Annotated in this window: 104 protein-coding genes and 3 pseudogenes (1 of these 107 running past the window's edge); 33 read left to right on the top strand and 74 right to left on the bottom strand. The window is 43.6% G+C overall.

The features are described from left to right. Positions 1-157, bottom strand: partial view of an efflux RND transporter periplasmic adaptor subunit gene (locus LU351_RS09030; RefSeq protein WP_232593743.1) — the beginning only. Its footprint begins 989 nt before the window's first position; 157 of the gene's 1146 nt are visible here — the first part of the coding sequence; the start codon lies at positions 155-157; its stop codon lies off the left edge, out of view. A gap of 378 nt (positions 158-535) precedes the next feature. Between LU351_RS09030 and LU351_RS09025 the strand changes: the two genes are divergently transcribed. Both LU351_RS09025 and LU351_RS09020 read left to right on the top strand, forming a co-directional pair. Beyond that, positions 536-967, top strand: coding sequence for a thiol-disulfide oxidoreductase DCC family protein (locus tag LU351_RS09025; protein WP_232593742.1), 432 nt, complete (start codon positions 536-538; stop codon positions 965-967). A 100-nt stretch (positions 968-1067) separates the two neighbouring features. Continuing rightward, the gene (locus tag LU351_RS09020) at positions 1068-1898 is read left to right on the top strand and encodes a DUF2059 domain-containing protein (RefSeq protein WP_232593741.1); all 831 of its coding nucleotides are present in this window, start codon (positions 1068-1070) and stop codon (positions 1896-1898) included. 288 nt (positions 1899-2186) lie between these two features. Here the strand turns inward: LU351_RS09020 and LU351_RS09015 are convergent, their stop codons facing one another. Then, the gene (locus tag LU351_RS09015; protein WP_232593740.1) at positions 2187-2945 is read right to left on the bottom strand and encodes a protein-tyrosine phosphatase family protein; all 759 of its coding nucleotides are present in this window, start codon (positions 2943-2945) and stop codon (positions 2187-2189) included. A gap of 317 nt (positions 2946-3262) precedes the next feature. On the opposite strand from LU351_RS09015, the gene LU351_RS09010 reads away from it, so the two are divergent. After that, positions 3263-4165 (top strand): DUF6345 domain-containing protein, encoded by a 903-nt coding sequence (locus tag LU351_RS09010; RefSeq protein ID WP_232593739.1) that lies wholly within the window; start codon positions 3263-3265, stop codon positions 4163-4165. Between the two features lie 43 nt (positions 4166-4208). Beyond that, positions 4209-5282, top strand: coding sequence for a hypothetical protein (locus tag LU351_RS09005; protein ID WP_232593738.1), 1074 nt, complete (start codon positions 4209-4211; stop codon positions 5280-5282). A gap of 372 nt (positions 5283-5654) precedes the next feature. On the opposite strand, the gene flhB is transcribed toward LU351_RS09005, so the two are convergent. The 10 genes from flhB to glk all read right to left on the bottom strand — a co-directional run bounded on the left by flhB (position 5655) and on the right by glk (position 14491). Beyond that, positions 5655-6791: a flagellar biosynthesis protein FlhB gene (gene flhB / locus LU351_RS09000; RefSeq protein WP_232593737.1), complete on the bottom strand. Its 1137-nt coding sequence runs from the start codon at positions 6789-6791 to the stop codon at positions 5655-5657. Positions 6792-6800: 9 nt separating this feature from the next. Further along, positions 6801-7577 (bottom strand): flagellar biosynthetic protein FliR, encoded by a 777-nt coding sequence (fliR, locus tag LU351_RS08995; protein WP_232593736.1) that lies wholly within the window; start codon positions 7575-7577, stop codon positions 6801-6803. Positions 7578-7648: 71 nt separating this feature from the next. Continuing rightward, a complete protein-coding gene (gene fliQ, locus LU351_RS08990; RefSeq protein WP_232593735.1) occupies positions 7649-7918 on the bottom strand; it encodes a flagellar biosynthesis protein FliQ in 270 nt (89 codons plus the stop codon). Positions 7919-7932: 14 nt separating this feature from the next. Then, a complete protein-coding gene (fliP, locus tag LU351_RS08985; RefSeq protein ID WP_232593734.1) occupies positions 7933-8823 on the bottom strand; it encodes a flagellar type III secretion system pore protein FliP in 891 nt (296 codons plus the stop codon). Beyond that, a complete protein-coding gene (gene fliO, locus LU351_RS08980; protein WP_232593733.1) occupies positions 8820-9437 on the bottom strand; it encodes a flagellar biosynthetic protein FliO in 618 nt (205 codons plus the stop codon). Before fliO ends, fliP begins: the two co-directional genes overlap by 4 nt. Before the next feature lie 61 nt (positions 9438-9498). Next, positions 9499-9942 carry a flagellar motor switch protein FliN gene (gene fliN / locus LU351_RS08975; protein WP_269783399.1) on the bottom strand — a complete coding sequence of 148 codons (444 nt, stop codon included), beginning with the start codon at positions 9940-9942 and terminating at the stop codon, positions 9499-9501. Next, positions 9929-10981, bottom strand: coding sequence for a flagellar motor switch protein FliM (gene fliM / locus LU351_RS08970; protein ID WP_232593732.1), 1053 nt, complete (start codon positions 10979-10981; stop codon positions 9929-9931). Before fliM ends, fliN begins: the two co-directional genes overlap by 14 nt. Before the next feature lie 16 nt (positions 10982-10997). Continuing rightward, on the bottom strand, positions 10998-11528 hold the full coding sequence (locus LU351_RS08965; RefSeq protein ID WP_232593731.1) for a flagellar basal body-associated FliL family protein: 531 nt from the start codon (positions 11526-11528) through the stop codon (positions 10998-11000). A 477-nt stretch (positions 11529-12005) separates the two neighbouring features. After that, complete coding sequence (locus tag LU351_RS08960; RefSeq protein WP_232593730.1) at positions 12006-13289, bottom strand: sugar MFS transporter; 1284 nt, start codon at positions 13287-13289, stop codon at positions 12006-12008. A 143-nt stretch (positions 13290-13432) separates the two neighbouring features. Then, positions 13433-14491 carry a glucokinase gene (gene glk / locus LU351_RS08955; protein ID WP_232593729.1) on the bottom strand — a complete coding sequence of 353 codons (1059 nt, stop codon included), beginning with the start codon at positions 14489-14491 and terminating at the stop codon, positions 13433-13435. Positions 14492-14888: 397 nt separating this feature from the next. On the opposite strand from glk, the gene LU351_RS08950 reads away from it, so the two are divergent. The 3 genes from LU351_RS08950 (at position 14889) to LU351_RS08940 (ending at position 19085) form a co-directional block, all read left to right on the top strand. Continuing rightward, a complete protein-coding gene (locus tag LU351_RS08950) occupies positions 14889-15908 on the top strand; it encodes a LacI family DNA-binding transcriptional regulator (RefSeq protein WP_232593728.1) in 1020 nt (339 codons plus the stop codon). Positions 15909-16273: 365 nt separating this feature from the next. After that, a complete protein-coding gene (locus LU351_RS08945; protein WP_232593727.1) occupies positions 16274-18220 on the top strand; it encodes an autotransporter outer membrane beta-barrel domain-containing protein in 1947 nt (648 codons plus the stop codon). A gap of 208 nt (positions 18221-18428) precedes the next feature. Continuing rightward, positions 18429-19085 (top strand): hypothetical protein, encoded by a 657-nt coding sequence (locus LU351_RS08940; RefSeq protein ID WP_232593726.1) that lies wholly within the window; start codon positions 18429-18431, stop codon positions 19083-19085. 112 nt (positions 19086-19197) lie between these two features. Here LU351_RS08940 and LU351_RS08935 read toward each other — a convergent pair whose 3' ends face one another. The 5 genes from LU351_RS08935 to hrpA form a co-directional block, all read right to left on the bottom strand. Next, entirely contained in the window at positions 19198-19980 is a 783-nt protein-coding gene (locus LU351_RS08935) for an MlaA family lipoprotein (RefSeq protein WP_232593725.1), read from the bottom strand. 126 nt (positions 19981-20106) lie between these two features. Continuing rightward, positions 20107-20907, bottom strand: coding sequence for an HvfC family RiPP maturation protein (locus LU351_RS08930; RefSeq protein WP_232593759.1), 801 nt, complete (start codon positions 20905-20907; stop codon positions 20107-20109). Continuing rightward, the gene (locus tag LU351_RS08925; protein WP_232593724.1) at positions 20907-21752 is read right to left on the bottom strand and encodes an HvfB family MNIO-type RiPP peptide maturase; all 846 of its coding nucleotides are present in this window, start codon (positions 21750-21752) and stop codon (positions 20907-20909) included. The genes LU351_RS08930 and LU351_RS08925 overlap by 1 nt, the downstream gene beginning before the upstream one ends. A 196-nt stretch (positions 21753-21948) precedes the next feature. Then, positions 21949-22371, bottom strand: coding sequence for an HvfA family oxazolone/thioamide-modified RiPP metallophore (locus tag LU351_RS08920; protein WP_232593723.1), 423 nt, complete (start codon positions 22369-22371; stop codon positions 21949-21951). 659 nt (positions 22372-23030) lie between these two features. Further along, the gene (hrpA, locus tag LU351_RS08915; RefSeq protein ID WP_232593722.1) at positions 23031-27035 is read right to left on the bottom strand and encodes an ATP-dependent RNA helicase HrpA; all 4005 of its coding nucleotides are present in this window, start codon (positions 27033-27035) and stop codon (positions 23031-23033) included. Between the two features lie 193 nt (positions 27036-27228). Between hrpA and LU351_RS08910 the strand changes: the two genes are divergently transcribed. Beyond that, positions 27229-27582, top strand: a complete 354-nt coding sequence (locus LU351_RS08910) for a hypothetical protein (RefSeq protein ID WP_232593721.1) — start codon at positions 27229-27231, stop codon at positions 27580-27582. Between the two features lie 155 nt (positions 27583-27737). On the opposite strand, the gene LU351_RS08905 is transcribed toward LU351_RS08910, so the two are convergent. Continuing rightward, on the bottom strand, positions 27738-28595 hold the full coding sequence (locus LU351_RS08905; protein WP_232593720.1) for an alpha/beta hydrolase: 858 nt from the start codon (positions 28593-28595) through the stop codon (positions 27738-27740). 262 nt (positions 28596-28857) lie between these two features. Continuing rightward, positions 28858-30711: an ABC transporter ATP-binding protein gene (locus LU351_RS08900; RefSeq protein ID WP_232593719.1), complete on the bottom strand. Its 1854-nt coding sequence runs from the start codon at positions 30709-30711 to the stop codon at positions 28858-28860. 201 nt (positions 30712-30912) lie between these two features. On the opposite strand from LU351_RS08900, the gene LU351_RS08895 reads away from it, so the two are divergent. From LU351_RS08895 to LU351_RS08870, 6 genes are all read left to right on the top strand, one after another. Continuing rightward, a complete protein-coding gene (locus tag LU351_RS08895) occupies positions 30913-31848 on the top strand; it encodes a hypothetical protein (RefSeq protein WP_232593718.1) in 936 nt (311 codons plus the stop codon). A gap of 32 nt (positions 31849-31880) precedes the next feature. Continuing rightward, the gene (locus LU351_RS08890; RefSeq protein WP_232593717.1) at positions 31881-32150 is read left to right on the top strand and encodes a hypothetical protein; all 270 of its coding nucleotides are present in this window, start codon (positions 31881-31883) and stop codon (positions 32148-32150) included. Between the two features lie 637 nt (positions 32151-32787). Further along, entirely contained in the window at positions 32788-37920 is a 5133-nt protein-coding gene (locus tag LU351_RS08885) for an OmpA family protein (protein WP_232593716.1), read from the top strand. A 303-nt stretch (positions 37921-38223) separates the two neighbouring features. Continuing rightward, entirely contained in the window at positions 38224-39138 is a 915-nt protein-coding gene (locus LU351_RS08880) for a LysR family transcriptional regulator (RefSeq protein ID WP_232593715.1), read from the top strand. 150 nt (positions 39139-39288) lie between these two features. After that, positions 39289-40011, top strand: a complete 723-nt coding sequence (locus LU351_RS08875) for a pirin family protein (RefSeq protein ID WP_232593714.1) — start codon at positions 39289-39291, stop codon at positions 40009-40011. A gap of 276 nt (positions 40012-40287) precedes the next feature. Further along, entirely contained in the window at positions 40288-41007 is a 720-nt protein-coding gene (locus LU351_RS08870; protein WP_232593713.1) for a substrate-binding periplasmic protein, read from the top strand. 26 nt (positions 41008-41033) lie between these two features. Here the strand turns inward: LU351_RS08870 and tilS are convergent, their stop codons facing one another. Beyond that, on the bottom strand, positions 41034-42470 hold the full coding sequence (gene tilS / locus LU351_RS08865; protein WP_232593712.1) for a tRNA lysidine(34) synthetase TilS: 1437 nt from the start codon (positions 42468-42470) through the stop codon (positions 41034-41036). Positions 42471-42588: 118 nt separating this feature from the next. Between tilS and LU351_RS08860 the strand changes: the two genes are divergently transcribed. Continuing rightward, entirely contained in the window at positions 42589-44703 is a 2115-nt protein-coding gene (locus LU351_RS08860) for a S9 family peptidase (protein WP_232593711.1), read from the top strand. A 33-nt stretch (positions 44704-44736) separates the two neighbouring features. Further along, positions 44737-45243 (top strand): transcription elongation factor GreB, encoded by a 507-nt coding sequence (gene greB / locus LU351_RS08855; protein WP_232593710.1) that lies wholly within the window; start codon positions 44737-44739, stop codon positions 45241-45243. Between the two features lie 113 nt (positions 45244-45356). Here greB and LU351_RS08850 read toward each other — a convergent pair whose 3' ends face one another. Then, the gene (locus LU351_RS08850; RefSeq protein ID WP_232593709.1) at positions 45357-47273 is read right to left on the bottom strand and encodes a methyl-accepting chemotaxis protein; all 1917 of its coding nucleotides are present in this window, start codon (positions 47271-47273) and stop codon (positions 45357-45359) included. A 469-nt stretch (positions 47274-47742) separates the two neighbouring features. On the opposite strand from LU351_RS08850, the gene LU351_RS08845 reads away from it, so the two are divergent. The 4 genes from LU351_RS08845 to LU351_RS08830 all read left to right on the top strand — a co-directional run bounded on the left by LU351_RS08845 (position 47743) and on the right by LU351_RS08830 (position 54275). Next, the gene (locus LU351_RS08845) at positions 47743-50199 is read left to right on the top strand and encodes a M1 family metallopeptidase (RefSeq protein WP_232593708.1); all 2457 of its coding nucleotides are present in this window, start codon (positions 47743-47745) and stop codon (positions 50197-50199) included. Then, complete coding sequence (locus tag LU351_RS08840) at positions 50199-50717, top strand: DUF6702 family protein (RefSeq protein ID WP_232593707.1); 519 nt, start codon at positions 50199-50201, stop codon at positions 50715-50717. The genes LU351_RS08845 and LU351_RS08840 overlap by 1 nt, the downstream gene beginning before the upstream one ends. A gap of 480 nt (positions 50718-51197) precedes the next feature. Continuing rightward, positions 51198-52577: a cytochrome-c peroxidase gene (locus tag LU351_RS08835; RefSeq protein ID WP_232593706.1), complete on the top strand. Its 1380-nt coding sequence runs from the start codon at positions 51198-51200 to the stop codon at positions 52575-52577. A 321-nt stretch (positions 52578-52898) separates the two neighbouring features. Further along, entirely contained in the window at positions 52899-54275 is a 1377-nt protein-coding gene (locus LU351_RS08830; protein WP_232593705.1) for an autotransporter outer membrane beta-barrel domain-containing protein, read from the top strand. A gap of 141 nt (positions 54276-54416) precedes the next feature. Here the strand turns inward: LU351_RS08830 and LU351_RS08825 are convergent, their stop codons facing one another. Beyond that, a complete protein-coding gene (locus LU351_RS08825) occupies positions 54417-55865 on the bottom strand; it encodes a hypothetical protein (protein WP_232593704.1) in 1449 nt (482 codons plus the stop codon). A 511-nt stretch (positions 55866-56376) separates the two neighbouring features. Between LU351_RS08825 and LU351_RS08820 the strand changes: the two genes are divergently transcribed. Continuing rightward, positions 56377-57510: a hypothetical protein gene (locus LU351_RS08820; protein ID WP_232593703.1), complete on the top strand. Its 1134-nt coding sequence runs from the start codon at positions 56377-56379 to the stop codon at positions 57508-57510. Positions 57511-57717: 207 nt separating this feature from the next. On the opposite strand, the gene LU351_RS08815 is transcribed toward LU351_RS08820, so the two are convergent. The 5 genes from LU351_RS08815 to LU351_RS08795 form a co-directional block, all read right to left on the bottom strand. Further along, positions 57718-58476 carry an SDR family oxidoreductase gene (locus LU351_RS08815; RefSeq protein ID WP_232593702.1) on the bottom strand — a complete coding sequence of 253 codons (759 nt, stop codon included), beginning with the start codon at positions 58474-58476 and terminating at the stop codon, positions 57718-57720. 94 nt (positions 58477-58570) lie between these two features. Next, a complete protein-coding gene (locus tag LU351_RS08810) occupies positions 58571-59554 on the bottom strand; it encodes an NADPH:quinone oxidoreductase family protein (RefSeq protein WP_232593701.1) in 984 nt (327 codons plus the stop codon). Between the two features lie 143 nt (positions 59555-59697). Then, positions 59698-60732, bottom strand: coding sequence for a phosphotransferase family protein (locus LU351_RS08805; protein WP_232593700.1), 1035 nt, complete (start codon positions 60730-60732; stop codon positions 59698-59700). Between the two features lie 132 nt (positions 60733-60864). After that, complete coding sequence (locus tag LU351_RS08800; RefSeq protein ID WP_232593699.1) at positions 60865-62076, bottom strand: acyl-CoA dehydrogenase family protein; 1212 nt, start codon at positions 62074-62076, stop codon at positions 60865-60867. 177 nt (positions 62077-62253) lie between these two features. Then, on the bottom strand, positions 62254-62943 hold the full coding sequence (locus LU351_RS08795; RefSeq protein WP_232593698.1) for a histidine phosphatase family protein: 690 nt from the start codon (positions 62941-62943) through the stop codon (positions 62254-62256). 147 nt (positions 62944-63090) lie between these two features. On the opposite strand from LU351_RS08795, the gene LU351_RS08790 reads away from it, so the two are divergent. The 7 genes from LU351_RS08790 to LU351_RS08760 all read left to right on the top strand — a co-directional run bounded on the left by LU351_RS08790 (position 63091) and on the right by LU351_RS08760 (position 72007). Then, positions 63091-64035, top strand: a complete 945-nt coding sequence (locus tag LU351_RS08790; protein WP_232593697.1) for a LysR family transcriptional regulator — start codon at positions 63091-63093, stop codon at positions 64033-64035. Between the two features lie 274 nt (positions 64036-64309). Next, positions 64310-64918, top strand: coding sequence for a hypothetical protein (locus LU351_RS08785; protein WP_232593696.1), 609 nt, complete (start codon positions 64310-64312; stop codon positions 64916-64918). Between the two features lie 100 nt (positions 64919-65018). After that, the gene (locus LU351_RS08780; RefSeq protein ID WP_232593695.1) at positions 65019-66596 is read left to right on the top strand and encodes a hypothetical protein; all 1578 of its coding nucleotides are present in this window, start codon (positions 65019-65021) and stop codon (positions 66594-66596) included. After that, on the top strand, positions 66593-67669 hold the full coding sequence (locus LU351_RS08775) for a hypothetical protein (protein WP_232593694.1): 1077 nt from the start codon (positions 66593-66595) through the stop codon (positions 67667-67669). The genes LU351_RS08780 and LU351_RS08775 overlap by 4 nt, the downstream gene beginning before the upstream one ends. 29 nt (positions 67670-67698) lie before the next feature. Next, positions 67699-67992 (top strand): hypothetical protein, encoded by a 294-nt coding sequence (locus LU351_RS08770; RefSeq protein ID WP_232593693.1) that lies wholly within the window; start codon positions 67699-67701, stop codon positions 67990-67992. A 400-nt stretch (positions 67993-68392) separates the two neighbouring features. Continuing rightward, positions 68393-70645, top strand: a complete 2253-nt coding sequence (locus LU351_RS08765; protein ID WP_232593692.1) for a DUF1800 family protein — start codon at positions 68393-68395, stop codon at positions 70643-70645. Between the two features lie 21 nt (positions 70646-70666). Then, entirely contained in the window at positions 70667-72007 is a 1341-nt protein-coding gene (locus tag LU351_RS08760) for a DUF1501 domain-containing protein (RefSeq protein WP_232593691.1), read from the top strand. 138 nt (positions 72008-72145) lie between these two features. On the opposite strand, the gene LU351_RS08755 is transcribed toward LU351_RS08760, so the two are convergent. The 12 genes from LU351_RS08755 to LU351_RS08700 all read right to left on the bottom strand — a co-directional run bounded on the left by LU351_RS08755 (position 72146) and on the right by LU351_RS08700 (position 81513). Further along, positions 72146-72766: an FMN-dependent NADH-azoreductase gene (locus tag LU351_RS08755; protein WP_232593690.1), complete on the bottom strand. Its 621-nt coding sequence runs from the start codon at positions 72764-72766 to the stop codon at positions 72146-72148. Between the two features lie 144 nt (positions 72767-72910). Continuing rightward, positions 72911-73549 (bottom strand): type III secretion system stator protein SctL, encoded by a 639-nt coding sequence (gene sctL, locus LU351_RS08750; protein WP_232593689.1) that lies wholly within the window; start codon positions 73547-73549, stop codon positions 72911-72913. Beyond that, positions 73528-74406: a SctK family type III secretion system sorting platform protein gene (locus LU351_RS08745; RefSeq protein ID WP_232593688.1), complete on the bottom strand. Its 879-nt coding sequence runs from the start codon at positions 74404-74406 to the stop codon at positions 73528-73530. Before LU351_RS08745 ends, sctL begins: the two co-directional genes overlap by 22 nt. Before the next feature lie 12 nt (positions 74407-74418). Beyond that, a complete protein-coding gene (gene sctJ / locus LU351_RS08740; RefSeq protein ID WP_232593687.1) occupies positions 74419-75024 on the bottom strand; it encodes a type III secretion system inner membrane ring lipoprotein SctJ in 606 nt (201 codons plus the stop codon). Positions 75025-75026: 2 nt separating this feature from the next. After that, positions 75027-75368, bottom strand: coding sequence for a type III secretion system inner rod subunit SctI (gene sctI / locus LU351_RS08735; RefSeq protein WP_232593686.1), 342 nt, complete (start codon positions 75366-75368; stop codon positions 75027-75029). A gap of 47 nt (positions 75369-75415) precedes the next feature. Beyond that, complete coding sequence (locus LU351_RS08730; protein WP_232593685.1) at positions 75416-75778, bottom strand: hypothetical protein; 363 nt, start codon at positions 75776-75778, stop codon at positions 75416-75418. 5 nt (positions 75779-75783) lie between these two features. Further along, the gene (locus LU351_RS08725; RefSeq protein WP_232593684.1) at positions 75784-76032 is read right to left on the bottom strand and encodes an EscF/YscF/HrpA family type III secretion system needle major subunit; all 249 of its coding nucleotides are present in this window, start codon (positions 76030-76032) and stop codon (positions 75784-75786) included. 123 nt (positions 76033-76155) lie between these two features. Further along, positions 76156-76353 (bottom strand): EscE/YscE/SsaE family type III secretion system needle protein co-chaperone, encoded by a 198-nt coding sequence (locus LU351_RS08720; RefSeq protein ID WP_232593683.1) that lies wholly within the window; start codon positions 76351-76353, stop codon positions 76156-76158. 106 nt (positions 76354-76459) lie between these two features. Next, a complete protein-coding gene (gene sctD / locus LU351_RS20895; protein WP_232593682.1) occupies positions 76460-77962 on the bottom strand; it encodes a type III secretion system inner membrane ring subunit SctD in 1503 nt (500 codons plus the stop codon). Then, positions 77959-79986, bottom strand: coding sequence for a type III secretion system outer membrane ring subunit SctC (gene sctC / locus LU351_RS08710; RefSeq protein ID WP_232593681.1), 2028 nt, complete (start codon positions 79984-79986; stop codon positions 77959-77961). Before sctC ends, sctD begins: the two co-directional genes overlap by 4 nt. Then, on the bottom strand, positions 79967-80389 hold the full coding sequence (locus LU351_RS08705) for a hypothetical protein (protein ID WP_232593680.1): 423 nt from the start codon (positions 80387-80389) through the stop codon (positions 79967-79969). The genes sctC and LU351_RS08705 overlap by 20 nt, the downstream gene beginning before the upstream one ends. Positions 80390-80997: 608 nt before the next feature. Then, positions 80998-81513, bottom strand: a complete 516-nt coding sequence (locus LU351_RS08700) for a hypothetical protein (protein WP_232593679.1) — start codon at positions 81511-81513, stop codon at positions 80998-81000. Positions 81514-81718: 205 nt separating this feature from the next. Between LU351_RS08700 and LU351_RS08695 the strand changes: the two genes are divergently transcribed. Then, positions 81719-82789: a cyclin gene (locus LU351_RS08695; protein ID WP_232593678.1), complete on the top strand. Its 1071-nt coding sequence runs from the start codon at positions 81719-81721 to the stop codon at positions 82787-82789. A 236-nt stretch (positions 82790-83025) separates the two neighbouring features. On the opposite strand, the gene LU351_RS08690 is transcribed toward LU351_RS08695, so the two are convergent. Both LU351_RS08690 and LU351_RS08685 read right to left on the bottom strand, forming a co-directional pair. After that, positions 83026-83922: a hypothetical protein gene (locus LU351_RS08690; RefSeq protein ID WP_232593677.1), complete on the bottom strand. Its 897-nt coding sequence runs from the start codon at positions 83920-83922 to the stop codon at positions 83026-83028. A gap of 639 nt (positions 83923-84561) precedes the next feature. Then, positions 84562-84708, bottom strand: a pseudogene (locus LU351_RS08685) (transposase); the annotation flags it as partial. A 38-nt stretch (positions 84709-84746) separates the two neighbouring features. Between LU351_RS08685 and LU351_RS08680 the strand changes: the two are divergent. After that, a complete protein-coding gene (locus LU351_RS08680) occupies positions 84747-85646 on the top strand; it encodes a hypothetical protein (RefSeq protein WP_232593676.1) in 900 nt (299 codons plus the stop codon). A 112-nt stretch (positions 85647-85758) separates the two neighbouring features. Here LU351_RS08680 and LU351_RS08675 read toward each other — a convergent pair whose 3' ends face one another. The 26 genes from LU351_RS08675 to LU351_RS08555 form a co-directional block, all read right to left on the bottom strand. Further along, positions 85759-86052 carry a hypothetical protein gene (locus LU351_RS08675; RefSeq protein WP_232593675.1) on the bottom strand — a complete coding sequence of 98 codons (294 nt, stop codon included), beginning with the start codon at positions 86050-86052 and terminating at the stop codon, positions 85759-85761. 199 nt (positions 86053-86251) lie between these two features. Beyond that, positions 86252-86719, bottom strand: coding sequence for a type III secretion system chaperone (locus LU351_RS08670; protein WP_232593674.1), 468 nt, complete (start codon positions 86717-86719; stop codon positions 86252-86254). 22 nt (positions 86720-86741) lie between these two features. Continuing rightward, entirely contained in the window at positions 86742-86876 is a 135-nt protein-coding gene (locus LU351_RS21030; protein ID WP_416053946.1) for an EscU/YscU/HrcU family type III secretion system export apparatus switch protein, read from the bottom strand. A 270-nt stretch (positions 86877-87146) separates the two neighbouring features. Further along, on the bottom strand, positions 87147-87614 hold the full coding sequence (locus LU351_RS08665; protein ID WP_232593673.1) for a type III secretion system chaperone: 468 nt from the start codon (positions 87612-87614) through the stop codon (positions 87147-87149). A gap of 219 nt (positions 87615-87833) precedes the next feature. Continuing rightward, positions 87834-88271: a hypothetical protein gene (locus tag LU351_RS08660; RefSeq protein ID WP_232593672.1), complete on the bottom strand. Its 438-nt coding sequence runs from the start codon at positions 88269-88271 to the stop codon at positions 87834-87836. A gap of 86 nt (positions 88272-88357) precedes the next feature. Continuing rightward, complete coding sequence (sctU, locus tag LU351_RS08655) at positions 88358-89416, bottom strand: type III secretion system export apparatus subunit SctU (protein WP_232593671.1); 1059 nt, start codon at positions 89414-89416, stop codon at positions 88358-88360. Next, entirely contained in the window at positions 89413-90210 is a 798-nt protein-coding gene (sctT, locus tag LU351_RS08650; RefSeq protein ID WP_232593670.1) for a type III secretion system export apparatus subunit SctT, read from the bottom strand. Before sctT ends, sctU begins: the two co-directional genes overlap by 4 nt. Before the next feature lie 17 nt (positions 90211-90227). Next, positions 90228-90482, bottom strand: a complete 255-nt coding sequence (sctS, locus tag LU351_RS08645) for a type III secretion system export apparatus subunit SctS (protein WP_284284898.1) — start codon at positions 90480-90482, stop codon at positions 90228-90230. A 72-nt stretch (positions 90483-90554) separates the two neighbouring features. Continuing rightward, positions 90555-91217, bottom strand: a complete 663-nt coding sequence (gene sctR / locus LU351_RS08640) for a type III secretion system export apparatus subunit SctR (protein ID WP_232593669.1) — start codon at positions 91215-91217, stop codon at positions 90555-90557. Next, positions 91207-92403, bottom strand: coding sequence for a type III secretion system cytoplasmic ring protein SctQ (gene sctQ / locus LU351_RS08635; RefSeq protein ID WP_232593668.1), 1197 nt, complete (start codon positions 92401-92403; stop codon positions 91207-91209). The genes sctR and sctQ overlap by 11 nt, the downstream gene beginning before the upstream one ends. Positions 92404-92405: 2 nt before the next feature. After that, positions 92406-93593, bottom strand: coding sequence for a hypothetical protein (locus LU351_RS08630; RefSeq protein WP_232593667.1), 1188 nt, complete (start codon positions 93591-93593; stop codon positions 92406-92408). Positions 93594-93599: 6 nt separating this feature from the next. Next, positions 93600-94067, bottom strand: a complete 468-nt coding sequence (gene sctO / locus LU351_RS08625; RefSeq protein ID WP_232593666.1) for a type III secretion system stalk subunit SctO — start codon at positions 94065-94067, stop codon at positions 93600-93602. Between the two features lie 497 nt (positions 94068-94564). After that, complete coding sequence (gene sctN, locus LU351_RS08620) at positions 94565-96094, bottom strand: type III secretion system ATPase SctN (protein ID WP_232593665.1); 1530 nt, start codon at positions 96092-96094, stop codon at positions 94565-94567. Positions 96095-96096: 2 nt separating this feature from the next. Beyond that, positions 96097-98223, bottom strand: a complete 2127-nt coding sequence (gene sctV / locus LU351_RS08615) for a type III secretion system export apparatus subunit SctV (protein WP_232593664.1) — start codon at positions 98221-98223, stop codon at positions 96097-96099. After that, a complete protein-coding gene (locus LU351_RS08610) occupies positions 98220-98792 on the bottom strand; it encodes a hypothetical protein (RefSeq protein WP_232593663.1) in 573 nt (190 codons plus the stop codon). Before LU351_RS08610 ends, sctV begins: the two co-directional genes overlap by 4 nt. Positions 98793-98794: 2 nt before the next feature. After that, complete coding sequence (locus LU351_RS08605; RefSeq protein ID WP_232593662.1) at positions 98795-99190, bottom strand: hypothetical protein; 396 nt, start codon at positions 99188-99190, stop codon at positions 98795-98797. Positions 99191-99205: 15 nt separating this feature from the next. Further along, positions 99206-99586: a hypothetical protein gene (locus tag LU351_RS08600; protein ID WP_232593661.1), complete on the bottom strand. Its 381-nt coding sequence runs from the start codon at positions 99584-99586 to the stop codon at positions 99206-99208. Continuing rightward, positions 99579-100715, bottom strand: coding sequence for a TyeA family type III secretion system gatekeeper subunit (locus LU351_RS08595; protein ID WP_232593660.1), 1137 nt, complete (start codon positions 100713-100715; stop codon positions 99579-99581). Before LU351_RS08595 ends, LU351_RS08600 begins: the two co-directional genes overlap by 8 nt. Then, entirely contained in the window at positions 100712-101512 is an 801-nt protein-coding gene (locus LU351_RS08590) for a hypothetical protein (RefSeq protein ID WP_232593659.1), read from the bottom strand. The genes LU351_RS08595 and LU351_RS08590 overlap by 4 nt, the downstream gene beginning before the upstream one ends. A 109-nt stretch (positions 101513-101621) precedes the next feature. Beyond that, the gene (locus tag LU351_RS08585; protein WP_232593658.1) at positions 101622-102362 is read right to left on the bottom strand and encodes a hypothetical protein; all 741 of its coding nucleotides are present in this window, start codon (positions 102360-102362) and stop codon (positions 101622-101624) included. Positions 102363-102433: 71 nt separating this feature from the next. Continuing rightward, positions 102434-103840 (bottom strand): type III secretion system translocon subunit SseC family protein, encoded by a 1407-nt coding sequence (sctE, locus tag LU351_RS08580; protein ID WP_232593657.1) that lies wholly within the window; start codon positions 103838-103840, stop codon positions 102434-102436. Positions 103841-103843: 3 nt separating this feature from the next. Next, complete coding sequence (locus LU351_RS08575; RefSeq protein ID WP_232593656.1) at positions 103844-104374, bottom strand: SycD/LcrH family type III secretion system chaperone; 531 nt, start codon at positions 104372-104374, stop codon at positions 103844-103846. A 16-nt stretch (positions 104375-104390) separates the two neighbouring features. Beyond that, complete coding sequence (locus LU351_RS08570; RefSeq protein WP_232593655.1) at positions 104391-104705, bottom strand: hypothetical protein; 315 nt, start codon at positions 104703-104705, stop codon at positions 104391-104393. A gap of 19 nt (positions 104706-104724) precedes the next feature. Beyond that, entirely contained in the window at positions 104725-105993 is a 1269-nt protein-coding gene (locus LU351_RS08565; RefSeq protein WP_232593654.1) for a hypothetical protein, read from the bottom strand. A gap of 381 nt (positions 105994-106374) precedes the next feature. Further along, complete coding sequence (locus tag LU351_RS08560) at positions 106375-106797, bottom strand: organic hydroperoxide resistance protein (RefSeq protein WP_232593653.1); 423 nt, start codon at positions 106795-106797, stop codon at positions 106375-106377. Between the two features lie 221 nt (positions 106798-107018). Next, a complete protein-coding gene (locus tag LU351_RS08555) occupies positions 107019-107495 on the bottom strand; it encodes a MarR family winged helix-turn-helix transcriptional regulator (protein ID WP_232593652.1) in 477 nt (158 codons plus the stop codon). 470 nt (positions 107496-107965) lie between these two features. On the opposite strand from LU351_RS08555, the gene LU351_RS08550 reads away from it, so the two are divergent. Then, entirely contained in the window at positions 107966-108307 is a 342-nt protein-coding gene (locus LU351_RS08550; RefSeq protein WP_232593651.1) for a hypothetical protein, read from the top strand. 89 nt (positions 108308-108396) lie between these two features. Here LU351_RS08550 and LU351_RS08545 read toward each other — a convergent pair whose 3' ends face one another. Further along, on the bottom strand, positions 108397-110898 hold the full coding sequence (locus LU351_RS08545) for an ABC transporter permease (protein WP_232593650.1): 2502 nt from the start codon (positions 110896-110898) through the stop codon (positions 108397-108399). Beyond that, positions 110899-111630 (bottom strand): ABC transporter ATP-binding protein, encoded by a 732-nt coding sequence (locus LU351_RS08540; protein ID WP_232593649.1) that lies wholly within the window; start codon positions 111628-111630, stop codon positions 110899-110901. 259 nt (positions 111631-111889) lie between these two features. Between LU351_RS08540 and LU351_RS08535 the strand changes: the two genes are divergently transcribed. Next, positions 111890-112624 carry an arylesterase gene (locus tag LU351_RS08535; protein ID WP_232593648.1) on the top strand — a complete coding sequence of 245 codons (735 nt, stop codon included), beginning with the start codon at positions 111890-111892 and terminating at the stop codon, positions 112622-112624. Between the two features lie 34 nt (positions 112625-112658). On the opposite strand, the gene LU351_RS08530 is transcribed toward LU351_RS08535, so the two are convergent. From LU351_RS08530 to LU351_RS08515, 5 genes and pseudogenes are all read right to left on the bottom strand, one after another. Beyond that, complete coding sequence (locus LU351_RS08530; RefSeq protein WP_232593647.1) at positions 112659-112991, bottom strand: hypothetical protein; 333 nt, start codon at positions 112989-112991, stop codon at positions 112659-112661. A 372-nt stretch (positions 112992-113363) separates the two neighbouring features. Next, positions 113364-113558: pseudogene (locus LU351_RS08525) on the bottom strand (helix-turn-helix domain-containing protein); the annotation flags it as partial. 192 nt (positions 113559-113750) lie between these two features. After that, a pseudogene (locus LU351_RS21025) lies at positions 113751-113891 on the bottom strand (transposase); the annotation flags it as partial. Between the two features lie 339 nt (positions 113892-114230). Then, positions 114231-114737, bottom strand: coding sequence for a hypothetical protein (locus tag LU351_RS08520; RefSeq protein ID WP_232593645.1), 507 nt, complete (start codon positions 114735-114737; stop codon positions 114231-114233). Between the two features lie 127 nt (positions 114738-114864). Continuing rightward, positions 114865-115146, bottom strand: coding sequence for a group II intron maturase-specific domain-containing protein (locus LU351_RS08515; RefSeq protein ID WP_269783398.1), 282 nt, complete (start codon positions 115144-115146; stop codon positions 114865-114867). A 29-nt stretch (positions 115147-115175) separates the two neighbouring features. Between LU351_RS08515 and LU351_RS08510 the strand changes: the two genes are divergently transcribed. Further along, a partial coding sequence (locus tag LU351_RS08510) for a cytochrome ubiquinol oxidase subunit I (protein ID WP_332840147.1) occupies positions 115176-115343 on the top strand: 168 nt, incomplete at its 3' end.

The following is a 115343-nucleotide window of genomic DNA, read 5'->3' as shown; positions in this document are numbered from 1 at the left end:
AGGTGGAAACTTGTACCCAAGCAATCGGACGTGGTTTTTTCTCAACCACCACATTTTCTTCCGCACAACCACTAAGCCCTGTGAAGAGCGCCCCCCCTAGCCCCAATCCAAGAAGAAGTCGAATACCAATGTTTCGTAATAATGGAAATTGAGTCACTGCAACCCTCATATTAATCACCCAAATGAATAAACAAATCTGACCAAGAACAGGATCGACACCATCAAGGCCTAAATCACAACCCGGTTATCGATTACTTGAAATTATGGTGGTATTAGCAAGTACTAAAGTCAACTAAAGCGCCATAGGATTCGGCTAAAGTCGCGTCTTACGCCAACACCTTAAGTCACCTTCTATTTGTACCCCTTCCACTTATACCCCTTCCAAATGAATAGCGTTGACATGACAAAGACGCCTTACTAAAAACTTCTTTTACTTTAGCGCTAAATCCAACCTTTTGTTGGTTAGCGTATAGTACGGCTAACACTTAACGGAATTGACAGACGCAACGCCAGCCGTCGTACTGAACTTCAGCTTATGCCTTTAATACTCTTTTATGACAGCCAATGTCCGCTCTGTGTGATTGAGATGGACAGCCTGAAACGGAAAGATCACAAGAACGACATTAATCTGGTCGATATTCATTCAGAACAGTTTACGCTCGACTACCCCGCTATAAATAAAGCGTCGGCCTTAGCAAAGTTACATGCCATGGATGAATCGGGGAAAATTCTATTAGGGTTAGACGTCACTCATGCAGCATGGAGTCGGGTAGGACGAGGGTGGCTAACCGCCCCTCTTCGGTGGCCTCTAATACGTGTATTGGCAGATGCAATGTACAACTTATTTGCGGTGCATCGTTTTACTTTGTCGAAATGGTTAACAGGTAAAGCCCGATGCCAACCCTGCCAAAAGGGATTCTGTTGCCCAACACCTCCCCCACAAGAGGACATGAAAACGAGAAAATAAATAGGTCGAGGACGACGAGGGCGTGCTGGGATTTCTTTATGCATAACGGTGGAATACACTTACCCCCATTATGATGACAATGTCTATTTTGGGAGACTCCATGAAACTGCATTTTCACACATTCAATGTTCTTTTTTTCACCATTCTGCTTTGTTGCTCAACATCCGTCCATAGCGCATCAGACATCCATACCTTAATGGAAGTAGCGGGTATTACAGAGCAAATCAATGAACTGCCCAAGACCATGAAAGCCGGATTTGAGCAAGGCCTAGCACAAAAAAATGCCCCGAATAAAGACGCCCTTCTAAAATCGGTGGATCAAGCCATTTTACCCTCCATTATTATTGAAAAAACTCACACCGCCTTAAAAAAAGCATTGTCGAAAGAAGACATTAAAACGCTTCTGACTTGGTATCAATCAGACTTGGGAAAAGGATTAACAGCAGCAGAAAACAGTGCTTCGACGATAGAGGCCTCCCAAACGGTCGCCAATCAATTGCAAACCTTGCTCAGCAATGAAAAGCGTGTAGAGCTGGCAAAGAAACTGGACAAGGCTGTCGGCATGACAGACACAGCCGTTGACATTCAACTTTTCACCATGGAGTCAATGTTTACTGCCTTTTCATCAATGGAAGATCCGAGTTCATCCATTGATCCATCTCAATACCGGGCCAGAATTGAAGCCATGAAGCCTCAAATGAACGCCCAAATGGAGCCTTTCATTCACGCCACCATGGTACATACTTACCGGTCGTTTGATGATAAAAGTATGGATAAATACGCCGCTTTCTTGTCTCAACCTGCTGCACAAAAACTCACAACCGCCTCTATTGAAGGTATGAAATCGGGTTTGAAAATAGTAACTCAGGCATGGATAAAAGACATTGCCACTATTGCCAAAGCCAATCAAAAAAACCGCAATAGCCCTTAATAAAAGAGAGAGGTTTCCTAATCTTGCAATACAACCATTTTATGGAAAGTGATTAATGGTTCACACATAACGAACACGACAACATCCATGTTGAAGAAAAAGTTTATACCGTTGTTTCTATAAAGTGTTTCTATAAGTTGTTTCTATAAATTGCTTCTATAATCAGATATAAGATGGCCTGCATCATCACACCTACATTATGAAAGTGGGTTTTATGAACACAGATTTTATGAACATTGACTCAAAAACTCATGCTTCATCGATAACGAGCAGGCCCATTTTTTAACCCTAAAAACCATCCATAGGGAAATCATCCATACCAAAACCATCCATAGCAAAGTCGTTTCTATTCGACCCTTTGAGATGAGGCGGCATCCATGAAGCACCACTGCTACCGGCAGCAAAGTTGACATTACCTGAGCTAGCCGCCTGGCCCCAAAAACCGCCAGCGCTGGAGTTTGCCGCTCCAGAATTATAAGGTGAGGTATTCGTTACAGACAGATTGGCTGCGGCTCGAATGGCATTCACTTGAGCCGGGGTTTCAACACCAAATTGTTGCTTAAGAAAAGCCTCCGTGCATACCTCTTCAAGATTCGCCCCCAACGGCATGTAATAATGTAATACCGCCCAACCGGCAACATAAGTACCCGTACGCCCCGCACCAAAACCGCAATAGACGAGCGTCGCGCCGCCTTTACTTCTTGCGGCTTGAATTTTGTTCGCAACGTCTTTGATCACATCCACCGTTGGCGCACGAAAATCCTTAAGCCCTCTGTGGTGATACTGTATTCCCAAATTATTGAGTCGCTTTTGTCCATCGTCATCCAATGGGAATTTATTTGCACCAATGACCGTTGCAATTCTCTGGTAGCGTAAAAAACTGACATCCACAGGGCTCAATGTATGGTTTCCATCGCGATGTTCATAGTTGGGTTGAGCACTTCTGGCCACTACACCATTCGATGCCCATTGCAAATTGGTAAATGCAAATTTTTTCTTATTTCTTGGACTGTAAGTATTTAGTTTTAACTCGTTAGTGTTGGCCATGTCGATACCTCATTGTATTCCCATTGAGTTTCATTACCTTCCTTAAGCCAAATTTCACAACCTCACTTAGCTCAAGAAGTATTGCATTATCACAAAAGGGATATACTGAAAATGGCCTAAAAAGTTGCCATAGAATTTATACCGTAGATAAAAGCGACAAAAAATGAGACGCATCTCACAAAAAACTACGAAAAGATCAAATTACGCCCACATTCTTTGTCCTTATTTTTCATCTCTCTCTGTATCTATCCATGAACGCGTTAACGCTGTTCAAGGATTTCTAACCTTTCCTATCAATACGCTTTGGAGAAAACGTTATGACATTGAGAGTCATTACAGGGATAGCCAGTGCCTTTTGCTTGCTCACAGCAGCATCACAAACTCTGGCACTTGAAGCAAAAGTATTTGCCATCAGCGACTTTGTTCCGACCAGTTCAGGTGGCTGTGGTAGCAATGATGTTGCTCACTGGGACAACATGGTCGATCGTTGGTACGACCGAATGGGCAACTTCGGCCATCAGAAAGATGGGCAATACACGAATGGAAGCATGACCCTAAAGCGCTTTTGCGACCCGGACTGGAATAGTAACTGCGAAGATCACCTGTGGGTCGATGAAGCCGATGCCGCGATGATTGCCACCCACGGCTCAGACAGCGGCGACCATTGGGCCGGCACAATGCGCACACGCTGGCTTGGGCACTGTGCATTGGATGGCGGTGGCAATGCGTCTGAAATGCACGTTGGTGACTTTGATTTGGAGTTTATCCATCTATCGTCTTGCTACAGTGCCGATGACGATAACTTAGATGGTATACGTGAAGCCATGCATGACCCAGAAGACTCACCCAGTAATGGTCGACGCGCCCATCAATGGGATGGTTTTCACGGCATTATGTGGATCGGCTCTCGCTTCAATAACGACTATCGTGATTTTGTGTCAGACGCACACAGTACGTCTATGGCAAGCGCCTGGGTTAGCAATATGTACAACAGCCGTGTTGGTTGTGCTGGGTATGACCCGTTCAATTGGTTTGGAACTTGCCAAGAACAATGCCCGGTAGCCTACAGCATTGGCAACGGTAGAACAGACGCTCTGAATCGCATTAATAACGAACGTTACAACTACGTCTTCAGCGACCCAAGCAGCAATAATACCTACGCCTATCGCTACATTCCTGGGTGCAACCCTGTGGGCGAAAACGCCTTTTCAGCAGACTGATTTTTCATTTCATTGACTCATATTGCATACAAGGACACACGCTATGACGATCAAAAACACATTTTTACAATTCGCACTTACGGGTATCGGGCTGTCGTTACTGACTCAAACTGCATTGGCACAAATTAACGAAGCAGATCGACAAGAAAAAATATTGAGTAAAGCGGCACTTAGCCGATTAATTTCCGCAGGATTACCAGAAACCATTACCGAAAATAATACTGAGTTGGCTGCAGTGTTATTAAAACCTAAATTAGGCGACCCACTGAGTAAAACGCTCAATATTGATCACGTTATTGAAACCGTATTTGAAAACGCTCGAGACATTAAAAAATCCGGCAATTGTTCAATACTGCCCTCAAAATGCGAAATCACGGCTGGAGATATCAACGGTAAAGAGGCCTTTTCCATTCTCAACTATGAAAACAACGGCACACAAACTCAGTTACGCTTTGTAAAACGAGGCTCTGCCGATCAGCTACCAGAAACGATGAAAATCGACGACAGAGAAGTGTTTGAACAAGCCATGGCATTTGTCGACAATGTTTTCAAAATCGCGCCTGAAAATATCCCAAAACCGCCATCCAGTGCCAAAAATCGGTTGCCAGTGAAAACCGTGAATTTGTCGGTCTCTTCCGAAGATAAACGAGGCCAACGTCGTACAGAAACCACACCGGTCGAGAAGTTCGTACAATTTCAACGCGGGTTTCAAGTCGAGACGCTTGGTTGGGTACCCGGCCCCGGAGAACTCGCCCTTCAATACGATGCTAAAGGCTTAAATGTGGCAGTAATTCAAGGTTGGTCAAGCATGGAGGAATACGGACGAAATCTAAACCCACGTAATGCGAAAAGCCGCAGTACCCTCATTGAAGAAATTGCCTCACGATTTCAACGAGAAGGTATTGGCCACCTAAGCTCTGCACGTTCACACCTAGCCATAACACAACTACCCGGTGACGAATCTCCCATCCCAGTACTGCGCATCTACGCCGCAGCCCAACCCAATGATTTAACGGAAGAGGAGCAAGCAAAAGTCGTCTCCAGTGCGGGAGTAGTGATGGATATTGCATTAATTCGGGAGGAAGAGAGAAATTTTGATTTTGAAGAGAGTGAGTAGTTAAATGATTAAAAGTTTAGCAGTCTAAACTGATACAGCCATCACAATCAAAATAAGGGTTGTGATGGGCTTTATGAATCAAAGCATAACATCAAGATACTCTCTACAATAAACTTATGAATAATTATCAAAATACCAGGGCTCCCTAGTAATAATTGATCAATGCTTAAGGTTAAAGCTTGATCCATATGAACCTTTATTAATCAAAAGAAAGATTCATAAGAGAAAAATTTCATCAGGCAAATTGCCTGAGACCCCAAATATATCTTTTTGAATTTAAAATTAGGTCAAACAATGATCCTTTGGGTTGGATCTGGATCATTTTGATTGTTTATTACTAGGGAGCCCTGATCAAAATACTTCATTAACGCCTTATTCATCAAACCGCATATCCTCAGGCACAGGAAACTCGGTCGGCATTTTCGGCTTTTTTCCACCTTGCTTTGCATAACTTTTAAGCTGAAAGACGTAAGCTAAAACTTGAGCCACAGCAAGGTATAAGCCGGAGGGAATTTCTTGATCAATTTCTGTGGTATGATAAACCGCCCTTGCCAATACTGGGGCTTCAACAATTTCAATCTCGTAAGCGTTAGCAATTTCTCTGATTTTTAAAGCATTAAAATCAACGCCTTTTGCAATCATTATGGGGGTTGCCATCACTTCTGGATCATACTTTAAAGCCACAGAATAGTGCGTAGGGTTAGTAATGATAACGTCTGCTTTTGGAACTTCGGCCATCATCCGATTATTGGCCATTTCTCTCTGTAGTTGACGAATCCGACTTTTCACTTCTGGCTTACCTTCGGAATCTTTCATTTCATCTTTAATGTCTTGGCGAGACATTTTTAACTTACGAGTGTTATCCCAAATTTGAAATGGAACATCCGCAATGGCTATTAATATTGTCACCGCCGATAATAAAATCGCGGCCCAGCCTGATAATTCTAAGGAATGAATAATGGAAGATTCGATCGATTCTGTTGAGAGATTGAGAATATCGTCTCGCATGAATTGCAGCAGAAATAACCCTACCGTCAAAATAATCAGAACTTTTCCCAACGCTTTTGCCAGTTCTACCAAAGCCTTCACTGAAAACATACGTTTTAACCCTGCAATAGGGTCCATACGATTCAGTTTCGGCGCCATGGCTTTGGTGCTGAATAACCACCCCCCTAATGCAATGGGCCCCAAGATACTGACGATCAATAAGATGGAAAATAACGGAATCAGCATTAGCAGCCCTTCCGCAATACCCGCTTCCAATTGCCAAATCATGAGTTGAGGGTCAAACGCCACTTCACGACTAAAAGAAAAATTGTGCTTCAATATCCCCAATAACGTACTGCCCATTGAACCACTGAATATATACAGCCCAATGGTACCCGCCAATAAGATAGCGGTTGTGGTTAATTCACGTGATCGGGGAACTTGACCTTCTTCTCGGGCTTTTTCCAGCCGCCTGGCCGTGGGCTCTTCCGTTTTTTCCTGACTGCTATCATCTTCGGCCATATTAACACCTTATGGTGAAATTAATTCACGTACAAAAATGAATGCATCATCGGTATACGCCGAAAATTGAGGTAAAAAATTGGTGAGCCCTACCCACATTAAGAGCATTCCAAAGACCAACGTAATAGGAAAGCCCACAGCAAACACATTCATTTGTGGCGCCGCCCGACTCATGACACCAAATGCCAAATTTACAATCATAATCGCAGTGACAACCGGCAAAGATAAAACAAGCCCACCCGCAAACATCCAACTCGCTAACTTTATAATTTCAAAATAATCGTCCGGTAAGAACTGTGCAGAACCAATAGGAAAGGTGGTAAAACTCAATGCAATCATCTCAATTAACAACAGATGCCCATTGATACTTAATAGTAATAAAGTGGATAACGTGAGATAAAACTGGGAAAGCACCGTCACCGTCACACCATTACTAGGGTCATTCATTGAAGCAAATCCCAAACCCATTTTCATGGCGATTATTTGCCCCGCCAATACAAAAAGCTGCAGGTATATTTGAAATATAAAACCCAGAGCACCACCAATAACCACTTGAGAAAGTGTGATAGAAAACCCTTCTAGAGAAAGAGGTGAAATATTCGGCACTGGTGGAATGACCGCTCCGATTGACATGGCCAATGGAAAGGCAATTGCAATGCGAAAGCGAGGAGAAATAGTGCGCGCACCAAAAAAAGGAACGGCCATCAAAAAAGAGCCAATACGAATAAAAGGCCAAACAATTTGGCTGACATAGTTTTGAATAACCAGGTCACTTAATTCAACCATAATACAACAGCGCCCAAATGACCCACCATTCGCAATTAATCAACTATTTTCAATAAAACAACAATGCTTAATCAACCAATTAAATTAGGAATATCAGTCATAAGCGTGGTAAACAAACTCATTAACTCATTCAATAACCACCCTCCAGCGATCATAACAGTGGCCAAAGTAATAATAAGCCGAGGAAGAAAGCTCAAGGTTTGTTCATTTATTTGCGTGGCGGCCTGAAACATACTTACAACCAACCCGACTACTAAGCTTGGTCCCACAATTACCGTAACCATAATAACGGTTAAAAACAAAGCATTTCCAAATAAATCCATCGCCACTTCAGGAGTCATAAGGCATCCTCAATTTACACACCAAAACTGGCTGCCAAAGTACCAACGATAAGCCCCCACCCATCCACTAATACAAACAGCATGATTTTAAAGGGGAGGGAGATAATCAACGGCGATAACATCATCATTCCCATAGCCATCAGTACCGATGCAACGACAATATCAATCACAAGAAAAGGAATAAAAATAATAAAGCCAATTTGAAAGGCGGTTTTTAATTCGCTGGTGACAAATGCTGGCACCAACACAACAAATGGAACATCCTCTGGCGCATTCAGCGGTGGATAGTCTCCAATATCCAAAAATAACTTTAAATCATTTTCTCGTGTTTGCCCAAGCATAAACTCATGAAGAGGTTTTTGAGCTGCGTTAAACGCCTGTACTGACGTCATTTCATCGCTAATATAAGGCTCGACGGCATCCGTGTTAATTTTCTCAAGAACCGGCGACATAATGAATAAAGTCATAAATAAGGCTAACCCAATCATAATTTGATTAGAGGGTGTTTGCTGGAGCCCTAATGCTTGACGCAAAATGGAAAATACAATGATGATTCGCGTAAAAGAGGTCATCATCATGATAATGGCAGGAATAAATGTCAGCGCTGTCATTAACGCCAAAATTTGCAAAGTTACCGAATATTCCTGCGACCCATCGGGGTTGGTTGTGACGGTAACCGCTTTCAGCCCACCTAACTCATCAATTGGAAAAAAATCTTCATCTATCGTATTTTGCTGATTTTGAGGTTGGGTAACAGACGATGGATTAGCAACAACATTGTTATTGCTCACCGAACTGGCTGATTGAGAGTAGACTCCTTGCGCCAACAACATCAAGTAAAGCACAACACATAGCCGAATACAGACTCGAACAACACTCACCTTATGCTTCCGCTTTTCTCTCATTCTTTAATACCTAGACTACAGGCACCGTTCGCAGAATGACTGGTATTGCTTTGAGATTTGTCATGAGAGCTCGATAAAGAAGGATTAAGAATGGTTGCCAGTTTTTCAGAAAATTGACTTTGAATACCCGAAAGCCCAAAGACAGGTGATGTCTTCCCTGGTACTTTATGATCACCGGGCTTATCCTGGCTTGTCTTATTACTGCCTACACATTCATTGTCTACCTCTTTCTCAAGGGGTGCTTGATCTGAAGAGTCATCGAATACGTGTAAAGTATTGATATTATTTGCCGTAATACCCAATAAAATGGGTTTACCACAAGCCTCTATCAATATTACTTTTTCTTTCACACCCAATGGCAATTGTTCGAGTACTTGTAACTGATTTGACCCCACATTACTGAATTTTTGAAACCGCTTCATAGCATAAGCTAGCGCAGCGATTAACATCAAAATAAACAGTAAACTTCCTATAACTTGAGGAATATAACCACCAGTGGAGTAGCCACTACCAACCGCTGATGTGGTGATGCTATTCGCCGGATGAGAATCCAATGCTTGGTCTTTTTCAGGCAAAGCTAAAAGATTGGCGCTGAAAAAAAACAGTAACGCCATGAATGCTTTTAAGAGTTGGTATCGATGTAACCACTTTTGAAGGTATTTCAAAGGAAAAGCCTTATCGTAAACGTTTAATTCGCTCGGATGGACTAATCACATCTGTCATGCGAATCCCAAATTTTTCATTAACGACCACTACTTCACCATGAGCAATTAATGTCCCATTGACCAGAACATCTAATGGCTCACCTGCAAAGCGGTCTAACTCAATGACGGAACCCTGATTTAATTGCAACAAATTTCGAATACTGATGGAGGTACTTCCCACCTGCATAGAAATGGTGACAGGAATATCGAGAATAACATCTAAATCAGGGTTGTCTTTTGCCGCTTGTGGCACACCAGTATCTTGATCAAATTCGTCTAAATCCATGGGCTCTGCCGGAGCAGGCGGCTCTTCTTCATCCACCTCTTCCTGCTCTGCCATCGCCGCTGCCCACTCATCCGCCATAGCATCCTGATCTACATCTTCTTCACCCGGCAATTCATCATCTTCTATCATTGTTACCTCCTGAATTATCACCGTTTTGATTTTCTGCCTGTGTTCGATATTCTGCAAAAATAGATTTTTCTTGAAGATTCGGACGTTCTACTCGCCCAATAATACGCAAGGCTAAATTACCAGAATGCTGACCGACTTGGGCCTTAAACATTGGAACGTTATTGGCGGTAATAACATGATAAGGCGGCATATCTACCGGTAGAACATCCCCAGATCGTAAATTAACAATATCGCGCAATGTTAATTCTTTTGAGACCACCTCACATTCTAAATCCACCTTTGCCCCCATCACATCTTCACGCAAAGCATGTACCCAACGCTCATCACGTTCATCACTGTCACTCTGTAAACCGGCATCCAGCATTTCCCGTATGGGCTCAACAGTGGAATAAGGAATGGTAATATGAAGCTCCCCACCACCACCGTCCAATTCAATATGAAACGTACTGACGACCACGACCTCACTGGGGCTAACAATATTGGCCATTGAAGGGTTCACTTCCGAATTAATGTATTCAAATTCAATGGGCAATACGGCCTTCCATGCCTCCGCCAAATCAATAAAGGCCTGCTCTAATACCATCTGAACAACACGTAATTCCGTTGGGGTAAATTCTCGACCTTCAATTTTGGCATGGCGCCCATCACCACCAAAAAAATTATCGACTAATTTAAAGACCAATTTCGCATCTAAAATAATCAGCGCCGTCCCTCGTAACGGGCGGAATTTCACCATATTTAAACTGGTAGGAACGTATAAAGTATGAACGTATTCTCCAAATTTTTGAATTTGTATCCCGCCTGCAGATACATCAGCCGTTCGACGCAATAAATTAAACATGCTGATGCGGGTATACCGAGCGAAACGCTCATTAATCATTTCCAGGGTGGGCATACGCCCACGAACAATTCGATCCTGACTGGTAAGGTCATAGGATTTAACCCCACCCTGTTCACCATCGCTTTCTACTTCTATATCACCGTCATCAACACCATGTAATAAGGCATCAATTTCGTCTTGGGATAATAAGTCCTGCACGCGCTTGCCTCTGCGTTTACTGCATCACCAAATTGGTAAACAAAACCTGCTCTATAGCGGGCTCACCCATTTCTTCTTCAAGTATTTTTTGAATTGATTTTAACGCCTGCTGACGTAAAAGCTCTTTCCCTTCCGCCGTTTGTATCTCTTGATAATCCATACTGCTGAATAACATCACCAAGTCGTTACGGATACGCGACATATGCAACTCGATTTCTTTAATCGCTAAATCATTCCGAGTCAGCAATGTAATATCAAACTGGCCATATCGTTGGCGGCCGCGAGCATTGAATGTCACAACAATCGACGGTTTTAAAGGATAATACAGTGCTGGTAGTTTCTCTTCTGACGGTTCCTCCATGGAGGCACCTTCATCGCCACCCTCAGCCATTTCCGGCGGCGGCTCGTCCTCAAACATCGTTAATACCGCAATAGTGCCGCCCACACTCAGTACAATCAGTAACAATCCAACAACGATTAATAAAATCAGCTTCTTTTTTCCGCCACCTCCACCCTCGGCATCTACTTCTTGATCTTCATCAGCCATGTCAAAAACTCGTCATTCACTTAATATTACCGTCATCGTTAACACTGTTATTAATATAACAGCAAAGGTTGTGCCAAATAGGTTTTGACACAACCACCCCACTATGGTTTAGACCAAACAGAAGCGTAAAACCAGTCACTCGCATTATCTATCTTGCAAGGGGCTTTAATATCCGCACTCCCCTGCGTGACTATAGCTAGCGCTTGAAATTTGACAGCGCCAAAAACCCTACATTGACTCCCCTTTACTGCCAAAAAGAGCCATAGAGCAAAATACGATCATATAAAAGACATCAACAGGTGGGTGAAATCAAACACCGTATTACGAGGTATAAAAAATGAGGCGATAAGTGAGAAAACGAAAGAGTAAGCCATACAGGCACTGAGTACAGCCTACTCTTTTATTGGATTGGAACTAGAGTGGTATACCTATAAATTCAAAATCGACAAATGCAAAAATTCACTCCCTTTTTAAAACTTACTCAGGTATACATTTGGATGGGACAGACGTCGGAGTGTAACCTTTCACCCCATAAAAGATGATGTATACATAACACAGAATCGGTACAAAAAAGGCCAGCTGAATACCGATTTGGTCTGCCACTACACCTTGAATAAGAGGAATAAATGCCCCACCAACAATAGCCATGCACAGAATCCCGGAACCTTGGCTTGTGGACTTACCTAACCCTTGTAAGGCCAAACTGAAAATCGTTGGGAACATGACCGAATTAAACAAACCAATCAACACCACTGACCACATTGCTATCGGTCCATCGGTGACCATCGTTATTACCAACAATAACGCCGACATAATGCCGTTAAAGGTCAGTACTTTATTGGCCGCAATTTTTTGCATAACCGCGCTACCAATAAACCGACCGATCATTGCACCGCCCCAATAATAAGACACGTAAATCGAAGCTTCATGCTCAGACAATCCGGCGATTTTTTCTTCCCCTAGGTAATTAATCAAAAAGCTACCAATAGCAACTTCTGCCCCGACATACATAAAAATGGCCACGGCACCTAAGATTAAATGTCGGTGTCGCCATGCCGAATCATCCAATTTTGCAGACACCTCCGTAGACTGGGCATCGATTTTGGGTAATTTTAAAAGATAAAAACACACGGCCAAAATAATTAACATCCCAGCCAATAATAAGTAAGGCAATTTAACCGAATCCGCGCCATTAGCCGCCAACGCCGCTGCGCCCCCTGCAGCGGCAAAAATCATCGCAGAACCTAAGTACGGTGCAATGGTCGTACCTAATGAATTAAATGCTTGAGTGAGTGTAAGCCGGCTGGATGCCGTACGTGAGCTACCTAATACGGTCACATAAGGATTCGCCGCCACCTGTAATAAAGTAATGCCCGAAGCCAACACAAAAAGCGCTCCTAAAAACACCGGATAGGATTGCAAACTCGCCGCCGGGAAAAAGAGTAAGCAGCCACAGGCCGCTACCAGTAAACCGATCACCATTCCTTTTTGGTAACCGAGTTGTTTAACAAGTTGCCCAGATGGAATGGAACAAACAAAATAGGCAAAGAAAAAACAAAATTGAACCATCATCGCCTGTGTATAAGACAAAGAAAAGATATTACGCAAATAGGGAATTAATATATCATTTAAGCTGGTTATGAAACCCCACATAAAAAATAATGTGGTGAGTGATACTAACGCAAAATTATATTTATTCTCCCCAACCTGAGCAGGCACAGCGGGATTTTCCGCTGTTACTGGAGTAGACACACCAGACATAGCATTCTCCTAAAGACCCATTATTAAAAATAACAACCAGAAATAACGGTTAACAACACTGACTACAACAGTAACTCAAACAGTAACTCAAACAGTAACTGAAAATATTGCGTAAAACCTTAGGAAAACGTATGACGGTTACTTTATTGCAGACATTGCTCTAACCACGCTCCAGCACCATGTAATGCCAGATACTCCCCCGTAATGACTTCTACAGGAATATTCTCTAAATAGTGAGACATCGGCCCCTTTGATCGAAAGGCAGATGTAAATTCCGATATCGCTATCTGTGGTAATAATTTGGGAAAAATACCGCCGCCAATATAGACCCCGGCACGCGCGCCCATCAACATCGCCACATCACCGGCAAATGAAGCGAGCGTTTCAGAAAATAAACGTACGGCTTTCATCGCTAAGGCCGATTCACCATTCGCTGCATTCTGGCTCACTTGAGCAGCCGTTGTTATGTCTCGGCCTGTGTTACCTTCTATTGCCAGCAATGCCTGATAAATATTAACAAGCCCAGGGCCAGACAATAATCGCTCATAAGAGACGTACTGGTAGCGAGAGGTTAAGTATTCAATCACCTCTGCCGCTAAAGGAGAAACGGGTGCTGCTCGAAGATGCCCGCCTTCTCCAGGCAAAACATTCCACTTATCATTGAGATGTGTTAAACCGGCTACGCCTAAACCCGTACCTGGCCCTAATACCACCTTCGGTGCATTTTCAGCCGCAGCACCTTCTACAATTTGAGTATGCTGATCTTTTTTTAACGTCAAAATCGAGTACGCTTGTGCAGCGAAATCGTTCATCGCCTCTACTCGCTCTAATCCCACTTCTGCGGCAAGGCCACTTAACGAAAAACGCCACCCCCTGTTCGTCATAGAAAATTCATCACCAATGACAGGGCCTGCTAAGGCAATGGCTCCTGCCCTAGGACGAACGGCTGTCACTGTTGATAAATAATCCAAAAAACAGTCTTGAAAGGAACCATAATGCTCGCAAGGCAGTGTTTTGATATCGGATACATCATAAGAAAAGGGGCGACCTGTTCCGTCCGGCTTCAACAACCCAAAGCGGGCATTAGTACCTCCCACGTCAGCCACAACAAACGGTGTAGTCTCATGATATGACTTGGTCACATAGCTGCTTTTAAAAGGCGGCCTGTCAAAACCCTGTTCTTCACTATGCTGATGGCCCATAAAGCCCCCTACTCGAATCCAAATTGTTTTTATGAATATGGCGCAATGAATCAATCACTATTGCTGATCCATGAACATAATTCCACAGCAAATATAACCTTACGACGAATGCTGTGTTATGACAGATGTTATTTCATGAATTGAATTTGGGATATCACTCATTGACTCTCCAGCGGTTACTTAAAACAATTTGGACGGGCCACTTTCCAACACCTTTCCTAAAAAGATGAAAAAGATTGTAAAAAGACCCCAATACACTCCACAATAGCGTGCATACGTATTCAGCGACTTAAGGATAAGCAACAATACATTCATTAAATACACACCTCTATGGAGCAGCAATACCGAATACCTATAACAACGATAAGAACAGTGTTTACAACGCTTTTGAGGTAACATGAAAGACAGCAAACCCACCTCTCTGGATATTGCCCACCTTGCCGGGGTATCACAGCCAACCGTTTCTCGTGCACTTCGCAACAGCCCATTGGTAAGTAAAGAAACCAGAGAAAAAATACAAGCCATTGCCCGCGAGCTCAATTACAAAGTTGATGTGAATGCCAGTAATTTGCGTTCACAAAGTACGAAAACGTTGGCGTTATTACTTTGTGAAGATCCGGGCGACTCCATGATCAACCCCTTTTTCCTCTCCATGCTGGGCAGTATTACCCGTGCCGCCGCAAAAGAAGGTTATGACTTATTAGTATCGTTTCAACAATTAAGTGAAGATTGGCGCGCCGATTATGAAGATGCCAATAAAGCCAATGGCATTATTTTTTTAGGGTATGGGGATTACACACAGTACATTGACCGTATCTCACGGCTGGATCAGGCAGGGGCGCACTTTATTACGTGGGGGCCCGTTGTACCAGGGCAACCAGGGCATTTTTTGGGCTGCGATAACACCCTTGGTGCTTATGAAGCCACCCAGCATTTAATTCAATTAGGCCGAAAGCATATTGCCTTTATCGGAGATACTTCCGATGATTGCCCTGAATTTCAAGACCGATACCGAGGTTATCTCAAGGCACTCTCTGAACACGGCTTAAAATACAATCAACAACTGCACGCCTCGGCCAATTCCACAGAAACCATGGGGTTTGATGCCACTCAAACCATCTTGGAACGGACTGAACCGTTTGACAGCGTCTTTTGTTGCAGCGATTTAATGGCCATTGGGACCATACAATGCCTTCGGGAAAATGGCTACTCGGTACCAGATGATATTGCTGTTGTGGGTTTTGATGATATTCCCACTGCCTCCCACATGACACCACCGCTGACCACAGTACAACAAGATACCATCAAGGCAGGTGAATTATTGGTCGAGAATATCCTGTCACTTATAAATGGTGAACACATTGAGTCCAGGCTTCTTCCCCCTCAGTTAATCATTCGAAAATCCTGCGGTAGCTAAACAGGAAAAAGGTTAACTGCATCACACCAAAGATCTCTATCAGATTCTATTTTTATAATACAAAATAAATTAAAATAATTTTTGCGCCAAATGTCACCAATTTGGCGCCATAACTCAAATACAATGCGCCTTTATTTATTTGATGCAGCTTCTGAAAAGGACGTCTTACTCCATGCTGACTTCACTTTGCACCAGCTCTATTGACATCAGTGCCTTCGACTCAATATCACCTAATCCAAAACACACTGCGGTGTTCTCCCACCACCGTTAAGCCCGTATGCCAATTTCTTTCGCCCAACTTTTAACACTTAACAAACCTATTCCATAACAGTTCGAAACGGAAAGAGCTACACAAGGAAATTCAGATGAAACGAAAAATGTCATTATTAAAAAAACCATTTACTTTAAGCACAATAGTCACCTCCTCCCTTCTATTTGGCGTGAATCACGTTCACGCTTTTCAAAGTTTCTTTGTATCAACCGATAATACAACAGGCTTAAACCAAGTACATACTCCTGGCGAGTCAGGGGAGGTAGAAACCCTAGTAATAGACGCCCAAAGTAACGACACATTCTCACTATTCATTACACCACCACCGGTGTTAACTGAAAGCGATGTGGCCCGTCAAGACGGTGAGCTTATCCTCCCTGGCTCAGGGGAATGCACCATTACTGGCCAAATAATTTCGGGGGATCTTGTTGATGAGTTCTCAACAACCTTTTCTTACACAATTCGAGACTCAGATGCTTTTGCCATTGATACGCAAATCATTAGCACATCTGGCCCTACTTACAGTGCACAAGGAATTGGGGAGTTTTACGAGACAACAGAGGACCTACTTCTAGTAATGAGTACGAACCTCCCAAGATTAGATTTTGATTGCCCGTTTAGCTATGAAGGTAACCCTAACTTACCTATCAGTATTATTGGATTAGAGTCAACGGTTCCCGAATCTGAGCCAGAACCCGAACCTGAGCCACAACCAGAGCCCGAACCAGAGCCCGAACCAGAGCCCCAGCCAGAACCTGAGTCAGAGCCAGAACCTGAAACACCAGTATGGAATAAAATCGCCGACACCCCTGGGCTAAACACTCGTCAGTTTGCTGTAGCTTCTGCCTTTGATGGTGGTTGCCCCATTCTGCTAGAAGGGATAGAAACGTCAGAAACAACTGTTTCACAACAAGAAGAAAGTTTCTTTAATACGTGTATGGCCCTTCAAGCAAGCGAAACTTTAGGTAATGACCTTAACCAAATTGCACCAACCAATTTATTGTCACTTGCTGACTTAAGTTTAAATAACTCAAAAGCCAGCTCAAGAACTCTAACGCGTCAGGTACAAAGCCAACGAAATAATTTTGGTGGCTTTAACATGAACGGTTTAGCACTGAATATTGACGGGCAACATTTACCCATCGGCAAATTAGGTAGCGGCGCCAGTGCCGATTCTATTGCCAGCGATTGGGGAACTTTTGTTACTGGTACCTTAAAAGTAGGCCAACGTGAATCTGATAACGGCGACTTAGATTTTGACTTAGGCATTGATGCGCTGCTCTTTGGTATTGATTATCGCCTTACCGATAGCTTGATTGTGGGTGCCGCGCTAGGTTATTCGAACGGTGGAACCGACTCAAACATCAATCAGTCTGAAATTGACCTAGAAAGCACCAACGTCTCTTTATTTGGTAGCTATTACTATGGAGATCAATTTTATATCGATGGTATTGTTACCCAAGGCCAAAATGATTACGAAACACGTCGCCAAATCAATCTCTTTGATGTTCAAGACATCGCCAACAGTGAGTTCAGTGGTGACGATTTTAATGTTGCATTCAACATTGGCTACAACATTAATATTCAGCAATATCGTGTTCGTTTGTTTAACGAAATGAATTACATCGAAGTCGACACCGATGCCTTTATTGAAAGTGTTGCAGAAGGATCTGAGTTATCTGGCATAATGACACGCATGGACTCTAATACCTATGAATCTCTTGTAAATCGTTTAGGGGTAGAGCTGGCGATGGCCATCAATATGGATTTTGGCGTCATTACCCCCAGCATTTCTCTGGACTGGGAAAAGGAATTTAAAGACGATGATCTATCCATACGCGGATTGTTTGTAGGTGATCCATCCCAAACAGCGTTTGAATTATCTTCTGAACGAGCAGAGCAAAATTTTGCCAATGCACGATTTGGGTTAAATGCGATATTTAAAGGCGGGTTTTCGGCTTATGCAGTAATCGATACTGACTTAAATCGCGACAATGCCAGCAATCAAGCTTATTCACTGGGTGTGCGCTGGGAACTTTAAATTTTATTTGCAAAGCCTAGGGTAATCCCTAGCTTTGCATCATCTCAGTACACGCAACACAGTTTCAACCTTCCGCAATAATACAATACCCCCTTCAACAATGCCCCTCAAATTAACTGAGCTGAAAATTGATTTATTTCAGTATTTACAAATAAGAATACTCACTGAAATGGTTAATGAAATTTAACAAAAAAATAAGGAAAAACATATGCCAGTTAGTCAATTGGGAAACACTATAGAGAAAAACACAGAATTTGATTCACTTAACCCGATCGCCAGTAAAGCTGCTAGTATTTTGCAAACGGGGGGTATTGTTTATTTAGGTGAAAACCATTCAAAACCAGAAGCACGGCATGTTGTTTTAGGACTCATAGAACAGCGCTCCAAATTTATCGGTACTATAGGACTAGAAATCAATACTGAGGATACAGAGAAATACCTGGGTTCTGATAAGGGTGTAAAGTTACTCAAAGTAGACCCTAAATTTTATCGTAATTCCCACTATTCATTTGGTGACATCGTAGAAGCTGCTCGCGCTCATCATATTAATGTCGGTTTCTATGACAAACAAGAACCCGGAAGGGGCAACACAATAGACCGCCAAAATCATATTGCAGATCAGATTCAGGGCTATTATCAAAATCGGCCAAGCAGAAGTACATGGTGCGGCCTCTCTAGTACAAAAAAAGGCGTCTTAATTTTAATAGGATCTGACCACCTAAACCGCTCGCAAGATATGTATAAATCAAAGAACTGGGAGGCTTTGCAAGCGCTTGTATCTAGCGGCACGAGTGTTAGACACGGATATAGTGACACCTGCACCATGGTCTATACAGAGGCAAAACAGGTAAAACTTAACAATTAAAAACAGAACTAAAGCTTAATCTTAGGGTGTTTTATCAAGGAAGTACAAAAACCTTCAGATTAAGCCAGAATAGTTTACGGTTTACTTTCAATAACAAAATTAAAAGAGAGAATTAAAAATCGTACTCATCTCCATATTCATCATCGTCTGAGCCAAAATCATCTTCCACCACACCATCGTCAATTAGATAATTTCGGCGTTGTAAAAACGCATCGCGCATAAAGACGTATCGGTCGCCACTCATTAGCTTTTCAGCTTCTAATAAAGACGCTCGGGCATTCACCAAGCCTACGACGTTAAGCGTGTTAGACGTGCTTCTGTCATCAATATGATTGACTGGAGAGGTAGACCAATCAACCGGAAAACCGGCAGCATCTCGCAGAGTAGACGGGCCAAATAGCGGTAAAACCATATAAGGGCCTTGCCCTACTCCCCAGGCAGCTAATGTCTGACCAAAGTCTTCACCATCAGAACGCTCCATGCCCATTTTTTTGGCGACGTCAAAAAAGCCGACAACGCCAATGGTGCTGTTAACGAGGAAACGCCCGGTATCATTTGCAGCCTGCTTCCACTTCCATTGAAGAATGTCATTCAACACATTCCCCACTTCGCCCAAGTTGCTAAAAACATTGTTCACACCGGTCTCTATCGGATCAGGGGTAATCCACACATACCCTTGCGCCAAAGGTTTAACCAAGGCTTTATCCAACACATTGTTGAACCCGAACATGGCTCTGTTGAATCCCTCCCAAGGGTCATCGCTGGAAGCGGCTGACTGTGTGTTAGGTTCCACCTCACTGCTCCCCGCTTCCTCATAGGCTTGCGCCCAAGCGCCACCAAAGGGCGATGACATCACTAACATTGCCGCGAAAGCGGTTGATTTCCATTGCTTCATGTGAATTCCGAGTAGTTTATGATTTGACTACGCTATATTAGGCTTGCGCCATACGATATCAACAGCAATACGCGCCAAAATCTTTCTTTTTACGCCTGGGGCAAAGGGCAGTACGAAAGACGAATGTTAAAGGCGAGTACCGCAGAGAATATCGCAATTGTGCAACTGCTGAAGGATCTCAAGCCCCATGGACACAATCTGTTCTGGGTCTGGTGCTTGCAACTCCGAAGCAATCACCAATAAAGCCTCTCGTCCCGTCAGCCTCTGGGCTTTCCCTTCTAACAAACCTTCTGATTCGCCTTGCAATAATTGTAAAAGACGACTGGTTACCGCATTAGTTTCCATAAACCGGACTTCATCTTCCCGAGTTCGATACACCAGTAAAAATGTAGGCAACTCTGGTGGTGACTCTGGTTGAAAATCCGGCCCTATATGGTGAACAGGATATTGATACGATAACGACCACACAAGAGGGCTAACAACAGGTTGCCCATTTAATAAGTCACCATTTCGATCAATCTCTGTAGGAAACGTTTCCGTGGAAACATCCAACGCTAATTCAACCCACTCATAATGAGCCAGCTCACGTATAAAGTCGGGCGTCCAAGGCTCAGGTTGATACTCTTGTTGTAAATACGCCAAAAACTCTTGGCTAATTTCCAAAAAATACGGTGTATGGCACTGATGACTTACCACAAACCCTCGAACTAATGTGTGCCAATGGTCATCTTCAATAAGCGAGCGTAATACTGGAAAACCGCTGGCAATGAAACCTTCAATGTTATTGAAAATAAGGTCACGATAAATTTTTAAGCGACGATCCTCTACACCGTCAATTCCTGGATTATTATCTGGATCTCTCAGATGCTCTGCCAACGCCACTTGAGTTTGCTGGAACGTAGCCATTGGGCCGGGTGTTTCTTCCATCACACCAATACCTCTTCTTTTTGCGGCGTATACTGATGTTGAATCCGCTTAATGGTATTCAGTTCGCCCAATAATTCTTCAGGTGAGGGAATATTAAAATCTCTTTCCAATAAAGTGGGAATACGACCGAATTGTTGATAAGCACAATCCAGCAACTCCCATACTGGATCAACCACAGGGGCACCATGAGTATCAACACGCAAATCTTCCGCTTCTTCAAAGTGGCCAGCCACATGCACGTACACAGCACGATCACCAGGTAACGCTTGTAAAAACGCTTTCGGATCGTAACCATGATTAATGCTATTGACATAAATGTTATTCACATCCAACAACAAGTCACAATCGGCTTCTTGAATAACCGCATTAATAAAGTCGATTTCAGCCATTTCCTGGTGAGGAGCGCAATAATACGATACATTTTCCATTGCAATACGCTGCTCTAAACAATCTTGTACCTGCCGAATACGATCTGCCGTGTATTTCACCGCTTCTTCAGTAAAAGGAATAGGAACCAAATCGTACAAGTGTCCCGCATCACTGCAATAACTCAAATGTTCCGTGTAAGCATGAATTTTATATTCAGCTAAGAATGCTTTAATGTCTTTCACAAGACTCATGTCCAGCGGTGCGGGTGAGCCAATCGATAGTGATAACCCGTGGCAAACAAAAGGAAATTTTTCCGTATATTCCCGAAATTTTTTACCTAGCCTTCCCCCCACATTGACCCAATTTTCAGGGGCGACTTCCATAAAGTTCACGTCATCAGAAGTGAGGTGAGCAAAATCGTCCAACATACTACGCCGTAAACCAAGGCCAACTCCGTTTACAGGAAAACGAGACATAAATACTCTCCTTTAAAATCGATAAACCCTAAAGCCATCATATAAAAACAAAAAAAGCAATTGACTCTATCGCCAATTGCTTTTTTAAAGTGCGTTATGGATACGAGACGTATAGGGTAATGACGCAAATACTGGACGTTCAACACCCCAAACTAAATAGTGACTCGCACCAAGCAACTCAGCGACTCAGTTCTATTTATGCAGCACCGCCACATTTACCTTCACCGCATTTGCCTTCGCCACACTTACCTTCTTTGGCTTTAGCACCGCCGCATTTACCTTCACCGCATTTACCTTCTTTGGCTTTGGCACCGCCGCATTTGCCTTCACCACATTTACCTTCTGCTTTGGCTTTTTTGTCGCCACCGCACTTGCCTTCTCCGCATTTACCCTCGCCACATTTTCCTTCTTTTTTGGCTTTTTTCTCACCACACTTCCCTTCGCCGCACTTACCTTCACCACACTTACCTTCCATGTAGCTTGCCAAGTTATAACCCTTCGAAAGCTCAGTGGCAGCAAATGGGTTTTCTGATGCGGAGGCTACAGGAGCAATTGCTGCAGACGCCAAGAATGCCGCACCTACGGCAGCTGCTAAAGGAGTTGTGTTTTTCTTCGCCATGATTGTTCTCCTAATTAAAGAACCATTAATAATTAATGTCACTAGCGCTAGTGCGTAACACTACACCCTGGCGCAACTAATAACCTTAGCTCAAACAGGGACATAGACCCATTCCGTGAGACTAAGTTTCATTTTCATAAAACATTCAAACTTAATGATGAAATACTCGTCAATTGAAGCCACTTAGTTAACTTTAGCGCCAACTCAGTGTCTCTCTTTACAATATTTCATTATTAAAACTACCTGAATTTAGGCAATTTTAACGCTTGCTGCAACCTCAGCTGTCAACCCTTCGTTGTTATGCCCCTGTACATAAAGCTATGATATTAAAACCATGCCTACGAAATAACTACAGTTTCAGATTCACACAACGACGGCTCACCATCACCGAGATTACAGCATCGCAAAGCACATAGGCTTTTTGTCGATGATCAAACTATAACGACAGAGTATCACCAAACTATCACAGCTAAATAAAGACATAATCAAGATATCACCACAATTTTGAGGCGCATTTTGCGAAGTTGAATACTTTTAGATTCAACTCTACCGATACTCACTCAATGCCCAAACTCTTATGATGACCAATGATGACTAATTTATAACGACTACCATCTTATGAGTACTGCCACCTTATGGGTACTAGATGATTACCACCCCTACAGATCTGCGATAATTTCTGTCCATTTTTTATCTAATCTCTTGGAAGACACCGGCATCAGGGTTTTCAGCGTTTGAGCAAAGAGCGACACCCTCAGCTCTTCAATCATCCAACGATAATCCGTTAAGCCTTGGTTTTCGGCACACCAAATGGCACCTTTTTTCTCCTCCAAGCTATAATACCGATCCCAGTGCGGTTCCACTTCACGTGTCATTAATTTATCTTTTTGAACATTCAAAACCACTTTCTCAAGCCGGGTCTCTATCGCCTGCAAATAACGAGGATATTGCTCCAACCAACGCAGTGGCGTTAGGAACAAAAAGTTAGGAAAAATCAGGCCATCGAGCTGCTTATTCACATCGCCTGCGGCAAACGCCAATGCCAAGGCATTTTTGGACGACTTCAATTGCTTTCGAATTCCAACCACAGAGCGAAGCACGGTTATGAGCAAGGCTTCCAACGTTTGGGCACGTTCAATCAAATCCGAACGGGCCGCTTTAATGCGGGCTCGGAAAGTCTCTTCGTCTCTGGGTAAATCATCCACGGTCAATAATTGTCGAATGGATGCGGCAATAATATCCTCAGCGACTTGGTCACGTGACCCTAAATTCGTCACCGACAACCCAATATCTTTGCCTTTTAAGAGTTGCTTGCGCAGATACTTTACGGTTTGTGATTCTTCGAGCATGGCCAAGCGCACAATCGCTTTCACACTGTGCCAATGAGCTTCCGTCGGGTTATCGTGCATTTTTAGGGCAACCGAATCCCCTTCATCCACCAGCGCCGGATACGCCCGAATTTTCACGCCTTTACGCTTAAGCTGGCAGCTCTCTTCTAGATCACCAAAATTCCAAGAAGTAATTCCAGTACGCTCAACCTCTTCCCCCGCCTGCTCTAAACTTTGCTGCACGCGATCACGATAGCGCTCTCGTAATTTTGCCAAATCTCGGTCTTGTTCGATTAACTTACCTCGATCATCCACCACTTGAATATTCATGCGGTAATAATCGTCTAAGGTCATTTGTGCCCAAGCACTTTCGGGCACCGCTATGGTTGTGTGTCGTTTTAATTGGTGCGCCAATACTTCATGCAAAGGCGTATTGTCCGGCCCCATTGATTGCAAACATTTGTCGACCACATCAGGCACCGGAACAAAATTCTTGCGCCATTGTTTCGGTAAGCTTTTCACCATAGCAATGCATTTTTCGCGAAGTAACCCAGGCACCAACCATTCCAATCGGGCTTCAGGCACCAAGTGCAGCACACTCACAGGCACATGCACACTCACCCCATCTTCCGCCGACCCCGGCTCAAAATGGTAGCTGAGTAGAAACTCCATACCGCCCCACTCCAGAATATCCGGGAACTGAGCTTCCGTAATCTCCCCCGCATCGCGCTGCATCAATCGGTCGCGGTCGATGTGTAAAAGGGTCGGGTTCTCTTGCTCGGCGTCTTCACGCCAGGTTTCAAAGCTCACCAAGTTAACGATATGTTCTGGAATTCGTTCGTCGTAAAAAGCAAACAACACTTCTTCATCGGCAACAATATCTCGACGCCGGGATTTCGCTTCTAAATCATGAAGCTCGGCCAATAATTGTTGATTATGAATAAAAAATTGCCCTGGCTTTTTTTGGCCAGACACTCGCCGACGACCACCGCGATGGCTGTCTTGTTTTGCTGCCGGCTTAGCGCCTGATTTTGCCGCTTGACCGTAACGCCCCTCCACCAAAGCGGCACGAATAAATACCTCTCGCGATACCTTTTCATCAATGACCGAAAAGTTGACGCGCTGCTTTTCCACTAACGTTAAGCCATACAACGTCACCTTTTCATAGGCCATGACTTGGCCACGCTTAGCATCATAGTGGGGCTCAAAATGATTGCGTTTTACCAAATGGCGGCTGGCATTCAAAATCCATTCGGGTTCAACTTTGGCCACCGTATGCGCATACAATTTTGCGGTTTCCAATAATTCGCCTGCCACCATCCATTTTGGGCTTTTCTTAAATTGCGACGACCCAGGGAAAACGTGAAATTTACGGTTGCGTGTCCCTAAATATTCGCGGTCTTCACCTTTGTTACCAATGTAATCCAATAAGCCAACCAAAAGCGCTTTGTGCAATTGGTCGTAATTGGCGGGTTCGCTGTTTTCTTTTAAATTCAACGTTTTCATGGCAAGGCGCAATTGATGATGAACATCTCGCCATTCCCGCATCCGTAAATACGAAATAAACTCTTTTTTACCCAATTTACGCAATTGATTTTGTGATAAATCCTGCCGCTGCTGCTCCCAGTATTCCCATAAATTCACATAGGCAAGAAAGTCCGACTGTTCGTGCCAAAAGCGACGGTGTTTTTCATCGGAAGCTTGTTGTTTATCGGCAGGGCGTTCACGAGGATCTTGCACACTTAACGCACTGATAATAATTAATGCTTCTCGTAAACACCCGAGTTTCGCCGCTGACAACACGATGCTGCCCAAGCGCGGATCAACTGGCAAGGTGCTTACTTGACGACCCAATGTCGTCAATTGGGCTTTTGTGTTTACCGCCTGTAAGGCTTGAAGAAGATTAAAACCATCATTAATGAGACGATGATCTGGGCGATCTACGAAAGGAAATTCTCGAATATCCCCAATCCGCAACTGCAACATTTGCAAAATCACCGAGGCCAAATTGGTACGCAGAATTTCCGCATCGGTAAATTCTGGGCGGGATAAAAAATCGCTCTCTTCGTATAAGCGAATACACACCCCATTACTCACACGACCACAACGCCCTTTACGCTGATTGGCGCTGGCCTGCGAAATGGGTTCAACGGGTAACCGCTGGATTTTGGTGCGATAACTGTATCGGCTTACCCGAGCAAAACCTGGGTCGACGACGTACCGAATACCGGGTACAGTCAGTGAGGTTTCTGCCACATTGGTGGCCAACACCACTCGGCGGCCCTTGTGGTTTTGAAACACTTTCGTCTGCTCCGCCAAACTCAAGCGCGCATAGAGGGGCAACGTTTCCAAATGAGGGAAATCCGCACGGCGAATGGCCAAAGCCGCTTCACGAATTTCTCGTTCGCCACTTAAAAAAACAAGAAAATCGCCACCGCGTTGCGTCTCTCCTTTTCGCTCCATGATCAATATTTCATCAATGGCATCGATAATGGCTTGGTATTGATCGTCTTGATCTTCTTGTTGAGGGCGATACAACACATCCACCGGATAGGTTCTACCCGAAACCTCAATAATAGGCGCATCATTAAAGTGTTTGGAAAAACGCTCCAAGTCGATGGTGGCAGAAGTGATAATGACTTTTAGGTCTGGCCGTTTTGGCAAAATACTTTTGAGGTAACCCAAAATAAAATCGATATTTAGACTGCGCTCGTGGGCCTCATCAATAATTAACGTATCGTAACGGGACAAATATCGATCATTTTGAATCTCCGCCAACAAGATACCATCGGTCATCAGCTTGATGTGGGTATGATCATCACTATGGTCGGTAAAGCGGACTTGATAGCCCACCGAGCTACCCAGCTCCACGTTCAATTCTTCCGCAATCCGCGTCGCCACTGTACTGGCCGCAATTCGACGAGGCTGAGTATGACCGATCATACCGTGAACCCCCCGACCCAGCTCCAAACAGATTTTCGGTAGCTGCGTGGTTTTCCCCGAGCCCGTTTCCCCAGCCAATACAACCACTTGATGTTTAGAAATGGCCTCGGCGATTTCCTCACGTCGCTCACTGATGGGCAGTTGCTCAGGAAACACAATCGTGGGCGGGCGTCGGCTTTCTCGTGCTTTTACTAATTCCAAAGAGCGTTCCATTGAACTCTGGAGACGTTGAAACAACTTATCGAACGGCTTTCCCGACCGCACTCTGCTTTTTATGTCTCGAAGTTGCTGACCGATTCGGTAACGGTCTTTGCATAAGACCTCATCGAGCTGTGTTTCCCATTGCCTAATGTGTTGTGTAACAAGTTCTTTGGTGACGATTTCTGCGGTCATACGGCTTCCTGATTTACCACCCTAATTTTTCAAGCCGGCAATTATACGCGCTGATGAGTGAAGCCTCTACGGTTAGACAATTGTCGTAAAAAATAACAAATTGTCACCAAAAAGCACATTAAAGCCTATTTTTGTATATAATCCCCCACCTTAAACAAATCCTATTTTCACTTTTGGGAGAGGTGTATTACCCATGAAGTTAAGAGTCACCCTGAGTGCAATCGCAGTATTATTCCTATCGGCATGCACGAGCATGGAAGAAAAAGCATTGATGGAAAAAGTGGTTTTCACAGAGTCCGTCAACGAATCACAATGTACGCTCGTGGAAGAGGTCGCCTGTTCTTCACGACGCTTTTACGCCGGAGATGTGTGTACACCTTGGTTTCAAAAAAGAGCCGTTAGACAAGGCGGAACCCATGTTATCACCGGGAATACGCGCACAACAGAGAATGATATTTACATTGGAAACAGCGGTGTCTCGGCAGGAAAAAGCATTGTGGGCATACAAAAATACGGAAGAATCTACAACTGTAAAACCAGTCACTAATGACGAGACTCTAAATTAAATCAATCTAATTTAAATGCCCATAATTTAAAAATCCTTGAATAAAACCAACGCGCTTGTTTAGCCACCACGTTGGTTTTATTCAGTTAAACCTAAAACCCCTCTACCCCAGAAATCATCCCATAAGCCCTTAAGACCTATGGCATTTCTTGATCCACGTACAATTCTATTGGTGTTTCTGCATTGATGGTTAACGCCGCCTTAGACCAATCCGAATAAAAAGCCGCATTAATAAACTTATTCACACTGGCAGCCACATCATCAAAAAAGTGCGCTGGGGTACGCCGACAATTGGTGCAGCCTGGGCATCCGTTATCGCAGAAACTGCAATGAAAATATTCTGGAGCGTAACCACAAGGCCCCCACGAAAACTGCTCTTGTACTTGGAAAAAAGCCCGCTTGTCATTGCTGCGGCGGTAGGCTTCTTCTGCCGCATCTTCACGAGTCACAAAACACGACGTAAAACTAAACCCCCAGTAAAGCGCAGGAATAAACACTTCTTCCGTTACACTGGCATCGTAAGGATCAACACTAAAGATCGCATCAGCCAACCAACGATTTTGTGCAATGGCATTCTGAGCCGCTTGCCCGCCTGCGGAATGTCCGCCCATAACCCAATGATCAACAGACTCACAACCCGTGCCATTCAACCAAGTCTGTGCCGTACTTTTTAATTCGCTGGCTAATGCCAAATAACGTTCACTGTCGGTTTTAACGATATTGCCAGGGTTATGATCTAAAATAGCGACCAGATAACCATACCCATTTAACGCACTGGAAAGCCTATCGTACGCATCTGCGCCCATCGCAGTCCCTACACCCAACACAATAACATCACAAGAGGACGCAACCTCATTAGAATAATGCAATCTGATTGCGCCATTTTCTGCGGAAATATCCGTGTATTCGGCCAATGAGAATGGCGTGTAAAAAAGAAAAAAAGCAATTAATATTGAAAGTACTCGTTGACGTGAAACAGAAAGAATAAATGGCATAAAAATCCTTAAAGAGTGATTAATAAGGTGAAAAACCATTAAAACAGTCGATTAAAACATTCACATATTTTCATTCCACCATAGGGCTGTCAACAATTACAAAAGAGAGCAAATAGAACCCCAAGAGTTATTTATCAAAAAGCGACAAATCAAAAAAAAACGCCATGAGTGATGAATAAAACTCATGGCGTTTTTTCTTTTATTTATTCTGTTTTTTTAAAACTGTAGTGTTACAACCTAGGTTGAGTAACCAACGATTTAATTACACATTTCCCAAAAAGCCTCCACTTTGGTGCGCCCATAACTGCGCGTACAAACCGCCTTTTTCAACCAATTGCGGATGTGTGCCTTGCTCAACAATACGACCGTCATCGAAAACAATTAATCGATCTAACGCTGCAATAGTGGATAAACGATGGGCAATCGCAATGACCGTTTTGCCTTCCATTAATTCATTTAAGCTGCCTTGAATACTGGCTTCCACTTCAGAGTCCAGAGCCGAGGTGGCTTCATCCAAAATTAAAATCGGCGCGTCTTTTAACAAGACTCGTGCAATGGCAATACGCTGGCGTTGCCCGCCAGATAGTTTTACACCACGCTCGCCCACATGAGCGTCGTACCCTGTACGCCCTGCACTGTCGGCCAACGACTGAATAAACTCATGGGCATGAGCCCGTTTGGCGGCTTGCATCATGTCTTCGTCAGACGCATCCGGTCGACCAAATTTTATGTTTTCTCGAACGGAACGATGCAGTAGCGATGTATCTTGCGTGACCATACCAATACAGCCATGAAGACTGTCTTGGGTGACTGATCGAATATTTTGATCATCGATACAAATTTGACCGCGCTGTATATCATAAAAACGCAGCAACAAATTCACCAAACTCGACTTACCCGCCCCAGAACGGCCAACGACGCCAATTTTTTCGCCTGCTTTAATATGCAAGTTTAAACCCATAAAAACCGGGTCAATCAATTGTCCTGAACTGCTGTTTTCACCCGCATAGGAAAAACTCACGTCTTTCAAGTGAATGTCACCATTGGAAATGGTTAATGCTTTCGCATTTGACTCATCTACCACCGCATGTGGGCGAGATAACGTATTCATGCCATCTACCACTGTGCCAATATTTTCGAATAAACCGCTCACCTCCCACATAATCCAGTGAGATAAACCCGTTAAACGAATAGCAATACTCATCGCAATCGCAATGGCACCGGTGGTAATGGCACTGTTCATCCACAACCAAATACCCAAAGCACCGATGGAAAACACCAACATCATATTCAGCACCCAAATACAAAAACGTAAAGCCGTCACTAAACGCATTTGTGGGTGTACGGTATTTAAAAAGTCTTCCATGCCTTCTTGGGCGTAGTCACTTTCTCGTTTGGAATGAGAAAATAATTTAATGGTCAAAATATTAGTGTAACTGTCGACAATTCGGCCCGTCATCACAGAGCGAGCATCAGCTTGGGCTTCGGCCACGCTTTTTAATCGAGGTAAAAAATACCAAAGAATCACTATATATAAACCAAACCAGACAAATAACGGCAAGCTCATACGAAAATCGGCGTTGCCTAATAATAATATCGCGGTGATTAAATACACTGAGGCAAATAACAACACATCCAATACTTTCATCACGGCTTCGCGAACCGCTAACGAGGTTTGCATCACCTTGGTGGCCACACGACCACTGAATTCATTTTGAAAAAAGCTGTAACTTTGACCCAACAAATACCGATGCGCGCGCCAGCGAATCGACATGGGATAATTTCCCAATAGCGCCTGATGCACCACCAATGCATGAAACCAAACAATGGTTGGCATCCCCACTAACACAAAGAGTGACATGCCCAGTAATTTCGGCCATTGTTCATCAAAAAACGTACTGCGATCATTGATCCCCAGCCAGTCAACAATTTGGCCGAGAATTCCGAATAAAAAGGCCTCACCCACCGCTAAACACGCGGTAAGCGATGCCATTAATATGACATAGGGAGTAATGCCTTCAGTGTAATGCTTACAAAACGCCACAATGCCTTTTGGCGGTTGTACGGGCGGCTCGGGGGGGAAGGGGTTGACCAATCCTTCGAAAAATCGAAACATACGGGCTCCATAGCCAAAAAAGAAAACGGTATAAAGGCGCTTATTGAAACGCAAAACGTTGCGCTTTAAAACGCCTATCGGTGCTATCTTCAGATTACCTGTCCAAAGTTGCGTTAAAAAGTGGCTTTAATCTGTATACGGGGTGTGCAAACATTCTAGCTATGGCAAAACCTTTACTTTCTTCAATTTATATCAGCGTTCATGACCAAATCTTCGCCACCCCAATCTAACCTTGTTCCTGAATACTCTTTAAACAAAGAAGCATTAGAGCGCCAGTGGTTAGACCAATGGCAGGCAATTGTGGATACACATTTCCTATTAGCCCATGAACGGGTAGACCCTTTTTTCAGTCACTACTTTCTCTCGGTTAAACACGTATGGCAGCGCCACTGGCGCCACAAAGCGGATATTCCTCAAGATTTATTAAACCTCCCCAAAAGTGCATGGCGACTGTGTACCGCACCGTTACGAAAAGGCAAAACCGCCCCTCCACCGTTGATGACACGAAAAGAAAAGGAGCTAACAGAACGATTACAGGTCGAACTTTTGGCATTACCCACATTGCACCAACAATTGTTTGAACATCTACAATCTCACCCCACTTTCTGTGATGAACAATGGAGTGAACTGCAATCATTGTTGTCACCCTTTTCAGAAGAAGAGGCTCACCACCAATTAAGCAGCGCCATCAACCGCCTGACCATTACCCAAGAAGGCGGACGCGACTTTTTATTATTCATTTCACTTGGCATTATTGGCCGTGGATTATCCGATAAAGTCGCCTTTGGGAGCGCCATGACCTTAGGAAGCTCCGCTGCCACCGGCGCTTATATGAGCCAGCAAGGTTTTTTTGGGGGGCTATGGGCAAGTTGGTTTGGAGTGCCGGGGTGGGTAAGCGCGACCGGCGCTGTCGCAGGGTTTGGGCTAGTACTCATCGCCACTCCTCTACTGTCGCCCTTAACTGAGGTAGGCATCAATCGAATACGGGGACGCAAAGCTCTCACCAAAATTGTTGACGAAGCGCATCAACAGATGGGCCATCAACACAAAGACCTTTCTACCTTAGCAGGCCATTTGGGCACCTTTATGCAAATGCTGCCGGATGTGGTACAACTGTTGAAGCATTTAAAGCCGTAGTATTTTGGGCATAGATAACATCAAAATACATTATGATTAAATTTAACAATATCGAAGAAAAGAAGCGTTTAGTTCACTATGCGAAAGAATTCGGAGACGCCAATATTTTAAACATTATTGAAAATGGAGTCAGAAGTGAAGTAGAAGCAATTCTTTTAGCCAGGTTTTACTGGAAGGTAATTGAGGAAACCATTAATAAAAAAGAACTGGAATCCATTTTGGAAAAAATCTATACAAGCCTGCATATTCATTGCGGGAACAATGGCTACTCAGACACTTGGGATAATGAGATACCTAACTAAAAATTTTGGAGCGCTGCTTTGCAAACAGCATTTTAATTTAGAATCAAAAATATAAAATGCCCACAAATTTCCAGCCAAACAGCGGGTATTTCAACAAGTAACCACATCAAGATTTATTAACATCAAAGTTTATTACCACCATCTCCTTATTCCAATCCAAACCTCACCATAAAAACTGAGTGGCAATCAATTTTTATATACAGTAAAGAATGGGAATTCGATGCCATCGTTCATTGCCCTCTTCCATGGTTATTGAATTTTGTTTTGGAAGCACCAGACGGACAAATGGTAAGACCTCCAGACTTAGGCGGTATCGATGCCCTCTTTTCAGGAGACCAGTTTACCAAGGCTCGTTTAAAGCGGCCTCCTCTGGCAGCTATCGCACAACCATTTTGGCCAATGGGGTCACGCCTCAAGGTAAACCCAACCCTCTGACAAAATCCTACCTGCCTGCGCCCCCCTTAAAAACAAACTTAAAAGCCAAATACCACAAATTCGTAAAAAAAAAATTTTTTATTTGAAAAAATGATAAATGCGTCTACTTTTAATTTGTCATATAAAACATACCTTAATACGCCTGTTTTTTGGCTTCAGAAAGAGCATTTCTATGCTTTTAAATACACATAAGGAGCATTTTTTGACCAACTTCATTAAGCAGTTTCTTTTTTACGGCTCTGCATCTTTTTTATTTGCCTCCTACAGCTGTGCAGAAGGCTCAGCTCAAATGGGACTTAATCAACCTCTTCAAGATTCTAATAACAGTTATGCCATAGATGACAACACGAGATCATTCTTTGTTGACATATTAACGGCTGGAGAGGTGATTAACTTTTCACTGTGTGGAGGGAGTAATACCGACGAACTATCCATTGAGGTATTTGACCCAGATGGTCTATCGGTTCTATCTACAACGCTGACTGAGAGTAACGTAGATTGTAATGACCCAATGAACGCGCCTCTGAGCAACCCACTTCGTCATACCACTTCAAAAAGCGGCACTTATCGAGTGTTATTGGAAAACACCTTTGGTAGCGTCTTCGATCGATATGACATAACCGTAACGCCTGATGCCCTGACAAATCCAGACCCAACCATTGCTGCAGGACGACTGTGGGCCTATTCATGGAGTTTTTCAACGAGTTCTTTTGCCGAATCGGACGCCACCGACGCCGATTTATACGCATTGGTACCCGGTGGGCGCCCAAATACCAACTACATTTGGGCGCTGGACTTAAATAACTTTTCTGGCTATGTCTATAACATTGTTGCCAATAGCATTGGGGTAAATGCCCCCAATTCGGGGTACTCAACACCGTCCAGTGGAAACAGCGCCACTTATAAATTCCCCATTTACCTCGGTGTACCTCAAGTTGCGGACCCTCAACCAAACCAATCACCTTCTGTTGGCTCTGCACGCTTTATTGATAACGAAAATCAAGACAGTGGTATCTCGCCTTCCACCACCACCGGTTCTCAAGATTCTGGTTTCTTTGAATTTACTTCCGATATTGAAGGAACCTATGCCATTAATATTGATATCAATGAAAATGGTGAGTTCGGCGACCCGGGTGATCTCCTTTTACTGGGGGAAACTACCCCAGGTTTAAATCAAGTCGCCTGGAATGGCACTGACGCACTGGGAAATATACTTCCTCTGGGCAGCTATAACGCGCAAATTAATGTTCGCATGGGCGAGTACCATTTTGTTGCAGATGACGTAGAAACCAGTGGTGGCCCTATTGAAGACGGATTAACCATTTTTCTCTCCGACCAAACCGGTAATTTATCCGACACATTAGTCTATTGGGACGATGTTACTGTATTAGGTGAAGCCGCAGGTGGCACCTCGACCCTACCCAATGGCGAAAGCTCAGGAACCCCTGCCGGGCGGCATACTTGGGGTAACTTTGCCAGAGATAGCCTTGGTGATCAGCGACTGATTGATACTTATGTTTATGGATTATCAACAAAAGCAACAGTGCTCACTCACATTACCTCCGACGACAGCTTGATAACCGGCACAGACGGTACGATTTCACTGGCCGCACCCAGAAGTATTCCGGGAGACACACTAAGCATGTCTGTGACTGATCCCGACTTAAATATCTCCGATACCATTACAGAATCTGTGGTCGTCACAGTCATCAACGATATTACCGGCGAAGTTGAGCAAGTGGAGTTAACCGAAACCGATATCAATACAGGGGTATTTACAGGGAGTTTGGCAACCATTTCTGGCACCTCTGCAGACACAAATAACAATGGCAGTCTCCATACCCAGATAGGCGACACACTTACCGTCACCTACACCGACCAAATGGATTCCATGGGGATTTCTGTCGATCGTACAGCTGCCCACATCGTTGAATACGAAACCGATACCGATGGCGATGGCGTGTTTGACACCGATGATGCGGATGATGACAACGATGGCCTAACCGATATTCAGGAAGGCACGCAGGATTCTGATGGCGACGGCATTCCCGACAAAGAAGACATCGATTCGGATAACGACGGCATTGTGGATAATGTAGAAGCGCAAAGCGAAAGCAATTATATCGCCCCTACAGGTCTCGATACCGATGGTGATGGGTTAGACGATGCCTACGATCCAGACAATGGAGGAAGCGAAATTCGTATTGCTGATACCGACGCTGACAACCTACCCGACTACCTCAGCCTTGATTCAGACGGCGATGGGGTGCCAGATTTAATTGAAGGGCACGATAACAACAGCGACGGCATCGCCGATGTCACACCCGCGCCTGCCAATGCCGATGGCGATGAAGATGGGCTCAACGATAACTTTGATACCGTCAACACCAAATCCATTGAAAACATTACAGGCAGCAACAGCCCCTTACAAAACACAGACGGAACAGATAACCGAGACTGGCGAGATAATAATGACGATAACGATACAATTTTAACCCGATTTGAAGATAGCAATGGTAATGGCAACTGGTCTGACGACGACAGCGACGGCGATAACCTACCCGACTATCTGGATTCGGCCGACACCGATAGTGATGGAATTATCGATGCCCAAGACCCCGCCGCCAACGACCCTTGCCAGCCGAGCAATACCGTTAACGCTTGTGACACCGATGGCGATGGCATCAGTGATGGCGACGAATTGGCCAATGGCACCCTACCCAATAACCCAGACAGCGATGGCGACGGCATACCCGATGGCGTGGAAACCTTTACCGACACCGATGGTGACGGTTTAGCGGATGCCATAGACCCTGATGCCGACAACGACGGTATCAGCGATATGGATGAAGCCGGACTAGACGTTAATTCACCGGTTGACACTGACGGGGATGGCACATTCGATTTCCTAGACCCCGATTCTGACAATGATGGCATTCCAGATTCCATTGAAGGGCTCATCGATAGTGATGAGGATGGCATAGCCAACTTCCGAGACTTAGACAGCGATAACGATGGCATCCCCGATACGGTCGAAGACACGATTGCGGTGGGAATGGATTCGGATTTAGATGGGCTGGATGACGGCTACGACGCCGGCCACACCGGCGGTACAGACGGCAATCAAGACGGTGTAGATGATAACCTGACGCCGCTGGACAGTGATGGTGACAATGCAGCGAACTACGTGGATATCGACAGCGATAATGACGGTATTCCCGATGACATCGAAGCGGATGTCGACCGTTTAGCCGACAACGACAGAGACCAAATTAACGACCTCTTCGATGTTGATATTACCCTAGGTGTCGATACCAACGGTGATGGTGTCGATGACGATGTTCTACCCACAGATACCGATGGGGATGGCATCTTCGATTACTTGGATTTGGATAGCGACAGTGACAGCTTGTTCGATTCTGTTGAATCTGCTGAAGCCGATCTGAATGCCGATGGCATCGTGGATGACCTTGCACGGGATGAAGGCGCCACAACCAACCCCTATGACACCGACATGGACGGTATCGGTGACTGGCGTGAAATCGATAGCGATAACGACGGTATCTTTGATATTGAGGCTACCGATTACAAACTGCTTGATGACAACAATGATGGAAAGATTGATGACCTGACCGATCTCAATGATGATGGTGTCGCCGACATTATCGGCACCACAGACATTGACCTTGACGGTATACCAAATGAACTGGAAGGCGAAGTGGATACCGACAGTGATGGCATCCCCGACTATTTGGATACCGACTCGGATAACGACGGTATTGAAGACCGAATCGAAGCCGGCTCAGACCCTTCAAATCCAATAGATACCGACGGTGATGGCCTCTTTGACTTCATCGATTTCGACAGTGATAACGATGGCATTCTCGATGAACTGGAAGGGCAAAACGATTATAACAATAATGGCATTCCCGATTACCTAGAAGCCGAAGGTGAAATCGAAACCGCACTGGAAGGCAATGGCGGCGGTGGCAGCAATAACCTTTTGATGCTGCTGGGACTATTCGTGGCGCTAATGTGGAAAAACGCACCCTGGAAAAGTCCAGTCTTGAGAAATAAGGTAGTTAGACACTCTCACATCCCTGCAATAGCCGTTATTGTTTTAGTTAATGTGGCTTCTGTTAATGACACTTATGCAGAAAACACGTGTGGGCAATACATCAATTCAGATGAAAAAAGCAATACACAAACCAAGGCGCGGTCTTCTGACCGCCACACCGATTACCAAGCTTGCTGGTACGGTGGTATTGGGTATGGCTATTCCTATATGTCACCAGATGAAGAAGTGAATAACTTCCTGCACGACAGCAGTGAAAATCATGACACAGGGTTGCAGCTCTATTTAGGAAAGCAATTAAATGAACACTGGTTTGCCGAACTAAAATATGCTGACCTAGGGGAAGCCGGAATCACAAATCGCAACCCAGCCATTGCCAACGCCTTTCCTAATACCAACATCAGTTACAAAGTAACGTCACTCATGGCGGGTTACCAATGGTATCCGGAGAAGTCATTACGCCCTTACGTCAAATTGGGTATTGCGAATATCGCCAATAAATCCAGTGGCGGACCAATCCCTTACGAAGAGCAAACATCGACTCAAGTAGGTTTTGCCACAGGGGTTGAATACCATTTTAGAGAAAGCCCGTGGTTTATTCGCAGTGACATCGACTTTTATGATCGAGACGCATGGTACGCAGGCTTTTCCGTGGGACGACTTTTTGGTTCAAAATCTAAATCGAAAACAACAACACCTGCTCCAATGGAAAGCACCGCACCAGTTTCTCTGGTAGATGATGACCTTGATGGTGTCAATAACACCGATGATCAATGCCCTAATACTCCGCAAGGTACCGCCGTTAATTCACAAGGTTGCGAATTAGTAAAAGATACCGACGGCGACGGTGTTATGGATGATCAAGACCACTGCGTAGAGACTCCCCCGTCCACTCCTGTAGATACTCAAGGTTGTGCCTTGCCTGAGGAAATCCACTTACCGGGTGTTGAGTTTGAAACCAATTCAGCGAAATTAAAACACGGCGCCGAATCCGCATTGGATGAGGCCGTGACTATTTTAATCAACAATGCTGATTTACAAATCGAGGTGGAAGGTCATACCGATAGCGATGGCCCATCAGCCCATAACCAAAACCTTTCTGAGCGTCGTGCCAAAACCGTTATGATGTATTTAATAAAGGGGGGAGTAAAATCTGAGCGACTTAGCTACAAAGGCTACGGCGAATCACAACCCATCGCCGATAACACAACCTCAGAAGGCGCAGCACGAAATCGCCGGGTAGTATTGAGAATTTTGTAAAATACTGATCCTTGGTAATATAGACATTCTTAAATATAGACCTTCTTAAACAAATACCCCGCCGTACACATGCGGCGGGAAATCTTTCTAATCATCAGAACCCTTCCTAGAATTCCCAACACCACACGTTTGTATTAACGCCTGATTTTCAAGTGGTCACTTTATTGCCATACACAATAGGTTGAGACAATCTGGCACACACCCCATTTTCTTTCATAAAATAGACTTACCCTTTGAAAGAATGAGTATTTCATTAACTTTAATGGGCAAACCAAACTAAGAATGACATAACTATTTTTCTCTATGCTAAAAACCACACTCGAACAATGGCGTATGTTTAAAGCCGTCGTGAACTACGGCGGCTTTAGTCAGGCGTCTCAAGCGATTCACAAAAGCCAATCCACCATCCATCATGCCGTCCAAAAATTGGAGGAATCTCTTGGTGTTACACTATTGGAAGTGGTTGGCCGCAAAGCGCAATTAACCGCTGCCGGTGAAATGATGCTGCGTCGAAGCAGTTACTTACTGGAAGAAGCCGAAAAAATTGAAGCCCTAGCGGGTACGATTGCACAAGGTGTTGAAACACACTTGCGTATTGCCATTGATGAAGCCTTCCCGCGAAAAGAATTATACCAAGCCATTGAAAGCGTTTCGGATCAGTACCCGTTATTGCGTATCGAATTGTTCGAGACCATTTTGTCTGGCGCCAATGAACTGGTTACTCACGGTAAAGTCGACTTAGGTATTTCTTCAATTATCGATCATGCGGGTTTTAGCGAAGAAATTTGCCAACTGGAATTTGTCGCTGTAGCCTGCCCCAATTTTCCGCTGACACAATTACCAACGCCATTAAGCTTTGAAGACATAAAATCCTACCGGCAGATTGTTGTAAGAGATTCTGCACAGTCTGCCAGTATCGATAGCGGTTGGCTTGGTGCCGAACAACGTTGGACGGTCAGCCACCTAAGCAGCTCCATTGATTTGGTTTGTAAAGGCTTCGGCTTTGCCTGGCAACCCTACGCCAGTATTGAGCAACACATTAAGGAAGGCCGCTTACAATTACTGAACTTGCAGCATGGAAGCAAACGATACCTGAAACAATACCTACATTTTATCGACGCCGATAAGCTTGGCCCTGCCGCGAACGCCTTTATCAAAGCGCTACGACACCAAACTCAGCATTTACCCACGTCGGAAAAAATCAACGCCATTCAATAATCTCATTTCTCTCACACGGTCTAATCATTCCATAGATTCGAATGATTGGATCGTTTTTATCCAATTTTTTCATTCACTCCACCATCGTACACTTCCCCCATTCGCAGTCTCCACAGATTTAATACACCCTAATTAGCCCCGGAGGTTACTATGGACTACATTCGATTCGCCGATGACCGTGGCAGTGCCCACTTTGGTTGGTTAGACAGCAAACACACCTTTTCTTTCGGAAGCTATTACGATAGCAAACACATGGGCATTGGTAGCTTGAGAGTGATTAACGACGATACCGTAGCCCCGGCTGCTGGGTTTGATACCCATGGCCATAAAAATATGGAAATTATTTCGTATGTTACCGAGGGCACGATTGAGCATAAAGACAGCATGGGCAATCACTTTGTTGTGCCTGCCGGTGAGGTACAGCGGATGAGCGCCGGTACGGGTATCACCCACTCGGAATATAATGCCTCAACAACAGAGTCTCTTAAATTCTTACAAATTTGGATACAACCCAAATTTCAAGGCATCAAACCCAGCTACGAACAAGCCGTGGTGGCACAAAAAGGCAAAGTGACCACACTCATCAGTCCAGAAGGGCATGATGGCAGCCTTACTATCAATCAAGACGCCATTATGCAACGGGTGGTATTAAAAAAAGGAGAAAGCGTCGAACTCTTTTTGGCAGAAAAACGCAGCAGCTACCTTCATATGGTGAAAGGACAAGTGATGGTAACCTCAAATCAACCAAACCAGCACGGTATCACATCCATCGAACTCAGCTCAGGTGACGGCATTGGCGGTGAACAATCGAGAACCCTGTCTTTAACTGCCATAAATGATATAGAAGCACTTTGGTTTGATTTAAAAAATTAAATTTTAATGGAAAAACAGCCCGCAAAAGCGGGTTTACCTGGCGGATAAAACATTCTAAATTAGAATATTCATAGTTTATTTATTTACAGCTATAGTCAAAATGAGGCATTCCGGTCAGAATTAAATACACCACCGCCCGTTAGAAAGTAATATAAACAAACTATGATAGTTATTACTAACTTCAAATCAACAATCCTAATTCGCTGCTTATTGAAATTTCCCTTTCTAATTATCAGCCTTTGTTTATCCTTAAAATTATGGGCAAATGAAGTCGTCGTGCTGGCAAATGGAGAGTGGCCACCTTATACATCCGAAAAACTGACTTACTATGGCATCTATTCTCATATTGTATCTGAAGCCTTTGCCATGGAAGGCATCGAGGTAAAGTATCAATTCACTCCATGGGCCAGAGGATACAATGATGTAAAAAGTGGGGTCATCGATGGGTCTATTACATGGGCAAAAACCCCCGAAAAAGAAACGGAAGTCATTTTTAGTGATCCTGTTTTCATACATCAAAAAGTTATTTTTCACTTAACATCATTAGACTTCAACTGGGAAACTATTGAAGATTTAAAAGGGTTGTCCATCGGCGCCACCCGAGAATACACCTATGGACATGAATTTGATTTCGCCACCAAACAAAAGATGCTTCATGTGGAATTCACCCAAACTGACTTACAAAGCATGAAAAAATTATTGGCAAGCCGCATTGATCTATTTCCCGCTGACATTAATGTTGGATACAACCTCTTACATACCCATTTCAACCGCCAAGCCATCAGCCTTGTTACTCATCACAACCGCTCAATTCAAGAAGTTTACACCCATGTTATTTTTTCAAAAAAAAATCCTGAAAGAAGCACAAGACTGGCCATAACATTTAATAACGGGCTAAGAAAGTTGAAAGCCAAAATGACGGGTGGAAAATCCTTCACATCGTTTCAATGCCAAACCTCAGAAAGGGATTGTATATTAAGAATGCATAACGATTAGATCGACATAATGGCTTATTCACAAATCTACTCACACTCCCAACGAAGCGCAAAAAATCGATTGCCATCATCAAACACAGCGCCATTAAACTCAAACCCATCACACACCCACAAATCCCCTACAGCAACGATTTTTTCGCCGCAATATAACAAAGGTACTCGATCCCTCAACCATGGTTCCAAAGATGCTTCTTGCAATAATTTTTTTAATGTCTGAGATTTATGTCGACCATAGGGTTTACAACGCTCTCCACCTTGTCGAAAAGCAAAGGTGAGGTGCACTAATTCTTGCGCATTCAGGCGAATTACCACAGTAGGAGACTGGCCGTTTTTTTCCTTTAATTGAGATTGACTCTCCTGCTTACTCAGAGCGGTTAGAGTAAAGGCCCCTCCACCTGGTAATGGAATGGGCGTTACTGAGCCTGTTATCATAATGGAGGTTTGGGATAAAAGTAGGTTATTTTTTCTATCTCTGAAAGCATCCCGAGGTAAAAAAAACAAACGCCCATGATAATAGCGAACCGTTACATTTCCCCAGATTACTTCAGCCTTATGATCGTCTCGGGTATTATCAATCATTTGCGCATTCAATTGCTGCAAATGAACTTGCTCGGGCGTGGTGTAATTTAATTGTTGAATACCAAACCGTAACACCGCATTTCGACGTATCACTGGCCATTGACGCAACTCAGTAAGATTAACACTCACCCCCAAACGTTCTTTTTTCGGCTTCAATACAGACCAATCTTGCTGCGTATAAAGATCATTCAATGCCATAGTATCGGCACACAAGCTTGAAGTAACCGACAATCGGCGCTCAACATCTGGCCACCGTTTAGCGAGTAAAGGAAAAATTTGATTGCGTAAATAATTGCGATCAAAGCGTTCATCACTGTTACTTTCGTCTTCAATCCATTGAAGGCCGTGAGCGTTGGCATAAGCTTCTAATGCACTACGTGGAAGTTCCAAAAAAGGTCGAAATAAAACACCGTTTCCTACACGTCGTGAGTGGGTAATTCCCATCAAGCCCGACGGCCCGGCACCGCGTAATAATCGATACAATATGGTTTCTTGTTGATCATTCAGGTGGTGTCCAAGCAATAATCCATGCTTACTTCGAACATGTTGAGAAAAAACAGAATACCGTGCACGTCTCGCTGCGTCTTCCACACTGCCATTGTCTTGAGAGACGGCCACTCGCTCATAGTAAAATGAAACGCCAAAATCACGAGCTTGTTGCTCACAATGGCTAAGCCATTGATCAGCGTTCGTTGATAATCCATGGTGAATATGCACTGCCGTAATTTTTTCAGACACGTTCTCAAAAGGAAAGCGTGTTCTCACACTCTCTTTTAACGCGTGCAATAAAACCGTGGAATCTAACCCTCCACTGTATCCTACCCACCAATGTTCAAGAGGGTTGTTTTTCAAACAATTATTAAGAGCGGCTAAAACGTTATTCATATCTTTCCGAGTTGTCGCACAGACTGACCATTTTCGAGAATCATCCGCCGGTGTACACTCACGACAAACAAATTCAAATAGCACATCCTAAAGGGTATCTCCTAAAATGGGAAAGCGAATGCACAGTGATACTGCCACATCGTCCAAACACGCCTCTCAATCTTCTTCTATTTCGCCTTATGGTAGCTGGCAATCTCCAATTACGAGCGAACACCTTGTTGCACAAAGCGTCCGACTTGCTGAGCCCCAAATAGATGGCGAATGGCTGTATTGGATAGAGTCTCGTCCAGAAGAGAAAGGACGAAATGCCATTGTTCGCACACCGTTAAATAAACACGCTAACAGGAGCGAAACCGACCAAGACATCACTACTGAAGAGGTTTTACCACGACCTTTGAACGCGCGCTCCAAAGCTCATGAGTACGGTGGCGGCAGCTACTGTGTTTATGACGACATTGTGTATTTTGTGCAAGCCGATGACCAACGCATTTATCGGCTCCCTCTAAACGGCAAGCAACTTGCAGTGCCTGAACCCATCACACCAGCCTCACCCGGCGAAGAAGGCAGTTGGCGTTTTGCCGACTTACGCATTGATGCCACTCGAGACCGATTAATTTGCATATTGGAAGATCATTCTGCCAGTCACCGTGAACACCATGCAGAACCTACGGCAAAATTAGTGGCGATTTCCCTGAGAACACCACAGGAAGCAGAGGGCAATACAGCCTTCACCGTTTTACACGAAGGCCACGATTTTTACGCCAGCCCAAACCTCAGCCAAGATGGGCAACAACTCACCTGGCTAACATGGAATCACCCAGACATGCCGTGGGACAATACCGATTGCTGGGTCGCCCAATTTGATGACAACGGCCACCTAAAAGCACCAACCCCCGTAGCAGGGCGTGCCGCCAATGGCAATTCGGAATCGGTCTTTCAGCCAAAGTGGGCAACCAGCGAGACTCGAAGCAACGAGCTGTATTTCGTCAGTGATCGCAATAATTGGTGGAATATTTATCGTTACGACACCGCCACCCACACCACCGAAAGCATCACCCATATCGAAGCAGAATTTGCCACCCCACAATGGGTATTTGGAATGTCGACGTGGAGTTTTCTCAATGAAGACACGCTCATTGCCACCTACACCCAACATGGCCTTTGGCATTTGGCGTTAATTCACCTCAACTCTGGTGAATTCCAATCGATTAAAACACCCTATACAGAAATAAATAGCATCGCATCAGATGCTCACAACAACGCGGCTTTTTTAGCCGGCAACGCCCAAACCCCAACCGCATTGATCCATTTGTTCAACGAAGCGCGCTCACCCTCAACAACGTTTACCACGACGGCAATCACCTCTGCAGAGTTAGCCTTTTCTACTGCGTTTCTTTCAGAACCTGAAGCCGTCACGTTCGGCCCACAAGGTCAACAAGCCCATGGCTTTTATTATGCCCCCTGTAATCCTGAATTCTCTGCCCCCTCAAAGGAAACGCCACCGTTAATGGTGTTGTGCCACGGCGGCCCAACAGGGGCAACCAGTACCGCCATGAACATCAAAATTCAATATTGGACTTCACGCGGCTTTGCCGTGTTGGATGTCAATTATCGCGGCAGTACGGGGTATGGCCGCACTTATCGAGACAACCTGAAAGGCGCCTGGGGCATTCATGATGTGGAAGATGTCTGTAACGGCGCACAATACCTCGTTGAAAAGGGTTTAGCAGACTCAAAACGCTTGGCCATTAAAGGCTCCAGCGCCGGAGGTTACACCGTATTGGCCGCGTTGACCTTTACCGATACTTTTCAAGTAGGTTGCAGCCTTTACGGTATTGGCGATTTAGAAACCCTGGCCACCGACACTCATAAATTCGAAGCGCGCTATCTGGATTCGCTCGTCGGCCCCTACCCAGAAACGAAAGATACCTACATTGCTCGCTCCCCGATTCATGCGGTAGAGCAATTATCCTGCCCGGTCATTTTATTCCAAGGGCTGGACGACAAAGTCGTGCCCCCTGCCCAAGCCGAGTCCATGGTTGAAGCCCTTGCCAATAAACAATTACCCGTGGCATACGTGCCATTTGAAGGCGAAGGTCATGGCTTTCGTCAAGCGCACAATATTATTCGTTCATTAGAAGCAGAATTGTATTTTTATGGGCAAATGTTCTCCTTCACACCTGCTGATACCATCGAGCCCGTCATCATTCAAAATTGGCCGATGGTACATTAATTTATGAGACGCTAATTTATGAGACGCTAATTTATGGGACGCTGGAGACCACCACAACCCAAAAGTTCTGCCTACATTACACCGGAAGGGGCGCGGCAACTGAAAGCGGAGCTGCATCAGCTTTGGAAAGTTGAACGCCCCCAGGTAACGGATGCAGTGCATGAAGCGGCGAAGAATGGCGACCGCTCCGAAAATGGCGATTACATTTACGGCAAAAAACGTTTGCGAGAAATTGACCGTCGCGTTCGCTATTTAAGCAAACGTCTTGAAGAGCTAACCATTGTAGATCGACTACCGAAAGAAAAAGATAAAATTTTCTTTGGAGCCACAATCACTCTGGAAAAAGAAGACGAATCGACCGTCACCTACCAAATTGTAGGGCCGGACGAATTCGACGTAAAATCTGGAAAAATCAGTATGGACTCCCCTTTAGCCAAGGCGCTTTTAGGGAAACGTTTAGATGACGAAATTTTTATTCAAAAACCCGAAGGGGATGAGACTTTTTGGATAGCCGACATACTATATACCCAGTATGACTAAATACCCACTATGACTAAATACCCACTATGACTAAATACCCACTATGATTAATTAAGACTCATTTAAGAGATTGGACGCTTTCGTGCCCAATCTCTTATTCATGTTTAAACCGCTTAATGTTTAAACCCTTGCACCAACTCATCCAGCTTTTCTGCCAACTCAACTAATGTACCGCTAGAATGAGAAAGTTGTTCAGTATTGTTCAACGTCTCTTCCGAAATCGCCTGTATTCGATGAACATTTTCGGCTACTTCTTTAATCACCGCCGCCTGCTCTTCTGTGGCTACCGCAACTTGATCGTTTAACGTTTTCAAGTTAGAAACCGCCGATTGAATGTGCTCAAGCTTTTCTTCACTTTCGGTCACGGAATTAACACTGTCGTCTGTACTCGCTGTGCTATTCATGACTTTTTGGACAGCTTGGGACGACTGACGGGTTAAATGGCTAATCAATTCCTCAATATCTTTTGTGGACGTCTTGGTTCGTTGTGCCAATTGTCGAACCTCATCGGCCACCACCGCAAAGCCACGTCCCTGATCTCCGGCACGAGCCGCCTCAATGGCCGCGTTTAGCGCCAATAAATTCGTTTGCTCAGAAATACCATTAATAACGCTAAGTATTTCGCTGATGGAATCAATATCGCCCGCCAATACGCCCATATCGTCTGCAACAGCCGTCACATCATTTTTCGCTTGGATAATTTTATTTCGGGTTTCCTCACCCAGCTCCACCCCTTGTTGCGCGCTATTGTCGGCCTTATCTGCCGTATCCGCCGCTTGGGAGGCACTGCCCGCGATTTCCTGTACCGTAGCCTCTACTTCGTGAATTGAGGCAGCCACATGAACGGTATGATCTAACTGTATTTGTCCTTGTTGCTTGGTAGAATCCACAAAGCCAGATACCGTGCTCGCTTGGCTCCTCAACTGCGCACTGGTCTCTCTTACAGAGACGATCGTGTGATCAATTTTTCCCACAAAGTCATTAAACCCTTGTGCCAGATCAATCAGCTCACGATGATTATTGATGGATAACCTCACAGATAAATCACCATCGCCTGCACCCAATTCTTTAAAGGTATTGGATATCTGCTGGATGGGTTTGGAAATAGTCGATGCAAGCCACCATGCCATGATGATGACAACGCCAATCACCATCAGCGCAAATAAAATTAACTGATTACGAGCATTATCCACCGCAACGTACACTTCATTACGAGGAATTTGGGCAATGAGCGTCCATTCCGTATCAGCAATACTTTGACGCGCAAGAATGAGTGGCTCACCATTGTGAACGATTTCAACGTGATGAAAGTCTTTCCCTTCTACCAGCTGATTCGCCTGTCCGTCATACAACATATTCAAATCGGCTTTTCCGATTAAGTCAGCATCTGGATGTAAAATCACCTCTCCGTTTTTGTCCACAATATAAGTGAAGCCTGACTCACGAATTTGTTTACCCAATAAACTGCTTCGCCACTGACTCGCTTCCTTACCAATGCTGGATAACCCACGGCCATTCACTTGCTGGTAGTTTACAAACAACATCGTTTGACCATCTTGGTTAGTGTACAACGACAAATTAAAGTCGTTACCGCTAGAACGAAACTTAAAAAACCAGTTGTCTAAATCGGGCTCCAATACCCTCAAGAAGCCATCGGTGTTCCAATAGCGGGCTGTTTTTCTATCCGTGAATCCGGCTTTATCCACATCAAAAAACGACACCATGTTGTTTAAACGGTTAACGAGTAATTGCTCGGTCTGGGTATCCTCTGGTCGATCAAACCACTCCAGCATTAAAGTATCGCTGGCAAGGAATACACAAGCATTTTTTACCACCACAATTTCTTTGCTAATCTCCCCCGCAATGTTCGCAAGGGTATCGGGCAATTCATTCTGCTCTAACTGCTCTTCCATCATTCGTCCGGTAGAACTCACAGACAGCAACGTCAAAACAACCGTCGTAATCGTTGCCGTGAACATGAAGGCAATGATTAACTTACGTGTGACCGACATAGACGCGATAAAATTCATGAAATGATCCTTACTCTACTCCCAACAAATTACCACTCATAAACTACCTGACTGGCCAAAGTCACCCTCAATACCACACATTTATTCATATAAATGACATCTGTTAATGACTATTTCGGCAAGAAATGTCATGGGTTTAACGCCAAATTTGCTATAAAAAATTTTTATCTATAACCAGAAAAGAATAAAGCGACTGTATGGCGCCTATATTTGCTCACCTCTGGCGCGATAATCAACATAACATTTTTAAGGAGTACTGTGTCACAAAACTCAAGAATCTTTCGCTTTTATAATTTCTTTGAGGAGTTTTAATCACTCTTCGTTATGGTTTGGTGATGATTTAGGTATGCAACTATTTCGCGGCTGGCATTGACCAGTATCCGAGGTCTTGTGACCCAATAAGCATGATGAAATCCCACAAATAATGAAAACCCACTATGAATTACTGTGGAATATAAAAGGTATTTGAATGAAAAAACTTGTAACCGCAGGCGTTTGGGCCTGTGCGCTGGGTTTGTTTACTTCTAGCGCCTGGTCAAGCGCAGTCAAGCAAACAAAGGGTGACTTTGAAGATAAGTTCCGCCAACTCGACGAAGTGCTACCGACCCCCAACGACTATCGCAATGCCGCTGGTGAGCCAGGTAAAGAATACTGGCAACAGCAGGTCGACTACATTATTGATGCGAAACTCGACGAAAAAAAGCGTCGCATTACGGCAAATGAACGCATCACCTATCACAACAACTCACCCTACACGCTGAAGTACTTATGGCTTCAACTTGAGCAAAACCGCTTTAAGCCAGATTCCATCTCTGAACTCACAATCGATTTCTCTGGTACAGGTGGGCGCGGTCCAAGCACCCGTGCCATGAACGATGATCAACCTGCTGGTATCAGTTTAGGAAAACTGCGTCGTAATCAGTTTTATGACGATAATGAGATTGGTTACACCATCACCAATGTGAAGGCGCAAGGCCAAGACTTACCCTTCACGATCAATAGCGCACAAATGCGTGTGGATTTGCTGAAGCCACTAAAGCCCGGCGAAACCTTTGAGTTCAGCTTAGACTTCGCCTTCAACATCCTAGAAGAGGACGCCGTTACAGACCGTGGGGGCTATGAGCACTTCCCAGATGATGCTCGCAAGGGCGGTAATGACATCTTCCTGTTGGCTCAATGGTTTCCTCGCCTAGCCAGTTACTCCGACTATGAAGCCTGGCACAACAAAGAGTTTTTGGGTCGTGGTGAATTCACACTGGAGTTTGGTAACTATGATGTAAAAATGACCGTTCCAGCGGATCATATTGTTGCCTCAACCGGTGTGCTTCAAAACGAAAACGACGTATTAACCGCCACTCAAAAGCAACGCTTAGAGAAGGCGAAAAACGCCAAGCGTCCTGTCTTTATCGTTACAGCAGATGAAGCGCTTGAAAATGAAAAAGAAGGCACGCGTGATACTAAGACGTGGCACTTTAAGGCAGAGAACGTTCGTGACTTTGCTTGGGCCTCTTCACGTAAATTCATGTGGGATGCCAAAGGGTATCACCAAGGGGGTGAAGAACAGCCTTTCGTCATGGCAATGTCTTACTACCCGAAAGAAGGCGGCGACCTTTGGAAGAAATACTCCACGGAAGCCATCATCCACACCATGGATGTCTACTCTCGCTACACCTTTGACTACCCCTATCCTGTTTCAATCAGTGTTAATGGTCCTGTCGGCGGCATGGAATACCCCATGATCACCTTCAACGGCCCTCGCACTACCTGGCATGAAGACGGCAGTCGTACCTACACCCAAGCTGAAAAACGCTTTTTAATTGGCGTAGTGATTCACGAAGTGGGTCACAACTACTTCCCCATGATCATCAACTCAGACGAGCGCCAATGGACATGGATGGATGAAGGCTTAAACAGTTTTATGGATGGCGTTGCCTGCCGTGAGTGGGACCCAACCATTCCTTGGGGTGTAGAGCCACGCGATGTAACGGCTTATATGAAGTCTGACGTACAAGTACCTGTGATGACCCAATCCGACAGCGTACTGAAGTTAGGCCCGAATGCGTACACCAAGCCTGCTGTGGCGTTGAACATTCTTCGTGAAGTCATTCTTGGTCGCGAATTGTTTGATTTTGCCTTTAAAGAATACGCCGTGCGCTGGAAAAACAAGCGCCCGACGCCTTCTGATTTCTTCCGCACCATGGAAGAAGCCTCTGGTGTTGACTTAGATTGGTTCTGGCGTGGCTGGTTCTATACCACAGACCACGTCGATATCTCGGTCGACAGTGTGTACACCTTGCGTTTAGACACCAAAAACCCAGATATCGACTTTAAACGTCGTCGACAAGAAGAGGCCGACAAGCCGACCTCGTTGTTTGTTGAGCGTAACAAAGAAGAGCGTAAGCGTACTTGGGTAGAACTGAACAAAGACGTCTCTGATTTTTACGACAAGAACGATCGCTTTACCGTCACCAATAAAGAGCGTAACAAGTACAAGCAATTCCTTGCTGACCTTGACCCCTGGGAACGTAAAGCCTTCGAACGTGCCGTTGACGAAGATAAAAATTACTACGTCATTAATTTCTCTAACTTAGGCGGCTTGGTCATGCCCATTCTGCTTGAGCTGGAATTTAAAAACGGTAAAAAAGAAGAGATGATGATCCCAGCGGAAATCTGGCGTCGCTCTCCGAAAAAAGTGAGCAAACTGATTGTCACTGACAAGAAACAAGAGCTTGTTTCCGTGGTTGTTGACCCACATTGGGAAACCGCCGATGTGAATAATGAAAACAACCATTACCCACCCCGCATCATTCCATCACGGATTGAGTCGTATAAAGATGAACCACGTAAAGGGCCTGTATATCGTGACATCATGCACGACATAAAAACAGAGCTGAAAGACCCTGAAGTGAAGGAAAAGCGTAAATAATGAAAAGGATCATTCACAGTATCTGCGTTGGCTTCTTGTTAATGAGTGCGATATTGGCACCCAATACCGTCTTAGCGCATCAACAAAAAGAAGCGTATACCACCATACTCGTGAATGAGCGAACGGGCAATCTTGAGATTGCCCACCGCTTTTCTATTCACGATGCAGAGCATGTCCTTAAGCAGCATTTCGGCATAAAAGCGGACATCATCAGTAGCAGTGATACACAAGAGCGCTTTGCCCAATATGTACGCCTTCACTTTGCCATTAAGGCGTCTGAAATTGACAACGAAATGGCGCTGTTAACCGTTGGACATGAAGTCGAAGGTAAATATTTTTGGGTCTACCAGGAAGTGAAGCTCCCACAAAAGCACGATGTTTTGTGGGTGAAAATGAACGCTTTTCAGGAAGTTTGGCCCAAACAAACCAATCATGTTAATTTTGAAAAAGGCAGAAATATCCGCTCTGCTCGATTCAAAAAAGACGATGAATGGCTTGCTTTAGAGCTGAAAAAATAATAAAGCTCTTTTTTACAATCTCTTTCCTTTGTAACATTTTCTTTTAAGAGATTATTGTTGACGATAAGCCAAATCACGACCATCTGGTTTATCGTCACATTCAACCTCCTGCTCTCACTCATACCATCACTCCTACTCTCAACCCCCCTCCTCTCAGCCCCCCTTTTTCATTTTTTATATCTTCTTTCACACCCTTTGTACTCCCCCTTTTTCGACTCATTTAGATTAACGCGCCAAAAAAAACTTACTTCAGGACAAAAAATAAAACGCCACAAAATGTTTACGAATTCGTGAGGATTAGAACCATCAAATTGTTCAATCTCTGACGTACCGATCATTAACGACCGGAAAAATCTAACAACAGATTTCTCATTGCGCCAATTGAAAAGCGTCTCAACATCATGCGTAAAAAAATACCCTTAAAACACCACATTGGTTTTATCCAGTTATACACAAAACCTACATTTGGAGGCTAGAATAATGAGTCTTAGAAATGTGAAACGCCTGAGAAAAACCACCGTTTACATCGCACTTTCTGCAATCATTAGCTCACCGGCTTTTGCCACCGTTAAATCAGATTTTTCAGACAAAAAACTTAGACACCTATTAAAATATCACCAAGTAAAACCCGTAGACGCACCAGCCCCACGAGATCCCGCTTTAGTAGAGCTGGGTCGAAATTTATTCTTTGAAAAAGAAGTCGCCGGGCGTAGAAATATTTCTTGCGCAACCTGCCATAACCCATTACTCGGCAGTGCCGACAGCCAAAGCCAATCACGCGGACAAGGTGCCATCGGGTTAGGCCCACATCGCCGAGGTGATGGCGATGAATTTTTCCAATTTTTACCCCGTAATACACTTAGCCTTTGGAACCGTGGCGTAGAAGAGTGGGATACCATGTTTTGGGATGGGCGCTTAGGCGGAACCACAGAAACCGGCTTTTTTTCACCGGCAGATCCCTTTACGCCACAGAACTTTTCCAATGCACTCTCTGCGTTCTCCATTATTCCATTAACGCCTGATGAAGAAATGCGAGGCTTCCCTGGCCAACTGGATGTCTTTGGGCAACCCAATGAAATGTCCGAACTCACCAATGCTGATTTCCCATTAATTTGGCCATTGGTTACCGCTCGCGTCACCAATGAAGAAGGCTACGATGAATTACTGGCCGACGCATTTCCAGGCCTAGAAGAAAGCGAACTAGACATAAGCCATATTTCTGAAGCCATTGGCGCTTTTATGGAAGAAGCCTTCACGGCTTTAAATTCACCATTTGATCGTTATCTGGCCGGCGACAACAGCGCCTTATCAAAGAGCCAAAAACGAGGCGCTCTATTATTTTATGGACGAGCAAATTGCGCCAGCTGTCATGCGGGCGGCTTACAAACGGATTTGGATTTTCACAACATTGCTGCACCGCAAGTAGGAACCGGCAGAGGTGATGCCGCCCCATTGGATTTAGGTCGTGGTGCTATTACCGGGAATAAAGAAGACGATTTTAAATTTCGAACTCCATCTTTAAGAAACATCGAGCTGGAATCACCGTATTTTCATAATGGTGCTTATGCCAAACTAGAAGATGCCATCCGCCATCATTTAAACCCCAAAGACGCTTTGGATAATTATGATGCAAATCAAATCGAGCCCGAATTAGCAGGCTTATTTCAAAATGATAAAGTCACCATCAATCGCTTACTCAGCACTGTTGACCCTGCACTCTATATACGAGGAAAGCCCCTGAACGATTCTGACGTGCAAGATTTAATGGATTTTATGCATGCCCTAACCGACCCAGCTTCATTAAACATGCTGGATATTGTTCCAGACAAGCTGCCTAGTGGACTACCATTGGCTGATTAATTTTTAACAAACCTAAAAATACAATCAAAATAAAACCAATACACAGCCGCACAAAATAATTTTTTGTGCGGCATATTCAAAAACAACAAAACCAAAAAAATCTCAATCGATAATTATTACCTCTTATTACACACCCCTCTCAAAAAATAATTCATCAAAATCCTCCCAATTAGATTGACTCATTAATCATTCACAAATAATTAATTTACAAACAACAAGAAATTTTTATAATCCCCCTGATTTCAATCAAAATAATTAGCGCAAAAATCCTTTATTTTCTCTAAAGATTTCTTACAACAGTGCAACAAAAGGATATTGAACATGATAATATTTTCTCGAAACACTTTAATTTCTTGCCTTTTACTCAGTGCCAGTTCTTACGTATCAGCCAACCCAGAAAGCATTGTGGACCAAGATGGAAATGGCTTGATAGAAATTGATTCATTAGAAACCTTAAACTGGATTCGAAATGATTTATCTGGTGAGGCATTGGTTGATTTTCACGGCAATCGATCGTCACAAGGTTGTCCAAACTCTGGTTGCTTTGGGTATGAATTAACCGCAGATTTATCTTTTGACACGTCCGGTGATGGTAAAATTGATGCCGACGACGCTTATTTCGACTATGATGGTGATGGCTCTAACAATGGTTGGTTACCCATTGGTAACGATACTGCAGGATTTGAAGCGGTTTTTAATGGGAACGGCCATACTATTTCTGGGTTATACATCAATAGAGATCAAACCGATATCGAGACCCAAGGTAATAATATCGGCCTATTCGGGAGTTTTCAAAATCATACCTACGACGGTAGAGACCGCAGCGCATACATTTCAAATATTACCATCGAGATTGCCGAGCAAGGTATCACTGGCTACTCCAATGTAGGCACCATCGTCGGTAATATGTACTTTGATAATTACCCATTTTTCTTAGGCATCACCTTCGATAATATTTTTATCAACGGTGACGTACGCGGAAACAACCATGTCGGCGGAATCCTTGGCGCTCATCAGGATGACGGGGATAATAATAGCGGTGTCAAACTCTCGTTTATAAAAAATAATTTCAATGGAACCATTGAAAGCACTTCGAACTTTGCAGGGGGGTTAGTGGGGAATGTCGATGTTTGGGCATACTATGGAAATGTAGTAGTTGAGAATAATCTCATTTCCGGTAGTGTCACCTCCTCCGGCAGCGCATCCTTGGGGGGCATTATTGGAAATGCCGAAATACGAGAAGCGTTTTCTACCATTCAAAACAACAACGTGAATATTACACTGTCTGCTAATACAGGAAGCGCGGGTGGTATAGCCGCTTTTATTCTGGGTGAATACGGTGGCGCAAAGGTGAATTCCAATACCGTCCGTGGTGAAATTAGCACAAACGGTTCCTACCTTGGTGGTTTAGTGGGTGATGCTTATGAGGCGGAAGGTTGGTTCGACGCCCAAGGCAATAAAATATACGCGACGATTTCCGGTGGAAGCCGGTGCACGGGGGGGGTCGCAGGATCTTTACTGTCTACCTCTGATTTCTCCGGCAATATGAACATCTTGGAAAACACTATTTATGGCGACGTAACGGGCAATAGAATAGCGAATGGTGTAGCTGGCTGCACAGCAGCTTTCTCAGACTTTCCTGATCCTATTATTATCGAAGACAACGTAGTAATAGGTACGGTGACGGCAGCACAATAAAATAATCAAAAAGACAAAATAGAGAACACAAAAAAACCGCCATAAACAGTGCGGTTTTTTTGTTCTTCTATCAAATAAATTTTAGCTTACAGCGAATTAAAATACAGACAGTTAAAGCACAGGGGATTCAAATACAGAAAATTAAGGCGTAGAGCAAATTCGGACATCATCAATACCACATTCCACTAAATCACCTGCACTTGCCCCATCTGAGCACAAAACACGAACCACCACATTAGAATTAGCAGGAAGAGCACGAGAAGCAAGCAACCAACTTGCGCTTGATCGAGTATCACCATTACCGACTAAATTCTGGAAGGTATTTCCGCCATCAGTAGAGACCTCAATACGAAAATAATCACCTTCAGCATCATCACCTGTGTCTCGTTGACCATGAAAGTAGCGTAACGACAACGTAGATTCCTGATCAACCGAGTAGATTGGGGAGTTAACAATGCAAACGCCTCCATCCACATCATTGGTACCTGCGGACGAATTGGTGGCCGTAAATAATGCATTATTTCCCAAAGCAGCACCTTCAGCCTGAATGACAACACCACTGGATGTGGTTTCAGTTGGGCGACCAACAACAAAAGCCCCAGTTGAGCATGAAGAGGTTGTTGAGTTTTGCCATCCGCCCTCTCCAGACTCAAACCCTTGCACACTACTGCATGAAGTAGAGGGCGGAGGCGGAGTGCTGCCAAAGACATTATTGATGGCTTGAGCATATTGAGCGACACTCGGGCTATTATCAAAATCATCATAAAGCCACATAAAGCCACCCTCCACCACCGAGCCACAGCGGTTATTCCAATCTCGCATACGACTTTCTACACGGGAGGGCGAGTCATTACGAGACCAAAGGCCGGGGTAAACCGGAATACCCAAATCCCAACTGCACGGATTATTTCCAGAACCTCCCGCATAATTTTGCAAATACAAAGCGTCAACCGTACCGGGTCGCGCGCCATTTACCTCATTTACAAAAGATCGCCAAAAAGACTGCCGTGTGTAAGGAACAATGGCCGTTTTAAAACCGATATCAGCAAGCATAATATGGAAGGCTGCAGCAGACTCAACATGATACTCACTCTCATCGTCATTATTAACCGCATCTACCGATGGAAAAGCCTCTTTTAATGCCTGAAAATTTCGATACAAAATCGAACTCGGATCCGTCTGACAACGACCATTTTGGCAATTGAGCAAATCTCTGACAGCATCATAAGTGCCTGAGCCCGCCGCACTTAAACCAAATTCTACCCGAGTAATAGACGTATTCCCCGTTTTCAATGAAGCAATATCGCTACGAAAATTAGGGTGGGTTTGATCCCCAATATAGACGCCATCTTCTACCAACGGAAATTCACCGTTAAACCCCAAGCTACCATCACTCTCGATATGAATTGTCCATACCACCAAATTAGTAAAACCCGAGTTTTTCAACTCATTAATAGCATAACCACGCTCCCGGTAAACCGGCCCACCCGCGTAAATACCTGATACCGCCTCCACCAACACACTACTTGCAAATGAAATAAAAAGAACCATCAAACGCACTAAATTAATTATATATGTTGTTTTTTTCATAGTATTTCCTAGTAATCAAGAGAAGAAACTACGGGACAGCAAAGAACACTTACAAAACGTTATCCAACCAACCAATGGAAACCAAAAAACATCAGCCGAATGACATAAACTTAATTTTGATGGCATTATTTTGATGACACCCAAAAACCTCTTTAATCACGCAACACACCACCAAAACAATCCATAAAAATCTCAAAAAATATCAGCACTCGTCAAGACACCCTTTTAACTTTTGTCAGAAAAATAACCATAAAAAGCCAACAAAGAAATTATCATGACAAAACATGCAGCACTGACACACCAATCATTCCCTCAACAGAAGCCAAAAACATACAAACAAGAACAATTAGACTGCATGGCACAAGATACTGAAATCTGATAAGTTTATAATTCCAGAAGGATAAAAAATCATCTTAAAATCAGAGTGCCACTTTAAAATAAGAATCAGCAAATTTAAATAAGACTCAACAAATGCATCAGCATTATTGACTGATCAGCCAAGGGAAGCTCAATGAACAAACTCACAGCTTTTTTATTATTTATCCTTTCTGGAACTGTATTTGCCTCCGAATCATATGTGGTGAATACAAGCCACATACTCTATGTAACAAAATCCGAGGATATTAGAGCCTTTATAGAACCCGGCACCGTCTTAAAAAAAGTTAAAATCCCTACCGAAGATTCCTACAAAAGACGGATAAGAGTCATAACACCTGGCGGTCTTGAAGGAGAAGTATCAAGATGGGGATACGATGAGCATAATGAAATTCAAAGAGATGTTGCTTATTTGAAACGCCCTCTCCGTTTCAAAAAAGAAACTTTTCACAGTGGTGATAAGTTTATGACCTCTGTCATTGATGATGAGGATGGCATCCGGGTTGAAGTGGTATACCCTCAACCCTTCCTAAGCCTGAGAGATAACGCGTACTATGTAAGAACACGCACACAAACGATGACCGAAACCGAGTTTGAATATCATTTCAATTTAGTCAGCCCTGGTCCTGTTAATACAAAATTTCCAACATGGGCTCGAACTCGCACCCCCCCTGTAGAGTGGGGATGTGAAAATTCCAAGACAGAAGAATCCGTTATTGAAGTGGGCGGCGGAGCAAAAGTCAGCGCAAAAGGTGGATTCTTTAAATTCTTTGAAGCCGATGCCTACGTTAATAATGACAATAAGAAAACCATAACTTACACCAAAGAGCTCACGGACAAAAACAACAGACACAAAATCACCTATTGGGGGCTAAAATCTAGCACAAAGCCCTCTACCCCTATCTTAGACTTAGCTCTAGAAAAGCTGTCCCCATGCGATAGCACCAAAAAACTTCAGTTTAGCTATGTCATTCATTTTCCTAAACATGAGCATATAGACCCAATCATTATCAATAGAGATTGGGTAAAAGGAAAATTAAAAGAAGGAGGAACATCTCCGATTGCCCTAAACACACTTGATGACTATAGGGCCCTAAAATTTGCATTCCAGGATTTTAAATTCGAACTCACCAGACAAGGGTATGATTTAAACAGTGCTCTACTGCAATACGTTATGATGATCACAGCCAACATCCAAACCAATGTTGAAACCAATAAAAATTTATTGGTCAACTCGCCCATCTCCCAAACCCAGCATTCCCCTAATTAGATGAGCTTTTACTACATACACCATGCTGTCTTATAGCAAGCTTATATATCCTAAATGACAATTTATCGCTCCAGAGAAGTTGTGAGAGGAGAAGTTGTGAGAGGAGAAGTTGAGAAAGGAGAAGTTGAAGGGGTAAATAAAAAAGCCTCAGGATTTTACTGAGGCCTTTTCATTTTAATTCAATCAATAAATCTTCCGTGCGATACACTAAGTATTGATACCGCCATCCACGACAATACACTCTCCATTCGTGTAACTGCTCGCATCGGACGCAAGATAGAGAATGGTGCCTGCCATTTCTTCCGGCTCTGCATGACGACGCATAGGAATATTTTGGACGATGGAATCGTAAACGGACTCATCGAACAAGGCGCCCGCGAATTTTGTTTTCGTCAACCCAGGCAGCAACGCGTTGCATCGAATTCCTAAGGGAGCACACTCTTTTGCGAAAGCTTTGGTCATATTCACTACTGCCGCTTTCGTCATGGAATAAACCGATTGATTTAACCCAGGCGATAGCGCATTAATGGAGGCGGTATTAATGATGACACCACTGCCTTGTGCCTTCATGATTTTTCCTGCCTCCACCGACATGAAAAAATACCCTCGAATATTCACATCAACCGTTTTGGTGAACGCCTCTAATGTGGTATCCAATACATGGCCAAATTGCACATTCGCGGCAGCATTATTCACCAATACATCAAGACGGCCATGGGTCGATTTTATGTGCTCAAACGCTTTCTGAATATCGTCCATATTCCCAACATGGCAGGCCAAGGCTTCGGCTTTGCCTCCATCGGCCGTAATTTCATCTACAACGGCTTGGCACGACTCTTGTTTTCTGCTTGAAATAATGACATGCGCACCTTTTTGCGCAAGGAGTTTCGCACCTGCTTTACCGATACCGGTACTGGCACCAGTGAATAAAACGACTTTTCCGGATAAATCAAATAAATCTTTCATAAAGTTCACCTACCGTCCCAAGGACTACTCTGTTTTTCTCGTATTCTGCTGTGCTTTTATTTATTTTTCCCCAACTATTATTGTTCCCAAACTTTTATTGTTCCCCAATTTGCAACATGACTTTACCCATGACTTTTCGACCCGTGACGTGTTCCAGTGCCTGCTGAGCCTGCTCCAGTGGAAATACGGTATCCACCACCACTTTCACTTTGCCTTGTTGATACCACGCCACCAACTCCTGCATATTATCCATAAAGGCTTGTGGTTCATGGGCCGTAAACGATCCCCAAAAAACCCCGACCACCGAAAACCCTTTCACGAGCGCCAAGTTAATGGGAAATTCAGGAATGGTACCACCGGCAAATCCCACAACTAACAATCGCCCCTTCCAAGCCATGGCGCGGGTACAGGCATGAAATAAATCACCACCGACCGTTTCGTACACCACATCAACGCCTTTTCCATCATTGATTTTTTTCAACTCCGCCTTCACATCACTGGTAGAGGAATTAATGAGAATGTCAGCGCCTTGGCTTTTCGCAAAAGCGAGTTTTTCCTCTGTAGAACAAATGGCGATAACCGTTGCTCCCATCGCTTTGCCAATTTGTACTGCCGCAATGCCTGTTCCGCCTGCCGCCCCCGTAATCGCGAGTGTTTCACCCGGTTGTAAATTGGCCCGTTGCTTCAGGGCATGGTGAGCCGTCGCGTGAGCGGTGATGAGTCCTGCGGCCTCGACCGGGGGAATAAAATCGGGCAATGGCATCACATGAGACATTGGACACAATACCGTCTCTGCATACCCTCCTACACGAGGCAATGCCACAACCGTTCGGCCTGGCGTTAAATGTGGTACACCCTCTCCTACCTCCCGAATAACACCGGCCACTTCACCACCGGGAACAAACGGACATTCCGGTTTTACCTGATATTTGCCTTGTACTATCAGCCCATCGGGAAAATTCACACCCGCCGCCAGTACATCAATTAATACATGACCCGGTTTTACGGTAGGCACTGGAAATTCTCGGTACTTCAATTGATCAATTGGTGCAAATTCTTCACAAACAATGGCTTTCATAATTCTCTCTTTTATTTTTAATTGTTAATCCAATCACAACCACTATTTAAATCACGATCTCTATTTAAATCACAAACACTATCTAAATCACAACGACTTAACACCTATTCTAGAGCGCTTTTTAATACACAATAAAAGCGCGTTTATGCCTTGTTAATGACATCTAATGCAAATTCCGCTAAAGGTTGAACATACTGACCCACCTCTTGAGCCTGCTTGCTAGACGCATTGCCTTCTACGGCGCGTTTTGCAACACCTTGGACAATTGCCGCTAAACGAAAGTAACTAAAGGCTAAATAAAACGCCCAGTGATCAATACCGTCAATGCCCAATGTTTGACAATAACGCTGCACAAATTCTTCTTCCGATGGAATACTCAAGGCGGCACGATCAACACCCATTAACCCCGAAATGGTGCCGATATTGGCCGGCATTCGTAATTGCATACATTGATAGGCGATGTCGGCAAAAGGGTGCCCCAGTGTGGAGAGTTCCCAATCAATGACCGCAAGAATTTTTTGGTTATCCGGCGCGAAAATAAGGTTATCTAAGCGATAATCTCCGTGCACAATGGTGCAACGGCCATCGTCTTCTGGAAGGTGGTCACGGAGCCAATTCATTAAGTCTTCCATGGCCGCAATCGGCGCTAATTCTGCGGCACGATATTGCTGTTGCCATCGATCGAACTGTCGCTGAAAATAATTTCCAGGTTTACCGTAGTCTGATAAGCCTACTTTTTCGATGTCCACTGAATGAATCGCGGCCAACACATCGATCATCTGTTCGTACATGACACCGCGTTGAGTATTAGAGACTTCTGGCAGCGCGGCTTTCCAATAAATATTGCCCTCTACCAATTCCATAACGTAAAACATGGAACCAATAATAGAAGCGTCTTCACATAAATGAATGGGTTTGGCCACCGGAACCGGTGTCTCTAATAAAGCCGATTGAATACGAAATTCACGATCGACGGCGTGAGCGGATTTCAGTAATTTTCCTGGAGGCTGACGACGTAAAACGAAGTGGTCTTTACCGTTACTTAATTTAAAGGTGGGGTTAGATTGCCCACCGGCAAACTTTTCTACCGTAAACGTCGTACCTAACTCTGGGATAATTGGGCGCAAATATTCGGTTAACGCGTTAACATCTAATTGGTCAACGGAGACTTTATCCATTCCAAACTCTCTTTATTCTTGTCTTTATGATTGTTCGAGTGATTAATAAACTACTCATAAACTACTGATGATCGATGTATTTAAAAAGCGTAGTTAAAATGCGTAGTTAAAAAGCATAGTTAAAAAGCGTATTTAAAATGAATAGGCAGACGCTAAATTTCGTCCCAGTTGCATCATATGCACTTCATCCGGGCCATCCGCCAAACGCACCACTCGTGCATAGGAATAAAAACGAGCCAGCGGTGAATCTTGACCCAAACCATGAGCCCCATGAATTTGTATCGCTCGATCAATGACATTACACGCCATACGAGGTGCGACAATTTTAATCATGGCAATTAACTCTTTGGCGCCTTTATTCCCAACCGTATCCATGGCATGGGCCGCTTTTAAAGTCAGCAGTCGAGCTTGCTCGATTTCACAGGCCGAAAGCGCAATGACTTCACGCACAGATTGCTGTTTACTGAGCGTTTTTCCAAAGGCAACACGAGACTCAGATCGCTCACACATTAACTCAAGCGAACGCTGTGCCATACCAATCATGCGCATGCAGTGATGAATTCGACCCGGGCCAAGTCGACCTTGGGCAATTTCGAAACCTTTCCCTTCCCCTAAAATGATATGGCTAGCGGGAACTCGCACATTTTCAAAAATAATTTCAGCATGCCCTTCTGGGGCATCATCCCAACCCATTACCTCCATGGGGCGAACAATTTGAACACCCGGTGTGTTTCTCGGTACAAGAATTTGTGTTTGCTGAACGTATTTATTGTCGTTGTCCGGGTCCGTTTTTCCCATCACTATCAATATTTCGCACTCTTCGTTGCAGGCGCCGCTGATGTAAAATTTATGGCCATTAACGATATACTCGTCTCCGTCGCGCACAATGGAGGTTTCAATATTGGTGGCATCGGAAGAAGCGACTTTTGGCTCGGTCATGGCAAAAGCGGAACGTATTTTTCCATCCAACAATGGCTGTAACCAACGTTCTTTTTGCTCCTCACTGCCATAGCGTGCCAAGACTTCCATGTTACCGGTATCGGGTGCACTGCAATTAAATACCTCTGCACCAATCATAGAGCGACCCATTATTTCCGCCAACGGCGCATATTCCAAGTTGGTTAACCCTTTACCGTAAGGAAGATACGCTGTCGGCAAAAACAAATTCCACAACCCCTGGGCTTGCGCTTTTTGCTTAAGGGACTCCATCACCGCCGGTGTTTTCCAACGCTGTGCATTCAATTGAGTTTGATAAGTGGGTTCTGCTGGAAAAACATGCTCGTTCATGAAGGCCGTAACCGAATCCATAAGAGCTTGGGTTTTTTCACTATAAGAAAAATTCATAAGGCGACTTCCGATTCTCATGATATGAGGTATTTATTGTTAGAATAAGTATCCATTGATTTTCAATTTATACTGGCCATTCATTCCTATTCTGGAGTTCTAACCCTATTCTAGAATTCTAACGTTAACGATCCGTTTGAAATTAACGATCAATTTGCCGTTAACGATCAGAATTCATTAACTATAGGTAATGAACTCTGATCGTTCGCTCGACTCCAAATGCGGTGTTGCATTAAAACCCGTCAACTTGAACCCACCTGAGGTCGCTTGATAGGTAATTTGAGCTGTATTTTTCACCTGAAGGTTAATATCAATAATGCTTTCATTGGGGCAATCCAACACATGGGCCATCAGTGTTGACATCACGCCACCAGAACTCACCACCAGTACGCGGCCATTTCGTGCTGCCTGGCCAATCACCTCTGCTGCCGCGAGCACTCTTCCGGTAAAGTCTGTCCAGGTTTCTTGAAAATCGGGGTGATGCGAGGGGTCTAACTCATTGCTCATCCACGCCAACATGGCTTTTCGCAACAACTTAAAAAATTCACGGGGTGTCATCCCTTCCAACACCTGTTGATTAGCAGACTTCGCTTGGTATGCGGCGATCACCGCTTTGAAATCAAATTCATTCAATCCTGCATGGACTTGAAACGGCTCAACGGTGCCCTCAAAAGCGGTACAGAGACTTTCTGCCGTCTCTCGATGTCTGACTTGTTCCCCTACAAACACGTGATCAAACCGCAAGCCCTGCACACGATAGTAGTCACCCAACCAGCGAGCCTGTTGGTGGCCTAATGTAGAGAGCTTATCGTAATTGGCCGCACCAAATGACGCTTGCCCGTGGCGCACCATCAATACATTGGACATCCCCCCCCTCCTTTCAATTATTCAGTCAATGTAAACCGATTCAGGTATTGATCGACCCACTAAGACTTTCAGAATAGCGCTGAGTTAGCCATAATTTAAATTTATTTCATGAATTATGTACTATTCACAAAACATATAGTTTAAAAAATGAACACTCTACAAAAAATTGATTTGAATCTGTTTGTGGTTTTTGCTGCGATTTACCAAGAGCGCAATCTGACTCGAGCCGCCGAAACCCTCTTTATCACACAGCCTGCCGTCAGCAATGCACTTAACCGACTGCGTGCGCTTTATGATGACGAGCTGTTTATTCGTTCGGGCAAGAGCATGGTACCCACCCCCACGGCAGAAGCCATGATTGAAAAGGTAAGAGCCGCTCTGAATTTAATGCAAGATAGCCTAATGGCAAATTCGAAAACGTTTACCCCTGAGCTTTCCTCTCATGGAATCAGTTGCAGCATGAATGATCTTGCTGAGTCAATGATTCTTCCGAGGCTGTTAAAACACCTCAAGCAGAGCGCCCCCGGAATGACACTCAGCAGTTACTATGTGCAAAGGGATCGGCTCATTCATGAATTGGCAGCGCGAAGATTGGATTTTGCCATTGATGTTCCTCTCATTGCAGACCCACAATTGCGTCATTCTCAGCTGCATGAGGATGCTTACGTCTGCGCGGTAAGAAAGCGCCATCCGCTTGCGAAACCATCGCTTGAGAAACAATCACTAGCAAAACCATCACTGGCGAAACATTCACTTGATTTAAGCACGTATTTAAACGCCAAACACCTGCATATCTCCAGTCGACGCCACGGAAGTAATACGGTGGATTTATGCTTGCAACAACTGGGAGAACATCGTGACATTCGAGTACGGCTTCAACACTATTTACTGGCACCCAAAATATTAGAATCAACCGATCTATTGTGGACATTACCGAAAACGTTAGCCACCCAACTCAAACTTCACTATTTCCCCTTGCCCTTTCACGTACCGGCAGTGGAATGGCATCTATTTTGGCACAAAAATACAGACAACGACCCTCTACAGTGTTGGCTGAGAGAGCTCATCACCATTATTGCCACTTCTTCTTAACACCGATTTTATTCAATGACACCTAAACAAACTTATTCAACATTGAAAACAGTGTTAAAAGACAACAAAGAATTTCAAGACTCTTTTTCATCGCACTACCATAAAAGCAACTCGTTAAAATTCTAAAATATTCTGAGTGATCAGTAGCATTTCTGACACATATATATGAACCTAACGCTAGATTTATAAAAAGTCTATACTCATTTTCAATGCGCTGCTCATGAGTCCTTACTGACACACTCGTGAGGCACTCTACATTCAAAAGGAACTTGATATGATGGAGCATGGATCCATTCGAGCCAGTTTATTTAGGCCTTCTCAACGCTTTAATGCTTCAATCGACAATCCCTTTTTTGTCGCGCTGGAAAATGAAATTAACGCCGCGTTTGTCGATGACTCACTGAAACTCGAATTAAACATTCAAGAATCTTACATCTGTAATCGTCCGTCTGAATTCGACAATGATACTATTGATGCTATGGCATCACGATTACCCGATGACATTTTGTCATTCTTGCGCCAATTTACGCCAGGCCATCACTTACTGCCAGCGTATTATGAACTGGATTTTCTGAATTTTTTATTGAACTCCAAATCAAATAAAGTGCTTGCCATCGTTGGGTCAGTCGGATCAGGGAAATCGACGTACTTATCTTTTATTTTTCGGCGGATGGTAAAAGAGTGCCCTTCACTCAATGATTTCTTACCCGTTATTGTTGATGGGCTTCTTATTGGTGATGATGATTTCCGGCACTACGAATTGTGCCGCCGACTCCATGAAGACTGCAAATTTTATACTCAACTTCACATAAAAAAGCCTCAAGCTTTTGAGATCTGCAATGGCTTAGACCAGTACTTTGCAAAAAAACATAGAAGCGACTAAAAACCTTATTAACTCAACGTCGATCACCCTATATATACAGCACTTTAAAAAGCTTGCACCTGAAAAAAAGATAATTATTGCATTTGACAATCTAGACCAAATGACCTCTAGCGCTGTCTCTAAAATTTCTCACCTTGCGCGTGCTTTATATTTACAAGATGGCAACCCTGTCATTTTAAGCATGAGACCACCGACCTTTGCAACTCATGTTGAAACCGATGCAAATCGTGGTGCCTTTTATACGTTCCGAATTTACCTTTCGCCACCGAACATTAAAGAAATTATCAACAAGCGCATTGAGCGTATATTTTTATCTCCCGAACCCATCTCCATTTCAGACCCACGGTCTGGCTTTATTTTATCGGTTGCCAATCGCAAAGAAGCTATTCAACGCGTCAATCATCATATACTCAATATTGCCCATCAAGATCTTATACTTAGAGGTCTATCGAATAATAACGTTCGTAGAGCTTTGCTCTGCTTCCAATGTTTTTTACGATTTCCTGACTTAGATTTCAGAACCCTATTTGATGTAACACTGGCTAGCCGCCATGACAGTAAATCGGACGACCGTAAACATTCTTGGTCTGAGCACTTTTTGAAAGGGCTTATGCTTTCAGGACACCGCTATTTTCGTTCATCCAGACGCTCAGTAGTCTCGAACATTCTCTTTCTAGAGTCCAATGAATTTGGGCTAAGCTATACCATTTTGTATCGGGTACTATCGGCATGTTATTGGTCTAAGGGCTTAGTGAAAAAGTACTCCGTTTTTGAATGGTTTTCAAATTTATACGCAGAATCTCATGTCAAGAAAGCCATGGAAATGCTATTAGATACTCGACTTCTTACCTCTCCCGAGCACGAATATAAAGTGAGAGACATCAGCCATGTGTCGATTTCAGAAGCCGGTAATTATTATTTAGAACAGTTAATTAAAGAACAAACCTATCTTTATGAAGCTATATTTGATATCCCCCTACATCATAAAGGGTGGAATGAAGAATCTAAAGAAGATTTTCACCAAAGAACCAACTCTATTCTCGAATACTTACATGCGTTAGTAGAAGCTGAAGAATTAGAATGTACCATCATCGAAAAATCCAGATTTAGAGAAAAGCTCTCAGGTATTTTTCGACACTCAGGCTTACTATGCCACCGTATTCACTCCCTTGCCCTGCGTATTGGCAACAACGGAAAGCGCTCCAAAAATAAGCGCATTAAAGAGGTCGCAGAGAGTTTCTGTATACAGTTAGAAGACATTAATCATAAAATCAAACAAATTGAGAAAACACTACGAAGCTATGGATCAGAAAGCATTGGGCACTTACTGCAACAAAATGAGCAAAAGTCTCATACCTGGAATCTAGGTTCAAAAGGGCAGTTTGTGTTCAAGCACCCACCGATATTACTACCAGAGTCCAATAACTTATTACATGCCGAGCTGTTACTAAAATTACCCCACGAACCAGAGGTTATTATGGTTCATTTAATGGCAGACAATGAGACCAACAAAATTCCTTGTCGAGCCATGTGGCCCCTAAAAAAACAACCTTATCAAAGTAAATATATGGGTGAAATTGCTTTATCCAACATAAAAGAAAGCCAAACATTACCCACTTCATCTTTAACGGTTTTTGCTGACAGCCGTGCCTTATTTACAAAGCAGGTCACACCATGAAATCAAAAATACTGACTTACTGCTTCGCCTTTTATGACGAACAAAAATCCCTCTTAAAAATCGACATTAATGGCGGCAATGATCCCGCTGCCCGCTATGCCATTATGGAGCAAGAGGTATCCACCAACAAAATAGAAGCATTGCAAAGAAAAATCCAAGAGTATTGGACTTTTGTTGATAACAAAATTAAAGAAGGCATTGTTGACATCAAAGACAATGAACGTAAAAGAAAAATTTTCTTTGAAGATTTAAAAATGTTTGGCGGAACTATCGCCAGTTTATTGCTACCCAAGGATGTTATGACCGAGTTATGGAAGCACGCTGCTGGCTCAGACATTTTCTGCCTGGCCACCAACATGCAATGGGTTCCGTGGGAGTCGCTCTATAACCCCGATACCGAGCAAGGTGAATTTTTATCTGATAACTGTGTTATATCACGCATACCCACCAAAACCACCATGGATACAATGCAAAAATGCGAAGAAGTCTCTGGTCGAATTATTTGTCTCGATCCGGTACTCAATCAAGATTATACCCACGAGGCTGCACAAACTGCATCCGCCATTTTTGAAAGCAAAGGTGAAGATGTTTACCTTACCGATTTAATTGGCGATTTCACCAAAAAAGTGTCGAATAAGCAATTGATCAGTTGGATATGCGAGCATGAGGTAGATCGAGGTTTGCGACTGTGTGAAGATGTCCATTTCACTTGCGACAATTGCTATACCCATCGGTTTCCACCCGGCTCCGTCGTCTTTATTATGTCTTGCAGTACCGCACGTGCGGATATAAAAGAGGAAGGTTACGGCGCTCGCATTGTCGCCTCCAGCGATTGTACCGTTATTGCCCCCTCTTCCATTATTGCGGCCAGAGCCGGTATTGATTTCGCCAGTCGATTAATTGAACTCGCCAGAAAACAAGCTTGCTCAGCGGTGTTTGAATTATGGACATTACTGAAACGCCCCTTGGAAGGCGAACTCGCCGATGACGGTAACATCACACCAGAAAAATGCTATGCCTTGTGGTTTTGTATTTTTGGCAACTGCGAAGCAAGCTTAGAATCCATTCAATAAAACTGACTCTATAAGGAATACATCGCATTATGACTGAATTTGCCATCACGATTACCGATGACGATATCAAAACATTTCAATCTGAAAAATCACCCAAAATTTCCGTTCTGGGGAAAAACGATGACGATGACAATCAAAACGCCCAAGTGTTAAAAGAACTGTTTCCTAAAATCATTACAAAGAAACTAGAAAAAATGATACCCGATCATTACGGCATCGCCGAAATCACCATGACAATTGGCATTCAAGGCAATGCGCTCGGGCAAAAACTCTCTGGGCAAGTTCAAGTTAAGTTTTCACCGAAACCTGAAAACACCCAGTAAGAATCAAGAAAGCAATTAATTTTTTATTTAACAAGATATTTTTGCTTAAAAAATTTTGCCTCCTCTACTTTCTGAATGATTTTTTTGATAAATCTGCAGACTGACAGACAAATCTTAATCCCTCTCTGAACATGCTAACACTGCCCACGACTGCCAGTGCATGACTTCTTTCATTAAAAACGACTGATAAAAACAACTGACATTAGCGTTTAATTATACCGAAGACGAGCGCTATAAGTCTGTAAGGGCGTGTGATTCGATGTAACTCGATGTAAGTCCATGTAATTTTAATCCGCGCAAAACCTTACTAGCGTCTAAGGAAACAACTGTTTCAATAGCAATAAAAAACACAGTATTTTTTCATTGAACAACAGGAGAATTTCGTTGTGATGAATTCTATTTGCGATTACATGCAAAGCAGCATAAGAGCCAGTACCCCCCCTTCTCTTCAACGTTACGCGATGCGCAACCTACCGCTTCTCCCCCCACTAATTCAACGCTTTTTGGAAATCGTCTTATCACCTTTGCCATGGGAGTATTTCTAAGTGCCAATGCCGCAGCCATGGAACCGCTGGAAGCTGTGAGGCTTTTGCAGCAAGGGACATTTGGCCCCTCTCAATCAGACGTTAATCGTTTAGAAAATATGACCGCTGAACAATGGGTTGATGAGCAATTAATGTTACCCCCCACCTTTCAATACAAAGGGCAAGACTTTGGAAGAAGGCCTATGGGCCGCTATCGCAGCTGGTTTCACTCGGCGTTCTATTCTGAAGATCAATTAAGGCAACGCATGGCGTTTGCACTTAGCCAGATATTTGTTGTATCGCAAGCAGGTACTAAATTGCATAACCATCAATCTGGCTTGGTTACTTATTACGATACCTTAATCAAACACGGTTTAGGTAATTACCGTGATTTAATGTACGACGTCACCATGCATCCGGCGATGGGGGTTTTTCTAACCTATGCACCCAATAACGCGGCACCCGCTAACAGTGCACAAGAGGCAGATGAGAATTATGCACGAGAACTGTTGCAGCTGATGAGTATAGGACTTTATGAGCTGAATATGGATGGCACCTTTAAGCTTGAGAATGGCGAACGCATCGAAACCTATACCCAAGATCACATAAAAGCGTTTGCAAAAGTATTTACCGGTTTTTGCTTCCAAGATATTCGACGAGACTCTGGTAATTACACCTGTGATGACCGTTTTGGTGACTACACAGTGCCTCTTATACGCGCATTAGGCAGGCACGACAAAACGGAAAAACGCTTGTTCCCAACCCCTGAGCACCCGGACGGACAAATCTTAGCAGCTAACTCAGGTATGTCTCATGACGAGTTCGAGGACGAGGTTGATGCCGCACTCGATAATATATTTGCCCACCCAAATGTGGCACCGTTTGTCAGTGAACGTTTAATAAAAATGCTAGTGACCTCTAATCCATCACCAAACTATATCAAAGACGTTGCCAGTGTATTTAATGACAATGGGCAAGGCGTCAAGGGCGATCTGGCCGCCGTAGCCAAAGCAATATTACTTCACAACGAAGCCAGACATGGGCACATTAACGATACAACCGTCTTTGGTAAGGTAAGAGAACCCCTATTGGCATTGACCCATTACTATCGCGTCTTAGATGTTTGGCAAGACGGCGACACACCAGAATATGGCTTTTACGGGCTCGCAGATAGCCTATTCAGTGCCCCCATGATGGCACCTTCTGTATTCAATTTTTATCAATTTAATTACGCACATCCATTATTAACCCGTGCGGCAGCACCAGGAGATATTGACCCACCTGACATACCCAGTGAAGAAATTGTACAGCTTGAATCAGATAATTATCCCAACCATTTCATTCACCATTACGGTGACGGTAAGCAAGTTAGGATTGATAATTCAACCGACAATATCGAAGCAACGAAATGGAAAATTGTGCCAGGAATAGCGGGAGAAACAGGGACAATTTCTTTAGAATCCGTAGATACACCTAACCACTATTTAAGGCACAAAGGTGGGGGTATCTATCTTGATGCTTACACCAACACAAATCTATACAGACAAGATGCAAGCTGGAAAGCCCGTGGCGATGTTAGTTGGATTGGCGAAACACAAACCAGTGACCAACTTACTTGTGTGAATCAGTGTGCACTAGAGTCACTTAACTATGGCAATGAGTATATGCGCCACAAAAGTTGGGTGCTGATACGTACACCGATTAATAGTGTCCTAGACCAAGCTGATTCAACCTTTTCATTTCATTTAGTTGAACCAATTCAAGCGCCAGATTCAAATACACTCCCACCTGCATCAGTCGGTGAAAATACCGTATCTCCTGTACTTGGTGTTTACGCCGAAGATGCGATGTTAAACGGCTTTAACTTTATCTTTCACAATATATTGAAACGACCAGAAGCAAATCGAGCACACGGGCAACGTATTGTCAGTTTGATTGGCAATAAAACCGATGAAGAAGTGGAAAATGCCATCAATTACATTGACCTAATGTTTACATCAGGCGAGATGTCCGACGCGATGCGCAATGAAATCAAACACATTATGCAGCATCAAAGTGACCGTTATCGCTCAGTGCGAGACACCATGATGATGTTGTTCACCAGCCCTGACTTTATGGTTCAACGCTGATACAGTCGTGGAGAAAATAAAATGAAAAATGTAAAAATAAATCGACGCGGCTTTATCAACGGAGCGTTAAAACTCACTGCTGGTGCGACCGTCGCTTACACCGCTTCGGGTGTGCAAATGTTGAATGCCGCTATACCGAATGACCAAGGTGATTACAAAGCATTGGTCTGTGTGTTTTTGTACGGCGGTAATGATTCCCATAACATGCTAGTACCTATGGAGGGAAGTGTTCTTGCAGACTACCAAACAGTACGAGGCTCGCTCGCGAGACAGGCGTCTGCCGAAATGGAAATTTTTCCCGAAGGGCAAAGTTTTGAGGGCAGACTCGCCTTTGTTGATGAAATGAGCGCGGTAAAAGCATTATTCGATCGTAAAAAACTCGCCATACAAGGCAATGTTGGAGCACTGATTAGCCCACTGCCCAATGGACCAAAGCCTAAGGGGTTATTTGCCCACAATGCCTCACAAGAAAACTGGATGCGTGGCGCAGATTTAGGCCAAAAGCCTACCGGCTGGGGCGGACGATTACTCGATGCCTACTTTGGCGACGCAGCAGAGAATACCAACTTCTTACGCAATATCAGTATCGGTGGCAGTAATTCCTGGCAAACAGGTCTGAATAGTCGCGCCTATTCTGTACCAACCAGTGGTGAAATCGGTAAAGACTATCGATATTCAAGAAGTTGGGATAATCGACGTACTCATCGTCAAGAACTGATAGATAATTACCACGGCAGCTACCAAAGTGACCATATACTCAAGTCTGCATTTTCCAGGCTTTACAATAACGCCGTTGACAATAATGCATGGTTGGCAGAAGAGTTAAGCAGTGTCAGTATTGCTCATGAGTTTCCAGACAGTAGCTTGGGCAAACAATTGGGCGCTGTAGCGAAGTTTATACGACTGGGCAAAGCACAAGGACTGAAGAGACAAGTATTTTTTGTCGGACTCGGGGGTTTCGATACTCACAATAACCAGGTTAATTCGCATCCTGGTTTGTTGTCTCATGTGAGTAATGCAATGGCGAGTTTTTATGACTTTACAGAAAATGAAAGGATAGCAAACGAAATCACCAGCTTTACTATGTCTGATTTTGGTCGTTCCATTCGCTCCAATGGTAATGGTACCGATCACGGTTGGGCCGGACATCAATTTATTGTTGGCGGTGCGGTTGAAGGCGGCAAAATATACGGAGATTTACCTTACCAAAATGTCAATACCAGTTTGCGACCAACCACATCCAATGAGCAAATGTTTGCTTCACTGGCACGTTGGTATGGTTTTAACGACGACAGCGTATTAAATAATTTATTTCCAAACTTGAAACACTTTTCTTCGAATTTTATTCACTATTTTGCCTAAATCGAAAATCCCCCAGGGTAAGCCTGGGGTTTTCCTTAAAGCACTCCGATTCAGATAGGGGCCGCGCCTTTTTAGTGATATCACTTATATTTCATGCACAAGCTATAATTCATGAACAAACGGTAATTCATAAACAAACTAGGCATCACCCAATTCAAACGCCGCAACCAAATTAGCAATGTGTTGGGTGGCATCATTGAGTGCAGATGCTTTAGACTCCTCACCAAGATTCAAACCTTCCGCATAGACAAACCTCAACGATTCAAACCCCAGTAAACCAAAAAACTGTTTTAACAGCGGCGCTTGGTAATCTTGCCCCGAAGATTGATAGACCCCTCCTCGGGCCGCCAAAACATAAATGGGCTTGTCTTTCAGTAATCCCACCGGGCCATTTTCTGTGTATTTAAAGCTTACACCCGCCCGAGCAAGATGATCCATCCAGGCTTTAAGCTGGCTGGGTATACTGAAGTTGTACATGGGCACCGCCAGTACAATCGCGTCCGCACGGGTCAGCTCTTCCAGGAGATCGTCCGCAAAATCAACCACCGACTGTTGCTCGCTAGAGCGTGTTTCGGGGTCAGAAAACAAGGCCCCAATGCGCTCACCGTCCAAATGAGGAATAGGGTTTGCCACCACGTCTCGCTCCACGACGTCGGCATCCGGATATCGAGCTTTCCATTGTTGACAAAACGTCTCCGCCAACCCGCTAGACTGCCCGCCCTGCCCAAATACGCTGCTTTTAACGACCAAAAGATTCATGCTGTGACCTCACTGGTTAATGGTGAATGAGGTCATTATCCATTCGATGGAGCCCTTATAAAATCGGATAAAATTGAACTCTTTATTCTATTTTTTCGAAAGTTAAAACTGACTATGAGACTATGAGACTATGAGACTATGAGACTATGAAGAGGTGTCAAGGTGCGTATTCTCAGAGACCCCACTTAAGCTTCTTTCAATAGCATTCAATTGCGATTCCAAATCAATGGTTAAAATACCCATTGGCGTCTCCATTAAGCAGCTGCCAACATTCACCCGGTCATCTTCCTTAACATCTAGTTGGTTAATGCCTGAATACTGGCTTCGAATGGCTTTAACGCGCTCAGAAAATACAGAATACTGTTGTGGTGCCACACGCAATATGACTTTCTGGACATTGTATTGCGTGTTTAAAGCTTGTTCGACTAATTTTAATACGAGAGCTTCTTGCTCCATCTCACCCAAGAGTTTTCGAGATACCTCAATCACCAAATTGGCAATATTGTCTGCGCGTGATTCGAGAAATTTTTGAGCTTGCTTCAAGGTGGTCAAGACTATCTCTGCTTGTTCTGATTGCACCGCCTCAAAGCCTTTCCGATAACCTTCCTCACACGCTTTTTGCTTTTCTCGCTCCGCGTCTTTAACAATCTGCTTTGCTTTTTCTTTCGCTTCCGCCACAATCGCCTCCCCCTCTAGGAAGTACTGATACTCACTGCGTTTCACGATTTTCGTCGAGGCATCTATCGTAAGCTTTTGAGGAGTTATTTTAATAGCGGCAGACATTGTGGCTCCAAATGACGAATAATTTTACGAATAAGAATAGAAAGTCGGGACAACTCATTTTCACTAATAGCGCTGATATCAAGCGATTCAAAATCCGGTGCTGTAGTCTCTCTACGAGGAAGTTTCAGCGAACAATATTGTTGCCAAACACGTATTTTCTCAGCACTGGAATGATTTTTCACTCTGAGGCCTTTCGCTTTAAAATCTTCCGCCTTGAGACCTTCCCCTTTGAGATATTCCCTCTCTAAGGCTTTAGTGAAAATAAACTCACCGATGGCGGTTAAATTTACCAACGCTTGCGAGTGTGTATTCCATACGGGCACACACGCTTTCAGTCGCTCAAACAAATGCGGAGGTTGCGCTAATAATAGTGGGCCCGTTTTTTCAATATAATCGAGAGAGACCCGATCTAAATACAGTGACAATTGCTGATGGAAACGCTTTTCGATGATTTTTTTCGATTCGATACGATAACACAGCGCCCCCAATACCGTCATAATACGCTCCAAACGTTGTGTAGGGGCAAAGAGAACTCGCGCCAATGGTGTACTGAAAAATCGCCACTCTATTCCCTGTAATTCAAGTATTTTCTTTACCCAGCTCTGCACGCTTTTGCATTGCAATAATTGCCTGTGCACCTGCGGAAAGGCATAGTCTTGCCAACTTTTATGCAGCCAAGTAGCAGGCGAGTTATTCAATTGCATCCAACCTTGAAAAACCTCACTGCAAAGCAAACTTTTTACCTCATCAATTGGCATTGTCTTTAAATCATTAATTGTCTCTAAATGATTAACTGTCTCTATGCCAGAAAAAACAGGACTCTCATCGACGACGGTTTGCTCACGACATCCAGACATGAACGAACACTCTTATCTTTTTGCGTAATTTGACGCTGCGGGAAAAATCACCACGGCGACGTTTTCATAGTCAAGCTGATCCACCGAATTCGCCACCATTGCTTTCACTTGGGGAATGTAAGACTTCATCGGCACCTTACTATCGTATTTAATAAAGACAGACGCTTTAGCAAACTTTTTCTCTTCTTCTTTTTTGGTTTTATTCTTCGCTTCCTCAGTTGGTAATACCAAATGTACTTTCGCCGTCAGCACGCCATCAATATTCGATAAGGTTGATGCGATATCTTGCGACATCGCAAAGGCATACCGTGCATTATCAGCCATTGGCGATTGAATCAATCCGCCTTGCGGAAAAACATCATTGATTGAGGCGTATTTTTTTCGTGGATAAGAATGGCGAGATAGAAGATCCATTGCTTGCGTCAGTTGATCTTCCTGCACACTAAGGTTAATACTCCCGCCTTTACCTGCCGCCTTCTCTGCCTTAATGCCCTCAGAAAGAAGTAACGCGAGCATTTCATTCCCTTCTTTTTCTTGAAGACCAGAATATAACTCAACTTTACATCCCATGAGCAATAGGCAGGTTAGGCCAAGCCCAATACACTTCAATCTAAACATAATTATTGCGCCTTTAATAAGGTGTCAACATTTTGAGTACTCTTAGAAACCCCTTTACTAATGAGCTCTTGTTGAATGGTGATTTCCGCGATTTCATACTGCAATCGGATTAAATCCATCGGAGTAAGTTCATCGACTTTTAATGTACTTTGAATTTCACTGGTTTTTTCATTTATTTCCCGCTTGGTCTCAGATAATATTTGAAAAAATTTATCCCCTAGCGAGGCATCTTCCCCTCCGGCAATATCTCGGGGCCCACCGATATCCTCAGAGGGTGAAAAATTCTCTTGCTGCGAAAACGTACTGTTTACATCAACCGGTGGCACACCAGATATCGCATCCATTATTTGCTCCTATTCACTACACACATAAGGTAAGACATACATCACGGCTAGGTGCCTACCTGTGCTAAAATTTCATGGGCTAAAGTTTGTGTAGTGGTATCCGAACTTTCAGTAATAATTCGATGACACCATTGCACAGCCTGCTCGGTTCTAGCCAATTGCCAATACGCTAACGCTAAATAAGCATGAGCGGTATCCAATGTTGTTTCCTGCTCACACCAGGTCTCTAACAATTCCACCACACCTAGGTAATTGTCTTCGCTCATCAGCACCAGTGAGAGCAAGCTAAGTTTCGCTGTCTCACTGATGGGTTCATTTTCGAGGAACCCAATAATCACTTTTGAATGCGACACCATCCCCTCGAAAACGCCCTGTATTGCGATTTCCGCTAATACTTTTGATAACTCCATAGTGATCACATCTTCTGTACAATAGACATAGATGCGTCTTTCACTGTCTTATTGATCGTAGAAACCACATTCATAACTACCGACCACTTTGCTACCGCCGCATTAAAGTTTGCCAGTGCAGACGGATCATCAGGATTCGCAGCCAATGTCGCAGATTGAGTATTCATATCGGTACTCACAGTACTGGCTGCAGGGGAAAGCACTGCCGAAGCCGACTCAATTGAAAAATGTGCATCAATAGAAGTATATGCCATAATAATATCTCCATCATAAATAAAATATGCCCACAATATTTCGGGCGGTTAACATTTTGGACGTTTAAAAACTTGAGAGACCATCAACTGAGATCAGAAAACACCATTCATTAGAAACCATGTTTAAAATAACGTCTTAAAATTTGTTTTCTCAGCAATCGTTAATGCTGACTCAATCGCCACCAGCTTCTTTTCCAATACTTTAATATCGTCAGGCGTCTGCGGAATACGCAACTGCATTCGCACTTCATTAGCAGATTGATTTAAAAAATCTACCACCTCATTATTTTTTCGCATCGACTCTAAATCCACTCCAAACATAACACCTCCTCTTTAAAAACAAAGCCATTTCTTTAAATACGAATTTAATTAATATATAAATTTTTATCCAGATGCAAAATCTTCTCTTACAACACAAAATCATGCTTTATTCATACCGGCTTGCAGAGTTATTCACATCTGTTAATTGGAGGTTATTTTTCTCGTATCGGATAATGCGCTCTACCCCTCTATGCAAAATATGAATCTCTCCCTCACGTATATCTTGCAACGTAATTCCATTTGGTAATCGAGCCCCAAGCAAATAACGGTTCCCATTTTGATGTGTTACATACGGTGCCTTACCGGTACGAACTCCTGCAATGCCCACATCATTTAAACTCAACACTCGCTCAGAATTTTTAGGAGGAAGGTATTCCACCAACGGCGACTCCCCGACCCGCTCCCGAAATTTTTGCATTGTTTGGTTTAATTCTTTTTCTTCGACAGAATTAAGCCGTCCAATGATTTGGATCGCATCGTCTGTTTCAGAATAAGAAAGCCGATGTTCAAAGCCTAAATTGGCCGTGAGTTGTTTTAATCTTTCCAGGGGGGTGAGCGTGGTTTTCACTTCAAAATCCCACCCCTGCAACCCTGGGATATCAGACAATAATAACCGCTGTGCAGACTCCCAAGCTTCCATAAAATCACCATCAATGACCGCAATATAATAACCTGGTCCCTCACCTGTTTTAATCTGTTCCGCAACCAAGCCAAGGTGATTGAGCACCAATTGTGCGGAGCGTTGTATTTGCTCTAAGCTATAGACATTAATACTGATTCGAGCATTAATGTGTGCCACCTCATCCTGTAAACGTGCCAAAGTCACATCATCTGCAACATAACCGGAGACTTCTACGTAATCAGACGCATCAGATTCCATTACAAAGACTGAGGAATAAACCTCACCCTCTAGCAACGCTGACAACGCCTGAGTGTACTTAATGGCTCCGCTCGCACTTTCACTTTGTAAGCCGACCAACGTCTCTCTGCCATCCAAGCCCGGGGGCACAGAGTTATCCGCGATTACCCCTTTGCCCACGATTACCATAGCGATGGCCAGAGTACCGACTACCGAACCACCAATCAGCATTTTTTTGCGTGTTGTCAGCCGAGAAAAAGTCTCTATGAATTTACGATGGGCCGACGCCGATTTTAAAGCACCCTCAGAAGCGGTTTCTTCACTTCTTTTTTTCTCATTATTGTCTCCGAATAAATCCTCTTCTGAATCTAGGGGCTCTGAGTCCGCCGCTTCCTGAGTTACCTCAGGTGCTGGATGTTGCGCATCAAAATCAATGATCTCTTGAGACCAGGTTTCATCATTACTACACAACGCGATGGCGAGTTCCCCCAACCACAACACGGTTTGCAGAGGCATATACACCTCATCAGAATCCGCCCCCAGTATCTGTGTAATGGCGTCATCCAACAGTTCTATTTTTACCCCTTGTTCTTCAGGATGTAATCGAGCCAACAATGGGCAAATAAAATCGTCATTGAGTACCAAATCGGCGTTTTCTTCATCACCCCCCAACACCATGGCCTGGGACAATGACACTTCCGCTCCGGCATGTTCGCCATTAAGAATGCGTAATTTCCATAATGTTGTCACAGGGGCACCACTCGGTAAGTTTCATTTGATTTATCGTTATCCGTGTTATCACAGGGCATGATTCGGGTCGCAATATTGTCTTTGCGATACTGATTTCGTCGTTGTCGCGCACTCAATGCAGACTCACAGACGCCGTTATAACGCAGGCGATTTATTTCCGGATTGTAATTGGATAAATCTGCAAGCTGTCGTATTTGTTGAGAATGTGTGAGTGTGCTGTTTTCGGAATAATTTTCTGATTGAGTGAAAACACTGTCTGATAAAATGCGCGGGCTCAACATAAATAAGCGCACAAGTTGAGAATTGTTGTCACCGGTGTGACTGAATAAATTCCCCAGTACCGGTAATTTCCCTAAAATAGGCACACCATTTCGGTTACTGGTGGTCGCCTCGCGGTAATACCCACCAATTAATAATGAGCCACCATTCGGCACGGACGAACGCGTACTGATTTGCGTATTACGAATGGAAGGCAGAGCATCAACACCGCCATCGGCCAAACGGCTCGCATCTTCAATGGTGACATCCAAGCTCACTAACGGTGAATCGGCATTCTTTGTACTCTCTACGATTCTAGGCACCACCTGCAATAATGTTCCAAAGGTAATTTGCTCTAAAGAGGCTACACGCTCACCTTGGACTCGCACGAAGAACGTTTCGTTGTTATCCAGTAAGGCTTCCATTCCGTTCTCTGTGACCACAGCCGGGCGAGATGTCACTCGTGCTTTCCCTTGCGACTCCAGCGCAGAGACTGTTGCCAAAAAATCAGCGTTGGTTTGCCCGAGGGTTTCAGCGGCCACCGCAGAAGCGCCGGGCAATACCAAATCCAACAGCCCTCTGCCGGTTTGCCTAGTGGCGACTGTCCAATCGACGCCCAAATCCCGTAATGAATTCGCCGTTAAATCGATAATTAACAAACTAATTTCTAATTGAGGTTTAGCTTGATCGAGCTGTGCAATTAAATCAGCGTACAACGCCAGGCGCGAAGCATAATCCTGCACAATGACCGAATTACTGCCGGGGTCTGCATAAATAGCCGCTTGTGGGTGAGGGGCACCATTAACTCCGCGAGCGCGCTGGGCACCAACCTCTCGGCGTTGAAGTTGGCTGACTGATCTACCATGACGAATTGCATTTTCTGAACGAAATGTATTTTCTGAGCTGAGTGTGTTTTTTGAATTGAATGTATTTTCTGAACTGAATGCCTCACGCTGAAAAGCATCACTATTAAATGAACGACTGCGATATGAGCTGTTATTAACAGACGTACCATTGTTGAGTGAAGCACGATTCTCACGTGAGACACGATCATCTTCCAGTGTGCGCCCATTTTGAAAACCATCATTAAACGTGGTTAATTCAGAACCACCACCTTCTGTCGCGCCCCCTCCTGTCAACAACCCCTGCAATAAGGTCGCCACACCAGGTAAAGTAATGTCTTCTCCTCGTAACGTGACACGACGATCGGTTGCTGAAGCATGAGTTAGCGCAAATATTTTTACGCTTAAATTATCTTGATCCGTCGTTTCACGCTGTTGTTTTAAAAGGGCGATGGTCTCGTCCGTCAGTTCTAGGTAACGAGGTGGCCCAGAGACCATCAAAATAGCTTCATCAGGCAGTGCCCGCCACTCAAATCGAGCATCCCAAATAGACAAGCTCTGCATGGTGCGCTTCACTTGTCTGGCGGCCAAGTGGTTTAAATGAAACAGTTTGGTTTCTAGCGCATTAATGGGGTCAACATAAAGGGTGGAACCATCGTTGTACCACACCAAATCGTAACTGGCCGCTAAATAATTAAGAGCATCTTCGGCGGTACGCTGTTTAAGGTGACCACTAAAATCCGCATCAATATCTTCATGAATACGCACCCCTAAACGGGCGTGAGTGGCAATGGCCGTGAGCACATTTGCCAGCGATTGTTCCTCGCCGTAAAACGCAAAAGGCTCCCCTCGTAGATTTTGCCCATAAGACAGCGTTGAAGACAGTAACGCACAGAAAAAAAGTTTAAGGAGTAATAAACGCATGATAATTCACTTTCGTATCTGGCACTCGACGTATTTCACCTAATAACCTCTCGCAAAAATTGCAATGCGCATTCGTCAAATCAAAAAAAGTATCGTAGGTACAACCTTCGTTAATGAGGGTTTGCACCACTAACTCACCTCCATCATTCACACTCAAGCTCGTAGACAAGCCCGGCCACCCATAGCTTTTATGAAGCGCCTCTTCTATAGAAGCCCATGCATTCTCTTGCGTAGCGGCATCGCATAAGCCCTCGGTTAATAACACAATACTGTTATGACTGATTAAAAACCGTATATTAAATAAACGATAAAAGGCTACGGTATAAGCGCCTTCTGCATCCTGTAAAGGCATCACCATCGCCATTTCTTTACACAGATCGCTCAAATGTTGAACTAACTTCATTTCCATTCACTGCTGTCGTTGGTTAGGTACGGGATAAAACAACACTCACGTTTAATACCCCTTTGTTCGATGTGCACTGTTACTGCTTGTATTCGTTCGCATCGTTGATAAGTAATACTGAAAAACACACTCGACGGAGTCACAAAAGGCGTCATGGGAGAATAAAAATAAACATGTAGAGCATTGGGCGCTCTTTTTACTCTCTAACTCTTTTCCATAGATTAAAAAGTTTGCACTTGCCTTAAAAAACACACCAAGAAATATAAAGCGAAATCATCACGTTTTCGGTTCTATTGAGTATCGGCATAACAAAGCGTGCCACCCCAAAGCGTCGCTTAAAAATGCATCAACAATTACTTTATAGAAAACAAATTAATAAAAGAGACAAGATGAAATTTCAACCTAATGTCACACTGGAAAGACTGTCTGATAACGAGATTGGAATCGATGCATTATTGCAACTTTATCTGGTTTTTGCTTATCATCAACGCTAATGGCTTTTTTGTGCAGATCGCTCAGGTAATTAAAACGACAGACCGAACATTTCTCTGGCCTGTCGATAGGGTTTGACAATGGGATTAGAGCACCACTCATTGATGAGCTAAGGTTTAACCTAATCCATGCATCTGTTGTTCAGTTGGCTTGTCAGGTGCGACAAAATTGGCGTTGTTATTGTTATTGTTATTGTTGGCAGCAATATTTTGTTGGATCGTAGCAATCGCAAATGCTATGCAACCTAATCGACCATTACCGTCATAAAAACCATGATCCCCAACGATAAATGCAGCGGGACGGTATCTAGGTTGATAATTAGTGCCAAGGATTTCTCGATGTAGTCGGTCTAAATCATTGATATCCGTTAAATCCACATTTGTGTTTATTTTATTATGAATAATTCCGGCTATTCGTTGCACTTCTTGAGTCCAGTTATTTTGACGCTTAATCGTAAATGAACAGTGTGCTATCCATGCTGCCGCTTTTGCTTCAATAGTATTATATCGGTCTCCTTCGTAAACGTTCTGATTGAGCGTAGAATTGGCAAATGTAGCTTGGTTAGCATTTGGCAACAAAGTAGTATTGACATGTCTATCTCTTATACCAGCTATGCGTTCAGATATATTCAAGCGCGCATTAAAATACTCACACGTCGCCTAGCCATTATTATATAATCGCTGCATGAAAACAGTCGTGGCGTTACAACAAGAAGTTAATTTATTGCGCTTTTCGGGAATGACTGCCTACGAGTTGATCTAAATCTTCTAGCACAAATTTTGTCAAAACAAACCAGAAAGCACGACCCAGTAGCCCCAAATGATAGAGGTAAGCCTAATGACAAATACACCAGTTAATGGATTTTCCCCAAACCGGGGTGTTGGCCAAACAAGAGATGCCACACAAGGCAACGAAGGAGGCGCTAGGCATGGTAGATTTCGCACATTCAAGGCATTAAAGCAACGTTTAAAAGATGCTTTGCATCGTAGTAGACCCGCAAGAAAACATAAAAAGCATCACGCGGGCGTACAGAAACAACCTATATCTATAGGCCCAACTCAGCACTTTAATCACACTACAACAGCTTATGCACACTTTAATCGAAGCTCTTCCGAAAGTAGTCGACATTTGAGCAATTCAGCACCGAATAATGTAGATGTAGATGTAGATGTAGACAGTTTATTGAAGAGTTCTTCCCAAAGTTTAAGCAATTTTTTCAAAGATTCTTTTGAAGCCAAAAATAATAAACCATCACCCGAGCCTTTAAATAGAGCTAGCTCAAACGATAGCTCAAACGATAGCTCACCACTCCCAGATTTTATTCAAGGTATATTGCACAACGCGAATGAATCAACGGATTCTGATCCCAAAAAAGTGAATAGACGAGAATTGGCAAAAACCATTATTGACAACATGCAAAAACATATTGCCGTTGGTAAAGATAAAATGTGCTTTATAGATCTAGATGATGCTGGGCAATATCTGGAAAAACTAGCCAACGCTGTGGATACATGGTTTAACACCTATAGCGATGAAAAACCTGCAAACGATGGCGACGCGGCAATGGTCTTGGCATCACACTTTTTATCAAACTATATTTTACGCGATGAAAATAGAACCCTAGATAAGGGAACAATCGCTGCGGCTATGTTAATGGCCGTGAAGGTGAATCAAGACGTCCCCATAACAAATAAATATTGGTCAGATATTACAGGTATCGATGAAGACAAGCTGCCTGAAATTGAAAGGGGTTTTGCGAGCGGTTCTGAATTCGACTTCTATGTCAGCCAGGATACAATAAAAAAACTATTCAAGGAGCTAAAAATCAAAGATGATACACTGTGGAATGCCCTTGCAGAAAGCGAAAGTACCGAGGGGAATCATAGGCATCATTCGGATGTCACTTAAGTTACCTACCCGATCTTGAACTCTAAAGAAGCCAAACCTAAGGCCTAAGTAGGCAAACCTAAGTAGCCAAACCTCTTTGTGGCCCCAGCATTGCTGGGGTTCATCTGAATATTCAATTCATTACAACTGAAAACTAACACCAAAATAGATACTCGTTCCATTGACAGTAGTATTGTACGGCCGATCAGATCTTTAGTTGCATTCGCTCAGGCGGCCCGTGAAAAGGGCCGTTTTTCTTACTCACCCTCAAGTAAAGGTTCTTCTTCACCTTGACCTTGAATATCAACTGGATGCGTTGGCGCAGCTGGTAGGTTTGTCATGAACTCTTCGTCATCATCTACGTTTACGAGCTCGGGTGTTGTTGTGGTTCGCTCGAGACTTGTATCCTCGTTCTCAGTTTCTCTTTGTTCTGGTGAAATGGGAGTTGGGTCAGAAACAATCTCCGCTAACGCTATCGATTCGTGGGAATTACTGTCTAGTGCTAGGGCTTCTGGTATCTGGGCTTCTGGTATCTGGGCTTCTGGTATCTGGGCCTCTGGTATCTGGGCTTCTAGTATCTGGGCTTCTGGTATCTGGGCAGCATCCAATAAATCTCGGGTTAATAACTGGTTACTCTCTGGGAGCATCTCAGTAGTAGGTGTATCGTAGTGTCTTATCAGCTCGACAAACGGATGTACGCCGCCCCGCCCATGAACTCGATTTCCTTCGCTATATATTAAGTCTTGAGCTCCTGGAATTGACTCCCTATCTTCAAGAGACTCCTCCACCTGGATAACCTCTTCAAACTCCGGCTCCACATTGGAGCGTACTGGAGTGGGTGATCTCGCTGTCCATCTTTGAAGCATGCGAGCAATTCTGTTACGTAGGTCGCCCAAAAAATTCCTTCCCCCACGACCGTTATTTCTTGGTGCATTAAGGGCTTCCATATTATTTGGCATGGCATCATCAGCACTGTCTTGATCGGTTACACGAGTACCTAAGTTTCGATCTAGGGCTAAGCGGGCCGACTCTCTATTTTGGGTGGAAGTGCCATTATTCCTAGTACCATTAGTTTCATCACTTCTAGTTGAGCTAGTGTCATCGAAGCTGGTGCTGGATGTACTTGTAATTTTTCGTGGAATGCTACCAACCATAGTTAACTCCTTCTGTAGTTTCTGTTAATAAATATGCCGAAGCACTTGGGTATAGGACGTATAAAGCGCCTTGCGAGAAGGCCTACATTTTTTGCAAAGCCAGACGGCCCACCCATGAGGTTTTACCACGGTTGTTTTGATTATTCATTTGAGCGTCCTTTAGGTAATAAAAGTTCCGATGTTTCACAGATCTATCTACGGCGTTGAATCATCTCTATTTATGAGGTGTTGTAGAGGGTGAGTGAAGTACGGATGCCCTGTTTTATCAATGCGTCTCACCGTGCGAATCCTGTTGTGTAGATGTTGACTAACCGACATGGAGAGAAGCTAAAAATATATACCGAGAAAGGTAAAAAAGACTTTCAATTATTGGATAAAAATAGAGTGTTTCTTTGATAAAATATTTTTTTGAAAGAATTGTAAAAAAAGTGCAACCTTTTTTTTGTGCTCTCAGTATAAGTTAGACAGAAACGTTTGGTAAAGCATTTCAGAGTGGCCAATTAACATGATCGATATCGAGAGAATAATCCTTTATCTATTTTGCACAAGGAATAACAAATATGGCTATTTACATGAACTACAACAAATTAGCGGTGAAAGGTAGCGTTACTGCAAAAGATTATGAAAATTGAATCTGTTCAAAATTCCAACACACAGCAACTCCAACAAACTGTTTTCATTAGCAGAGCCACCTTTCGTCTTGGTTAATTTTCGAAATTGCCGTTGCACTGCCTCAACCGCATTAGTGGTGTAAATGACTCGACGGATATCCTCTGGATACTTGAAGTCCAGTCACAAAATGTAAACCTTTGTAAGAGGAATCTATGCCTAGATCAAATAGCGTTAACAACTCGTCAATGTCACTCAAAACAATCATGAATGAAAGTGACAAAGGAAAAAAAGAGGCTCCCGATAAACAACCCTCTACTGCAGGAAACGAGCGCAGGCGACTGGGGCATCGCCTGCAAAACTTTTTTCGCAGAAGATCACCAGGAGTACGGGGCAATACCCCACAGCCGAGACAGATCCGCAGAGGAGCGATGTCAGGTATTCGAAATGCTTTTCAGAATGCCAGAAATGGCTTACTGAATCGTTTCCCCAGTATTTTTAACCGGACAAGTAATCAACCTAGTGAACCACCTACAGCATGGGAGCTAAGTTCAGTTTTAAGCGGGCCGTTGGCGATAACAGGTTTAGAAACATCAGTGTCAACTGACCAATCAACGGTGATAGGAGTTGAAGCTGAAGAAAATCCAAGCTTGCTCGAATTGGAGAGGGAAATTGACGGAGTAATTAATCGTAAGGTAAAAGTAGATGCTGATGTTAGTTTTGATTCTAATTCCCTTCTTTCGGGAGAAGAGTTAGAACTGCTAGGCGAGGAATTTAATCTGCCTATGGCAGAAGTTGTAAGGAGAAACGACATCGACTCTGATACGGTGCACTCTGATACGGTGCACTCTGATACGGTGCACTCTGATACGGTGCACTCTGATACGGTGCACTCTGATACGGTGTACTCTGATATGGGGGACGACAACTATACGCTAAAAAATATTGATGAAGATACTATCGCAGCTCTAAGTGATCAAAAGGCTCTCACGTTTTCTAGGTTAATAGCGGATGATGTGTCCACTGTAGATTTCGATACTTCAAGCACAGATGATTCAGATACCACTAGCGGCGAATCATCTCCAGAAAAAGAAGAAACGAAGCTTAAGGAATAATATCGGTCCATAGGAAGCGGTGTCTTGAAACATAGGTTGGCTAATGCTTCATATTCTACAATTCACATCCCCCCGGCTAAACGGGGGATTACCTGAGAGATAAAGGGGAAAATTACGAAGAAAGGTCAGAAAGCTCGCTTGGCTCTGCCGTGTTATCGGCAGCACCATTAGTATCCTCTTTATTGGCGACCAATGCCTGAAGGTTTATCTCTGCCACTTTTTCATAGTCACTCTTACCAATGGTGAATACCGTATCACGGCCACTGCGTTTCACATAGTAAAGGTCATCTTTTGCCAGAAAAAAATAAACATGTAATTCGCTATTCGTATTAACCTGGGTATCCACCGGGTTTTCTAGCACCATATTTGCCGCAACATCCAGCACACCATGTTTAGCCGGCGTCACTTGAACACGGTGCTGGCTATTGGGTGCGAATACTCCGTGGAATCAAGTGAGGTTGACCCGTGGCTTGGCGTGGTCAAAATGCGTTTATGCCGTTGTTGTATTTTTGGCTAAGGACGACGGCCATTAGCGGCAAAACACGCCTAGCCTGAACCCATTTTAGACTCACGCAGAAACCATTCGAGGTTAATCAGAGGTTCCTTTAGATTTTTATTGCAAAGTCATTTTCAAATCCTGCCTTTATGCTCACCCCTTCGGTAGCGGTATGTTGAGCTTCATCGGCAATAATTTCCTGCCAATACACCGCTGCCTGATAAAGTTTCTTAACGCGTTCAGTGAGCTGCTCTGCATTCACCAACTCAGCATTATACTTGTCACATATGGCGACTCGATTACTTTCAGGGTTTATAGACAATGTAGCGTACTCACTGGCTATCCACAGATAGTTGGCTTGTAGCATTAATAGAAATACGCGTTGTTCGGCACCCGCAGGAATTTCGCCAATATCCAATGTGAGTATGACTAAATTCTCGCCATTATCATCATGATAGTAAACGTGCATATCGACGTTGTCCCAGGAAATTCGACAGGCATCTTCTACAGGGTCCATAAGAGGCTGCTGCAGATTGACGGCGAGTTCTTGGATTAGTCGGGGAAAATCGATGTTCATTTTTATGCTCCTAATAAATTTTCTAGGTTAATTCAGAGTTTTCTTGTTCATACAACCAACGAACAATGTCAGCAACAGGCTCGACAAATTCAGCGGTAATTTTTTGGTCAATTTCAATCTTGGCGTAAAGTGCGCGTGCAGGTTTTACGTTCTCTATAACAGGTAATACTGATTAGCAGTACTTATAGTCTCATCTGATTGGTTGTGTGGATGTTCTTTGTGATTTTTGTCTGCGCGCACGTTACTGTTCAAAAGATTAAATCGCTTATATCGATTTTTGTGTGTTAGGTAATTGACTGCGCTCAATATGGGCGGCGAGTATTCGAGTCGCGGAGGTATAAATACACTGATTATTCAATTAGCCACTTTTTTCACGAGCTGACTGAGCCTAGATGCAGAGCTTGTGATAAAAATACTTAAAATATTTTTATACTTTCGTTAAAAATTCATACCGACCAGAAGCATAATTTAAATCATTATGACTAGAATATTGATTATTTTCTTCTTCCGCCGCACCCTTCCAATATAGCGCCGCATGATAAAGCTGACCAACACGCTTCGTAAGCATGTCAGCATTAACTTTTTCGGCAAACAATCGATCACAAAGCGTTAATTTTTTTGATTCCGGATGAATAGACAAGGTTGCATACTCACTCATCGCCCACAGATAATTTCCTGAAAGCATCTTTTCAAGAAAACTCACATTTGGCTCAGAAGACAGCTCACCAAACTCCAGCGTCAAAATAATTAACCCCTTCTCACCCTCTACATGCGCATACACAAACAGATCTATACCGTCCCAAGAAATTCGGCAGGCATCTTCAATAGGGTCCATTAATGGTTGTTTTAAATTTACCGCTAACTCTTGTATCAACCTCTGAAAATCCAAACCCATAATCACTCCCGCCTCAACACTTATTTAACATTAAAAATCATTTTTATTCATCACACTCTTTGTGACACCTTACTTTAATCGTCAAAGGAGAGAGACTAACAATCATGAAAAAAACCACTGACATCAAAACAAGTAAAAAAACCAAACAAAGCACCACTCTCATACTGACCACTCCATTCAATCCAACTTTTAAGCACCCCAACCAAAAAGCTCACAACACTAGACACTAACATCATCGACATTCCGCTCATCTAATCCTTCCGAATTTTGAGACTCACGATTTATAGAAGAAATACCATTTTCCACGCTAGAAGAATCAAAATCACCAAGCAGCTCACTCGAATTACCATCACTATGATTTATTAATAAACCCTCATTTTCGCCTTGCTCATCTGCATTGCCAGATGCTCGCAAGGCAGAGGTTAAGTCTATATTGTTTGGATGTGACACTATTTCCTTTGGCTTAGGGACACCTTGCTTCTGACTTTCGTCAAAGGCACCTACACCAGAACCATTACCGAACATGGGAGCAGATCGTATACATGAGCGCAAAAATGAAACCGTAGACGACCCCATATGACACATAGATTTTTTCGAAGCTAGACTTGCTTTCCCAATTTTTTGCGCCGCACTCAAGAGCATTCCACTTATATTCACATTCTCACCCCTCTATAAAATACTGAATTTGATACTCTAAATTTAAAATAACAGCTTCAGCATCTATTAAATTTTTCACAATCAATTTAAGCATCCGATTGATCTCTCAACCAACGAATCACATCCGCCACCGGCTCTACAAATTCTTCCGTAATTTTTTCATCTATTTCTAGCTTCGCGTATAACGCCCGCGCTAGAGGGATATTTTCTACTATCGGCACATCCGCTTTTTTGGCGATACCTTTAATTTTTTCTGCCAACTTCATTTCACCTTTAATCATAATAAAGGGTAACTGAGATAATTCCTGATCATACCGAATACCGACAGCAAAATGGGTGGGGTTCGTTATCAGCACATCCGATTGGGTAACACGTTTTTTTACGACTTCTTCGTTCATCAGTTCGCGGTGCAGCTCTTTGCGCCTGCCCTTAATCTCTGGACTACCTTCCGTTTCTTTGTATTCACGGCGCACCTCATCAATAGACATCATTAGTTTTTTGAAGTACATAAATCGCTCTAGGCCAAAATCGGCGCCAGCCAAGAATATAAACACACCTAAGCAGTAGAGTATGAGCTTCATCAACATAGAGCCACTAATATACAGCGCACATTCCGCACCACATTCGGGAATGTTCATCAGCACTTGCATATCACTTTTAAGTACATACCACGCCATATAACTGAGCACTGCAATTTTAATAATAGACTTCACAAACTCTAAGGCGTTTTGCGGGCTAAAAATTTTTTTAAAGCCATTAACAAAACTGATATTCTGCAACTTTGGCTTAATAGACTCTCCGCTAAATACACCTCCGGTTTGTGCCACATTAGCAATAATCGCAAAAAGAAATGTCGTGACTAAAATAGGCGCCAAAATAACAGAGGCTGCCATTAGCGCATCCATTAATGCAGGAAAAATCACCTGATCTAACGGCAAACTCGCATATCGTTGAGGCAACTCAAATAACGCCCGAACTCGCAAGTACATGCTTTCACTAAATAACCAAAAGCACCCCATAATGGCGAGCAACAATACCAGTGAGACCACCTCTTTACTCTTGGCGACCTGGCCTTTCTCTCTCGCATCCCGTATCTTTTTGGGTGTGGGTTGTTCTGTTTTCGAACTACTGCTGTCACCACTCATGATGATTCCTGTAGCTGTTGCATAAAGGTATACATGTCATCAAATGTACTCTCTACAATTGAATCAATATTCCCCATCAGTAACTTAACGTACAAAATAAGAATGAATATGCCGACAATACTTTTAATGGGCATCGCCAGAAAGAATACATTTAACTGAGGTGCAAAACGACTAATTAACGCCAAGGTAAACTCTGAGAGAAACATGGCAATCACTACCGGCGCAGAGAACAAAATAATGGAGCGCATTAAAAAATCTAGTTGCGAAAAAATAAAAACATCCGTCCCGGTTAAATCTAACGGAATCATCTTACCAATAGGCCAATAAACATAACTCTGATAAATCACCCCCATCATTAGCAAAAACGCCCCGCTAATAATAAAAAAGGTATTTAACAACTGGCTTAAAAACACGCCCAACGGTGAGGTTTCATCTCCAGACAGCGGGTTCACCATATTTCCCATGGTCGACCCCCTCTGGTTATCAATAATAAAACCGACCCCTTCCGCAATCCAAAAAGGAATGGCAATGACCAAACCAATCACTAAACCAATGACTGCTTCCTTGAGTAAAATCGAGAGATAATCTAACTTACTCAGTTCTGTCTCTAGGGTTCCTTCATTTAAAGGAAACATAAAGAGAGATAAGCTAAGCAAAATACCATTTCGTACCATTGCACCGCCCAATAAAGTTTTACTCATAATTGGTAGAATGGTAAAGACGACATACACGCGGGGAAGCGCTAGCGAGTAAGTCTCGATCATGGTATCAATATCGCTGATATTCCAGTCCATAGTGTTTATTGCCGCACTCAAATACTGGTAAACACGGTTCGCCCAAGCTGTACCAGCTCAGCCGCCATCCAATGACCGGTGGCAATCAAAGAGATAATAACCGCGACTAACTTCAATACAAACCCTAAGGTTTGCTCTTGTATCTGGGTTAGCGCTTGTATCAAACTTACGAGCGTGCCCACGAGAGATGCCGCAACAATGGGCGGCAGTGACAACAGCAACACCAACACCATCGCCTCCTGAGCTAGCTTCATTAATTCACTTACGTCCACTTGAATACTCTTTCGTTAACCAAAAAATTACGATGGGTTAATTGAAAAATAAAGTTATATAATTTAGATAGGTTAATACGCCATAACTAAACTGTGAGTCAGCGTTGTCCAACCATCCAACACCACAAATAACAGTAATTTAAATGGGAGAGATATGGTCATCGGTGATACCATCATCATGCCCATCGCCAACAATACATTCGATACAATTAAATCAATGACAAGAAACGGTAGGTAAATTAAAAATCCAATAATAAACGCTTCGGTAACCTGACTAACCGTAAATGCAGGCATTAATACTAGCAGGCTATCTTCAGAGACTTTATCGGCATGGCGCTCGGGCCAGATTTCTCTTGCCGTATCTAAAAAGAAGGCTTTCTCAACGTCTGATGTGTTTTTATGTAAAAAAGCTTGATAGGGCTGTATGGCACCATCAAATAATTCTTTATAATTTTCAGCAGATTCGGTTAAATGCGGATTTGCATCTACAAATTCTTGTATATCATAACCAATCGGCGCCATAATATAGAGCGTTAGAATTAACGCGACACCGTATAATGCCATATTCGGCGGCACTTGCTGAACACCTAGTGCGTTACGTAAGAGGGAAAACACCACCACAATTTTAACAAAGGAGGTTCCCATTACCGCCAAGAAAGGCACCAATGCCAATGCCCCTAACACCAAAATCAGGGAGATATGGTCTAAGTCGCCTCCAAGAAAACTAACACCCATTGCCCAACCACTCCTGAATACAAACCCCTATCCGACCTTCAATGTTCACTAACTGCCCTTTACCCAGACGCTGATTGTTTGCCACAATAGTAATATTTTCTTGAGCACCGTCTTCTAACGTGAATACGTAATTTGGCGACAGAGATTGCAACTCACTGACCGACATCTTTTCACTGGGCAGCATAAATTGAACGGTAAGTTTAATATCGTCAACACTGGCTGGATTGCCCGAATTTACTGACTCAGAATGGCTTTCTGTTTCAGAACCATAGTCTGTTTCAGAACCATAGTCTGTTTCAGAACCATAGTCTGTTTCAGAACCATAGTCTGTTTCAGAACCATAGTCTGTTTCAAAACTACAGTCTGCTTCTTCCCCGCTGATCGTATTATCATTTTCTTCGTTCATTAACATCACTCCAGGTTCTAGTAGTCGCACACCATCTGATTCAAGCATTGCTCGCCAATAAGGTTTACCTTCAATCAGCACTAATACACTGTGTTTTTTCTTAAAACTCGCCGGCAATAGCAATACATCACCGCATTCCAATGCACTGATGTCATCAATCTTCAGCTCAGCTTGACCACATAAAAACTGAGTTTTTAAATCTGGTAACGGAGTGGTTTTTCTTTTTTTTCCGTACTGACTGATCAATTGGCATAAAGCTGACGATTCACTGACCAGGTATGCCTCTCTATACTTAGCGCCACCACCCAATTTTAAGGTTAAGCGCAGCGCATCTTGTGACTCTTCAACCTGCGGCACCTTACACGGATAAGAAACCTCTTTAATGCGAATTTGCTTTTTTATACCTTCGCATTGATCTAAGAAAAGTTCGCATGCTGCGGTAATGAGTGCTTTAGGCAAGCTTTTCAGCTTCGCTCCCTTTAACCAAGGGAGCAACAACTCTTCAACATCATCACCATTAATGAGTAACTGCCAATGTAGATCTTCTTCTACCGATACAAAGCCAATATTGACCATACCATTCGGAAAGGTTGAGGCGGCATTCATTTCGACGATTTCAATCTTCGGCATACGCTGAAAAGCGGAATGCGCCTCTTGCTCAGCATACGGGTATTGATCTACTTCACCCACCTCCCACCGCAATTCATATTGCGATAAAATATTGCTCAGCTTCACTTCACGTTTACTCATTTTATTTATTGGTAAATTAACTAACTCCATGGTTATCCCTCACTGTACTCTTCCTCAAAATACGCCGAGTGTTGATCTCGTCGTTCATCATCATCTCGATGGTCTTGTTCACGTTCTTCCTTTTGGCTCAATAATGTCTCGCCAAATTGCTGATCCTGAAGCGTCTCGTTTTTATTTAATAACTGAACCCCTACATTAATCTGCAAGTGAGGGTACTTACTTTCCAGCACCTCTCTTAGCGAATTCACGGATTCTGCACTGGTGAGCGAATTAACCACAGTTCTGTTTTGTACCGCATCTTCACTCACTGTACCATCAACTGCTAACGCATCACGTACTAAACCACTGCCTGCAATTTCAGTGTTATTTTTAATATTTACATTTATTTTTCCGCTAAGGACTTGCACATCAATCTCAACATTTTTGTCTGAACCAATGATTATTTGTGCATGCGTTGCACTCTTTGCCAGAGCATTGAGTTCGATATTTGAATTCTGCACTTTTATTTTTTGTTCAGCCGAAGTTGAAATTGAGGCTTGGCTGGTCGCCTTTACTTTTTCTATCTGAATCTGCAGTAGTGACTCCAGCTCTTGCGTCACGACTTTTTGAATGACAACAATCTCACCAATGGGCAACTGGGTTTCCAGATGTGTCGTTTCAGCCTTTTCTGTTGTTTCAGTCTTCTCAGTCGCTTTAGCCTTTCCGATTACTTCTGTCTCTCCGGCCACTTCAGTCTTTCCAGTCGCTTCAGCCTTTCCGGTGGCCCCAACCTTTCCGGCCGCCCCAACCTTTCCGGTCACCTCAACCTTTCCGGTCGGTTCAACCTTTCCGGTCGCCTCAACCTTTCCGACCGCTTCGGCCTTTCCAGTCGTTTTAGTGATTTTAGATATTTCCTGACCATGATTTTCGGCAACAGAGAAATGATCTCTTTTTGATAACGTCTCTACTGTATCCTTATAAACATTTTTACTGCCTAACTCACGTACATTTGCCACTGCAGAGTCCAATACTGCTTTCTTTAAAGACAAATTTGACCCCTCTAGGTGCTTTAAAAATTTGGAGCCTTCATCTTTACTTTTATCTTCTTTTACTTTGTTCTTAAAATTTTTTACCGCTTGCATTTCTGTTGAAGTCATCGACCGATCACGTTTAATGGGCGGCAACGCAACCACTTGCTCACGGCTGGCTTCATTTAGTTTTTCTGTTTGTACGGTAGGCATGGCAGCTTATCTCATTCTGGCGCTTGCAAATTCATCCAACAACTCTTCCGATTGCCTTTCCTGAAAAATCCGAGCAAGCTTTACGGTTTCTTCAATTAATAATTGGTATTTTTCAACATCTTTTTCTGCTTTGCGCAACGCCTTCTGACACTTTGCTTTTTCTTTTTCAGCCTTCTCAACACTATTTTCTAGCTCTAAAGCCTTTTGATTAAGCGCTGCGCCTTTTTCATGCATTAATGCAATTCGCTCTCGTAATGTATCAAGCTGCTTGAGTTGCAGTATTTTTTTCTCAATACACTGATACAACCGATCTTCTTCTTCAATGCGCCAACTGGTATAGCGTATGCTTTCATTTACAGCGGCCTCATATTGAATCTTTAATTCATTAAGTGTTTTTTTAGCATTGCGAAACTCGGTTTCGGCACGCTCTACTTTGCGTTGTTTTAATTCTTTAATTTTTTGTAAACCCGACATGCTTCATCGCCTTTTACCGGAACCTTAATGAACAACCCTTTTGAAAGGTGAACATAGCGTGAGTGAAGACGAATTCCCTGTCTGTTCTTGTTTATGCCCCTTATCTTTAACCTATTCCTATCTAGCTGAAACCGTCACCGTCGTTATAAACACTGTTATAAACACCGTTATCTATGCAGTGAAAAGCGTGGTTATAGACGTTTCTATAAATAGGTTATAAACACGCCTGTTTTTTAGTTTTCATACTCATTAATACTGAGAGTGTGAACTAGAGACGTCATTTTTTTCATTGAATAGAGACGGCACTGATCAGTGACTATTTTTCGTAAAAAAATTCAACGATCAGTGCGTTTTACAAGCAAGATTAAAGGGAAAGGAGATTACTTTGTTTAAGAATTGGCCAAGCGTTAGAGTGAACGTTTTTAATAAACGCTGGCAGTATTGATGATAGAGAACAAAATCGTTGTTAGATGAAAAAGCATTAAGAGTTTCACTGTCTACGAAAACTGTGTTAATAGCTTATTCACACTCTCATCAAAGTGCACAGGGTCATGGGTGCCTTGTTGCAAAAACGCATTAATTTCTGCAATTCGGTTTACCGCTTCATCGGTGTCTTTGTCATGCCCGCGTTGATACTCACCAATGCGCACCAAAAGCTCCACCTCTTGGTATTTCGCCAATAGGTTTCGAAGTTTCATGGCCGCTTGTTTATGCTCAGTACTGACAAAGTTATTCATCACACGGCTGGCGCTGGCCAACACATCAATAGCAGGATAGTGGGCCGCCGAAGAGAGTTTGCGAGAAAGAATAATATGCCCATCCAAAATAGAGCGGGTTTCATCCGCCACGGGCTCGGTCATGTCATCCCCCTCAACCAGAACGGTATAGCACGCGGTAATCGAACTGGTCCCTGAGTTTCCTGCACGCTCCATCAACTGAGGCAAGGCCGCAAAGACGGACGGCGGATAACCACGGCGTGTGGGCGGCTCACCCGCCGCTAGGCCAATCTCCCGCAATGAACGAGCATAACGGGTGACCGAATCCATCAGTAACAGCACCTTTTTGCCTTTATCACGGTAATATTCTGCAATGGCGGTAGACACTAAAGCCGCTTTCGCACGCTCCATGGCTGGGCGATCTGATGTGGAAACCACCAGCACCGCGCGCGCTAACCCTTCTTCTCCTAAATCGTGATCAATAAATTCCCGCACTTCACGACCACGCTCTCCGATTAATGCGATAACCACCACGTCCACATCCGCATTGCGAATAATCATCGATAGCAACGTACTCTTACCCCCACCAGCCGCCGCGAAAATGCCCATTCTCTGGCCTTCACCGCAGGTTAGAATGCTGTCAATGGCTTTCACACCCATGGATACCGGCTTATCGATGAGTTTCCGCTCCATAGAATCTGGGGCATCGGCCATTACCGGGACTTTAACCCTTGGGGAGGTATCACTGTCAAAACGCGGGGCTTTTTTTATCGGGTTCCCCAAACCATCCAGCACACTGCCCAATAAGTGTTCACCCACCTCAATCTCATGACTTTTACCGGTAGGAATAACTTCCGTTTTACTGGAAATACCGCTGGTGGAGCCAAGTGGTGACAGCAAGGCGATATCTCTATCCAGCCCCACCACTTCTGCCAGCAACTCCCCTTTTTCATCCGGAGAAATGAGCTTGCACAGCTCCCCAATTTTCACATCCGGCACCTGGGCGCGAATAATGGTGCCCTCCACTTTGTTCACCCAACCTCGCATTCGCAAGTGCCGACATTCTGCAATCGCTTGTTGAATTTTGGTGGATTCACGAGACCACTGCGCACTGGCGGTTGTCAGCGCGGACGTTAAATTTTCTCGGGCGCTCACCATTTCTGTACACACTTCTTTTTCTTGTAAACTGCTTGTTTCTTGTAAACTACCTGGTTCTTGTAAACTAACTGGTTCTTGTAAACTAACTGGTTCTTGTAAACTAACTGGTTCTTGGCGGTTTGTTTCCATTTCAATAAACGACTCTGTTGACATAGTTAGCTCGCTGATACTCTGGCGACGGGTTGTACGTTAATGTCTTTGGTTAATTCTTGGAAAGACAATACAGGCAACTCGTAAAAGTCCGTTTCGATCAGCTTTCGAACATATCGACGAATATCCATCGCAATTAACAACACAGGCTTACGTTGTAACTGAATGCCCTCTTTGGCATACACCCCTAAGTTTTCGATAAAACGTTTCGCAATGGCGGGGTCTAAGGCAAGATAATACCCCGCCGATGTCTGCCGAATGGCGGCACGAATACTTTCTTCAAGCTCTTGATCCAACAAGTAACACGGTAGAATTGAACTGCTACCTGAAAATTTAAAGCAAATTTGCCGTTTTAAACTGCTACGTACGTATTCTGTTAACTGAATAACGTCTTTTTCTTTTTGCCCCCACTCCACTAACGCTTCTAAAATCACGCGTAAATTACGGATCGAAACATCTTCAGACACCAAACGCTGAAATACCTCACTTAAACGCTGAATGGGTAAAACGCGCTCCACTTCTTTCACTAATTCACCAAAATGCGGCTCTATTTTTTCGAGCAAATACCGAGTTTCTTGGATGCCAATAAACTCTTCCGCATAGCGACGCAACACATACGCCAGGTGATAGGTAATGACACGATCCAGCGACAACCACGACAATCCATTGGCTTGTAATTTTTCACTGTCTTGCTCATTCACCCATAAGCTTTCAAGATCAGGAAGAAATGCTTCTTCTTTTTGATACTGAACACTGGCCATTTCCAGTTGTGCTTCTTTCTCCGACACCAATACCGACCCAGGCACGAGTTTTCCATGAGCCACCGGCACTTCTTGATTCAGAATATAATATTCGTTTTCACCGAGATTTTCGTTAAACCGTAAATGCACTCCCGGAAACGGCACACCCAAATCCAAATACAAGGCTTTTCGCACACGACTGAGTTCGGCGTTTAATTGCTCAGCGTCTAACACCCCTTCCAAATTAGTGGCTAAATCTACCAGTAACGGCACCGTGACTGAAAACTCTTCATTACCCGCAGCAGCGTTTCGTGCAGCCGCTTTTTTACTTTCTGCACTGGCGGTTGCGGCGGAGCCACTGTCTTTGGCTAAAATAGCCGGTAAATTATCGGCAGTACTTGCGGTGTTCTTTTTTGCTATTTTGGCAAGCAGTAGGCCACCCCCACCAATGACCGCCGCTAACCCGACAAAAATTTCTATGGGAAAGCCGGGTATTAAGGCAAAACCCAATAATAATACCGCAGAAATATAAAGCGCTCTGGGATGTTGCGTAATCTGGGAGCTGATCACCGTACCGAGATTGAGGTCTTTATCTTGTTGCTCTTCTTCGTTTGAGCCAACCCGCGTGACAATCATTCCGGCGGTCATGGAAATCAACAGCGCCGGAATTTGTGCAATTAACCCATCACCCACGGTGAGAATAGAATACATTTCCAGCGCCGCACCGGCAGACATATTATGCTGGGTTGTCCCGATCAGTATGCCACCAATAATATTGACACTAATAATAATCAGTCCGGCAATGGCGTCACCTTTCACGAATTTCATGGCGCCATCCATCGAACCGAATAACTGGCTCTCACGGTTCAGTGACTCACGACGGTCACGCGCCTCTTCAACGTCCAGCACCCCTGCACGCATGTCCCCGTCAATACTCATTTGTTTACCGGGTAACGCATCTAAGGAGAAACGCGCACTCACTTCAGCAACACGTTCGGCCCCCTTAGTAATCACTAAAAACTGAACAATGGTGATAATCAGAAATATCACCAAGCCCACAACAAGATTGCCCCCTACCACAAAATTACCGAAGGTCGTTACTATATCGCCGGCATCACCATTCATTAGAATTAAACGTGTTGTGGTGACGGATAACGCAAGCCGAAACAATGTACTGATCAACAATACAGCCGGGAATGCGCTGAATTCGAGCGCAGATTTAATGTACACCGCCAACATCATTAAAATCACAGCAATGGCGAAATTCACAGCAATCAGTGTATCCACTAATCCCGTGGGCATAGGAAGCACCATCATGAAAATGATGGCGACCAATAAAATGGCAAGCGCCAAGTCTGATCGAGAGCTCAGTGCGATCAGAAAATTTTTCACAAAACGTCTCCTTTCGCTTTAATGGCTGACCGGTAAGCGGCCTGTGCTTTCTTTGCACCCAGTATATTTTCTTGATGCCAGCGAGCATTACGCAAACACACATACAATGCCGCCGCTTGATCTTTCGATAGCTCAGGGTGTTTGAGCAGTTCTTTTATTCGACGCTCAAGAACAACAATATCACCAGTACGCCCCCACGCTTTGCATAGCATAAGACCAGAACTGAGAGAATCCCCATAGGCAGACTCAAATAACTCCAACAATACAATGGCATCGTTTACAGAGGCATAATCTAACTGCAATTGCGCCTGTATCAGTAACCACTCTTTCATTCCACTCTGGTTGGGAATACTGTCTTTATTATCTGCACTTTCTTTCCCTAATTGCCCTGTTTTACTGGGCTCTGTTTTACTGAACTTAGTTTTACTGAACTTAGTTTTACTGGACTCTGTTTTACTGGGCTTTTTTTTACTAGATTGTGCTTTGACAAATTGCGCTTCTTTTATTGTTTGACGCTCATCGCTATTGAGTGAATGCATTTTATTGGTAAACTCTTGTTGCTTGCTCATAATTACACCTGCTTCAATAAATTACGCTGAACTTGCTCAGTGATCTCCAATTCAGCAATTCGCTTTAATACATCTTGTGCTTTTTCGGCAAGTGGCTGCGGAATTTTTCCCTCAAGCGTATTAAGCCAGTCTATGGCAGATAACGCCCCTTGATGAGACAACTCATTTTCTACGGTGTTAAATTCTTGCTTCTGAGGGCGGCAAATCTTATCGAGCAGGCATTTACTGGTGAATTTTTGATAGAGCTTTGCAAGATGAGAAGGGGCTGCATCTTCCGTGAAATAAATAATACGCTTTGCCTTGGGCAAAGCAGGGAAGTCCCGCTGACGCTCCAAGTAGGAAACGGTTTCAATGCCCCCTGAAAAATTTAACGTTGCCTTTGTATCGTTGTTAACCATATGCCCCTAGCCATCTTATCCATTATCTATCAATATTTGCTTTCTCTGTAGAAGATTCGTAAACACAGACTCTATATTTACCAAACTTACCGCTTCATTTACTAAGCACGTTCTTAATACAATACTGGAATCATACAAATGGCAGGTCGGTGAGAAAGGAAGTTTTTTTAAATAATGGTTCATAGCGAGCATTTGTCGAACAATGGCTTGATGAGCATCCTGAACCAAGCGTAAAGAAAAGAGTAAAGACTCCTCGGCGGGTAAGTAGTCCACCTCCAACACCCCATCATAAGCCAAATCGATTTGAAGATAGCCTTCCGGTAACGAGTGCTGATTAATAGGTATCCCTCGGTGATCAAAATACCGTATCATTTCTTGAATTATCCACTCAGGCATGGCTGGCCTCACGTCTTGATGTCATATCAATAAATTGAAAGAGTGCTTCCAAGCTTTGTTGCTTTTGCGCAGGCTCTTGATACATAAAATCGGGTATTAGGCCTACAATACGCTTCAATTGAACGCTTACTGTCGCTTGCATTGAGGCACCCTTTAAGCCTAGGTTTTGCATTAACTGGCCAATGTCTGATTGCTCTACCCATGTTTTATCCTGAATAACAGCAATTTCATTTAACAATCGAACGGTCATTCCCTCTGAATTTCCCCCTGGCGAAGCAATCAGCTTTGATAACTCCCGGCACTCGTCAAATAACCCCATTAAGGTTTTAAGCTGCGACATATTCTTCATTAATTCAAATAATTGTGCCTTACTTATATTCTGGCCTTCTGCATGGTATTGTGCTGACAATTGTTTAAAAATGGCTTGAGTGCCAAATTCTATTTTTTTATCGCCGAACTTTTGCCTTAAGCCTGTCAACGCATGACTCATGTCTTTAAACGAAATGGGGTACGAGGCTTGGAAGTGTGTTGAAAGCGCTTCTCTTTCTGCAATACCTTGATCGGCTGCCCACTCAACGATAGAGAAACCCAGTGTGGCCGCTGCAAATTCTTGTGAGGTTTCTGCAGGTTTTAGCTGATTATCAATGAGTTCAATAATTTCGGAAACGTCTTTTTTAGGTACTCCCGTGTGCGTTTCACGATCAAAATCACTGGAATTGATTTTTTCTTTGAGGGCCAAAAGCCCAATAGTTTGCTGGGTAATGTCTTCTGAGATCGCGTGGCGGAAAGCCTCTATATTTTGCAGCAACGCTTTTTTATCGAAATGTTTGGATTTAACATGCAGTACCATCTCTTCAACTTTTTCGACCTGTTGTGCACTCAAGGCCGATCGTGTTAACCGACGTACATCCAGAGAATTGAGGTCACGACGAGATTCTCGTGCTCGTTGCCGATTTAAGTTTTGATGCTTATGCAGAAACGACCCAAACTCTTCCATACTATTATTGACGGTTTGAAACATGGTTTTACCCGGAGGTGCTGCATCCACTCGACGATGAGACATTTCCAGGGAAGTGGGGTTTTCAACTACCGCATTCACACCTCGCGGCTGTGCATCTGGCCCGATCATTGTAATCCCACCTTCGCAACAGAAGTTTTTTTATTAATAAACGCCAACTCTCTTTGTTGCTCGCTCTGTAAAACCGCCTGTGTGAAAAAGTATCGTAGTGATTGCATCTCTTCCTGACTGAGAGTCAGGGAATTGAGCATAACTCCATACGTGGTGGCCTCTTTTAAAGACGCTTTTACAATACGCTGGCCATGGGGTTTCAGCGCATCATCTAACGCTTTCAGTGAATTCAACCCAAAGGTGGCCATTGAATCAATCTTTTTTTCATGTAAAAACCTGACACACCCCAATACCGTGCCACAGGGTGTAAAACTGTGTGAATTCTCTAATGTGGCTATTTTTGCTTCATTAGCAATACCCACTTTACCCACGGATACATAACCGACCGCTTTCGTTTTCAAAAAAAACGCATCTTTATTGCTAACATCGCGAATATCTTGTCTTTCTGGCAATACAAAATATTGAAAATCCATGGATTTCAAAGGAATAATATCGCCCGCAATTAAATACCCTGCTGAAGAAGCTTCGACGACACCTAAAATTACATCATAGTTGCCAGCAGCAAACTCTGAATACAGCTGGGATGATGAACGGTATTCAATGGAATAAGGTAATACAGCTGGACTTAAGTTTTCATAAAACAGTGAATTTGACAAGCTGATCAAACTCTCTATATTTTTTTCAACACCAATACTCAGGCTCGCCACCACGACATTAGGGCTCTTGTTTTGTGTTGCACAACCTGAGATATGCATCAACAACACAGACAAAAAAACAAACCGTTCTATGAACTTCACCGATTTAATCCTTAATAAATACATACCCAACCCGATAAACTGTGAACAACACACTTTATCGGGATGAAACATTATGACAATTTTCTATGACAACCTTCTACGACAATCGCTATACCATTGCTTTTGCCATTGAACCAATCGTACCACTGTGTTGACCATGCAGATCGTTAATAAAAGAAGAAAACGTATTGGTAATACTGTCAATAAAACTTATTTGAGCATTGGATAATTCACCTTCTTTTTTAGCCAAATCAATAATGGCATCTAACTCTGTTTGTGTCGCATCAAGAAGCATTCTTAAATCTGTAACTTCAGCATCCAACTTCATTACTTCAGAATCAATAATTTTACTCATCCCCTGAGCAATACCTGCACCAGCTCCTGCCATGGCACTGCCCTTAATCGTAGAGGATGAAGCAAAACCCGCGCCCGCAGAAGCCAAACCGACTGCACCCTGTACAACACCCGAGACCATGGTTAATTTGGCTTTTTGAAGTGTCAATTCCTTAATTTTTTCTGCCTTTTCCAAAATTTCATCTCTTTTCTCCAATGCCGTTTTAAACTGATGTTCATAGTTTCTGATACGAACTGTCGATTCAACTTCTCTCATTTCTCTGAGAATCGACTTCATTTTATTATTTAAATCATTCACCAAACCATAAACATGATTATTTCTAGCGAATGCCTCTAGAAAGTTTTGAACAGGTTCATCATCAACTGACAAATAGTGACGACTAGCATCCAATGGGGATACAATGTTGCTATCCTCTTGCCTTATGTTATTTTTTTCTACATTGCTTACACCACTAATTCCATTACTTCCTGACTTACTAACACTGCCTTCAATCATAATGTTCTCCACATCTTATAAAATTCACCAATAACCACTTAGATCACAAAAACCATATAAAATTTTGCATATTACACACTGAAGCTTGCCGCAATTCGCTTAGAGGTATTACCTCGATCTTGAATAGATGAATTCAAAACTTTCATTGCTTCTTCAACAGGACCTGTAACAGCACGAGTCCAGTGTTCCTGTAATAATTTGATAAGATTATTCACCCACTCTTGGGTATGAGTAATTTCTTCCAAATTTGCTAATAAGATGTCCTTTTCTTTTTCTAAATCGGCTTTTCTCGCATCAAACTCCTCCTGAACAACGGCAGCATGAATATTATGTGACTGAACCAGCGCCTCTTTAGCCAACGCCGCTTTACCTAAATTCCTGAATACTTTGGTTGAGTCACTTAACTTCTGAACATTGTCTTGGAGCTCTTTTTTAAGATTTTTTAACATATTTTGTGTGGCTTTTTTCGCCATCTCTTCAGAAACTTCGCCGAAACCTCGCTTTGTCGTCTCTTTAGCAACTGTTTTCATGAACACCTCGGCATATTCATCTAGATGTTTATTCATTCCTGATTTGAGTGTTTTTGTTGTTCCTCGCGAAAAGACTTCAAGAGTCAAGTTGTACATTTGGCTTTTCAGCCCTTTTGCGGCTTGCTTCGAGGCTTCTTTCATTGCTGTTTTTGCGATATCGTCCATGGCTTTTTCAGACACCTCTTTAGACGCTTTTTCTGCGGCTTCTTGAATAAGCTTCTTCCCTCCTGATTTTAGGGCTTTTTCAACACCTTTAATCATGAAAGCGACCATTGGACCACTGCCCACAAATGACAAAGCAAGACCCACCCCCATAAAGGTATTTGCCGCCATTTTGAGATTATCTTTCGTTGCTCCCTCTTCCAAAAATGCTGCCGACATCTCAAGAAGCCCGGCGACAGCAAGACTGGCACCAGCGGCAATATCTGCCGGATTCAAAGTAAAAACCCCTTTTACCATTGTGGCAAGGCCAGTTACGTATTCAAAGGCACCAAATGCAAAATCGGCAACCTTACTCCAAAACCCCAGCTCGTTTTCACGCTTGATTGCTCTCTCTTCGGCCTTTTCTTGCTCAACACGACGCTTCTCACTCGCCTCAGCATTTAATAATTTTTCTTTCAAAAGCCGTTTAATTTCTTCTCGATTGAATTGCAAGTCTATTAAAGTAGAATCTGCCATATCTCCAAGCAAACCTGAAAGCCTGGATAATGCAATAATAATCGTGTCGTAAAATTCCCCACTGGAAGTAGACACCTCTGGCGGATCTAGCTCTACTGACGGTGTATTTTTTAAACCATTCAACTGATTTTCTTGTTGCTTTTTTTCTTTCAGGGGGATTAATGCTTGCTCTTTCTGAGCCACAAGTAAACTTTCCGTCACGGTGCGAGAAAAATCACTTACTATAGGCATCGCAAGCGTAACGGGCCTAGTATTATTGTCAATCGCCATCCTTTATTCTCCTTTAGGGTTATATTTCCAATTAGGGTCATATTTCCCCAGTTTTTTAGATAACATAAATAAACAAGCCTCTGCTTTCTCTTTTAACTTCTCAAATTTTGGCTTCCCTAAACTCCGGTTATAAGCTTCTTCAAAACCACTGGCTGCTTTTATGTTATTACCCAAAGCTAAATGACACTCGGCTGTATGGAAAGGAAATCTTGGGTCTTGAGTATGCACTACAGCGGCAAAACTGTAAGTTTCTCCTGCCAACTTGTACTCTTTAAGCGCCTGCCTCACAGCTCCCAGCCCTAAAATAAATCGTGAGTCAAAGTGATCACAACGACATAGCAACTGAAATAATGACAACGCTTCTTGATACGCGCCCATGGTGTATTTTTCGTAAGCCATCGCATACATGGCTTCTAATTCGCTTTCTTGCAAATCTAAAGCATGACCCAAAGTTCCCCCTTGCTCTAAGAAATATTGCCAATCTTGTGGATCCACCTGATGTAAATTTACGGCTTGACTGGTTTTTTGACTCATTGCACTCCCCTAGCAATCAGATAGGATTATTCACAAAAAAAGGGCTCATAAAACTGGATTTGACCGTCTTTTCCTTTAGAAATTTTTCTTTAAATTCTTTATGTGCAAAAAAAATCTCACTTTCATTAGGTTGGCCAAATTCAGCATTGATTTTTTCGACCCACTGATATCGAGAACAAGCCCAAGTAGATTGAATATTTGCGTCCAATACAGCCTGGCGATATTCGCTTTTTATTAACGCTTCTTGGACTTCAGCAAGAATTTTTTGACTCTTATTCAAGATCGCCTCCATATCCATGGCCGCAACCCCATTCAACTCATCATTATTCATAGATTCATCTTCTCAAGATTTAAATAACGGAAAAACGTCTTAAAGAGTCCACAATGGATTTATTATAATTATTCATCGCCTCGATAATATTGTTGAATCGACTATTATCAACTTTAAAATTCGTTCCCAATTGCTCCGACAAACTCGACAACGTTTGCACTCTAGTTTGAACATTATTTTGTGGGACAACCATAGCATCAATAGAAAACCCTTCTGGACTGCTATATTTCGCATAAGGAACACCCAATACATGAACCCGCCTATCAAGGCTAACTCCCCATTGTATATCGTCATATGCACTAATTTCCCCCTCTTCATATCCATTGTTCCACTCCCCTTTATTCACTTCATTTTGAAAAGCAGGCCAACTTTGCCCTCCATAGACATATTCAGTCTCAGAGAAATCTTTTAACCATTCACCATTAGTTTGAACACCACTTCCCTGAAGCAATTCATCATACTCTTTCTTAATCGCCCGTATATACTGCGCTCCACTTTTACCTTCATACTCCGTCCCTTTGACTAAATCTTTAACATGCTTATTAAAATCGGTACCGCCATAATCCCTTCGGATATCAAACTTATCTTTAAAGGAGTTAGGTATTTCATCCAGTTTGTCTATATCTCTATAACCCTCACCAAGCCTCCATTCATGACCACCTGTATCTCCTATATCTTCATTCTTATCCGGACGCGTTTCAATTCTTTGCAGCATCTTGTAACCACGATCAACCCTCGCAGAACCCACAATGACTTTTCCCTCAGAGCCAATATTTTCTTTAATCCACTTATCAATTCCAGCCAACTTGGAGCGTAAAATATTTAAATCACTCACTTTATTTGTAATTGATTCGATCAATAATGCATTCATTTCAAACCCAACCTTTTCCGGTGGAATAAGAACATCCTGGCCCTGCTCATTACGATGAAACACTTGCCCATTATCTTTGACTGAAAACACACCACTGGCGATATGATCTCGCATTTTATTGCGCAATTTATTAATTTCATCATTAACTTCATTGGCAATTTCTTCTGTGCTCTTATCCGTTTGTTTGTATAATTCTGCAATTTTTTCTACATCATCTTTGTAATAGCCATTCGCATCAAAGCGTAAAAGATCCGCACCGGTATTCAAAACTTGAATCATCGCAGCCGGGGAGCTTTTTGTTTCTGCAACTATTTCTTCTTGTGTCGCTTCACGTACACCACCATTAGAATCCACCCTTACACTTGCAGAACCAAACATCCAAAGTTCGTTCGTTGAATTATTCGATACCCCATCCATTCCACTTCCCCTCTCATTTCGCAGAAAATAAAGTCGGTGCCCCACATTCTGAGTACCTCCTCTATGAATACCGAAAGCTAAGGAGAAGTCTGTCACTTAAGTCATTGATTAACGATCACACAAGAACGTGCTATTAATTGGTCTTTTACTTCTAATGAATTTCACAAGAAAGTCATAACAGATCGAGTGATATCAATGAATAAACTGCTCACTAAAGGATGGACTTTCTCATACCCACAAGTGGTAAACCGACTCAGAGTGAGAAAGATAAGGGGGTGACGCTTGAATTTCTGACAATCTATGGAGAAATAAGAAGGGAAAAGCTGACGTTATCACGAACGGCAGCTCTATCAAAATGATTACTTTTAGAGCAGGAACGCTTTAAGCAAGGGTTAATATCACGTCGACATTTCCGCGAGTGGCATTGGAATACGGACACACGGCATGGGCTTTATCGATTAAACCTTGCGCGACGTCTTTTTCTAAACCCGGAAGCGAAATTTCAAGGCTGACGGTAATGGCAAAGCCAACCCCTTTCGGATTCGGGCCAATCCCCACAGCAGAGTTGATGCTCACCTCTTGAGGAACAGCAATGCTCTCTTGTGCCCCCACAAATTTCATGGCACCAATAAAACAGGCCGCATAACCAGCGGCAAAGAGTTGCTCGGGGTTAGTCCCATCGCCGCCGGCGCCACCGAGCTCTTTGGGTGTACTGAGCTGAACATTTAATTTTTCATCAGACGATACGGCGCGACCATCACGGCCACCCGTGGCCACAGCGTGTGCTTGATAAACGGTTTCCATTATTTTCTCCTCTCGGTATTAGGGGTGTAAGATCCAACAAGGTGATACGAAATATCGGGTTCTCTTTGCTATTGCTTGTTGCGACAGTAGTTTGCAACGTTGTTTATAACAACACTAGTCATAGCAAAAATAGTTATTGCAGTAACCATTTAAATCAAAAAATAGGTGATTCATTAATCACCCCCCAATAAAGATTATCGCAATAACTATTACTGCGCAATCTATTTTAACTCTTTTCGCAAATCATCCAGCTGGTTTTTGAGGCTCATCAGGCTTTTTACATCAGCATGGCAACTTTGTGAGATACAGGCATTTATCTCTATCGCGGTTTTACGCAGTCGCTTTCCCTTTTTGGTGAGGCATATTTCAAGTTGCCGCTCATCCGCCAGGCTGCGATGACGAACCACCCAGCCATCGATTTCCATCCGCTTGACGACCGGCGTTACGGCCCCTGGCTTCTGCCCTAAACGATCGGCAATGTCTCGCAACATGAGGCCATCACTCTCCCACAGAATGAGTAAAATAAGGTACTGAGGGTAGGTCAACCCATGAGGTTCTAACAAAGGCTTGTACAATTGAGTCATGGCCAATGAGGTGGCGTATAGGGAAAAACACAACTGATTACTGAGCGCTAAGGGGTCATCCTTCGTTGTGGAGGGTGTAGAGGATGAAGATGCCTGACTTACATTGTTTACCATAGATTATATTTTAACCACCGCTTGTGTTTTCACGACTCGTTGTCTATTCATTACGCCAACGTAGCACAACGCTGCCGCAATATAGTAATACACAACAGTAAAAATCATTAACGCTAAAACCATTACTACTAAAACCATTACTACTAAAACCATTACCACTATGATCCATAGTAGGGAGCGTTTATGGTTTTCAAACGAAAAATGAATATAAAATAATTTATTTATTCTATTTACATTGTTTTTTTATTCCATAAAACCAACATTTTTTATTTTTGGCGCTTAAAAAATTATATCTCCTTTAATTGTGTTTCAAGCGGCAAGCACAACCTAAAATTTAGCCATAAACTACAGGCACATTGCTTTCTTTCTTACCTCCCATTGACGACTCTTGGCGCCAAAACTACTCTGATTAACGTCAACAGCGGATGTCAGTGACGGAGGCACTTATGAAAGCTTTGGCAAACAGATGCGTGAAATTACTTCTCTTAATGGCACTGATCGCCCCTATTAACGTCAGTGTTGCGGATGAGGAGAGCAAGAGAGGCGAATGGTCTTGGGAAAAAGCGCAGCGTTATTTTTCTCATCACTCGCCTATGCGTTATCTACCGGAGAAGTACCGCCAGACGATGCACCGGAAAATGGATGAGCGAGAACGCATATACGAAGGTAAACACAAGCGATACCTAAAACATCAACACGGAGGCATTAAAAAAGTGCCTGAATTGGATAACGGCACCGGCTTTTTGGCCATCAGTTTAGCGGCCTCACTCTTACTTTTACGGATGGAACGATCTCGAAAACAGGGACGTTAACCTTCTGAGTTTTTCTGAATACACCCTGCAACACGCAAACCTTTAACCACACAGCAATGTGTGGTTTTTTTGTTTACATTTTAATTATTTTAATTGGTAGCCAATTCACGCAAGACTTGCCCAGGCGGCACTGAAACGGTTTTCCGACATGCTAAGACACCCAACGCCCCAATGAATATCATCCCAAGGATGGGCCCTGTAAACCACAGTAAAACATGTGGCGTCACTGGCTGATCAAACACAAATGCCTGCAATGCCATAAGCAACGTTTCCGCGCCCAGTGTGGCGAGTATGCCGGCAAATAAACCAAGTGACGAAAACTCCAGCCAAATACTGCCAAGAATCAGAGAACTTGGGCTACCCAGTGCCCGCAATAAACCCGATTCTTGCTGACGGGCACTCATACTGGCGTTCACCGCTGCCACTAAAACCAGAACCCCACCGACTAAGACCAACCACAATACAAGCTCAATCCCACTACTGACCTGATCAATAATGGTTCGAATACGTTCAATAATGCGGTCTACTTCAATCACGACAATCGTGGGGTACTCCCTGAGCAATCGGTTAATAAAGCCCTTTTGCTCAACCGGAATAAACACACTGGTTAAATAATTCGGTGAAAATGCGTCTAGGGCACCGGGGCTGAATAAGAAAAAGAAATTCGGGCTCATGGAGTTCCAATCTACCGTGCGTATGCTCGATACCTCTGCTTGTAACTCCAACCCGCCAATACTGTAAGTGACCACATCCCCCACATCTAACGAGAGATTTCTGGCGGTATCTTGCTCGACACTCACCCCCGGCAAGCCACTTTGACTGCGCCATTCATCCCACCATTGACCACTGACCAGTTCGTTGTCTGGGGCCATCGCCTCTGCCCAGCTTAAATTGACTTCTCGACGCAACGCTCCTGGTGTTTTGTCACGATCATCATCGGTGAAAACATAATCATTACGGGCTTTGACTCGTCCTAATACCATAGGATACATAGGGTTTGTGCCCAGTGTGTTTTCCGTGAACAACGATTGCACTGTTTCTTTTTCGTAGGGCGCAATGTTCATAACGAAATGATTTGGTGCATCTTCCGGCAGCTGTAAACGCCATTCATCAATAAGACTGGTGCGTACCTGGAAAAGCACCATCAACAACATCAAGGCACAACCAAAAACCATGATTTGGGTAATACTTTGGGATCGATGACGGTCTAAATTGGCCATGGCCAGCCGCCATATGCTGCCTGCCCGCCCGGCCAAATGTCGCCCAGATCGCAATAATCCTAAGGCGGCAACAGCGCCCACACCCAGCACTACGCCCATACCGCCAACCATAGAGGCTGTCAGTTGCACATCACCACTGTAAAGCCAAATCAGCGCAATAACCGCCCCCACCCCCAACAAACCTCGTGCCCATGTGGAAACATGATCAATGCTCATTTCACGGCGGAGAACTTTCAATGGCGGTACGCCTGGCAAGTGCCACAAAGGCGGTAAGGCAAAGAAAATCAAACAAACCACCCCAGTGAACAGACCAGTAATGTAGGGGGTAATACCGGCCGCGACCAATTCCACTTCAATCAATGAATCAACCGCCCCCATAATGCCGTGTTGCAGTAACTCCCCGATGCCCAACCCCACTACAGATGCCCCAATACCCAAGAGCAACATCTGCAACGCATAGAGCTGGCGGACTTGAGTCGCGCTGGCCCCCAAACTTTTCAGTAAAGCCACTTGATCGGTATGCCGTTGACCAAATTGTTGGGCTGCAATGGCAATGGCCACCGCCGCCAGCAATACACCAATCATGCCAGACAACATCAAAAATCGCGTTGCCCGGTCTAGTGCTTGCCCAATGTTTTGCTGGGAATCTCGGATGTTTTCTAGCCGATAATGGTCCCCGAGCTTAGGCTCAATCCATTCATTAAACGCTTTCAATTCTGCCTCGTCACCCGCCAGCAACCAACGATAAACCACGCGACTGCCTGGTTGAATAACGCCTGTGCTAGCAAGATCGGCTCGATTCATCATGACCCTTGGGCCCATGATGCCGAAACCAGACGAGCCATCTGGCTCACGTATCACCACTTGTCTAATCGTGAAGTCGGCATTGCCAATCGCCAAGGTATCCCCCAGAGAGAGATCCATCATTGGCAGTAAGCGAGAATCTACCCACACATCACCGGGATTAGGAATTCCCTGGGCCAATCGGACTTGATCCCCCATGGCGAAGGCTTCATCACTGACCTCAAGCTCGCCCCGCAAGGGATACCCCGGGCTAACGGCTTTGACGGACGCGAGAATCATTTCATCACCAGAAAAGACCATCGAACTGAATACGGCCAACTGGCTACTTTTTAACCCCATCGAGGTCTCTTGCCCCAACCATTCACTGGGGATTTCAAAACGACTGCTCACGACTTGATCAGCGGCAAGGTAACTGCCACTTTGTCGCTCCAACGATTTATCCAATCGCTCCGCAAATACCGCAATGGCAGCCACTACCGCAACCGCCAACGCCAACGCCCCCGCCAAGATACGTAACTCACCACTGCGCCAATTGCGCCACAACAGTTTGGAAGACAGCATCAACATTTAACGCACCTCTGACACAGCGTTATCGGAAGAAAGTGAAAGCGCATCCTGTTCTTGAGACGTTGAACCGGAAACCTTCACAACCTCTCCTGCCTCAATAGTGATTTGACGCTGACACCGTTCAGCCAGGCGGTTTTCATGGGTGACGAGAACCAAAGTAGTGCCTTGCTCACGGTTCAACTCAAACAATAATTCGATAATTTTGGCGCCGTTCGTGCTGTCAAGATTGCCCGTGGGCTCATCAGCAAACAAGACCGAAGGCTCACTGGCAAACGCTCTAGCAATAGCCACACGTTGTTGTTCACCCCCTGACAGCTGCTTTGGGTAATGCCCCATTCGGTGAGCCAGCCCAACTCGCTCTAAATACTCGGTGGCACGCGCACGAGCATTGACTACCTTATGCAGCTCCAACGGCATCATCACATTCTCAAGGGCAGATAACCCCGGCAACAACTGAAAAGATTGAAAGACAAATCCAACATGCTCCGCACGTACTCGTGCACGACCTTCTTCGTCCATGCTGGTAATCACCTGGTGAGCAAGTTGAACCTCGCCGGAGGTGGGCACATCCAGCCCAGCTAAAATACCTAGTAAGGTTGACTTACCCGAGCCCGATGCTCCGATAATGGCAATACTGTCTCCATCGGCAACTTCTAAACTGACATTATTTAATATGGTTAACGGCCCTTCGGCGGTTACAACTTGCTTGGACAACTGCTTTGCACTAATCATAAAAATTCCAATCACTGTTAGGCACGCTAAGCGCATGGATGAAACTGGCGTAATTTCACACTGTCTCAGGGAGACGAATAATGGATACTGACTATCAGACGAATAGATAATGGCCAGTAACCACGGCCACACCATTGCGTTCAATATTTACGATCAACATTCAATAAGACAGTGCCATATAATCATTTTGCGCCACACAAACCAACATCACTTAACGCCGATTTTTATCTGATTACGACACATTATGAATAAGAGACCTATGTCAAAAAATACTTTCAATAATAGAGCCCTACACATAAATATTCTGCCTTTATTATGGCTTCTGCTATCGGCCACCGTTTATGGCAACGCTCTCCCTTCACCGAATGAACATACTTCAGAAAGAAACACACAAGTAGAAAGAAACACACAAGCACAAAACGTCGAAACACAAAAAACCATTTTGGTGGTCGGTGACAGTATTAGCGCGGCCTATGGCCTAGATGAAAAACAGGGATGGGTTCACCTTTTGAACAAGCGATTACAATCTGGTGAATATAAAGATTTTCTTGCTGTGAATGCGAGTATCAGTGGCAATACTACCGGGGACGGTTTAGGGCGACTTAACCCATTATTAAAAGCACACCAACCCTCAGTGGTGATTATTGAACTAGGAGGCAATGACGGATTAAGAGGTTACCCAGTGAAAATCATGGAGCGAAACTTACGAACCATGATCAGCAAAAGCCAGGCCGCCGGTGCCAGAGTTCTATTAGTGGGTATCGAGATCCCACCCAATTATGGGGAGCGCTACACTCAACTGTTCAGGAAAACGTTCAACACTGTTGCCACAGACACAAATGTTTTATTTGTGCCCTTCATCTTAGACAAGATCGCCACACAGGCCGACCTTATGCAAGACGATGGCATTCACCCCACCTCTGAAGCCCAACCAATGCTGCTCGACAACATTTGGCCGAAGCTCGAACCTCTGTTGAAAAGCTTATCGCTATAGCAGTGAAAGCTGGTTGCAACAAAAGTAAAACCCGTTATTGCAATCGACGAGTACTGGTTCTTACACTCATATCAGGTTGGTTTGTGGAAGCGGATGATGAGAAATCGGTTAATGAATCGGAGGTATCAAAGCCACCGTACATAGGCTGGTTATACAACTCTTGGAGTAGGCTATAGTGATTCTTTTTGGCCCATTCCAAGGTTTCACACCAACGTTCGCTTTTTTCTTGGTCGGAACTGCTTGCCCATAAATCGACAATCAAGGGCTTGGGGGGGTGCTCTCCGCTGCAACCATCTTCAATCCATTTCTTTTTCAGTTTGCAGTAAATCCTGTTCCAAGTAAGGGGGTAAGGACATACGGTCAACACCACTCATTTCCTCGTCACGATAGCCGTCTAGCGCGGCTTACTTATTCGGTAAAGTGTGCTTATTCGGTAAAGTGTGATTCCCACAGAGCGAAATCACGAGCGGGATACTAACCACTTGTCAAAAAATTGAAAAGTCTTGCGAATTTCGTAAAGCAACTCACCTTGTAAAAATTCATCCTCTGATGCGATGACGAAAGTATTTACTTACCGTCAAGCACCAAGAGTGACATCGTCGATACAATCGTAAATTTAATGTGTCACTTTTATGAATTTTTTATTTTCATTACAAAAAGGGTCGAATTTTCTCAACCTTAATTCACTCTCTCTGTTTTTGTCACCAAGAGAAACACAACGAACACTCTACCACCCCGCTTAATATTCCCCTTCTTTCTGAGACCAACTTAACCAAGGGCTTCTCAATAGCTCATCAGGGTTTAACTGAAGCGCTTTCGCTACTTTAAACAACGAAAAAACGGTGAGCTGTTTTTTATCTAACTCCACTTCTCGAATAGAAGTGACAGACAAAGAAGCCCTAAACGCCAATTTCTCTTGAGAAATACCCAACTGAGTACGTCTTTTTAATCTCTAACGAGACTGTAGAAAAACCCAAATCATAGCTTCCCTACAGCTCTCAAAACTTGTTTATTTTTGCGCCAAAAAAGTCAAACACTACTAAAATTCTGGTGCTGCTTTACAAACTGATCAACAAACAAGCTATTCAATCGGGTCAATTTGTCCAAATGACGGCAATTTGGGCCGTTAGGGCTTAAGATTCCCATAATTTACCAGCTGCTCAATATTATGCACCAGACAAAATAGCTGCCACTGGCCATTCACTTTGGTTTTTCCACGCAAACTAAATTTCGATATCCGCTTATAAGTGCCAATGTTCGCAAACACGAAGCGAGGAGAATAATTTTTAATAGAATGGCCGAATCATAAGCGGGGCGACCCGTACGGTCGTTTTTATAACCACCATTAAAGATCGATAAATCCAATTTATGCTCAATCAAATAGTTCAAAGCGAACTCAAATGTCCCGGGTTGTATTTGACGATTGAAATCAATCGCCACTAATGTGGTTTAATTGAGATTGTATGGGATGAAATTTGGCACAATCGATCAACATTCACACAAAACAAAGGCAGTAGGATCAATTATGCCAAATTTTAGGTTTTTCTACAGTCTCAACGCTTAAAGCACCGGAAAATAAAAGCGAAGCTTTTGGTTTTCCGGTGCTTTACTTGTTATGAGTGTCTGCCTCGTCAATGAAGCCTTCTCCGTCACTAATCTTTTTAACAACAAAGGACTCTCGATCTACAATTGTTTCTATATGGAAAAGCGATTCTGTTGCTTCTACTACTCGATAAGCATCATAGTAGTACGGTTCGCGTCTATCAGTTCTTTGGATAGAATCACCGACTAACCTAGCATCTGTTATGGTGAAATAGATATTATCGGACACACCCCATTGGCCATATTCAGTTGACACATCTACAGTTCCATCATTTTGGATAGTTCTGAAAACTATTCTAAATGTGCCATCTGAAGCTCTATCAATAATCCACTCGGTTCGACTACCTCCCCCTAACTCCTTTTCCCCTTTCCACGTGCCTACAAGGCTATTCCAGTACTCGATTTTCTCATCAGATACATATGGCTTGTCTATGTATAATGAACTAGGCGAATTGACACAGCCGCCTAGAATAGTTATCAATGTGATTGTCAGTATTTTTAGAATTTTCATCAAATTCCCTTAAACTCAGTCATGATAGAACGCCCAGTTACCCAGACGCCCCCATACAGATCCGGACGTACGGGACTACCGCATCCGGCTCTTCAGTTATATCATTGCCCGTGTAAGGCACAGGCCCTCAATACCAGTCAACAACGATAGCACGCTTGCGCACCCTCATCGGACGGATTTCAAAATATCCTAACATCTCCTTCATGCCTTGCCAGTTAAAACTTCTCCGTTGGCTGCGGCGATTGAGCCATTTGTAAAGAGTGTGAAAGATAAAGTCATTTATCCTCATCACACTCAGGCTATTATCCGGCAATCCAAAGTAGTTGGCGATACCAACCATCTTCCGCTTTAATATTGGCATAAAACGATTCAACCGCTTATAGCGGTTTTCTTTGATCCAAAGATACATCTCTTTGAGTATGGATCGATGTTTCTTCGGTGCCGTTTTCCGGCGAACCCGGGGGTGACCCTGAAAGTCCAAAAATTGCGGCAATGGAAGGCGTTTGGGAAACCGATACCCACGTACCACTTTTATTATTCGCTATTCCTGACGAAGCCAATAAAGAAAATCATTTTGAAATTGCCATTCCCAATTTAGCCAGCCTC

Source organism: Marinibactrum halimedae (genome assembly GCF_021234875.1).
In the GTDB taxonomy this organism is placed as follows: Bacteria; Pseudomonadota; Gammaproteobacteria; order Pseudomonadales; family Cellvibrionaceae; genus Marinibactrum; species Marinibactrum halimedae.
Note: the sequence above shows the minus strand (reverse complement) of the source record. Positions and strands in the feature narration are given on the sequence as shown.

Excerpts from the sequence above, each read along its gene's own strand:
- LU351_RS09025 (WP_232593742.1), top strand. The coding sequence starts at position 536 with ATGCCTTTAATACTCTTTTATGACAGCCAATGTCCGCTCTGTGTGATT.
- LU351_RS09020 (WP_232593741.1), top strand. The coding sequence starts at position 1,068 with ATGAAACTGCATTTTCACACATTCAATGTTCTTTTTTTCACCATTCTG.
- LU351_RS09015 (WP_232593740.1), bottom strand. The coding sequence starts at position 2,945 with ATGGCCAACACTAACGAGTTAAAACTAAATACTTACAGTCCAAGAAAT.
- LU351_RS09010 (WP_232593739.1), top strand. The coding sequence starts at position 3,263 with ATGACATTGAGAGTCATTACAGGGATAGCCAGTGCCTTTTGCTTGCTC.
- LU351_RS09005 (WP_232593738.1), top strand. The coding sequence starts at position 4,209 with ATGACGATCAAAAACACATTTTTACAATTCGCACTTACGGGTATCGGG.
- flhB (WP_232593737.1), bottom strand. The coding sequence starts at position 6,791 with ATGGCCGAAGATGATAGCAGTCAGGAAAAAACGGAAGAGCCCACGGCC.
- fliR (WP_232593736.1), bottom strand. The coding sequence starts at position 7,577 with ATGGTTGAATTAAGTGACCTGGTTATTCAAAACTATGTCAGCCAAATT.
- fliQ (WP_232593735.1), bottom strand. The coding sequence starts at position 7,918 with ATGACTCCTGAAGTGGCGATGGATTTATTTGGAAATGCTTTGTTTTTA.
- fliP (WP_232593734.1), bottom strand. The coding sequence starts at position 8,823 with ATGAGAGAAAAGCGGAAGCATAAGGTGAGTGTTGTTCGAGTCTGTATT.
- fliO (WP_232593733.1), bottom strand. The coding sequence starts at position 9,437 with ATGGCGTTACTGTTTTTTTTCAGCGCCAATCTTTTAGCTTTGCCTGAA.
- fliN (WP_269783399.1), bottom strand. The coding sequence starts at position 9,942 with ATGATAGAAGATGATGAATTGCCGGGTGAAGAAGATGTAGATCAGGAT.
- LU351_RS08965 (WP_232593731.1), bottom strand. The coding sequence starts at position 11,528 with ATGGCTGATGAAGATCAAGAAGTAGATGCCGAGGGTGGAGGTGGCGGA.
- LU351_RS08960 (WP_232593730.1), bottom strand. The coding sequence starts at position 13,289 with ATGTCTGGTGTGTCTACTCCAGTAACAGCGGAAAATCCCGCTGTGCCT.
- glk (WP_232593729.1), bottom strand. The coding sequence starts at position 14,491 with ATGGGCCATCAGCATAGTGAAGAACAGGGTTTTGACAGGCCGCCTTTT.
- LU351_RS08950 (WP_232593728.1), top strand. The coding sequence starts at position 14,889 with ATGAAAGACAGCAAACCCACCTCTCTGGATATTGCCCACCTTGCCGGG.
- LU351_RS08945 (WP_232593727.1), top strand. The coding sequence starts at position 16,274 with ATGAAACGAAAAATGTCATTATTAAAAAAACCATTTACTTTAAGCACA.
- LU351_RS08940 (WP_232593726.1), top strand. The coding sequence starts at position 18,429 with ATGCCAGTTAGTCAATTGGGAAACACTATAGAGAAAAACACAGAATTT.
- LU351_RS08935 (WP_232593725.1), bottom strand. The coding sequence starts at position 19,980 with ATGAAGCAATGGAAATCAACCGCTTTCGCGGCAATGTTAGTGATGTCA.
- LU351_RS08930 (WP_232593759.1), bottom strand. The coding sequence starts at position 20,907 with ATGGAAGAAACACCCGGCCCAATGGCTACGTTCCAGCAAACTCAAGTG.
- LU351_RS08925 (WP_232593724.1), bottom strand. The coding sequence starts at position 21,752 with ATGTCTCGTTTTCCTGTAAACGGAGTTGGCCTTGGTTTACGGCGTAGT.
- LU351_RS08920 (WP_232593723.1), bottom strand. The coding sequence starts at position 22,371 with ATGGCGAAGAAAAACACAACTCCTTTAGCAGCTGCCGTAGGTGCGGCA.
- hrpA (WP_232593722.1), bottom strand. The coding sequence starts at position 27,035 with ATGACCGCAGAAATCGTCACCAAAGAACTTGTTACACAACACATTAGG.
- LU351_RS08910 (WP_232593721.1), top strand. The coding sequence starts at position 27,229 with ATGAAGTTAAGAGTCACCCTGAGTGCAATCGCAGTATTATTCCTATCG.
- LU351_RS08905 (WP_232593720.1), bottom strand. The coding sequence starts at position 28,595 with ATGCCATTTATTCTTTCTGTTTCACGTCAACGAGTACTTTCAATATTA.
- LU351_RS08900 (WP_232593719.1), bottom strand. The coding sequence starts at position 30,711 with ATGTTTCGATTTTTCGAAGGATTGGTCAACCCCTTCCCCCCCGAGCCG.
- LU351_RS08895 (WP_232593718.1), top strand. The coding sequence starts at position 30,913 with ATGACCAAATCTTCGCCACCCCAATCTAACCTTGTTCCTGAATACTCT.
- LU351_RS08890 (WP_232593717.1), top strand. The coding sequence starts at position 31,881 with ATGATTAAATTTAACAATATCGAAGAAAAGAAGCGTTTAGTTCACTAT.
- LU351_RS08880 (WP_232593715.1), top strand. The coding sequence starts at position 38,224 with ATGCTAAAAACCACACTCGAACAATGGCGTATGTTTAAAGCCGTCGTG.
- LU351_RS08875 (WP_232593714.1), top strand. The coding sequence starts at position 39,289 with ATGGACTACATTCGATTCGCCGATGACCGTGGCAGTGCCCACTTTGGT.
- tilS (WP_232593712.1), bottom strand. The coding sequence starts at position 42,470 with ATGAATAACGTTTTAGCCGCTCTTAATAATTGTTTGAAAAACAACCCT.
- LU351_RS08860 (WP_232593711.1), top strand. The coding sequence starts at position 42,589 with ATGCACAGTGATACTGCCACATCGTCCAAACACGCCTCTCAATCTTCT.
- greB (WP_232593710.1), top strand. The coding sequence starts at position 44,737 with ATGGGACGCTGGAGACCACCACAACCCAAAAGTTCTGCCTACATTACA.
- LU351_RS08850 (WP_232593709.1), bottom strand. The coding sequence starts at position 47,273 with ATGAATTTTATCGCGTCTATGTCGGTCACACGTAAGTTAATCATTGCC.
- LU351_RS08845 (WP_232593708.1), top strand. The coding sequence starts at position 47,743 with ATGAAAAAACTTGTAACCGCAGGCGTTTGGGCCTGTGCGCTGGGTTTG.
- LU351_RS08840 (WP_232593707.1), top strand. The coding sequence starts at position 50,199 with ATGAAAAGGATCATTCACAGTATCTGCGTTGGCTTCTTGTTAATGAGT.
- LU351_RS08835 (WP_232593706.1), top strand. The coding sequence starts at position 51,198 with ATGAGTCTTAGAAATGTGAAACGCCTGAGAAAAACCACCGTTTACATC.
- LU351_RS08830 (WP_232593705.1), top strand. The coding sequence starts at position 52,899 with ATGATAATATTTTCTCGAAACACTTTAATTTCTTGCCTTTTACTCAGT.
- LU351_RS08825 (WP_232593704.1), bottom strand. The coding sequence starts at position 55,865 with ATGAAAAAAACAACATATATAATTAATTTAGTGCGTTTGATGGTTCTT.
- LU351_RS08820 (WP_232593703.1), top strand. The coding sequence starts at position 56,377 with ATGAACAAACTCACAGCTTTTTTATTATTTATCCTTTCTGGAACTGTA.
- LU351_RS08815 (WP_232593702.1), bottom strand. The coding sequence starts at position 58,476 with ATGAAAGATTTATTTGATTTATCCGGAAAAGTCGTTTTATTCACTGGT.
- LU351_RS08810 (WP_232593701.1), bottom strand. The coding sequence starts at position 59,554 with ATGAAAGCCATTGTTTGTGAAGAATTTGCACCAATTGATCAATTGAAG.
- LU351_RS08805 (WP_232593700.1), bottom strand. The coding sequence starts at position 60,732 with ATGGATAAAGTCTCCGTTGACCAATTAGATGTTAACGCGTTAACCGAA.
- LU351_RS08800 (WP_232593699.1), bottom strand. The coding sequence starts at position 62,076 with ATGAATTTTTCTTATAGTGAAAAAACCCAAGCTCTTATGGATTCGGTT.
- LU351_RS08795 (WP_232593698.1), bottom strand. The coding sequence starts at position 62,943 with ATGTCCAATGTATTGATGGTGCGCCACGGGCAAGCGTCATTTGGTGCG.
- LU351_RS08790 (WP_232593697.1), top strand. The coding sequence starts at position 63,091 with ATGAACACTCTACAAAAAATTGATTTGAATCTGTTTGTGGTTTTTGCT.
- LU351_RS08785 (WP_232593696.1), top strand. The coding sequence starts at position 64,310 with ATGATGGAGCATGGATCCATTCGAGCCAGTTTATTTAGGCCTTCTCAA.
- LU351_RS08780 (WP_232593695.1), top strand. The coding sequence starts at position 65,019 with ATGACCTCTAGCGCTGTCTCTAAAATTTCTCACCTTGCGCGTGCTTTA.
- LU351_RS08775 (WP_232593694.1), top strand. The coding sequence starts at position 66,593 with ATGAAATCAAAAATACTGACTTACTGCTTCGCCTTTTATGACGAACAA.
- LU351_RS08770 (WP_232593693.1), top strand. The coding sequence starts at position 67,699 with ATGACTGAATTTGCCATCACGATTACCGATGACGATATCAAAACATTT.
- LU351_RS08760 (WP_232593691.1), top strand. The coding sequence starts at position 70,667 with ATGAAAAATGTAAAAATAAATCGACGCGGCTTTATCAACGGAGCGTTA.
- LU351_RS08755 (WP_232593690.1), bottom strand. The coding sequence starts at position 72,766 with ATGAATCTTTTGGTCGTTAAAAGCAGCGTATTTGGGCAGGGCGGGCAG.
- sctL (WP_232593689.1), bottom strand. The coding sequence starts at position 73,549 with ATGTCTGCCGCTATTAAAATAACTCCTCAAAAGCTTACGATAGATGCC.
- LU351_RS08745 (WP_232593688.1), bottom strand. The coding sequence starts at position 74,406 with ATGTCTGGATGTCGTGAGCAAACCGTCGTCGATGAGAGTCCTGTTTTT.
- sctJ (WP_232593687.1), bottom strand. The coding sequence starts at position 75,024 with ATGTTTAGATTGAAGTGTATTGGGCTTGGCCTAACCTGCCTATTGCTC.
- sctI (WP_232593686.1), bottom strand. The coding sequence starts at position 75,368 with ATGGATGCGATATCTGGTGTGCCACCGGTTGATGTAAACAGTACGTTT.
- LU351_RS08730 (WP_232593685.1), bottom strand. The coding sequence starts at position 75,778 with ATGGAGTTATCAAAAGTATTAGCGGAAATCGCAATACAGGGCGTTTTC.
- LU351_RS08725 (WP_232593684.1), bottom strand. The coding sequence starts at position 76,032 with ATGGCATATACTTCTATTGATGCACATTTTTCAATTGAGTCGGCTTCG.
- LU351_RS08720 (WP_232593683.1), bottom strand. The coding sequence starts at position 76,353 with ATGTTTGGAGTGGATTTAGAGTCGATGCGAAAAAATAATGAGGTGGTA.
- sctC (WP_232593681.1), bottom strand. The coding sequence starts at position 79,986 with ATGCGTTTATTACTCCTTAAACTTTTTTTCTGTGCGTTACTGTCTTCA.
- LU351_RS08705 (WP_232593680.1), bottom strand. The coding sequence starts at position 80,389 with ATGAAGTTAGTTCAACATTTGAGCGATCTGTGTAAAGAAATGGCGATG.
- LU351_RS08695 (WP_232593678.1), top strand. The coding sequence starts at position 81,719 with ATGACAAATACACCAGTTAATGGATTTTCCCCAAACCGGGGTGTTGGC.
- LU351_RS08690 (WP_232593677.1), bottom strand. The coding sequence starts at position 83,922 with ATGGTTGGTAGCATTCCACGAAAAATTACAAGTACATCCAGCACCAGC.
- LU351_RS08680 (WP_232593676.1), top strand. The coding sequence starts at position 84,747 with ATGCCTAGATCAAATAGCGTTAACAACTCGTCAATGTCACTCAAAACA.
- LU351_RS08670 (WP_232593674.1), bottom strand. The coding sequence starts at position 86,719 with ATGAACATCGATTTTCCCCGACTAATCCAAGAACTCGCCGTCAATCTG.
- LU351_RS08665 (WP_232593673.1), bottom strand. The coding sequence starts at position 87,614 with ATGGGTTTGGATTTTCAGAGGTTGATACAAGAGTTAGCGGTAAATTTA.
- sctU (WP_232593671.1), bottom strand. The coding sequence starts at position 89,416 with ATGAGTGGTGACAGCAGTAGTTCGAAAACAGAACAACCCACACCCAAA.
- sctT (WP_232593670.1), bottom strand. The coding sequence starts at position 90,210 with ATGGACTGGAATATCAGCGATATTGATACCATGATCGAGACTTACTCG.
- sctR (WP_232593669.1), bottom strand. The coding sequence starts at position 91,217 with ATGGGTGTTAGTTTTCTTGGAGGCGACTTAGACCATATCTCCCTGATT.
- sctQ (WP_232593668.1), bottom strand. The coding sequence starts at position 92,403 with ATGGAGTTAGTTAATTTACCAATAAATAAAATGAGTAAACGTGAAGTG.
- LU351_RS08630 (WP_232593667.1), bottom strand. The coding sequence starts at position 93,593 with ATGCCTACCGTACAAACAGAAAAACTAAATGAAGCCAGCCGTGAGCAA.
- sctO (WP_232593666.1), bottom strand. The coding sequence starts at position 94,067 with ATGTCGGGTTTACAAAAAATTAAAGAATTAAAACAACGCAAAGTAGAG.
- sctN (WP_232593665.1), bottom strand. The coding sequence starts at position 96,094 with ATGTCAACAGAGTCGTTTATTGAAATGGAAACAAACCGCCAAGAACCA.
- LU351_RS08610 (WP_232593663.1), bottom strand. The coding sequence starts at position 98,792 with ATGAGCAAGCAACAAGAGTTTACCAATAAAATGCATTCACTCAATAGC.
- LU351_RS08605 (WP_232593662.1), bottom strand. The coding sequence starts at position 99,190 with ATGGTTAACAACGATACAAAGGCAACGTTAAATTTTTCAGGGGGCATT.
- LU351_RS08600 (WP_232593661.1), bottom strand. The coding sequence starts at position 99,586 with ATGCCTGAGTGGATAATTCAAGAAATGATACGGTATTTTGATCACCGA.
- LU351_RS08595 (WP_232593660.1), bottom strand. The coding sequence starts at position 100,715 with ATGATCGGGCCAGATGCACAGCCGCGAGGTGTGAATGCGGTAGTTGAA.
- LU351_RS08585 (WP_232593658.1), bottom strand. The coding sequence starts at position 102,362 with ATGATTGAAGGCAGTGTTAGTAAGTCAGGAAGTAATGGAATTAGTGGT.
- sctE (WP_232593657.1), bottom strand. The coding sequence starts at position 103,840 with ATGGCGATTGACAATAATACTAGGCCCGTTACGCTTGCGATGCCTATA.
- LU351_RS08575 (WP_232593656.1), bottom strand. The coding sequence starts at position 104,374 with ATGAGTCAAAAAACCAGTCAAGCCGTAAATTTACATCAGGTGGATCCA.
- LU351_RS08570 (WP_232593655.1), bottom strand. The coding sequence starts at position 104,705 with ATGAATAATGATGAGTTGAATGGGGTTGCGGCCATGGATATGGAGGCG.
- LU351_RS08565 (WP_232593654.1), bottom strand. The coding sequence starts at position 105,993 with ATGGATGGGGTATCGAATAATTCAACGAACGAACTTTGGATGTTTGGT.
- LU351_RS08560 (WP_232593653.1), bottom strand. The coding sequence starts at position 106,797 with ATGGAAACCGTTTATCAAGCACACGCTGTGGCCACGGGTGGCCGTGAT.
- LU351_RS08555 (WP_232593652.1), bottom strand. The coding sequence starts at position 107,495 with ATGGTAAACAATGTAAGTCAGGCATCTTCATCCTCTACACCCTCCACA.
- LU351_RS08545 (WP_232593650.1), bottom strand. The coding sequence starts at position 110,898 with ATGTTGATGCTGTCTTCCAAACTGTTGTGGCGCAATTGGCGCAGTGGT.
- LU351_RS08540 (WP_232593649.1), bottom strand. The coding sequence starts at position 111,630 with ATGATTAGTGCAAAGCAGTTGTCCAAGCAAGTTGTAACCGCCGAAGGG.
- LU351_RS08535 (WP_232593648.1), top strand. The coding sequence starts at position 111,890 with ATGTCAAAAAATACTTTCAATAATAGAGCCCTACACATAAATATTCTG.
- LU351_RS08520 (WP_232593645.1), bottom strand. The coding sequence starts at position 114,737 with ATGAAAATTCTAAAAATACTGACAATCACATTGATAACTATTCTAGGC.
- LU351_RS08515 (WP_269783398.1), bottom strand. The coding sequence starts at position 115,146 with ATGTATCTTTGGATCAAAGAAAACCGCTATAAGCGGTTGAATCGTTTT.